The organism is Bradyrhizobium sp. WBOS07 (genome assembly GCF_024585165.1).
GTDB lineage: Bacteria > Pseudomonadota > Alphaproteobacteria > Rhizobiales > Xanthobacteraceae > Bradyrhizobium > Bradyrhizobium japonicum_B.
Genome location: NZ_CP029008.1, coordinates 1239116 through 1350475, shown reverse-complemented (window position 1 = coordinate 1350475; position 111360 = coordinate 1239116). Strand labels below are relative to the sequence as shown.

Genomic DNA, 111360 nt, shown 5'->3' with positions numbered 1-111360 from the left:
CTCCAAAAACGCGGTGGGCACGGCGCTTTGCGCCTTTGCCCACCCTACGAGAGCTTGCTAAGACGCATTTCCCATGCGTCTTTCCCTGACAACCTGGAACATCAATTCGGTGCGGCTGCGCATCGATCTGGTCGCGAAATTCCTCAAGAGCGCGCGGCCGGACGTGCTGTGCCTGCAGGAGACCAAGTGCATCGACGACGCCTTTCCGCTGAAGCGCTTCAAACGACTCGGCTACGAGCACGTCGCGCTGAACGGACAGAAGGGCTATCACGGCGTCGCCATCGTCTCGAAGGTCCCGTTCGACTCGAAGGACATCCGCACCTTCTGCGACAAGGTGGATTCGCGTCATATCTCGGTGTCGTTCGGCGAGAAGGCCAATATCGCAAAGCCGCTGGTGCTGCATAATTTCTACGTGCCCGCCGGCGGTGACATCCCCGATCCCGCGCTGAACGAGAAGTTCGACCACAAGCTCCGCTTCCTCGACGAGATGAAAGCGTGCGAGCCGCTGCATCCGCGCGGGGAGGATCGCCACATCCTGGTCGGCGATCTCAACGTCGCCCCGCACGAGAACGACGTGTGGTCGCACAAGCAGCTCTTGAAGGTGGTCTCGCATACGCCGGTGGAAACCGAGAAGCTCAAGGCCGCGCTCGAAGCCGGCGAATGGGTCGACGTCGCGCGCGACCGCATTCCGATGTCGGAGAAAGTCTATACCTGGTGGAGCTACCGCTCGCCCGACTGGACCGTCGGCGACCGCGGCCGCAGGCTCGACCACATCTGGGTCTCGCGCGCGTTGAAGGACGCGGTCAGCGATTTCAAGATCCTGCGCGATGCGCGGAGCTGGGAGCGGCCGTCGGACCACGTGCCCGTGACGGTGACGCTGGAGGTTTGAGGTCCGGTAGCCCGGATGGAGCGCAGCGCAATCCGGGGCAGTCTTTCCGCACGCGAGAATCCCGGATTACGCTGCGCTCCATCCGGGCTACGAAGCTACCGCGCTCAGCTGGTCAGCTTCGCGCCAGCCATCAAGATGTCGCTGGCGATCTGGCTGGAGCGTACCGCGAATTCGTCGCGCAGGCGCACGGCGGCGGCGGGGTCGCTTTCGAGCACGCGCTGGAACAGGCTGCGGGCGACGCGGATGACGGAGGAATGCTCCAGCGCGATCGCGCTCGACGGCCGCTTCATCGGCACCACCAGCGCGAGCTCGCCGATCAGCGCGCCGGGACCAGCGATCATCTCGGCGCCGGCGCCGTCCTCGACCCGGAAGGCGCCGCGCTGGACCACGAAGCCGGCATCGGCGTCATCGCCGAGATTGAACAGGGTGTCGCCGCGGACGAAGTCACGCTGCTCGGAGCCGATCGCCAGCATGCGCAACGAGGCGTCGCCCAACAGGCGCAGTGTCGGGACCCGCTCGAGAAGCGCTACGTCGTCGTCGATCGACATTCAGATCCGAGGCTCAAGGGCATGCGATCTCAAGCGATTCGCACGCCCTTCGAGCGTATCACGGCACCAGCTTGTAGCCACCGGCTTCCGTCACCAGGATTTCCGGGTTGGCGGCATCCTTCTCGATCTTCTGGCGCAGGCGGTAGATGTGGGTCTCCAGCGTGTGGGTGGTGACGCCGGAATTATAGCCCCAGACCTCCTGGAGCAGGGTCTCGCGCGAGACCGGCATCTGGCCGGCCCGGTAGAGGAAGCGGAGGATGGCGGTTTCCTTCTCCGTCAGCCGCACCTTGCGCGCATTGGCCGCGGTGAGCATTTTCGAGCCGGGACGGAAGGAATAGGGGCCGACCGAGAACACCGCGTCCTCGCTGGCCTCGTGCTGGCGGAGCTGGGCGCGGATGCGGGCCAGCAGGACAGCGAAGCGGAAGGGCTTGGCCACATAATCGTTGGCGCCGGATTCCAGCCCCAAAATCGTATCGGAATCGGTGTCGTGCCCGGTCAGCATGATGATCGGGGCCTTGAAGCCGCCCTTGCGCAAGGAGCGGACCACCTCACGGCCGTCGGTGTCGGGCAGCCCGACATCCATCAGAACGAGATCGGGCGCATTGGCCTTGGCGGCGCTCGCGCCTTTCGCGCCGGTATCGACGGCGGAGGCTTCGAATTCTTCGTGTAGCGATAATTGCTCCACCAACGTATCGCGCAGATCGGTATCGTCATCCACGATGAGGATCTTGCGGGCATTGGCCATAGGGGGTCATCCTTTTGGGGTCCAGCTCGGCGCGCATCCATGCCGCACCCAGCCGTGAGGGGAAGTTTAGGGGTCGCTGTTGTTATTGTTGTTCGTGTTGAAGTAGTGGGCTGTCACCGATTCACAAGCCAGAACCACTCTAACCCAGAATAGCAGGGCGATTTGATGAATGTCCTGTAATGAATTCGACATTGCACGTTCACATGAAAAATAGAGCTGCTTCAGTCGGTTACACCATGAATCGAAGCGCCGGACCGCTTCGAACGATCCGCGTTAAGCCTGCTGCCGGCAATCCCAGGCGAGGCTGGCTGACGGCGGGATCGCTGACCATCCCGGTTGCGCTGGGGCGGGGCGGCATCCTCGCCAACAAGCGCGAGGGCGACGGCGGCACCCCCAGAGGCAGCTTCCGCCCCCGGCGATTGTGGTGGCGGGGCGACCGCCACAGCCGCCCGCAGAGCTTCCTGCCGGCCCGGATCATCACCGGCGAGGACGCCTGGTGCGAGGATCCCCGAGACCGCCATTACAACCAGGGGATCCGGCTGAGCGAGGGGCAGGGCGGCGACCGGCTCAAGCGCGCCGACCATCTCTATGACTTCATCGTCGAAATCGACCACAACACGCGGCCACGGATCGCCGGCCGTGGCAGCGCGGTATTCCTGCACTTGGCCCGCGACAATTTCGGCCCGACCGCGGGCTGCGTCTCGATGACGAAATCGGCGATGCTGCAATTGCTGCGGCGCCTGGGCCCGCGAACGAGAATCATCATCGGGTGAGACAGATGCTCGACAAGGATCAGATCGCGACGGCTTCGCGCATGCTCGTTCAGCATTGGCGCGACGGCACCAAGCTTGACGCGCTGGAGGTGGATTTGCAGCCGCAGAGCCGCACTGAGGGCTACGCCATCCAGGCTGCGCTCGAGACCCTGTCGCCTGGACAGCTGTTCGGCTGGAAGATCGCCGCCACCAGCATATCAGGACAGAAGCACATCAATGTCACGGGACCGCTGGCCGGCCGCATCATGAGCGACACGGTCATCGCCGACGGCGGGACCGCGTCGATGACGGGCAACGAGATGCGCGTCGGCGAGCCTGAATTCGCTTTCCGGATGGGACGCGATCTGCCCCCGCGCGCAGCGTCCTATACGATCGACGAGGTGCTGGCCGCCGTCGACAGCTTCCATCCCGCGATCGAGATTCCGGACTCGCGCTTTGCCGATTTCGTCCGAGCCGGCGAGGCGCAGCTGATCGCCGACAATGCCTGCGCGCATTTGTTCGTGCTCGGCGCGGCGACCGCTGCGAATTGGCGTGCGATGGATCTCGTCGAGGAGCGGCCAACGATCACGCTGCGCGGCGAGCGCTATGTCGGCCACGGCAGGAACGTGCTCGGCGATCCCCGCGCTGCACTCGCCTGGCTTGCCAATGAGCTCTCCGGGCTCGGCATCACCTTGCGGGCAGGGCAGGTGGTGACCACCGGCACCTGCCATCCGCCGCTGCCGATCGCGGCCGGCGATCATCTTGCCGTGGACTTCGGGGTACTGGGCAAGGTGTCGGTGGGGTTCGTGTAGTCAGCTCTGCCGTCATTGCGAGGAGCCCTTGCGACGAAGCAATCCAGACTACCTCCGCGGAAAGATCCTGGATTGCTTCGCTACGCTCGCAATGACGAACTCAAGAACTCGGTTGGGGCACGGCTTTCGCCAACGACTCTCACCGATGCCCGAAGATCGCGCTCCCGATCCGCACATGGGTGGCACCGAGCATGATCGCGGTGGCGAAATCGGCGCTCATGCCCATCGAGAGATTCGTCAATCCGTTGCGCGCGGCGATCTTGGCGGTCAGCGCGAAATGCGCCGCCGGCGGTTCATCGACCGGCGGGATGCACATCAACCCGGAGATCGTCAGCCCATAGGTGTCGCGGCAGCTGGCGAGGAAGGCGTCGGCCTCGCCTGGCGCGACGCCGGCCTTCTGCGGCTCTTCGCCGGTGTTGATCTGGACGAAGAGCTGCGGGTGCTTGTTCTGGGATTCGATTTCCTTGGCTAACGCTTGGCAAATGCTCGGACGGTCCACCGAGTGGATGGCATCGAACAACGCGACCGCCTCTTTCGCCTTGTTGGATTGCAGCGGTCCGATCAGATGCAGCGCGATGCCGGGGTAAACAGATGTTAATGCGGGCCACTTGCCTTTGGCCTCCTGCACCCGATTCTCGCCGAATACGCGCTGTCCGGCCTCGATGACCGGGACAATGGCATCCGCGGCGAAAGTCTTGGACACGGCAATCAGCGTCACGGAGGCGCGATCACGCCGCGCATCCTTGCAGGCGCGGGCGATTTCCGCTTCGACCGCGGCGAGCGCGTTTGGTGAATGGCCGGTTACCGGCGCGGCGTTGGCTTCTGTCATGACGTCGATTGGCTATGGTTCTAACCGAGGTAAGTCCAATTTTACCGAGTTCAAGAAAGAGTTTTTGAACCCTTCGCTTTACCTTGCCCTGCGGGGTGGGTAACGAAGATGACAAGCATTAGTCTCAACCGCAAGCGAGCGAAACTCAAGCAGGTTCTCGGAATCCGGGCGCGGCTTGCGCTGCTCGCGGTGATCCTGGTGGCGCCCTTGATGTTCGAGCGGATCCGCTCGCTCGAAGACACCCGCGCGCGGCAGATCGCGCAGGCCACGGTTGAATTCACCACCATCGCAAGACACAGCGCCGACGCGCAACGCGAGGTGATCTCCTCGGTCGAGACCATCCTGAAAGCGGAAGCTTTCATCCGCGCCTCCGCCGGCGGCATCAGCAAGAGCTGCGACGTGCTGCGCGCAAGCCTGCCGTCGAATCTGCCGTGGATCCGCACGCTCATGATCGCGGGCCAGGACGGACGCATCCAATGCGCCACCAACAACACCTATGTCGGCCTCGACCTCAGCGACCGGCCCTATTTTCAGCAGGCCCAGGAGAGCGGCCGCTTCGTGCTGAGCGATTTCATCCTGTCGCGGCCGGTCCAGACGCCGACCGTCATGGCAGTCTACCCGGTGTCCGTGTTCAGCGGTGTCGCCGACGCCGTCGTGCTCGCCACGGTCAACCTCGACTGGATGTCGAAGGTGATGAACAACCTCGGCAGCCGCGCCGGCATCACCGCCGTGCTGGTCGACAGCGCAGGCACCGTGCTGGCCGCGCCGGCGGATCAGCACGGCGTGATCGGCCGTCCCCTCGACAGGATGCCGCTGATGGCGGCCATCGCCGACCGGGCGCTGCGGTCGGACCAGGACGAGGGCTCACTGTCCTTCCTCGCCGCCGACGGCTCGCGCCGCGCGGTCAGCTACATCCGAATCGCCGGCACCAACGCGCGCCTGATCGCCAGCATCGACGAAGACAAGGTCTCCGCGGCGGTCAGCCGCGACATCCGCACCGCCTATCTCCAGCTCGCTTTCGTCGTCGTGTTCGTCCTGCTCGGTGCGCTGATCGCTGCCGAAAAGCTCGTCATCAAGCCGATCGAGATGCTGGTCGACATGGCCAAGCGCCTCGGCGAGGGCGATCTATCGGCCCGCGCGGCGCGCAATCGCCTGCCGGCCGAGTTCGTGCCGCTGGCCCGCGCCTTCAACGCGATGGCCGCGCAACTGAGCCAGCGCGAACGCGAGCTGATCGCGAGCAACGACCGGCTGACGGTGATGGCCTCGATCGACATGCTGTCCGGCCTCGCCAACCGCCGCGGCTTCCAGAGCCGGCTCGACTTCGAATGGATGCGCGCGCAGCAATATGGCAGCGACCTCGCGCTGCTGATGATCGACGTCGATCATTTCAAGCTGTTCAACGACACCTATGGTCATCTCGAAGGCGATTCCTGCCTGACCAGGCTCGGCGAATCGCTGTCCGGCATCGCCGCCGACACGATGGGCTTCGCGGCACGCTATGGCGGCGAGGAATTCTGCCTGTTGCTGCCGAACACCGATGTGACTCGCGCCGTGGCGATCGGCGAACAGGTGCGCGCGACGGTGCTGAAGCTGTGCCTGCCGCACATCACCTCGGCCCATATGATCGTCACCGTCTCGATCGGCGTTGCCGCGACAAAGCCGAACGAAAGCCTGCGTCCCGGCGACCTGATCGAAGCCGCCGACGCCGCGCTCTATGCCGCCAAGCACCGCGGCCGCAACAATGTCGTCGAGCACGGCATCCAGGCGATCGAGAGCGGCACGCCTGACATGATGATGGCGGCCAGCGCCTAGCGGGCGGTTGCTACTGGCCAGCGCCCGTGCGATCGAGCTCGGCTTCCGTCACCACGCGGTTGCGACCGCTGCCCTTGGCGAGATAGAGTGCGCGGTCGCAGCGCTCGATGAGATCGGTGATCGCTTCGCCGGGCCGGTACTGCGCCACGCCGATCGACACGCTGATATTGGGCAGGGTCTCGCCGGTCGAGCGGCGCGTGATCGTGCATTCGGCGAGTGCGCGCCTGATGCGCTCGGCGATCTCGGCGCAATCGGCGAGATCGGCGGCCGGCAGCACCGCGATCAGCTCTTCGCCGCCGTAGCGGGCCGGCAGATCCTGCGGGCGAACCTTCTCGCGCAACACCTTCGCCATCAGGCGCAGCACCTGGTCGCCAACGCCGTGGCCGAAATTGTCGTTGAAAGACTTGAAGTGGTCGATGTCGAGCATCAGCACGCTGAGCGGCTCGCCCCAATCCGCAGTCGCCTGCGCCTTGCGCAGGAATTCGTCGAGCGCCCGCCGATTCGCGAGGCCCGTCAGCGTGTCGGTCCGCGCGCGCTGCTCGGACCTCGTGAGCGAATCCCTGATTTGGTCGAGCTCGCGGGTCTTCTCCGCAAAGCCGGCCTCGAGCTGGGTCGCCTTCGTGGCGGCCCGGGCCAGCTCATTCAAGAGCTGGGCGACCAGCGCCTTCGGATCGACGCCGGCCTTGCCCTGGTCCGCCACCTCGCTGATGACCCGCATCTGCGAGTGATTGTCGGCGATCGCGGTCGCCAGGAATTCCCTCGCCGTACCCATGAGCCCATGCAGCCGCTCGGAGGTGTCGACGGCGATGGCACTCACCTGGGGTGCGACATAGGTCTCGAACAGGTCCTGATTGGTTCGGGCATCGAACGGACGATTGTGGTCGATCAAAAGATCGATCGCGTTGCGCAGATCGTCGTGGCTGCCCGCGAAATATTGGTACCAGACCGCAAAATTAGCCGGCGTCGGCGCAATCCGCTGTTCAGCCATGCTGCGCATCGCCCGTCCGGCGATGGAGGCGGCATAATCGTAATCGGGATCGTCGAAGCTTGAATCCATCGCTCTCATGCGGTCCTGTCAGGCCGCAAATTGGCATCGAGCCCTTAATCGCGCCCCAACATCGGCCCTCGTAGTTATGCGGAGGAGCGGACAAAGTTCCAGATCGCGGCAACCCATTGACCCCCCGAGGTCTTCTATGGCCTAGTCCGCCGTCTTGAGACGGCCGGACCCACAAAAACCCCAACGATTCCATGACCTCCGAACGCTATAACGCCCGCGACGCCGAACCGCGCTGGCAACGCCTCTGGGACGAGCAGGCGATCTTCGTCTCCAAGAACGATGATTCGCGACCGAAATATTATGTGCTCGAGATGTTCCCCTACCCGTCCGGGCGCATCCATATCGGCCATGTCCGGAATTACACGCTCGGCGACGTGCTGGCCCGCTTCATGCGCGCCAAGGGGTTCAACGTGCTGCACCCGATGGGTTGGGACGCGTTCGGGCTGCCGGCCGAGAATGCCGCGATCGAACGCAAGGTCGCGCCCAAGGCCTGGACCTACGACAACATCGCCGCGATGAAGAAGCAGCTCCGCTCGATCGGGCTGTCGCTGGACTGGAGCCGCGAATTCGCGACCTGTGACCCCAGCTATTACAAGCACCAGCAGAAGATGTTTCTGGACATGCTCGCCGCCGGCCTCGCCGAGCGCGAGAAGCGCAAGCTGAACTGGGATCCGGTCGACATGACCGTGCTCGCCAACGAGCAGGTCATCGATGGCCGCGGCTGGCGCTCAGGTGCGATCGTCGAGCAGCGCGAGATGAGCCAGTGGGTCTTCAAGATCACGAAGTACTCGCAGGAATTGCTGTCGGCACTGGATGGTCTGGACCGCTGGCCCGACAAGGTGCGCCTGATGCAGCGCAACTGGATCGGTCGCTCCGAGGGCCTCTTGATCCGTTTCGCGCTGGACGCAGCGACGACGCCCGCCGGCGAAACCGAGCTGAAGATCTTCACCACGCGCCCCGACACGCTGTTCGGCGCAAAATTCATGGCGATCTCGGCGGATCATCCGCTGGCGCAGGCGGCGGCGGCGAAAAACCCTGAACTCGCCGAGTTCATCTCCGACATCAAGAAAATCGGCACTGCACAGTCGATCATCGACACCGCGGAGAAGCAGGGTTTCGACACCGGCATCCGCGCGGTGCATCCGTTCGATCCCTCCTGGAAGCTGCCGGTCTATGTCGCCAATTTCGTGCTGATGGAATACGGCACCGGCGCCATCTTCGGCTGCCCGGCGCACGACCAGCGCGACCTCGATTTCGTCAACAAGTACAGTCTCGGCAACACACCCGTGGTGTGTCCGGAGGGCCAGGACCCGAAATCGTTCGTCATCACCGACACCGCCTATGACGGCGACGGCCGCATGATCAATTCGCGCTTCCTCGACGGCATGACGATCGATGCAGCGAAGGAGGAGGTCGCAAAGCGGTTGGAGGGCGAGCTGCGCGGCAACGCGCCGGTCGGCGAGCGGCAGGTCAATTTCCGTCTGCGCGACTGGGGCATTTCGCGCCAGCGTTATTGGGGCTGCCCGATCCCCGTCATCCACTGCCCCAAGTGCGACGTGGTGCCTGTGCCGGATGCCGATCTGCCGGTGGTGCTGCCGGAGGATGTGAGCTTCGACAAGCCCGGCAACGCGCTCGATCACCACCCGTCCTGGAAGCACGTCACCTGCCCCAAATGCGGCGGCAAAGCCCAGCGCGAAACCGACACCATGGACACCTTCGTGGATTCGTCCTGGTATTTTGCGCGCTTCACCGATCCCTGGAACGAGAACGCGCCGACCACGCCCGCGGTCGCCAACCGGATGCTGCCGGTCGACCAGTATATCGGCGGCGTCGAGCACGCCATTCTGCATCTGCTCTACAGCCGCTTCTTCACCCGTGCCATGAAGGCGACCGGGCACATCGCGCTGGACGAGCCGTTCGCCGGCATGTTCACGCAAGGCATGGTGGTGCACGAGACCTACCAGAAGGCCGACGGTACCTATGTGCAGCCGGCCGACGTGAAGGTCGAGGTTGGCGGCAATGGGCGCCGCGCGACCCTGCTCAGCACGGGCGAGGACATCACGATCGGCCCGATCGAGAAGATGTCGAAGTCGAAGAAGAACACGGTCGACCCCGACGACATCATCGAGACCTACGGCGCCGACGTCGCCCGCTGGTTCATGTTGTCGGACTCCCCGCCCGACCGCGACGTGATCTGGAGCGACGAGCGCGTCCAGGGCGCCTCGCGCTTCGTGCAGCGGCTGTGGCGGCTGGTGAACGATTCCGTCGCGCCCGGCAAAGGCGCGCCGGCGGCCCGGCCGGCCAGCTTCGGCCCGGATGCCACCCTCTTGCGCAAGGCCGCCCATGGTGCGCTGGACAAGGTGACCACCGGGATCGAGCGGCTGCACTTCAACGTCTGCCTCGCCCATATCCGCGAATTCGCCAATACCTTCTCGGAGATCCTGCAGCGCCCCGGCCAGCCGTCCGCTGACCTCGCCTGGGCGATCCGGGAAGCCGGCCAGATCCTGGTCCAGCTGTTCTCCCCGATGATGCCGCACCTCGCCGAGGAGTGCTGGCAGGTTCTGGGCCAGAGCGGGCTGGTTTCCGAGGCCAATTGGCCCCAAATCGAACGCGATTTGCTGGTTGAGGACAGCGTGACCCTGGTGGTCCAGGTCAATGGCAAGAAGCGGGGTGAGGTCACAGTTGCAACAGCGGCCCAGAATCCGGAAATCGAGGCTGCCGTTTTGGCCCTCGATGCGGTAAAGCTGGCCCTGGACGGCAAGCCCGTCCGCAAGGTGATCATCGTCCCCAAGAGGATCGTAAATGTTGTCGGCTAGGATCCGCATCGCAGCCCGCTTGCTGGCGGTCGCCGCCCTGGCCGCGTTGACGGCCGGCTGCTTCCAGCCGATGTATGCCGAACGAAACGACGGCACCCCCGGCCTGCGCGAGAAGCTGATGGGCATCGAGCTGCCGCCGATCATCAAGCCCAATGCCTCCCGCGAGGCCCGCGTCGGCGTCGAGATCCGCAACGCGCTCGCCTTCAAGCTCTACGGCTCCGCGACGGGCATGCCGCCGACCCACCGGCTGGACATCCGCTTCACCACCAGCCGCTCCTCGCTGATCGTCAGCACCATGACGGGATTGCCGACCAGCGAAAATCTCGGCATCGACGCCCAGTACAATCTGGTCGACGTCGTAACCGGCAAGTCCGTCGTGTCCGGCTCGACCTTCTCGCGCGTGTCCTATGACATGCCGGGGTCCTATCAGCGCTTCTCCCGCACCCGCGCAGTGCGCGATGCGGAGGACCGGGCCGCCAACGAGATTGCCGAGAACATCACGACCCGGCTCGCCTCGTTCTTTACCGCGGGCACGTAATACCCTTGCGTCATTCCGGGGCACGCGCAGCGTGAACCCGGAATCTCGATCCCAAACCTCTGGATTCCGGGTTCGCGCTGTGCGCGCCCGGAATGACAATCTGGACCATGGTCGCGCTGCGCGGAAAAGAGATCGACAGCTTCCTGGCCCGCCCCGATGCGGGCCGTCCGATCATCCTGCTCTACGGTCCCGACGCCGGCCTGGTGCGCGAGCGCGCCGATGCGTTGATCGCATCGGCGGTCGATGATCCCAACGATCCGTTCTCGCTGGTCAGGCTCGATGGCGACGAGCTTTCCGCCGAACCCTCGCGCCTCGTCGACGAGGCGATGACGGTGCCGCTGTTCGGCGGCCGCCGCGCCATTCGCGTTCGCGCCGGCTCGCGCAGCTTTGCCGGCGGCATCGACACCCTGGCCGAGATGAACGTGAAGGATTGCCGCATCGTGATCGAGGCCGGCGAGCTCCGTCCGGAATCGCCGCTGCGCAAGGCCTGCGAGCGCGCCAAGACGGCTGTGGCGATCGGCTGCTATCCCGACACCGAGCGCGACCTCGCCAAGTTGATGGACGACGAGCTGCGCATCGCCAATCTGCGTATCGCGCAGGACGCCCGCGCGGCGCTGATGTCGTTCCTGGGCGGAGACCGCCAGGCCTCGCGCAACGAGCTGCGCAAACTCACCCTCTATGCCCACGGCAAGGGTGAGGTCACGCTGGACGACGTGATGGCCGTGGTCGCCGACGCCTCCGAGCTGAAGCTCGACCCGATCGTCGACGGCGCCTTTGCCGGGCGGCCCGACATCGTCGAGACCGAGTTCGCAAAAGCCATGATCGCGGGCACCTATCCCGGCGTGATCATCTCCGCCGCGCAGCGCCAGGCTGCGTGGTTGCACAAATCCGCGCTCGCCATCGCCGACGGCCAGCCTGCCTCCGCCGTGCTCGATGGCGGCTTTCCGCGCCTGCATTTCTCACGAAAGCCCGCGGTCGAAACGGCGCTGCGCAACTTCAGCGTGACGAAGCTCGCCGCCGTCATCGAGCAGCTCGCGACCGCGGCGCTCGACACCCGCAAGCAATCGACACTCGCCGCCGCCATCGCCCAGCGCACGCTGATGGCGATCGCCGCGAACGCGAAGCGGCGGGGCTGAGCCGAACTCTCTCCACGTCATTGCGAGCGCAGCGAAGCAAGTGGGCAATCCGTCATCCTTCGAGGGCCGCTGAAGAAGCGGCCACCTCAGGGTGACGCGAGAGAAATCAGTGCCCGCGCCACGACACAGCGGAGTTACAGCGCGCCCTTGGCCAGCCGCTTCATCACCTCGTCGAGCTGATCGAGGTTGCGATAGTTGATCTGGACCGAGCCGCCGGGGTCGCGGTGGTTGACGGTGACCTTGAGGCCGAGCGCATCGCTGACGCGCTTCTCCAGATCGATCGTGTCGGGGTCCTTTTCCTTCCCCCCGGTCGCGCGCGCCTTTTGCGGCTTGCGTTCCGGCACGCCCTCTTCATGTGCCAGCGCCTCGGCCTGGCGGACGTTGAGGCCCTCCTCGACGATGCGCTTGGCGGCGGCGAGCGGATCGGGAACGCCGATCAGCGCGCGGGCGTGGCCGGCGGTCAGCTCGCCGGTCGCGATGAAAGCCTGCACCTCGGCCGGCAGCTTGGTCAGCCGCATCATGTTGGCGACGTGGCTGCGGCTCTTGCCGACGACCTTCGCGATGTCTTCCTGGCTGCGTTTGAACTCGTTGGCGAGCGCGTGATAGCCCTGCGCCTCCTCCATCGGGTTGAGGTCCTCGCGCTGCACGTTCTCGACGATCGCGAACTCGAGCGCATCGCTGTCGCTGATGTCAACCGGGACGATCGGCACCTCATGCAGGCCGGCCATCTGCGAAGCGCGCCAGCGCCGTTCGCCAGCGATGATCTCGTAGCGGTCCTGCGCGCCCTTCACGGGACGCACCACGATCGGCTGGATCACGCCATGCTGCTTGATGGACTCGCTCAGCTCCTTCAGCTCGGCGTCCGAAAAGGTGCGGCGCGGATTGCGCGGATTGGCCTTGATGAACTCAATCGGCACCTTGCGCTGCGCGCGCGGACGGTCGACATGCTGAGCCTCGCCGCCAACGTCACCGATCAGACTTGCAAGTCCCCGGCCCAGTCGCGAACGCGCTTCATCGGCCATCGCCAGCTCCCTTGGATTCACGGTGCAGCACTCCAGAACTGAATTTCGAATCGTAGGTGGGTTAGCGAAGCGTAACCCACCTCTTCTGTTTCCGCGGAGATAGACAGTGGTGGGTTACGCCTTCGGCTAACCCACCCTACGGCAACGTCAATGCGTCGTGCGCAGTTCGCGCTCTCGCTGGATCACTTCGGTCGCGAGCCGCAAGTAGGCTTCGCTGCCGACGCATTTGAGATCGTAGACCAGCACCGGCTTGCCGTAGGACGGCGCTTCCGAGATGCGCACGTTGCGCGGGATCATCGTCTTGTAGACCTTCTCGCCCATGAACTGGCGGACGTCGGCGACGACCTGGTTGGAGAGGTTGTTGCGCGAGTCGAACATGGTCAGCACGATGCCGTGGATCGACAGGTTCGGATTGAGCGTCGAGCGCACCTGCTCGACGGTCTGCAGCAATTGCGACAGACCTTCGAGCGCGAAGAACTCGCACTGCAGCGGCACCAGGATCGCGTCGGACGCCGCCATCGCGTTCACCGTGAGCAGATTCAGCGAAGGCGGGCAGTCGATCAGCACATAGGTGTAGTCGGCGTCCGGCGAGACGTTGTTGTTGAGCGCGCCGATGGCGTCGCGCAGCTTGAAGGCACGGCCGGGCGTGGTGCCGAGCTCGAGCTCGAGACCGGAGAGATCCATGGTCGAGGGCGCGATGTGCAGCCGCGGCACCGCAGTCGAGACCACGGCTTCGCGCAGGGCAGCTTCGCCGACCAGCACGTCGTAGGTCGAGCAGGAGCGGTTGCGGCGGTCGATGCCGAGGCCGGTTGAGGCGTTGCCCTGGGGATCGAGATCGACGATCAGGACACGTTCGCCGATCGCTGCGAGCGCGGTGCCAAGATTGATCGCTGTGGTTGTCTTTCCCACGCCGCCCTTCTGATTCGCCAGCGCCAGGATGCGCGGATGGCCATGCGGCACCTCCGCGGTGGGCTCTTGCGTCTTGTCCTGCTGCGGCTCGTCAATCACGGTCATCGAAATTTCCCCACTCAACCCCTGAGCGCCTCAGCTGCGCCGTTCGGCGGCATTGAGCTCCACGATCCAGCCGTCGCCCGTGCGGCTCTGGTGCAGCTGAGGCTCAATATTCCAATATTTAGCGGCTTCGGTCAATTCAGCCTCTACATCTTGGCCCTTGAGAAACAGCGCCTTCGCGCCCTGGCGCATCAGCGGCTCCGCAAAGCCGATGAGTTGGTGTAGCGGAGCCAGCGCACGCGCGGTCACGCAATCGACCGGGCCGGTGATTCTATCCACATTATCCCCGATCTCAGCGAGATGTACGACTCCCGGCGATGTGGTGATGCGAACGGCTTCGCGCAGGAATGCCGCCTTCTTGGCGATCCGCTCGACGAGATGGACGCTGGCACCCGGGATCCCCGCCATGGCGCAGGCCAGGACGACACCGGGAAAGCCGCCGCCGCTGCCGAGGTCAGCCCAACGTCTTGCCGTGGGCGCGAGGTCGATGAGCTGGAGCGAGTCGGCGATGTGCCGGGTCCAAAGATGCGGCAGGGTCGAGGGCGCGACCAGATTGGTCTTGGCCTGCCACTCCCGCAGCAGCGCGATGTAGCGATCGAGCCGCGCTTCCGTTTCATGTGAAACAGGCGCGAGCTTCAGTGCTGCGCGCTTGTCAGCGGCGATGATGGAATCCAGCGTCTCATCGTTGGCGCTGGCCTTGTCGATTTTCGGTTTGGCCGGCGCGGGATCTGATCGGCGGCCCGCGCCCTGACCCGTAGCGGGTCGTCGTGATAGCGGTCTGTCGCCGCCCGGTCCGCGCTGTTTCACGTGAAACGCCTGCGATTGGCTTATGCGATGGCTCTGGAGCTCTTCCGTCCCTCACGGCGGAGATAGGCCGCGAGGATGCCGAGCGCCGCCGGTGTCATGCCGTCGATCCGGCCCGCCTGGCCGACGGTGAATGGCCGCGCCTTCTCCAGCTTGGCCCGCACCTCGTTGGAAAGACCTGGGACGAGACTGTAATCGACTTCTGACAGCACCATCCCCTCGTCGCGCCGGAAGGCCTCGACGTCGGCGCTCTGGCGCTCGAGATAGACGTCGTACTTGGCGTCGATCTCGAGATGGGTCGCGATAACAGGATCGATCCCCGCCAGCTCCGGCCAGATCGCCCGGACCTGGCTCCAGCCGATCTCCGGATAGGCCATCAGCTCGAAGGCCGACCGGCGCTGGCCGTCCCGGTTCAGGGACAATCCGTGCTTGATCGCCTCGTTTGGGGTGATCGTCAGCGACTTCGACAGCATCCGGGCCGCATTCAGGGCGTCCATCTTGGCGCGGTGGTGCAGGGTCCGGGCGTTTCCGACACATCCGAGCGCAATGCCCTTCTCGGTCAGACGCTGATCCGCATTGTCAGCCCGCAGCGTGAGCCGGTACTCGGCCCGCGAGGTGAACATCCGATACGGCTCGCTGATCCCGCGGGTGACGAGATCATCGATCATGACACCGAGATAGCCGTCGGCCCGGTCGAACACCGTCAGGGCCGCCCCGCTCGCAGCAAGCGCCGCGTTCAGGCCGGCAACGATGCCCTGCCCGGCGGCCTCTTCATATCCGGTGGTGCCGTTGATCTGCCCGGCCAGGAACAGACCGCGCAGGCGCTTGGTCTGCAGGGTCGGATCGAGCTCGCGGGGGTCGATGTGGTCGTACTCGATGGCATAGCCCGGACGCACCATCTTGACTCGCTCCAGGCCAGGGATGCTGGCGAGGATCGCGAGCTGGACCTCCTCGGGAAGCGAGGTCGAGATGCCGTTGGGATAGACCGTGCTGTCGTCGAGCCCTTCCGGCTCCAGGAAGATCTGGTGGCCGTCGCGGTCGCCGAAGCGGACGATCTTGTCCTCGATCGATGGGCAATAGCGCGGTCCGGAGCTCTTGATCTGGCCGGAGTACATCGGCGAGCGATGGACATTGGCCCGGATCACGTCATGCGTTGCCGCATTGGTCCGGGTGATCCCGCACTGGATCTGCGGGGTCGTGATCCGCTCGGTCATGACCGAGAATGGCTCCGGCGGCTCGTCTCCGGGCTGCATCTCGACTGCGGCCCAGTCGATCGTGCTGCCGTCCAGACGCGGCGGCGTGCCGGTCTTGAGCCGTCCCAAGGTGAAGCCGGCGCGCTCAAACGAGGCGGAAAGACCCATGGCGGGGGCCTCGCCGACACGGCCGGCAGGCCAATTCTTCTCGCCGAGGTGAATGAGACCGCGCAGGAACGTGCCGGTGGTGACCACCACGGCCCCTGCCCGAAGCTCGCGGCCATCGGCCAAACGCAGACCGGTGATCCGCCCCTCTGCCACGATCAGTTCATCCGCCTCGCCTTCGATGACGGACAGTCCCTCTGTCTCACGGATCGCGGCCTGCATCGCGGCCGCATAGAGCTTCCGGTCGGCCTGGGCCCGGGGACCACGGACAGCCGGACCTTTGCGACGATTGAGCACGCGAAACTGGATGCCGCCGGCGTCGCCGACGCGGCCCATCAGACCATCGAGCGCATCGATCTCGCGTACCAGATGGCCCTTGCCGAGACCGCCGATGGCGGGATTGCAGGACATGGCGCCGACGGTTGAGAAGCGGTGCGTGACCAGGGCGGTCGTCGCACCCATCCGGGCGGACGCGGCGGCGGCTTCACAGCCGGCATGGCCGCCGCCAATCACGATGACGTCGAAGCTCTCTCGCTCTGTTCGCATGGGCGGACTTTCTAGCTCAGAGGCGGGAAAGCCGAAAGCGGAAACTGAGAGGGAGGTGTTTCACGTGAAACGGCGGGAGCTGAAACCAATTTTGCGAAAACAACCCCATGCACAGTAGAATGGGCATTGTTGCGACTGTAGTTTTCAAGGCGCCGGAAAGCCGGCCGGTAACGTTTCACGTGAAACAAGCTCGGCCGCCGCGAGGCAGACGGGCCGCCGATGCCATCCGGCTTACCGACACCCAGCGAAACTCGTCACGCTTGGTCGAACGCAATGAGGCCACCACCTTTCTCACGCAGCGACGCACTCCACAACCTTCCGCGTGCCCAGACCAGCACAACGCGCGTTGCTGCGCAGAGCCGGGATCCAGAAGCTGTGAGCCAGTTTGCGACGTCGTGGTCCCGCTCAGCAGCGCACCGTCGAAGCGACTGCGATGCGTCCGGGACGCGTGGAGCGTCGGTGCCGCAGCCGCCTCCATTCGACCGCAACCGGCAGTGGACCACGTTTCACGTGAAACACGGTTTTTCCAGTGTTTCACGTGAAACACCAAGAAGTGGAACAAGCGCTAGTTCTACAATGAAGAACTAGACCTACTTTCCGATGCAAAACTTCTGGAATATCGCCCCGAGGACATCCTCGACGTCCACCCGGCCCAGCAGCCGGCCGAGGGCAAAAGCGGCGGCTCGCAATTCCTCGGCGGCCAGCTCCTCGCCCTCTTCTACAAGCTCAAGGCTCCGGCGCAAGCTGTCCGAGGCGCGGCACAACAGCTCGCGCTGGCGCGCCCGGGTCACAATGGCGCCCTCGCTGGCTCCGAAGAACTCGGCCGCGAATTTGACGAGGGCCTGAATTAGTTCCGGGGTGCCGACGCCATCACGCGCCGAGATCGCAAACTCGCCGGGTACCAAGGCGCTCCCAGCCCCACCCAGATCGATCTTGTTGCGGACGACCCAGACCGGGCCACCGGACCGATCGGCATCCTTCCCGGAATTCCGAAGCGCCCGCGTCATATCGGGATCGGCGGCTTGCCCGGACTCGACCAGCCACAACACCAGGTCGGCATCCTCGGCCCGCGCCCGCGCCCGGCGCACGCCCTCCTGCTCGACCGGATCGTCGGTTTCGCGGATGCCGGCGGTGTCGATGATCGTGACGGGATAGCCGTCGAGGTCGAGCTGGACCTCGATCACGTCGCGCGTGGTGCCGGCATGCGGCGAGACGATCGCGACCTCGCGCCGCGCCAGCTGGTTCATCAGCGTCGACTTGCCGACATTCGGCTCGCCCGCGATCGCCACCACCAGCCCGTCGCGCAGGCGTTCAGAATGTCCCTGTGCCGCAAGGACATTTGCAATTTCACCATGCAGCGCCTTGATCGCCGCGACGGCCGGCGCCGTCAATTCGGCGGGCACATCGCCTTCGTCGGAGAAATCGATGCCGGCTTCGACCAGCGCCGACGCCTCGATGATCCGCTCGCGCCAGTCGCGCGCGCGGTCGCCGAGCAGGCCCTGCAACTGCCGCAGCGCCTGGCGCCGCTGCCGGTCGGTGTCGGCGTGAATGAGATCGTCGAGACCCTCGGCTTCCGTGAGGTCGAGCTTGCCGTTCTCGAAGGCCCGCCGCGTGAACTCACCCGGCTCGGCTGCGCGCGTATCCTGAATAACCGAAATAGCGTCGAGCAGCGCCGCCAGCACCGCGCGGCCGCCATGGACGTGAAACTCGGCGACGTCCTCGCCGGTCGCGCTGGCCGGCCCTGGAAACCAGAGCACGACCGCATCGTCGATCGGCTGGCCCGCCCCGTCGCGGAGCAGCCGGCGGCTCGCCACGCGCGGAGCCGGCAATTGGCCGGCAAACGTGGTCAGAACCTGGCCAGCCTGAGATCCCGATACCCGCACCACAGCGATCGCGCTCGGTGCCCGTCCGGACGACAATGCAAAGATGGTCTGGTCCCGTGGATGCATGGCTTATTTGTCCGGCTGCCGATCAAAAGGCAAATGTCCGTTCCGGGGGGACGAGACAGCATAGTTTGCTGCGCCGCTTGCCGCAGCAACCTTGATATTGCGCTGCAGCATAACACGACACTTTTGCTGCAATTATTCGCGGCGCTGATCCAAAGGACAGCAGGACGTCAAAATATTCCGAATATAAATCAACGTATTACGTAAATCTGCGCTTCGGCATCACGTCGCCTCCATGCTGCGCCTCCGCTGCAACAAGTCTGCACAATAAAAAGGGCGCCCCGAGGCGCCCTTTGAGCTTAAGCAACTTATGTTGCACTGCACTCAGGTGTTCATGGAGTCGAAGAACTCCGAATTGCTCTTGGTCGAGCGCAGCTTGTCGAGCAGGAAGTCGATCGCGTCCATCGTGCCCATCGGATTGAGGATGCGGCGGAGCACGTACATCTTCTTGAGCACCTGCGGATCGGTGATGAGTTCCTCCTTGCGGGTTCCGGAGCGCGAGATGTCGATCGCCGGGAAGGTGCGCTTGTCCGAGACCTTGCGGTCCAGGATCAGTTCCGAGTTACCGGTGCCCTTGAACTCTTCGAAGATGACCTCGTCCATGCGGCTGCCGGTATCGACCAGCGCGGTCGCGATAATGGTCAGCGAGCCGCCCTCCTCGATGTTGCGGGCGGCGCCGAAGAACCGCTTCGGGCGCTGCAGCGCGTTGGCGTCGACACCGCCGGTCAGCACCTTGCCGGATGACGGCACCACGGTGTTGTAGGCGCGGCCGAGGCGCGTGATCGAATCGAGCAGGATCACGACGTCGCGGCCATGCTCGACCAGGCGCTTGGCTTTCTCGATCACCATCTCGGCGACCTGGACGTGGCGCACCGCCGGCTCGTCGAAGGTCGACGACACCACCTCGCCCTTCACCGAGCGCTGCATGTCCGTGACTTCTTCCGGACGTTCGTCGATCAACAGCACGATCAGGTAGCACTCGGGATGATTGTGCGTGATCGAGTGCGCGATGTTCTGCATCAGCACGGTCTTACCCGTGCGCGGCGGCGCCACGATCAGAGCGCGCTGGCCCTTGCCGATGGGAGCGACGATGTCGATCACCCGTGCAGACAAGTCTTTCCGCGTCGGATCGTCGATCTCCATGCGGAAGCGCTGATTCGGAAACAGCGGCGTGAGGTTGTCGAAATTGACCTTGTGCTTGGCCTTTTCCGGATCCTCGAAATTGAGCGTGTTGACCTTGAGCAGCGCGAAATAGCGCTCGCCCTCTTTCGGGCTGCGGATGTGGCCTTCGATAGTATCGCCGGTGCGCAGGCCGAAACGGCGGATCTGCGACGGCGAAACGTAGATGTCGTCGGGGCCCGGCAGATAATTCGCATCGGGTGAGCGCAGGAAACCGAAGCCGTCGGAGAGAACCTCGACGACGCCCTCGCCGACGATGTCGGTTTCGGCGAGCGCAAGCTGCTTGAGAATGGCGAACAGCAGCTCCTGCTTGCGCATCGTGCTGGCGTTCTCGACCCCATGCTCTTCCGCGAACGAGACGAGCTCGGCCGGCGTCTTCGACTTGAGGTCCTGAAGTTTAATTTCCCGCATTGGGGTGGTCCTGTGGGGTAACCTTGGAAGGGGGGTGCGAGGAGGCTCTGAAATGCGGACGTGACAAGGTAAGGTCCGCAGGTCTGGCAAGGTTAAGTGCCGGTGAGGCTTCAAACCTGATGCGGTGTCCGGCCTCTGGAAAGCTCAGACACAACCACATCCGCCTGCGTTGGGTGGGATGTCGCCAATATAGAAAATCGCTTCCTGCTCCGCAAGCCGAAGCGCTGGGCTTATCGTCACGGGCCTTGCCTAGAACGGCTTCACGATCACCATGATGACGATGAAAATCATCAGCACGGTCGGCACCTCATTGATAATGCGATAGAATTTCTGGGTGCGCGGGCGCCGGTCGGCGGCGAAATCCTTCAGCCAGCGAGAAAAATAGCCGTGGACCGCAGACATCGCCAGCACCAGTGCAAGTTTTACGTGCAGCCAGCCGAACGAGAACCAATGGCCGGACCAGGCGAGATAGAGCCCGGCGAGCCAGGTGACCATCATGGCAGGATTGATGATGGCCTTGAGCAGCCGGCGTTCCATGACCTTGAACGTTTCCGACTGCTTCGAGCCGACCTCGGCCTCGGAATGATAGACGAACAGCCGCGGCAGATAGAGCATGCCGGCCATCCAGGCGATGACGGCGATCACGTGCAGCGCCTTGATCCAGAGATAGATGTCTTCGAACATTTTCGCGGGTCCGGCTTTCTGCCCAGTGCAGGGAACTGGGGATAGTAAGAACTCGTTAAGGTCTCACCGTGCACACATATCCGTCCGTAGTGCCTTCCTCAAATCTAGAATCTTAGATTCTTAAGGTTTGAGTCTATGTGACCGTGGATTGGACTCATGCAATTCCATCCGCGAGTTTACGCGCGCTTGTTCACATCCATCCACATATCCCGGCGAGGTCTGCGGACTTCCGATAAGTCAGCCGGCTGCAAAGACTTGCGCGATTCTGTCGGCAGCTTATCAAGGCATTTGTCCGCGCAATCCCATTTCCGGCCCGATGGGGCGGCAGACTTGTTCTGAGGGGCAGCGGTGTGAACAAAATTGGCACTTGTCCCGCCCCCGGTGTCGCGCAACCCTTTCCAAGGGGTTAAGCTCCACAGAAATCCACAATTCGCCCCGCCCTCATACAAAGAGTTTTTGTGCCGACCTCGAACAATTATTTCCATCTTCACCTCGTGTCTGACTCCACCGGCGAGACGCTGATCACCGTGGCGCGCGCGGTCGCGGCCCAATACGCCAATGTCACGCCGGTCGAACATGTCTATCCGCTGGTACGCAGCCAGAAGCAGCTCGATCGCGTGCTCGACGAGATCGAGGAAGCCCCGGGAATCGTGCTGTTCACGCTGCTGGAGAAGGATCTGGTCTCCAGGCTCGAGGACAAGTGCAAGGAGATCAATGTTCCGAGCCTGTCGATCATCGGCCCGGTGATGCAGCTGTTCGAAGCCTATCTCGGGGCTGCGACCACGGGCCGCGTCGGCGCCCAGCACGTCCTCAACGCGGAATATTTCAAGCGCATCGATGCGCTGAACTACACCATGATCCACGACGACGGCCAGCATGTCGACGGTCTCAACGATGCCGACGTCGTCCTGGTCGGCGTCTCCCGCACCTCGAAGACGCCGACATCGATCTATCTCGCCAATCGCGGCATCCGCACCGCCAACGTGCCGCTGGTTCCGGGCATTCCGGTGCCCTCGCAATTGGAGACGCTGACGCGGCCGCTGGTCGTCAGCCTGCACGCGACGCCTGAACGCCTGATCCAGATCCGTCAGAATCGCCTGCTCTCGATGGGCGCGGAGTCCGGCAGCGACACCTACACCGACAAGCAATCGGTCACCGAGGAGGTCGCGTTTGCGCGCAAGCTCAGTGCCAAGCACGATTGGCCGCTGCTGGACGTCACCCGCCGCTCGATCGAGGAAACCGCGGCCGCGATCATGAAGCTCTACAGCGATCGCCAACGCAATCGGCCGTCCGAATAGTTGTCGCGATGGGTCTGTGGCGCGGCACATCTCCATTGATCCTGGCCTCGCAGAGCAGCGCGCGTAAAATGCTGCTGGCCAATGCCGGGCTGGAATTCATGGCTGTTACCGCCGATATCGACGAACGCGGCATTCAGGCCGCCTCGGCGCTGTCAAATCCGCGCGAGATCGCCCTGCTGCTTTCGCGTGAAAAGGCCAAGGCGGTCTCTGCCCGTCATCCCGGAAGCTACGTGATCGGCGCCGATCAGACCCTGGCGCTTGGCAACCGCCTCTTCAACAAGCCGGCCGGCCGCGACCAGGCCTTGGCGCAATTGCGGGATCTCACCGGCAACAGCCATGAGCTGAATTCAGCGGTGGCCGTGGCGCATGACGACAAGATTGTCTTCGAAGATGTCTCGATCGCCCGCATGACCATGCGTGGGATGACCGATGCGGAGCTGTCGGCCTATCTGGATGCGGCCGGCGACGCCGTCACGACCAGCGTCGGGGCCTATCAGCTCGAGCGGCTGGGCGTCCATTTGTTCGAGCGCATCGAGGGCGACCATTTCACCATTCTCGGCCTGCCGCTGCTGCCGCTGCTTGCGTTCCTGCGGCATGAGCGGCTAGTTGCGGTGTGACGACGGGAGATGGCTGCGCGCTGATGCGGATCCTGGGACTGACCGGTTCGATCGGGATGGGAAAATCAACCACCGCGAAACTGTTCGCGGAGGCCGGTGTGCCCGTCTACGACGCCGATGCCGCGGTGCATCAGCTCTATGAGGGCGAAGCAGCCCCGGCGATCGAGGCTGCCTTTCCCGGCACCACCGTGAACGGCAAGGTGGACCGGCCGAAGCTGTCGGCGCGCGTCGTGCATGATCCCGCCGCGATCAAGCAGCTCGAGCAGATCGTGCATCCGATGCTCGGCGCCTCCCGGCAAAAATTCTTCGCCGAGGCCGAGGCGGCCAAGGCGCCGGTCGTAGTGCTCGACATCCCGCTGCTGTTCGAGACCGGCGGCGAGAAGCGGGTTGATGCCGTGGTCGTGGTGTCGACCTCGCCGGAACTCCAGCGCGCGCGGGTGCTGGCGCGGGGCACGATGGACGAAGCCAAGCTCGATGCCATCATCGCCAAGCAGACGCCCGATGCCGAGAAGCGCAAGCGGGCGGATTTCGTGGTGGATACCTCGCACGGACTGGAGCCGGTGCGGGCGCAAATCGCGCACATCCTGGCCGAGGTCGTTAAGATGCCGCAGCGGCGAACCTGATTCGCCGCCTGACACGGCTCTCACGACCCTGATCTCAAGACGCTGATCTCAAGACATGCGCGAAATCGTCCTCGACACCGAAACCACCGGCCTCGATCCGCTTCGCGGCGATCGTCTGGTCGAAATCGGCTGCGTCGAGATCCTGAACCGCATGCCGACGGGCCAGACCTATCACGTCTATATCAATCCTGAGCGGGACATGCCGGCGGAAGCCTTCGCGGTGCACGGGCTATCGGCCGAATTCCTGTCGACCAAGCCGCTGTTCCACGAGGTCGTCGATGCGTTTCTTGAGTTCATCGGCGACGACCCGCTGGTGATCCACAACGCCTCGTTCGATATCAGCTTCATCAATGCCGAGCTCGACCGGATCAAGCGCGCAGCGATCCCGCGGGAGCGGCTGGTCGATACGCTGCTGCTGGCACGGCGCAAGCATCCGGGCGTGTCGAACCGGCTCGATGATCTCTGCTCGCGCTATGCGATCGACAATTCACACCGCACCAAGCACGGCGCGCTGCTGGACGCCGAGCTGCTGGCCGAGGTCTATGTCGACCTGGTCGGAGCCCGGCAGTCACAGCTGCTTCTGGCCTCGGAGAGGGAAGAGATTCGCATCAATGCCGCGGGCGATACGCCGCGGCGGCAGCGCCTGGTGCCGCTCGCGCCGCGGGTTTCGGATGCTGAAAGAGAGGCCCATCGGGCCTTCATCGCAACGATGGGCGAAAAGGCGATCTGGAACGAGTATCTCGCCGCTTCAGTCGCCCCGGCCGGTTAGGACTGCCAGTTAGGCTTGGCCGGTCTGGCCACCGCCCTGGGCGGCCATTTGCCGCTCCATGTTCTGGCGATAGAGACCGACGAAGTCGACCGGATCCAGCATCAGGGGCGGGAACCCGCCGTCGCGCACCGCGGTCGCGATGATCTCGCGCGCAAACGGGAACAGCAGGCGCGGGCACTCGATCATGACCAGCGGATGCAGATTCTCCTTCGGCACGTTAGCGATGCGGAACACGCCGGCATAGGCGAGCTCGAACGAGAACATGATCTTGCCCGCGGTGTCGGCCTTGCCCTCGACCGACAGCGTTACCTCGAACTCCTGCTCGCTGAGATTATTGGCGCTGACATTGATCTGGATGTTGATCTGGGGCGGCTGGCTCTGCTGCTGGAGCGAGCCCGGCGCGTTCGGATTTTCGAACGACAGGTCCTTGGTATATTGCGCCAGCACGTTGAGCTGGGGAGCCTGGGCCGCCTCGGGAGGGGTGCCGTTACCGTTGGTCATGAGAGTCTCTCCTTACCCGATTTGGGCTGAATTTCGCGGCGGTTGGCTAACATAGGGCCGCCTCGTTCCACAAGGACGAACGGTCCCGGGGGCGGGGATTCGGTCCGCGCCGCCAAGTGCGACGGTCACCCTGCCTTTTCGGTAAAATTGCGCCTTAAACGATTGAAGATACGCGATTTCCGGGCAGGATCGGGTTTCCCCTTAAGCATAAAACGCGCTACACTCGCTGCTGTGCCAAAAGGCGCCATTGGCCGGGCAAGATTTCGTGCCTACATCCCACTGACCTGATGTGGACCCAAATTGGCGACGTAGACTTGCCGTTTCCGTAGGGAACGGTTGACTGGCCGGATTGATTTTCCCGGCGACGACGCCAAAAGCGAAGACCCAGAGCAAAGACCAGAAAGCGAATCCGACGTGGACATCTACACCATCATCTTCCTGGCGCTGGCGGTCTTCATCTTTCTGCGGCTGCGCAGCGTGCTCGGACAGCGAACCGGTAACGAACGGCCGCCGTTCGACCGGACCGCCGCCCGCAATGCGCTGGGAGGCGCCCAGGACAACAATGTCGTGACCATGCCGGGCAAGGTGATCGACCAGGCCCCGTTGGCGCCGTCGGCCGACCCGACCCCGCCCGCCGACCGCTGGAAGGGCCTGGCCGAACCCGGCACCGCGCTGGCGCAGGGCCTGGACGCCATCGTCGAGAAGGATTCCACGTTCGACCCGCGTCATTTCATCTCGGGCGCCCGCGGCGCCTATGAGATGATCGTGCTGGCCTTTGCCAATGGCGACCGCCGCGCGCTGCGCGACCTGCTGTCGTCGGAGGTCTACGAAAGCTTCGACGCCGCGATCAAGGAGCGCGAGAAGAACGAGCAGAAGACCGAGACCCGCTTCGTCTCGATCGACAAGGCCGAGCTCGTCGGCGCCGAGCAGCGCGACCGGACCGCCCAGCTCACGATCCGTTTCGTCTCGCAGATGATCTCGGCCACCCGCGACAAGGCCGGCAACATCGTCGACGGCAGCGCGGACACGGTCGCCGACATCACCGACATCTGGACTTTCGCCCGCGACGTCACCTCTCGCGATCCGAACTGGAAGCTGGTTGGCACCGGAAGCGCGAATTAAGACCTTCTTGAAGACCAGCGCGACCGCGCTTTGCGCAGGCGCCGTCGCGCTGTCATCGTTTTCGCTCGGCGCCGAGGCGGCGCGACGCCATTATCGCAACCATCACCATCATCATCGTCACCATCCGCCGCAGTTGCCTGCTGTGCCATTGCGGGCTTTGCCCTACCCGCAGCTCCCCCTGCCGTTCGAAATTTCCGGCGCGCAATATCTGCCACTCGCCTGGGCGGACGTGAAGGGCTGGGACGACGACAATCACCTCGCCGCGTACAAGACATTCCGCGCCAGCTGCCGCTCGATCAACGCGCAGAACGGCGCAGCCGAGGTCAAGAACGGCGAGGCCAAGGCCTTGGCCGGGTCTCTGAACGAGCCGTGCCGGGCGGCCAAAACGCTCGACCTCACTGACGAGGCCAAAGCGAAATCCTTCTTCGAGGAGAATTTCACTCCGCTGCGCATCTCGCGCCTCGGCGAGCCCGCCGGGTTCGTCACCGGCTATTACGAGCCCGTGCTGGAGGGGTCGCGCACCCAGAGCGAAATCTACAACGTTCCGGTTTACCGTCGCCCGTCGAATCTGTTCGTGCGCGGCTACAAGCAGGATTCGCTCAGCCTGCCCAACAAGGGCCCGGTCTATCGCAAGATCGGCCGCCGCAAGCTGGTGCCCTATTACGACCGCGGCGAGATCGAGGACGGCAAGATCGCCGGCCGCGGGCTGGAGATCGCCTGGCTGAAGGACCCGACCGATCTGTTGTTCGCGCAGATCCAGGGCTCGGCGCGGATCAAGTTCGACGACGGCAGCTCGGTCCGGCTCAACTACGACGCCTATAACGGCTATCCCTACACCGCCGTCGGACGCATCCTGATCGAGCGCGGCATCATTCCGAAGGAAGAGATGTCGATGCAGAAGATCAGGGAATGGATGGCGCAGAATCCTGACGGCGCCAAGGAGCTGCGCCGCGCCAACCGCGCCTACATCTTCTTCCGCGAGGTCAACCTGTCCGACAAGGACGAGGCGGTGGGCGCGCAGGGCATTCCGTTGACGGCGGGACGCTCGATCGCGGTCGACAAGTCGCTCCACGTCTACGGCACCCCGTTCTTCATCGAGGGCGAGCTGCCGATCGACTCCGAACGGGCCAAGACGCCGTTCCGTCGGCTGATGATCGCGCAGGATACTGGCTCGGCCATCATCGGCCCCGCGCGCGCCGATCTGTTCTTCGGCGCGGGCCAGGAGGCCGGCCGGGTCTCCGGGCGGCTGCGCCATCCCATGCAATTCGTGATGCTGGTACCCAAGAGCCTCGATCCCGCCCCGCGCGCCGCGAAGCTGCCGGTGCCGGATCCGCGGCCCTCGGAGAAGATCGCAAAGCTGTTTCCGCAAACCGATCCGGCCAAGGCGACGGTCAAGCCGGCCGCTGTCGCCGGCGCAATGGACAGCAAGAACGAAACCGTTGCCATCGCAGGTCCGGTTCCGCTGCCGGTGCCGCGCCCCGCGATCGAGCCTGCCTCGGAGCCGCAGCGGCCGGTGAAGAAACGTCCCCCTCGGCAGCAATGAAGCGATCGTCCCGTCCGCCCGTGCTTGAGCCTCGGCCCTCGCCGCGCCGCCGCGCGCTGAGCGAGGAGGAGCGAGAGCTGTGGGATAATGTTGCCAAGCAGGTCAAGCCGCTGCGAAAGCAGCGCGCGGCAAAAGCGCATGCCGCGCCGCGCACCGAGCCGTTGGCCGCAGCATCCGTCTTGCGCACTGCATCATCGCCACGACCGATTGCCGCCGCGCCGGCGCCGCGTGCCGCAAAACCGGCCTTCCCGCCCCTGGCGCCGCTCGGCAAGCGCGAGCGCACAAAACTGTCGCGCGGCCGCAGCGAGATCGAGGCGCGGCTCGATCTGCACGGCATGACGCAGACGCGCGCCCATCGCGCACTGACCGGCTTTCTGCATCGCGCCCATCACGACGGCCTGACCTTCGTGCTCGTCATCACCGGCAAGGGCCGCAGCGGCGGCGAAAGCGGTGTGCTGCGCCGTCAGGTGCCGGAATGGCTGAGTCTGCCGGAATTCCGCGCCTTCGTCGTCGGCTTCGAGACCGCGCATATCGGCCACGGCGGCGAGGGCGCGCTGTATGTTCGGATCAGGCGGGCACGATCGTAGCGGCTCTACACCTCTCCCGCTTGCGGGAGAGGGGCGCACCGCCGCCGCAGCTGCAAGGGAAGCTTCAAAACGGCCGGATGATGCCGACGCGCGGGATCAGTGTGATGATCAGGCCGAAGATGTTGGTGTTGCGATCCTCCGCCGGGATCAGCGGAGTCTCCCGCGCCGCCGGCAGCGTCTTCACGGCATGCAGGATCAGGAACATGCAGACCGCCCAGTTCGAGATCCAGCGCGAATAGTCGAACACCATGGCGAACATCACGAGGTAGGCGAGGCTGATTCCGATCAGCGCCGCGATGATGAGGCGGCGGTGCAGCTCGCTTTCGAGTGCGCCGATCAGGTTTGCGAAGAAACGCCACAGCGGCGTGTGCAGCCAGATCAGCAGTGCGAACACGGGTATGCCGAGGATGTTGTGCGGCAGGCGGCCCCAGGTGTCCAAAACCTCCTTCGCCAGCGGCTGGTACCAGATATAGGCGAATTGCAGCAGGTCGGTCCGCGACGGATCGGCCATGCGCGTCTTCAAATAGGTGACGAAATCCGCTTCCGGGATCGGCATCGTTCCCCAGAATTGCGCGGCGAAGAACAGCGTGGAGACGATGAGCAAGGCGACGATGCCGAAGGCGACGTTGCCGCGATTGAGCCCGTAAGCGAGATAGTGCCTGACCACGACGATGGTGACGATCGTCGGCACGTACATCAGCAGGTGAATGTGGTGGATCAGCACCAGGACGACCGCGAACAGCGCGGCCGTGGCGACGAACAGCAGCGAGCGCGCCGGAATCAGCAGTAGGACGAGCGCGAGCGCACAGCCGTAGATGTCGAAATGTCCGAGCGTGTGCATGAAGTTCTTCAGGTAGAACGGCGAGCCCGCCATGAAGACGAACAGCGGCAACGTCTTCGCGGTGAAACCGAACGTTTTCTGAAAGAGCCTCGAGAACAGCCCGAGCGTCACCAGCCACGTCACGCCGCCGAGCGCGAACACCAGCCAGACCGGCACCTTGGTCGTGACCAGAGCAACGATCGCTCCGATCAGTGCGCGCTTGATGAAGCCGAAATGATAGTCGACCAGGAGGTGGATATAGGGGACGTAAGGCGGCAGCTGGATCTTGTGGATGAAGACGCCGACGATGACCGCCGCGTTGATCGCGAGCAGCAGCCGCCAGGGGTTTTGCCGGACGCTAGCGGGCATTCGATGCCCGCGCCCTGGCAGCAAACTCCGCTGTCGTCCCGGACAAGCGAGCAGAGCGAGCGCTGATCCGGGACCCATAACCACACGAGGCTATTTGAGGCTGGGCTGGAGCTATTGTCTGTTTCAACAAGGACCGCTGGTGGTTATGGGTCCCTGCTTTCGCAGGGACGACAGCGGTATCAATAGCGCGGGCCTGGCGATTTACAAAATGAACCGGCTCAGATCCGCGTTCTTGGCGAGGTCGCCGACGTGCTTCTGCACGAAATCGGCGTCGACCTTGACGGTCTCGCCGCTGCGGTCGGGGGCGGTGAAGGAGATCTCGTCCAGCACCCGCTCCATCACGGTCTGCAGCCGCCGCGCGCCGATGTTCTCGACGGTGGAATTGACGGCGACCGCGACATCGGCGAGCGCGTCGATCGCGTCGTCGGCGATGTCGAGCGTCACGCCCTCGGTCTGCATCAGGGCGACATATTGCTTGATCAGCGAGGCCTCGGGCTCGGTCAGGATGCGGCGCATGTCGTCGCGGGTCAGCGCCTGCAATTCGACCCGGATCGGCAGCCGGCCCTGCAATTCCGGCAGCAGGTCGGACGGCTTGGCGACATGGAAGGCGCCGGAGGCGATGAACAGGATGTGGTCGGTCTTGACCGCGCCGTGCTTGGTCGAGACCGTGGTGCCCTCGATCAGCGGCAGCAGATCGCGCTGCACGCCCTCGCGGGAGACGTCGCCACCGACGCGGCCGTCGCGGGCGCAGATCTTGTCGATCTCGTCCAGGAACACGATGCCGTTGTTCTCGACCGCGCTGATCGCCTCCAGCGTCAGCTGATCGGTGTCCAGCAGCTTGTCGGATTCCTCGTTGACCAGGATCTCGTGCGAGCCCTCGACCGTGAGCCGCCGTGTCTTGCTGCGGCCGCCTAACTTGCCGAAGATGTCGCCGATCGAGATCGCGCCCATCTGCGCGCCGGGCATGCCCGGGATCTCGAACATCGGCATGCCGCCGCCCGAGGACTGCGTCTCAATCTCGATCTCCTTGTCGTTGAGCTCGCCGGCGCGCAGCTTCTTGCGAAAGGATTCGCGCGTCGTGGACGAGGCATTGGCGCCGACCAGCGCGTCGAGCACGCGCTCCTCGGCGGCGAGCTGCGCCCGGGCATGCACGTCCTTGCGCTTCTTCTCGCGGACCTGGGCGATCGCGACCTCGACGAGGTCGCGCACGATCTGCTCGACGTCGCGGCCGACATAGCCGACCTCGGTGAACTTGGTCGCTTCCACCTTCAGGAACGGTGCATTCGCGAGCCTGGCGAGCCGCCGCGCGATCTCGGTCTTTCCGACGCCGGTCGGGCCGATCATCAGGATGTTCTTCGGCAGCACCTCTTCGCGCAACGAGCCGGATAGCTGTTGCCGCCGCCAGCGGTTGCGCAGCGCGATCGAGACGGCGCGCTTGGCATCGGCCTGGCCGACGATGAAACGGTCGAGTTCGGAAACGATTTCACGCGGAGAGAAGTCTGTCATGGGACCTTAGCTAGGGTCAGTTGCGAGAGAGGACAAGCCGCATTTTCGGCCGTCAGATGATCGGCGGGCCGGATTGCCAATGCTTCACGGCCTCGATCGGATGGATCAGCATCAGGATGTTCAGCGTCAGATTGTCGCGAATGTGAAGCGCCAGCATGATCTCGAAGCTGAGCCCGAGCAGGACGGTCGCACTCACGGGCAGCGCACGCGCGGCCAGGAACCCGAGCACCATGGCCAGATTGTCGGAGACCGAGTTGACGATGCTGTCGCCGAAATAATCCAGCGAGATGGTGCCGGCGCGGTAGCGCTCGATGATGAAGGGCGAGTTCTCGACGATCTCCCAGGCGCCTTCGATCAGCATGGCGACGATCAGGCGGGCCGGCCAAGATAAACTTGGAAGAGGGAGGGGCAGCAACGGCAGGCGGGCGAACAGCAGCCAGGTCAGGCCGTAGAACAGGAAGCCGTGCAGGACGTGCGAGAAGCTGTACCAGTCGGCGATCTGCTGGGAGTTCTCCGAGCTGTTGACCACGCCGTGCCACAGCTTGACAGTGCCGCAGGTGCAGATCGGCACCCGGCCCATACCGAGCAGGATCGCGGCCTGAAGAGCCAGCAGCAATAGCGCGATGCCGACCCAGCCGAGCGGCGGAAATGCGGGCTTGGCAGTGGGGGTCTTTGCGGCGGGGGTCGCGGTGAGCGTCATGAGTCTCGGATCATCAGGAGTGCAGGACCGTCGGGCGTGACGATAACATGCTGCGGCACAAATCCGGCTTTCTCATAGGCCCGAATGGCGCGGGCATTGGCGGGACCAGGATCGATCACGATGCGCGGCACGCCGCGCGCGAAGAGCTGGTCGATGAAGGCGCGGATGAAAGCGGAGCCGTGGCCGCATCCGAGCATATCGGCCTCGCCGATGAACTGATCGAGGCCGCGTGTGCCCACCGGCTGCGGGCCGAAGCTGACGTGCCAATCACCGATCTGGTAGCACTGCAGATAGGCGAACGACCGTCCGTCAAGGCTGACGATGAACTGCGCCAGATCCGGATGATCGAGATCGCCGCCGACGAATTCGAGCGTCTCCGGATCGTGCCACCATTCGGCGACATGGGGCGCATCGAGCCAGCGCCGGATCAGCGGCATGTCGCCCGGTGTCATCGGGCGGAAGGTGTAGGTGGGGGTCATCTAGCAGCCACGGCGGCGCTGCGCCCCCTCTCCCGCTTGCGGGAGAGGTTGCACCGAGCGTGCGGGTAGGTGTTCGGACAAATGATGCTCCGCCCTACCCCGTCGCCAGGCTCTCGATGGTCAGACTGCGGTTGGTGTAGACGCAGATGTCGGCGGCGATGTCCATGGCGCGGCGGACGATGGTCTCGGCGTCCTTGTCGGTGTCGAGCAGGGCCCGTGCCGCCGCCAGCGCGTAATTGCCGCCGGAGCCGATCGCCATCACGCCGGCCTCGGGCTCCAGCACGTCGCCGGTGCCGGTCAGGACCAGGGAGACGTCCTTGTCGGCCACGATCATCATGGCTTCCAGCCGCCGCAAATAGCGGTCGGTGCGCCAGTCCTTGGCCAGCTCCACCGCGGCCCGGGTCAGCTGCCCCGGATATTGCTCGAGCTTGGCCTCCAGCCGCTCGAACAGGGTGAAGGCGTCGGCGGTGGCGCCAGCAAAGCCGCCGATCACGTCGCCCTTGCCGAGCTTGCGGACCTTCTTGGCGTTGGACTTGATCACGGTCTGGCCGATCGAAACCTGGCCGTCGCCGCCAACCACCACCCTGCCGCCCTTGCGGACCGTCAAGATCGTGGTGCCGTGCCAGCCTGGCGAGCCGTTCTGGGAAGCCTGCATGAATGATCCTCGTTGTCCGGCCTGATTTAGGCGGTCGGGGGCAACGGGACAACCTGGGCACAACGGGCCGTTCCGGGCCGAATTTCGCTCACCATAGGCAGAAGTAGAGGCCCGACGGGCCGCTCCCGCAGTAGCGAAGGCGTCATTTGGCTGTTAAGAGACTGGCGTTTTCGGCCCCGAGCATGATCCCGGAAAAGCGGGTACCGGTTTTTCGGGAAGGATCAGGCTCAAAGAGAAGCGAAAGCCTTCAATGCGCACCGCGACGATCAAGCGCAAGACCAAGGAAACCGAGATCGAGGTCTCCGTGAACCTCGATGGCACCGGCGTGGCCAATATCGCGACCGGCATCGGCTTTTTCGACCATATGCTCGATCTCCTCGCCCGCCATTCCCGCATCGACCTCACAGTCAAGGCGGTGGGCGATCTGCACATTGATTATCACCATACCACCGAAGACACCGGCATCGCGCTCGGCCAGGCGGTCAAGCAGGCGCTCGGCAACATGGCGGGTATCACCCGCTATGCCGGCGTGCACATGCCCATGGACGAGACGCTGTCGCGCGTGGTCATCGACATCTCGGGCCGCCCGTTCCTGGTGTTTAAGGCCGACTTCCCCCGCGACAAGATCGGTGAGTTCGACACCGAGCTGGTGCGGGAATGGTTCCAGGCCTTTGCCATCAACGCCGGCGTGACTCTGCACGTCGAGACCCTATATGGCGATAACAGCCACCATATCGCCGAATCCTGCTTCAAGGGTCTGGCGCGGGCGCTGCGCACCGCGGTCGCGATCGATCCGAAGGCTGTGGGCGAAATCCCGTCCACCAAGGGCTCGCTCGGCGGCTGACGTCTCTCGCGGCGGCATGCGCCGCTTGCGGTATCTCTGACTTCCTAGGAACGAGGCATCACCATGCCTGTCTACACAGTTCATGCGCCCTCTCCCGCCGGAGCCGATCTGCGCGCGACCGACAAGTTCGTGTTCGTGCGCGACGGTTTCCATTTCTGGGCGATGATCTTCGGCCCGTTCTGGCTGCTGTGGAATCGGCTGTGGCTGGCGCTGATCGGCTATCTGATCTTCATCGCCGCGTTCAATGCGGGGCTGTCGAGCCTCGGTATCGGACGCTCGTCGATCTTCTTCGCCGATCTCGTCGTCGCGCTGCTGATGGGCCTGGAGGCTTCGAGCCTGCGGCGCTGGACGCTGTCGCGCGGCAAATGGCGCCAGCTCGACGTGGTGGTGGCCGACGACGAGGACACCGCCGAGCGCCGCTTTTTCGAGCGCTGGAGCCAGAAGCAGCACGGCATCGTCAATGATCAATGGGCCGTCGACCGCGGCGGCCCGCCGCCGACCCGCAGCGTGCCGAGCCAGCAATTCTCGAACCCGCCGCCGCTTCCGGCCGGCGGCATCATCGGGTTGTTTCCAGAACCGGGAGGGTCAAGATGAGCGTCGCCATCATCGATTACGGTTCCGGCAATCTGCATTCCGCCGCGAAAGCCTTCGAGCGCGCCGCGCGCAGCCTGGACAACCCGCAAAAGGTCTTTGTGACCAGCGATCCGGACCAGGCTTACGAGGCCGACCGCCTGGTGCTGCCGGGCGTCGGTGCCTTCGCCGATTGCCGGCGCGGGCTCGATGCCGTCAACGGCATGGTCGAGGCGATCACGGAAGCGGTGCGCGTCAAGGCGCGGCCGTTCTTCGGCATCTGCGTCGGCATGCAGCTGATGGCGAGCCGCGGCAAGGAGCATGTCATCACCGAGGGCCTGAACTGGATCGGCGGCGACGTCGAGAAGATCACGCCGCGCGACGAGAGCCTGAAGATCCCGCACATGGGCTGGAACACGCTCGACCTGCTGCAGGACCATCCGGTGCTGAACAAGCTGCCGCTCGGCCCCAAGGGCCAGCACGCTTATTTCGTGCACTCCTATCACCTCAACGCGGCCAGCGAGGCGGACGTGCTCGCGCGCGCCGATTATGGCGGGCCCGTCACGGCGATCGTGGGCAAGGACACCGCCATCGGCACGCAGTTTCACCCCGAGAAGAGCCAGCGCTTCGGCCTCGCCCTGATCTCGAACTTCTTGCGATGGAAACCGTGATTCTCTTTCCCGCGATCGACCTCAAGAACGGCCAGTGCGTGCGCCTCGAGCAAGGCGACATGGCGCGCGCCACCGTGTTCAACCTCAATCCGGCGGCGCAGGCGCAGAGCTTCGTCGAGCAGGGATTTGAGTATCTCCACGTCGTCGACCTCGACGGCGCCTTTGCCGGCAAGCCGGTGAATGCAGAAGCCGTCGAGGCGATGCTGAAGACGATCAAGATCCCGGTGCAGCTCGGCGGCGGCATTCGCGATCTCAAGACCGTCGAAGCCTGGCTCGACAAGGGCATCACCCGCGTCATCATCGGCACGGCGGCGGTGCGTGATCCCGAGCTGGTGAAATCGGCCGCGAAGAAATTCCCCGGTCGCGTCGCGGTCGGGCTAGATGCCCGCGACGGCAAGGTCGCGGTCGAAGGCTGGGCCGAGACCTCGCAGGTTACGGTGCTTGAGATCGCACAGCGGTTCGAGGACGCCGGCGTCGCCGCCATCATCTTCACCGACATCGCGCGCGACGGCCTGCTCAAGGGTCTGAACCTGGACGCGACCATTGCGCTCGCGGACGCCATCTCGATTCCCGTGATCGCCTCGGGCGGCCTCGCCTCGATCGAGGACGTCAGGGCGATGCTGACACCGCGCGCGAAAAAGCTCGCCGGGGCGATCGCCGGACGTGCGCTCTATGACGGCCGGCTCGATCCCTCCGCCGCCCTCACTTTGATCCGCGACGCGCGCAGGAGCTGACACATGTTCAAGGTGCGTGTGATCCCCTGCCTCGACGTCAAGGACGGCCGCGTCGTCAAGGGCGTCAACTTCGTCGATCTCAGGGATGCCGGCGACCCCGTCGAGGCCGCGATCGCCTATGACGCGGCCGGCGCCGACGAGCTCACCTTCCTCGACATCACCGCGACCCACGAGAACCGCGGCATCATGCTGGACGTGGTCCGGCGCACCGCGGAAGCCTGTTTCATGCCCGTCACCGTCGGCGGCGGGGTGCGCGAGGTCAACGACATCAAGACGCTGCTGCGCGCTGGCGCCGACAAGGTCTCGATCAACAGTGCCGCGGTCTCGCGGCGCGAGTTCGTCAAGGAAGCGGCCGAGAAATTCGGCGAACAATGCGTCGTGGTTGCGATCGACGCCAAGCGAGTGAAGCGTCCGGGCGGCGAGCGCTGGGAGATTTTTACCCATGGCGGCCGCAACTCGACCGGCATCGACGCGATCGAATATGCCCAGGAAGTCGTCGCGCTCGGCGCTGGTGAAATCCTGCTCACCTCGATGGACCGCGACGGCACCAGGCAGGGATTCGACATCCCCCTGACCCGGGCGATCGCCGACAGCGTGCCCGTTCCGGTGATCGCCTCGGGCGGCGTCGGCAATCTCGACCATCTCGTCGATGGTATCCGCGACGGACACGCCACGGCTGTGCTGGCGGCCTCGATCTTCCATTTCGGGGAATTCACCATCCGCGAAGCCAAGGAGCACATGGCCCGCCGCGGGCTGCCGATGCGCCTCGATGCCTGACGACTCCCGCCTGCAAAAATGCTACACAAGCCAGTGGGCGACGGGCCCCTTGGCCCCATGTGTTTCTGAGTAATCCGATGCCGCGTTTCACGATCCACGATCTGGCCGAGACCATCGACATCCGCGCGGCGAACGGCGGCGAGGCATCCTATACCCGCAAGCTGCTCGACAAGGGCGCCGAGCATTGCGCCAAGAAGTTCGGCGAAGAGGCAGTCGAAACCGTAATCGCAGCAGTCGAAAACGATCGCGCGCATCTGGTCGCTGAAAGTGCCGACCTGCTCTATCATTTCCTTGTGCTGCTGAAGGCACGCGGCATAAAGCTGGAAGAGGTCGAGGCGGTGCTGGCTAAGCGCACTTCGATGTCAGGGTTGGAAGAAAAGGCTTCGCGCAAGAGCGATTGATCGAAGCAACGGAAAGGCGGCGTCATGGATATCCGCGCACCCGAGCAGCAGTATAATCCCTACCGGGTCTATACGCGCGAAGAATGGGCACGCCTGCGCGACGACACGCCGATGACGCTGGAGCCGGGCGAGTTCGACCGGCTGCGCTCACTGCACGATCGCCTCGACTTGCAGGAGGTCGAGGACATTTACCTGCCGCTGTCGCGCCTGCTCTCGATCTATGTCGATGCGATGCAGCGCCTGTATTACGCCGAGCGCCAGTTCCTCAACATCCGCGACCGCAAGGTGCCCTACATCATCGGCGTCGCCGGATCGGTCGCCGTCGGGAAGTCCACCACGGCGCGCGTGCTCCAGGCCCTGCTGGCGCGCTGGTCGCCGCGCCCCAAGGTCGAGCTGATCACCACCGACGGGTTTCTCTATCCCAATGCCGTGCTCGATCGGCAGGGCATCATGCAGAAGAAGGGTTTTCCGGAAAGCTACGACCTGCCGCTGCTGCTCAGCTTCCTCTCCGATATCAAGTCCGGCCGCGGCCACGTGCGTGCGCCAGTCTATTCGCATCTGACCTACGACATCGTGCCGAACCAATGGGCAGAGGTCGATCAGCCCGACATCCTGATCGTCGAGGGCGTCAACGTGCTGCAGACCGGCAAGCTGCCGCGCGACGGCAAGGCGGTGCCTGTAGTCTCCGACTTCTTCGACTTCTCGGTCTATATCGACGCCGACGAGGCGGCGCTGCGGCAATGGTACATCAAGCGCTTCCTGGCGCTGCGCGACACCGCCTTCACCAACCCGAAATCCTACTTCAACCGCTACGCGCTGCTGTCGGACGAGGAAGCCACCGCCACCGCCATCGCGATCTGGGAGCGCACCAACCTCGCCAATCTCGAGGACAACATCCTGCCGACCCGCCCCCGCGCGACGCTGATCCTGAAGAAAGGCGCCGACCACACGGTGGAGAGCGTGGCGTTGCGGCGGCTGTAATCGCGCCGGTTGACGAGATTCTGGATCGTTCGGGCAGAGTGTCTTTTGTTGCAGACCGGCAAAAGGTATTCAACTATGAGCGTACCAAACGCGAGGGCGCCATGGTTGATCGTCTCAGAAGTGCTGCCGAGCTGCTCGAAGCGCCGAGCTGCCCGGACTGCCATATCGAGATGAAATGGTTCCGCTCAGAACTGCTCGCGGACGAGCCGGTTCCGATCATCGCGCATCTCTTCGTCTGCCCGCATTGCAAGCGCTCCGCCCAGGCGGATACGGTCTTCAAGACAAGCCCGGTGAAGCCGGACAAGCTCTCCGCGCCGCGGTTCGTTGCTTACGCCGCGTGACAGTTCATTCCTGGACCTTCAGGCGTTCTTTCGAGCCGACGTAGATGTTCCACGCCGTCAGGAACATGGCGGCGACGAGCGGGCCGATGACGAAACCGTTGGCTCCGAAGGTCGCAAGGCCGCCCAGCGTCGCCAGCAGCACGACATAGCTCGGCATCCGGATCGACTGGCCGACCAGAACCGGGCGCAGAAAATTATCGGCGAGGCCGATGACGAAGGTCCCGAAAGCGAGCAGGATGATTCCCTTGGTTACGGCGCCCGCCACCAGCAAATAGAGGGCAGCCGGAACCCAGACCAGGGCGGAGCCGAGCACGGGCAGAAGCGACAACAGCGCCATGATGGCGCCGGCCAGCAGCGGTGCAGTCAGGCCAAGCAGCCAGAAGATCAGCCCGCCAAGTGCGCCCTGGATCAGCGCAACCAATATGATCCCCTTGATGGTCCCGCGAACCGCCAGGATGAACGCGTCCAGGATCTCGGCGGTCTGGCCCGCGCGCAGCGGCAGCGCGCTGCGGATGCGCTGGCTCAGCTCGTCGCCGTCGCGCAGGAAGAAGAACAGCAGATACAGCATCACCAGCAGGCTCGCGACGAACTCCAGCGTCAGCTGGCCGATGTTGATCGCATGCCCGGCCAGCTGCTGGCCGGCCGGGACCACCAGGCCGGACAGGCGTTCTTTCAGCGCCGAGAGGTCAATGCCGGCCAGGCGATCCGAGATGGACGCGGCCCAGTCCGGCAGCGCGGCTTTCAGTTGCTGCAGGGGATGAGCCAGATTGATCTCGCCGGCCTGAATGCGCTGATATAGCTCGCCGCCCTGGTCGACGAGCGAAGCGATCACGATCCCGACCGGGATCAGGACCAGGACGACCACCACGATGACGGTGGAAAGCGCGGCAAGATTGCGCCATTCCGGAAGCCCTTCCAGGAAGCGGCGATAGACCGGCGCGAAGATGATCGCCAGCAGCGTGGCCCACAGCAAGGCGCCGGAGAACGGCCAAAGCAGCCATCCGAACGCGAGGGTGATGACGCCGAGCCAGACGAGGAATGAGCGGTCTTCCGATGTTCTCACGTGTCGCCGGCCTCCAGTCGCACCTTGCGGCACGTTGGTAGCACAGGATCGTGACGGAGCGGCAAGTCCCGCCCCGCCGCCGTCGCGCCGGCGGCGGATTGGGTACTGTCCGTCACTTACCGGGCTTCGCAGTCCAATCCGCGATCTTGATGCGTCCCGCGAACGCGGCGGGCCCGGAGCCGTTGGTCTTGTAGACGAAGGCCTCGCCTTCCTCGACGTTGCCGGCCTCCTTGCCAAAGGCATCGGCGATGTTGGTCTTGTGAGTGACCAGTAACGTGTTGGTGCCCGCCTTCGGCGGCGCATCGACCAGCTGACGCACGGCCTGGCCGGCCTTTGCATTGGCGCCGGTCGGGTTCGCCATTCCCGACGCGCTGGCATTGCTGCTGTCCGTCAACGCATCAACCGGCTTGACCTCGCGGCCGGAGATCAGCTTGCCGGCCTCGATCGCGCGGTTCAGCCGGCTGGTGTAGACATCGCCGACGGGGATCGCGAGTTCCTTGACCGCCGCCCCGATCTGGCGCGCCATGTCCCTGCCCTTGTCGCTGAGCTGACGCTGGGCGCTCATATCGTCGAACTTGAACGGGTAGATATCCTTTTGGCTGTCGTCGGTGGCGGTGTGTCGAAATATCAGGACGAAGCCGCCTTGCTTGAGCGAGGCGACGAGTTCCGGCGTATCGGCCGCGGCGTGTCGGGAGAAACCGGCGAGAACAACAATCAATGCGAGGCGGCAAAGCACGTTCATGCGCAAAATCCTCTATTGCAAAAATAGCCCCCGAGGATGGTGACGCGCAACGCGGTCGATTTCAATTGCCGATTGCCGGCTAGGCCCGGGTTCCCGCCAGGTTCCCGATCAGACCGAGCCGTTGTGATGCCGTGAGCCCTCTCAGCGCTTCGTCGAGCTTGTCGCGATCCAGCGGCTTGATCAGAAATCCGGTCATGCCTGCCTCGAAGCAGGCGTAGCGATCCTCCACCAGCGTATTGGCGGTGAGCGCGAGGATCGGTGTGTGATGGCTGCCGGCGGCGGCCTCATGCGCGCGGATACGCTTCGTCGCCTCGATGCCGTCGAGCTGCGGCATCTGGATATCCATCAGCACGAGATCATAGGGCGTGCCGGCCGACGAAGCGGCGAGCCACGATTCCAGCGCGGCCTCGCCGTGGACGGCGATGACGACGCGGTGGCCGAGTTTCGTCAGCAGCGAGCGCATCAGCAGCGCGTTGATCTCGTTATCCTCGGCGACGAGAATCGAGAGGCCCTTCGCTTGTGTGGCGCCGGCAGCTTCAGCTGCCGGTTCCGGCGCGAGTTCGGGCGATGCGATCTCCGGCGTCAGCGCGAGACGCGCGGCGAGCGAGGCCGCCCGCAGCGGCTTCACCAGGAACCCGGTGAAGGCCGGCGACAGTTCTTCGTGGCGCGAGCTCGACGTCAGCAGCACGAGACGCTGCAGCGCATGTGCGCGGGCCATTTCACCCAGATGGTCGGCCATCGCAGGACCGATTGCGCGATCGATCAGCACCGCGTGCCAAGAGCGTTCCGGCAGCAGCGCTTCGGCAACCGCCGCGTCCGCAACCAGACAGGTCTGGCCGCCCCAGCGCTCCAGGCGCCGCGCGATCAGCGCGGCTTCGATGCCGTCGGCGACGAGGAGGATCGATTTGCCGGCAAGGTCCGGGTTTGGAAAGGCCGTCTGTCCCGCGCTGCCTTGCGGGGCCGGAAGCGGCACGGCGATCTCGAAGGTCGAGCCTTTGCCCGGCGCGCTTTCGAGCGTGATGCGGCCGCCCATGCGCTTGACGATGCGCTCGCTGATGGCAAGGCCGAGCCCGGTGCCGCCATAGGTGCGGGCGACGCGCTCGTCGGCCTGCTCGAATTCGCGGAAGATCCGCTGCCGTGCCTCCGGCGCGATGCCGATGCCGGTGTCGCGGACCAGGAAGCTGATCTCGTTCGGCCAGATGCCGGGCTCGACGATCAGCGCGACGCCGCCTTGAGCGGTGAACTTGATGGCGTTGCCCGCGAGGTTGAGCAGCACCTGGCGCAGCCGTGCGGCGTCGCCGACCACCTCCAGCGGCAGGCGCTCGTCGACATAGGCGGCGATCTCGAGCGATTTCGCCTGCGCGCGCGGAGCAAGCAGCTCGGTGATCTCCTCGATCAGGACCGAGAGCGCGAAGGGACGCTGCTCGAGATCGAGCTTGCCGGCCTCGATCTTGGAATAGTCGAGCAATTCCTCGATCAGCGCCATCAAGGCTTCACCGGAGGTCTTGACCGCCTTGGCATAGGTCGCCTGCTCCGGCGTCAGATGGGTGTCGAGCAGGAGGCCGCCCATGCCGATGATGCCGTTGAGCGGCGTGCGGATCTCGTGCGAGGCCATCGCCAGGAAACGCGATTTGGCGCGGTTGGCGGCGTCGGCCTGGTCGCGCGCCTCGGACAAGGCGCGTTCGGTTTCGGTGCGATCGGTGACGTCGCGCCCCACGCTCTGCAATTCGGCGGGCTGGCCGGCATCGAGGCGGACATAGCCCTCGCGCCAGGCGATCCAGCGCGCGCCGAGCGGGGTTGCGATCTTCTGGTCGTGGATCCGGGTGCCGTTGCTCTCGCGCGCGCTGTCGCCCTGCTCCAGCACGTCGAAATCGAAACGCGTGCCGACCAGCGCGGCGCGCGTCTGTCCCGCGAGAGCGCAATAGGCCTCGTTGGCGAAGGTGATGCGGCCATCGGTGTCGCGCAGCACGATGAGGTCGCCCTGCTGCTCGAACAGGCTGCGGGCGCGTTCTTCCGCTTCCTTCAGCTCCCAATTGCGGTCGATCAGGGCTTCGTTGTGGGCGGCAAGCGTACGCAGCCGCTTGCCCACGAAGCGCAGGCGCATGCTCAGCGTCGCAAGCCCGAGGCAGGCGAGCGCGAACAGGAAGCTCGCGCCGATCGCAAAGGTGTGGGGATCGTAGCCGGAGGTGTCGGACCGGCTGCCGGACACGAAGCCATAGGCGCCGCCGAAGGTCGCCGAGAAGATCATGAAGGAGCGGATCGCGAAGGCAATGCGGGGGTGCTGCCGCCTGAAACGGCGCATGCGCACCTTGATCCGGAACGTCCGACCCATCGTCACCGACCCTTGTCTGAAACCCGCCGCCGCATGCGACGATGTCGCGTCCACCTTGCGAACAGTTTGAGGCTTCGGCTCCGCCTCCGAACAGGGTTGACGAAGTGTTAACGCGTCAGAGCGAGGCGGCCTGGAGCTGGCGATGGCTGCCGCGGGCGCCGACGATCAGCGCCGCCGCCTCGCGCAGCGAGACCGACTTCGAGCGCACGTAGATGCGGTAATCCGCCGGCCCTTCGCTGGAGAGATAGATCACCTCGCCGCCATCGACGGGCTGAGCGGCAATCGAGACGAGGCGCGTCGAGGGATTGGCCTGACAGGTCTCCGGCTCGGACCCGAGGCCGTCGTCGACCAATGCGAAGTCCGCGGCGTCGGAATCCTCGGTGACCTGAACCCGGACCGTGGCCCGCGCGGGATCTTCGGTGAAGGCGACATGCACGCCGGCGGTCCAGAACAGCGAGGTCAGCTCGACCGAGGTCTCGCCCACGGCGATGCAGGGATGCGAGACCGATCCGATCTCGGCCCGGGCAAACACCGCGGCCGCCAGCAAGGGAATAACGGAGGCCAGAATCTTGAAACGCAACATGACACTCTACTCGCCGGGCCCTCGGGGAATTCGCAGCCGAATGGGTGGGCCCTATGGTTTGCAGAGCGTAAAGGAAACTCGTTACCGCCGGGTTGACACGCGGTATCATCAAGCCATCTGCCGCACATCCTCCGCGAGTGCGCGATAGGACAATGCTTCGGCAAGATGCAGCCGGCCGATCTTGTCGGCATGGTCGAGGTCCGCGAGCGTGCGCGCCACCCGCAGCACGCGGTGATAGCCGCGCGCCGACAGCCGCATGGTCTCGGCGGCGTCGCGCAACAGTTTGGCGCCCTGCGCATCCGGCTTGGCGATCTCCTCCAGCACCGAGGCCGGCGCCTCGGCATTGGTGCGGACCTTGGGCAGGCCGGCATCCGCATAGCGCGCCAGCTGGATGTCGCGCGCTGCCGCCACGCGCGCGGCGACCTCGGCTGATCCTTCCGCCGGCGGCGGCAGGATCAGATCGGCCGCGGTCACCGCCGGCACCTCGATGCGCAGATCGATGCGGTCCATCAGCGGGCCGGAGATGCGTGCCTGGTAATCGCCGGTGCAGCGGTCGATGCGGCCGCGCTTGCAGGCATAGCCGGGCTCGAACGCATTGCCGCAGCGGCACGGATTCATCGCCGCGACCAGCATGAAGCGGGCAGGGTAGGTGACGCGATGATTGGCGCGCGACACCGCGACCTCGCCGTTCTCCAGCGGCTGACGCAGCGAATCCAGCACGCGCGGATCGAATTCGGGCAGCTCGTCGAGGAACAGCACGCCCTGATGCGCCAGCGAGATCTCGCCGGGCTTGGCGCGGATGCCGCCGCCGGTGAGCGCGGCCATGCTGGCGGAATGATGCGGTGAGCGGAACGGCCGCCGCGCCGTCAGCGCGCCGCCTTCGATCTCGCCGGCAACGGAGGCGATCATCGAGACCTCGAGCAGCTCGCCCGGGGACAGCGGCGGCAGGATCGAGGGCAGCCGTGCGGCCAGCATCGACTTGCCGGCGCCGGGCGCGCCGATCATGAGCAGATGATGCCCGCCGGCGGCCGCGATCTCCAGCGCCCGCTTGGCGCTCTCCTGGCCCTTGATGTCGCGCAGGTCCAGCGTGGACGCCGCGGCTTCGTGCACCTTCGGCGAGGGCCGCGACAGCACCTGCGTGCCCTTGAAGTGGTTGGCGATCTGGATCAGCGAGCTTGCTGCGATGATCTGGATGTCCGGGCTCGCCCAGGCCGCTTCGGAGCCGCAGGCCGCCGGGCAGATCAGCCCCTCCTCGCGTGCATTGGCGCCGATCGCGGCGGGAAGGACGCCGGCCACCGGCGCGATCGAGCCGTCGAGGCCGAGCTCGCCGAGAACGGTGAAGCCGGTCAGCGCGTCCGGCGGGATCGCCCCGATCGCCGCCATCAGGCCGAGCGCGATCGGCAGGTCGTAATGGCTGCCCTCCTTGGGCAGGTCAGCCGGCGCCAGATTGACGATGATTCGGCGCGCCGGCAGCGCCAGCCCCGAGGCGATCAGCGCCGAGCGCACCCGCTCGCGCGCCTCCGACACCGCCTTATCCGGCAGGCCGACGATGGCGAAGGCCGGCAGGCCAGGGGCGACCTGGACCTGCACGTCGACCGCGCGGGCCTCGATCCCCTCAAAAGCGACGGTGGAAACCCGCTGCACCATGCTCAAACCAGCCTGCCCCTCTCGCGCAATTAGGGGTAGCAGAGCGCGGCTCCTTTCGCAAGAACAATACAGGAACATCCCGCAGGGGCGGACAGGCCCTAACCCTTCGTAAACGCCGAGCCGACACTACGCTTCGAATGCGAGCTTCTGCCCTCAGCACATTCCAACGAATGTCCGCTACTCCTGGGGCTACGGGATGGGCCGTGGTCTAACGGGTGAACAATTCAAATGCTTGCAAATCGCCGCAGAAGCGAACGTCGGGTGTGCAGCCGCCTCGCCAAGATCCATTTTGGCGCGGGCTCGCTGCCGCGGGACTGCACGATCACCGATATTTCGGATGGTGGCGTGAAAGTGGTGGCGGAATTTCTGGAAGTGCCGCCGCAATTCACCATCATCTTCGCGCCGGACTATTCCCGGCAATGCCGCCTGCGCTGGCGCATCGGCTGCGAGTTCGGCGCTGAATTCGTCGACTGAGAGGCGGGGGCCCGCGTCCTTAACGGGACTTTAGCGTTAATCGGTAAGCATCTCTGATCAGTTGCCGAGTGATCAGAGTATGTCCAAGCGTTCGTCTCTCGCCTTTCCGCCGGCGAGATTGCTGTCTCCCGCACTGCTGGTGCTCGTCCTCGGCGGCTGCCAGACCGCCGGCGTCGAGGATGTCACCGGCGCGCTCGGCATCAGGTCGGAAACGACCGTCAAGACGGATCCCAAGCCGGACATGGACGCCTTGCGCGCGCGTTACCGCGCCAAGCCCGGCGATCCCGCAATGGCGATCGAATACGGCAAGGCACTGCGCGAGACCGGCCAGCGCGCCCAGGCGGTCGCGGTGCTGGAGCAGGCCGTGCTCGCCCATCCCAGCAACAAGGCGCTGCTCGCCGGCTATGGCCGCGCGCTCGCCGACAGCGGCAATTTCCAGCAGGCCTTCGACGTTCTCAGCCGCGCGCATTCGCCCGAGGATCCCGACTGGCGCATCCTGTCGGCGCAAGGCGCGGCGCTCGATCAGCTCGGCCGCCACGAGGAGGCGCAGCAATATTACGCGAGCGCCCTGAAGATCGTGCCCGACGAGCCGCAGGTGCTGTCCAATCTCGGCCTGTCCTACATGCTCCAGAACAATCTGCCGCGCGCCGAGCAGATCCTCGGCCGCGCCCATCAGCGCAATCAGAACGATTCGCGGATTCGTGCCAACCTCGCGCTCGTGCTGGGATTGCAGGGCCGCCAGGCCGAGGCTGAAATCCTGGTCAAGGCAGATCTGCCGCCGGACCAGGCGGCGGCCAAAGTCACGGCGCTGCGGCAAATGCTGGCGAAGAAGCAGCAGCAGGCCGAGAAGTAACCCGCCAGCCGACGGCATTCCTGCTCGTCGCGTTCTCGCGAGGCGAAAACGCTGTCGCGGCTACGACGCCTTGCGGTGCGGAGCCGATGGGCGGCCCGACCGGCCCTTCAGCTTCTTCAGCAGCGGCTCCAGCAGCGAGCGCTTCGGCTTCTTCACCTCGCCGCGGCCGGCGAGGCGGTTCGCCATGGTCTGAAACAGCGCGGTGGTGCGGTGGTTCTTGGCGACTTCCGCGATCATCTGGCCGTTATTGGCCGCGGTCGAGAACAGCTTCGAATCGAACGGGATCACCGCGATCGGCTGGCTCTCCATGGTCTTGGCGAAGGCCTTGACGTCGATCTCCGCGCGCTTGTGCATGCCGACCTGGTTGATGCAGTACAGCGGCGGCCGGTCGTTCGGTCGTGCCGCCTTCAGCACGGTCAGCATGTTCTTGGTGTTGCGCAGGTTGGCGAGATCGGGCTCGGCGACGATCACGATGTCGTCGGCGTTCACCAGCGCGCGACGCGTCCAGCCGGACCATTGGTGGGGAACGTCGAGCACGATGCAGGGCGTGGTCATGCGTAGCGTGTCGAACACGGCGTCGAACGCTTCGGCGCCGAAATCGTAGACGCGGTCGAGAGAGGCAGGCGCAGCGAGCAGGCTGAGGCGCTCGGTGCATTTGGCGAGCAGGCGCTCCATCAGCGCCGTGTCCGGCCGGTCCTGCGACAGCACCGCGTTGGCGATGCCTTGGACCGGATCCTGGTTGTAGTCGAGGCTCGCCGTGCCGAAGGCGAGGTCGAGGTCGATCACGACCGAATCGAGCGAAAGGTCGCGGGCGATGGTCCAGGCCACGTTGTGCGCGACGGTGGAGGCGCCGACGCCGCCCTTGGCGCCGACCACTGCGATGACGCGGCCGGTGATGATGGCCTCGGAGGCCGAGAACAGGCTGCAGATCGAGCGGACGACGTCGAGGGTCTCGACCGGTCCGATTACGTAATCGTTGACGCCGCGGCGCACCAGCTCGCGATAGGGCGCCGTGTCGTTGGGATTGCCGATCACGACCACGCGGGTGCCGGGGTCGCAGACGCCGGCGAGATCGTCCAATCCCTCGAGGATGTCGCGCGTGCCGTCGGATTCGATCACGATCACGTTCGGCGTCGGCATCGATTCATAGACTTCGATCGCCGCGGCAAGGCCGCCGTCCTTGGCGGTGAGGTGCGCCTTGGCGAGCCGGCGGTCCTGCCCCGCTGCGGTCACCGCTTGGAGCGTCTGCTCGGTCTCGCAAAAGGCCTGCACGGAGATGCGAGGAACCGGCGCAATGTGTTCCTCGGGGTGCCCTAGGTCGTCCGAATCTTCGTCGTGGAGCCGTGTCATTTGCCGGTATCGCTGAGCTTGGCCTTGTCGGCGTCGGGGTTGGGTGTCGCGACCGCGGTGCCCTTGCGATAGCGCTCGAAGGCGATGTCGCGCCGCGCGGTGTAGGCCGGCGTCTCGGATCGCGGCTGCTCGAGGTCGGCGGGGTTGTCGATCATTGCCGCGAGGTTGCGCTGGCTGGCGCAGCCCAGATTGAAATAGGGCCGGTTCTCGTTGTAGCCGGGATCGAGGATGGAGGGACCGATGTCTTCCGGCCACAGACCGCAGGGACCCGCGACCGCGGTGATCTTCGAGTAGCTGAGGCGGATGGTGGGCAGCAGCCCGGGGTCTTCAGGGCGATAGGGATGCTGCACGATGGCGCGCGCCGGCACGCCGCCGGATGTGAGCACCGAGCGGATTTCACGATAGGTCGCGGCCGCCGCGCGTGAATTTGCGCTGTCGACGGGGACGTCGACGACGACGGAGCCGGTGCCTTCGCGCATCCAGTCCCGCGCAATGCCGGCGACATCCGAATGCTGCGCGGCCGACAGGCCGCCGCGCGCCGTGCCGACGAAGATCACGATCGACTTCCGGCCCTCCTGCACCGCGATCGGGTGGCGCTGGCGGTAGTCGGTCGGTACTGTCTGAGTGATGTCGCCGGCGGTGTTGCAGGCGCCGAGCATCAAGGACAGCCCGGTCAATGCCAGCGCGATCCCAAAGCCGCGACGTCGATCGGCAGATGTTGTCGTCATCGCCCGGTCCCCTCTTGCACCGTTCCTTGCCCCATTGCTTGCCGCGGTCCCCAAACCGTTCGCCTCAGTCGATGATGAAGCCGAAATCGCCGGGCGCGCCGTTGATCGGATCGACGCGCCGCGTGGTGCCATAGAGCCGGTTCATGCGGCCGAGCAGCGCCGTCTGCGCATCGGAGGCCGGTGCGAAGCCGTCGTCGGGCCGCGACAATTCCTTCTGCGCGACCGCGCGCACCACATAGGGCGTCACGATCACCATCAGCTCGGTCTCGTTGTTGACGAAGTCCTGGCTGCGGAACAGCGCGCCGATGATCGGCACCTGGTCGACGCCGGGCAGGCCGTTGATTGCCTGCTTGGTCTGCTGCTGGATCAGGCCGGCCATCGCCATCGAGCCGCCCGAGGGAATCTCGAGCGTGGTCTCGGCGCGGCGGGTCTGGATCGAGGGAATGGTGATCGAGTTGCTCGAGGTCGAGGACACCGCCTGCGTCAACGTGATCGAGTTGGTGTTGGACAGCTCCGAGACCTCGGTCATCACGCGCAGGCTGATGCGGCCTTCGCTCAGCACGACCGGGGTGAAGTTCAGGGAGATGCCGAACTTCTTGTAGGTGACCTGGGTGGTACAGACGTGGGTGACCGGGTCGCAGGAATAGCCTGCGGGGATCGGGAATTCGCCGCCGGCGATGAAGGTGGCGGATTCGCCCGAGATCGCGGTCAGGCTGGGTTCGGCGAGCGTCCGCATCACACCGGCGCTTTCCATCGCGCGCATGGTGGCGCTGACGGTGGCAACGCCCTTGGCGAGGCCGGCGACGCCGAGCCCGTTGCTGCCGACGATCGGCCCGCCCGAGACCGAGAACGGGTTGGAATTGTTGAAATTCACCACGGCCGTGCCGGCATTCAGGCTGGCGCTGAGATCGACGCCGAGCTGCTTGACGATGTCGCGGCGCACTTCGCCGACGACGACCTTGAGCATCACCTGGTCGCGGCCGCGCACGACGATGTTGTTGACGACCTTGTCCGATCCGCCGACCAGCTTTGCGGCGACGTCGCCGGCCTGCTGCGCCTCGACCGGGCTCGACACCGATCCGGTCAGCATCACGCTGTCGCCGACGCCTTCGATCTGCACGCCCGGCAGCGACTGGCGCAGGGCCGTGCGCATGCCGTTGAGATCGCGCTTGACCGCGATGTCATAGGAGGCGACCTGCTGGCCGTCGGCGGCGAAGAAGACGACGTTGGTCTGGCCGACCTGACCACCGATGATGTAGGCGCGCTGGGCCGAGCGAATCACCGCATTGGCGATCTTGGGATCGGCCACCAGCACGTCCTTGACTTCGCGGGGCAGGTCGATGACGACGGATTTACCGATGCCGAGCGAGAGAAAGCGCGTCCGCGCCGGCGCGATCGTCGCGACCGGCGACACACCGAGATCCGGCGCCTGGATCGGCGCCTGGTCGCCGACCGGCGCGTCGGCGGCGTCGACGCAACCGGGCGCTGCGAGCAGCCCCAGCATCAGCATCGTCCCCGCAAAGAACGAGCGCGCGCGCTTCCCCCGAATGCGCAGGCCCGTCCGATCATCCCCGTAATTCATCATGTCCCCATCACTTCTGTGACGTCAGTTGCCGCGTCTGCACGCCGTAGCGGATGACGTCGATGCCTGCGGAGCGCTTTGCCCCCTGGTCCTCGACGGTGACTTCCGTCGCGTTGGCATCGACGATGCTTCGCAGCGCAAGCTGGAGCGTGCCGCCCTGGCGCGCGGCTGAAAGCGTGGCGACCTGGTCGGGCTTGAGTTCGAGCGTGACGGTCTTGCCGACCACGGCGGTCTGACCGTCCTTTTCCTTCGGCGCCTGGTCGATCGCGAGCACGCGGACGTTGGTCAGGATGACTTCGGACACGATGAGGTCGTTGCCGGCGGTCGGGCCGTTGGTATCGGGATTCTTCAGGCGACGTGTCAGCACGATGTCGACGCGGTCGTTCGGCAGGATGAAGCCGCCGGCGCCGGTCTCGGCGGAGATCTCGGTCGAAACGGCGCGCATGCCGGAAGGCAGGATCGCGGCCATGAAGCCGGAGCCTTCAGCCCTGACCAGCTTCTGCTCGCGGATCGGCTCGCCCTGCATCAGGGGGACGCGCGCGATCGAGCCGGCGATCTGGCTCTGCGCCTCGGGCCTGTTGTCACGGCGGATGAAGGCGCTGCTCGCGGTCGCCGCCGGCCAGGTCTGCCATTGCAGATCGTCAGGCTTGAGCGCCTGGCCGAGCTGGATGTCGTTCTTGGCGATGAGGACTTCGACCGTCGGCAGCTTCTCGACGACGGCCTCAACGGGCGCGGGGGCATTCTGATAGCCGCTCGCCAGATACGCAGCGACGCCGCCGGCGGCCAGCGCGATGACGAGAACGACAATGCGTGCGGTGTTCATACGCTTTACTCATACGCGGGGCACGCGAACCGCACCTGGCGGGTTCCCCCGTGTCGATGAGTAGGGAGTAAAAGTATAAGGGGTGTTGCGAGGCCGAGCGCGCCGACCGGCAGCGATGCGGGTTCTCGGCAGATGGTGAACGCGGCGTTATCCAGTCGGCCAGCGGCCCCGTAGTTTCACGCAGAGCGCGCTCGTGCGTTGGCCCGAGGCGGAGAGCGTCATGGTGAATGGGTGGTTAGTGAGCCGCGGGTTATGCCGCGCGCATCGTCCGTAGCCCGGATGGAGCGGAGCGCAATCCGGGGCCGCGGAGTCCGTAGTGAGGCCCCGGATTTCGCTCCGCTCCATCCGGGCTACGAGCAGGACCTATTTCTTCCGCTTTGCTTCGATCACGTCCCAGATCTTCGCGGCGACGTCAGGGCCACCGAGCCGCGCGATGGCGCGGATGCCGGTGGGGGAGGTCACGTTGATCTCGGTGAGGTTGCCGTTGATGACGTCGATCCCGACGAACAACAGGCCGCGCTCGCGCAAGGCCGGGCCGAGGGTGGCGCAGATCTCGCGCTCGCGCGGAGTGAGCTCGGTCTCCTGCGCCGCGCCGCCGCGCACCATGTTGGAGCGGAGGTCGTCGGCGGCCGGCACGCGGTTCACCGCGCCGGCGAATTCGCCGTTGACCAGGATGATGCGCTTGTCGCCGTGCCTCACCTCCGGGATGAATTGCTGGATCACCCACGGCTCCCTGAACGTCACGGAGAACATGTCGAACAGCGAGCCGAAATTCATGTCCTGCGGCATCACGCGGAACACCGCCGCGCCGCCATGGCCGTGCAGCGGCTTCATCACGACGGCGCCATGCTTGTCGCGAAACGCGTTGATCTCATCGACGTCGCGCGAGATCAGCGTCGGCGGCATCAGCTGCGGGAAGTTCATCACAAACAGCTTTTCCGGCGCGTTGCGGACCGAGGCGGGATCGTTGACCACCAGCGTCTTCGGATGGATGCGCTCCAGAAGATGCGTCGAGGTGATGTAGGCGAGGTCGAACGGCGGATCCTGCCGCAGCAGCACCACGTCGAAGCCGTTCAGCGCCTCGCGCCTGGGCTCCCCGAGCGTGAAGTGGTTGCCGGGCTCGTCGCGCACGGTCAGGAGGTGAACGGGGGCCACGATCTCCTCGCCGACCATCGAGAGCTTGTCGGGCGTGTAATAGGACAGGCCATGGCCGCGCTTCTGAGCCTCCAGCAGCAGCGCGAAGGTGGAATCGCCCTTGATGTTGATGCGGGCGATGGGGTCCATCTGGACGGCGACGTTCAGTTTCATGGTCTGCCTTTCAGGTCGAGGCGTCGAATGCTGCCAACACATGGCGCGGAAGTGAGCGCGGCGCAATCAGCATGGCGTCGAATCGCAATTCGAATTCGGCATGCTCGGGATGCGCGACGAGCCAGCCTTGCGCGGCATCGATGATGCGCTGCTGCTGGCGCGGCGTCACGGCAAAGGCGGCATCGTCCAGCGTCGCGCGCGCCTTGACCTCGACGAACGCGATCAGGTTGCGGCGGCGCGCCACGATGTCGATCTCGCCATGCGCCGTGCGGTAGCGCTTGGCCAGAATGCGATAGCCCTTGGCCATGAGATAGGCGGCGGCGCGGCTTTCCGCGGAGATGCCGGTGTGGAACGCGGCGACGCGTTCGGGCGAGGCGGCCTTTGGTTCCCTTGGAATCTCAGTCTTCGGGATCTCAGTCTTCGCCATCGCCGCCCCGCGAATGCTTGTGCAGAGTCTTGGCGAGCTCGAGCGCGCGGGCATAGACCTCGCGGCGCGGCCGGCCCGAGAGCGCGACGGCGTGCGCCACGGCATCCTTGACGCTGTGGGCGGCCAGCTGCTCGCGCAGGAGACCATCGAGCGCATCCATCGTCAGCACCTCGGCATCCGCGGGCGGCGGGCCGATCACCAGGACGAACTCGCCGCGCGTCTCCGGCGCGTCCGCCTGCCGCGCCAGCTCGGCGAGGGGAGCGCGCCTGACCTCCTCGTGCAGCTTGGTCAGTTCGCGGCAGATTGCGGCGTCCCGCTCACCCATGATCTCGGCGAGATCGGTCAAGGTGGCCTGCATCCGGTTTCCTGATTCGAACATCACCAGCGTCGCGTCGATGCGCGCGAGCTCGGCCAGGCGGGCGCGGCGCGCGGCGGATTTCGCCGGCAGGAAACCCTCGAAGAAGAAGCGGTCGGTCGGCAGCGCCGCCACCGACAGCGCGGCGAGGACGGAGGACGGGCCCGGCAGCGCGTGCACGGCGTGGCCGGCGGCGCAGACCTCGCGCACCAGCTTGAAGCCGGGATCGGAGATCAGCGGCGTGCCGGCATCCGAGACCAGCGCGACCGAGCCGCCGGCCGCGAGCGCCTCCAGGATTTTTGGACGGGCGGCTTCCGCATTGTGCTCGTGATATTGCTTGAGCTGCGCCGCGATGGCGTAGCGCTCGGTCAGGCGCCGGGTGATTCTTGTGTCCTCGCAGGCGATGACATCGACGCCGGCGAGGGTCTGGAGCGCCCGCAGCGTGATGTCGCCGAGATTGCCGATCGGGGTTGCGACCAGATGCAGGCCCGGTGCCGCCTTCGGCGCCGTGAGCCGATGGGCATCGATGGAGAAACCGCGCGAGGCGGCCTCTTGAGCTTCAGACGTATTTATCGGGGCCGGCTTTGCGCGCATAATGAAGTCAACTTAGGCACGATCGCTGAGGCTGGGAACCGGCTCGCCGAAAAAGATCGTGGCGAGATGAGGGGCTGGGAACGGACGGGAATGTGATCGGTCGGGATCACGTCGGGAGGGGGTGAGGGGCCTCGCGCCATATTCGCGACGGAAACTCCGCCTTGATGCTGGGTTAGCGACGGCGAACAGCTGCCGGGACAGGAAGGCGGCCGCGTTAAGCGGCTATTATCCTTTTGTTTTGGTTAACTATTTGCCGACAATATGCCTGAATCCGCGGCCTGCGCCGTGGAAGGAAGATCATGACCGGCCGGCGATGGCGGGTCAGAAGAGAAGCTGCCATGGTGGGCCCGCGTTTTCCTAAGTCTCCCATTCCGGGGTCCCTGATGTCGGGGGCGACCCGCCGGAGCGCGCTCGGCCTGTTGCTCGGCGCGCCCCTGCTGTCGGCCTGTGCCGGCGTGCAGCAGAGCCTCAGCCAGTTCTCCAACCCGTTCTCGAGCTCGGCACCGCCGGCCCAGCCGGCCGGCCCGCCGCAGCAGGCGACGACCGCTGGCACCGGCGGGGTCAAGGTCGCCGTGATCCTGCCGCTGTCCGCGGCCGGCAATGCCGGCCTTGCCGCGCAATCCATGCGCAATGCCGCCGAGATGGCGCTGGCCGAGTTCCAGAACCCGAACATCCAGCTCCTGATCAAGGACGACAACGGCAGCCCGCAAGGCGCCCAGGCCGGCGCGCAGCAGGCGGTCGACGAAGGCGCCGAGATCATCCTCGGGCCGCTGTTCGCGCAATCGGTGCCGGCGGTGGCGCAGGTCGCGCGCACGCGCGGCATTTCCGTCATCGCCTTCTCGACCGATTCCAGCATCGCCGGCCGCGGCGTCTATCTGCTCTCGTTCCTGCCGGAATCCGACGTCAATCGCATCGTCGAATATTCTGCCAGCATCGGAAAGCGCTCGCTCGCCGTGCTCGTGCCCGACAATGCCTATGGCAATGTCGTCGAGGCCGCGGTGAAGGCGGCGGCGCCGCGCCGTGGCGGACGCATCGTCGCTTTCGAGCGATACGGCGCCGACCGCGCCACGCCGGCGCGCACCGTGGCACAGCAGCTCGGCAGCGCGGACGCGCTGTTCATCGCCGATGACGGCGATGCCGTGGTGACGGTGGCCGACGCGATGACGGCCGCGGGCGCGAATCTGCGCAACATCCAGCTGCTCGGCACCGGCCTGTGGGACAATCCGCGCGTCTATGCCAGCGCCGCGCTCCAGGGTGGCCTTTACGCTGCGCCCGACCCGGCCGGCTTCCGCGCTTTCTCCGGCCGCTACCGCACCAAATACGGCGCCGAGCCGATCCGCACCGCGACGCTCGCCTACGACGCCGTCGCTCTCGTCGCCGCGCTCGCGCGCACGCAAGGCACCACGCGGTTCTCGCCCGACGTGCTCACCAATCCCTCAGGCTTCGCCGGCATTGACGGCCTGTTCCGCTTCCGCGCGGACGGCACCAACGAACGCGGTCTTGCGGTGATGAAGGTGACGCAAGGCGGCGGCGTCGCGGTTGCAGGCTCGCCGAAGAGCTTTGGAGCGTAGCTCCGGACGACGGTGCCGTAGGGTGGGCAAAGGCGCACTTGCGCCGTGCCCACCATCTCTCAGCTAATCGCGTGCAGTTGCGTGGGCACGCTTCGCTTTGCCCACCCTACAGCAGCGCGTTATGCTGCGAGATCCGCGACCACTGCATCCAGCACCGGAAATCCACTGCTGGTCACGCGCAGGCGGCCCGTCGCATCCACAATGATCGCGCCTTCTTCGCGCAAGAGCGCGATGCGCTTGGGATCGAGCGGACGGCCGGAGAGCGCCTTGTAACGCTCGGGGTCGATGCCTTCCGCGAGACGCAATCCCATCAGCAGGAATTCGTCGGCGCGTTCCTCGCTGTTGAGCAGCTCGTCGGTGACGATGCCATGGCCATTGGTCTCGACCCGCATCAGCCAGGCTTCGGGACGCTTCTCGGTGGCGGTCGCGTGTCTGACACCGTCGATGTCGAGGCGGCCATGCGCGCCGGGGCCGACGCCTGCATATTCCTCGCCGCGCCAATACACCAGATTGTGCCGGCACTCGGCGCCGCGCCGCGCGTGATTGGAGATCTCGTAGGCGGGCAGCCCGAGCTTGTCGCAGGTCTCCTGCGTGACGTCGTAAAGCGCGCGCGCGACCGCTTCATCCGGCGTCTTCAACTTGCCGGCCTGGTGCAGGCCGAAGAACGGCGTGCCTTCCTCGATCGTCAGTTGATAAAGCGACAGATGCTCGGCCGCTTCATCGATGGCGAGGCGCAGCTCATCGGCCCACATCGCCGGCGTCTGGTCGGGGCGGGCATAGATCAGGTCGAACGAATAGCGGTCGAACGAACGGCGCGCGATGGCGACGGCATCGAGCGCCTCGCGCGCGCTGTGCAGGCGTCCCAGCGCCTTCAGCGAGGCGTCATCGAGCGCCTGCACGCCGAGCGAGACGCGGTTGACGCCGGCGCTGCGATAGCCGGCAAAGCGCGTGGCCTCGACGCTGGTCGGGTTGGCTTCGAGCGTGACTTCGACGTCGCTCGCGACGGTCCAGTGCTTGCCGATCGCATCGAGCACCGCGCCGACCGTTGCGGGCTGCATCAGGGATGGCGTGCCGCCGCCAAGGAAGATCGAGGTGACTTCGCGGCCCGGCGCACGCGCCGCGGTCGTTTCGATCTCACGCGCGAACGCGGAGGCAAAGCGCGCTTCGTCGATCGCGGCGTGGCGGACATGGCTGTTGAAGTCGCAATAAGGACACTTCGACAGGCAGAACGGCCAGTGCACGTAGACGCCGAAGGCGGCTTCCTTAGCGCGGCTCAAGGCAGATCTCCGCCAGTTTCACGAAGGCGCGGGCGCGGTGCGACAGGCCGAGACCGAGCGGCGGCAGGCCGTGCTTCTCGATGCTCTCCATCTCGCCGAAGGTGCGGTCGTGGCCATCGGGCAGGAACATCGGATCGTAGCCGAAGCCGGCATTACCGCGCGGCGGCCAGACCAGGGTGCCGTCAACGCGCGCCTCGACCTGTTCGAGGTGATGGTCGGGCCAGGCCACGCAGAGCGCGGAGACGAAATGCGCTCTGCGGCGGTCCGCGGTGGTGGCGCCGCGCTCCTGCAACAGGCGCTCGATCTGCGCCATCGCCGCGTTGAAATCCTTGGAAGGGCCGGCCCAGCGCGCGCTGTAGATGCCGGGTGCGCCGTCGAGCGCGTCGACCACGATGCCGGAATCGTCGGCGAAGGCGGGAAGCTTGGTCGCCTGTGCCGCCGCGATCGCCTTGATCGCGGCGTTGCTGCGGAAATCGTTGCCGGTCTCCTCCGGCTCGGCGAGGCCGAGCTCGCCGGCCGACACCGCCTCGACGCCGTGGGGCGCGAGCAGCTCCCGCATCTCGGCCAGCTTGCCGGGATTGTGGGTGGCGATGACGAGCTTTCCGGTGATTCGGCGGTGCATGGGCCTATTGACTACGCGACAGCCAGTTTCTGCAAGTCCACGAGACGCGCGACGCCCTTGCGCGCCAATGCCATCAGCGCCAGGAACTCGGCTTCCGTGAACGGTTCGCGTTCCGCCGTGCCCTGCACCTCGATGATGCGGCCGTCGCCGGTCATGACGAAATTGGCGTCGGTCTCGGCTTCCGAATCCTCGGCATAATCGAGGTCGAGCACCGGCGTGCCGTTGTAGATGCCGCAGGAGATCGCGGCGACGTTGTCGCGCATGACGTTGGCCTTGATCATGTTGCGCGCCTTCATCCAGTTGATGCAGTCGGCCAGTGCGACCCAGGCGCCCGTGATCGAGGCCGTGCGCGTGCCGCCGTCGGCCTGCAGCACGTCGCAATCGACCGTGATCTGGCGCTCGCCGAGGGCCTCGAGGTCGACGATGGTGCGCAGCGAGCGGCCGATCAGGCGCTGGATCTCGACGGTGCGGCCGCTCTGCTTGCCGGCGGCGGCCTCGCGGCGAGTGCGTTCCGAGGTGGCGCGCGGCAACATGCCGTATTCGGCGGTGACCCAGCCGCGGCCCTGGCCCTTCAGCCACGGTGGCAAGCGGTCCTCCAGCGTGGCGGTGACCAGCACATGGGTGTCGCCGAACTTCACCAGGCAGGAGCCTTCCGCATATTTGACCACACCGCGCTCCAGCGTCACGGGGCGCAATTCGTCGGGCGCACGGCGGCTTGGCCGCATGGGAAATCCTCCAAAACTCACGGGAAAGGCTGTTGGCGGTGCTTGTAGGTGGGGCGAAGGTGGGCGGCAAGGGCTTATTCGGCCCCTGATTCCGGGCCGACAAACGCCACGCTTGTCAGAAGCGCCCGGGATGGACAAATTATGAGGATCTGAGAGGAGTTACCGCTGTGGCCCATCACGATCCGATCCATCTGATCGCGCCGCGCGCAGGCCTCGCCCAGCTCAACGAGCGTTCCCGCGATATCTTTCGTCAAATTGTCGAAAGTTACCTCGCGACCGGTGAGCCCGTGGGCTCGCGCAATATCTCGCGCCTGATCGCCATGCCGCTGTCGCCGGCCTCGGTCCGCAACGTCATGGCCGATCTGGAACAGCTCGGCCTGATCTATGCGCCGCACACTTCCGCCGGCCGGCTGCCGACGGAACTCGGCCTGCGCTTCTTCGTCGATGCCTTGATGCAGGTCGGCGACCTCAACGAGGCCGAACGGCAGTCGATCCAGAGCCAGCTCACGTCCGTAGGCCAGGCCCACTCGGTCGAGGCGGCGCTGGACCAGGCGCTGACGCGGCTGTCCGGGCTGACGCGGGCCGCGGCGGTGGTGCTGACGCCAAAGTCCAATGCACGGCTCAAGCACATCGAATTCGTCCGCCTGGAACCGGAGAAGGCCCTGGTCATCCTCGTCGGCGAGGACGGTCAGGTCGAGAACCGTGTGCTGACGCTGCCCCCTGGAGTTCCCTCCTCGGCGATCACCGAAGCCGGCAATTTCCTCAATGCGCGAATCCGCGGCCGCACCCTGGCCGAGGCGCGGCTCGAGCTCGAGACGGCGCTGGCCGAGGCCCGCGCCGAGCTCGACCAGCTCGCACAGAAGGTGATTTCCGCCGGAATCGCCAGCTGGTCCGGCGGCGAGAACGAGGACCGCCAGCTCATCGTGCGCGGCCATGCCAATCTGCTCGAAGATCTGCACGCGCTGGAGGATCTGGAGCGGGTGCGCCTGTTGTTCGACGATCTCGAGACCAAGCGCGGCGTGATCGATCTGCTCGGCCGGGCCGAAACGGCCGAGGGCGTGCGCATCTTCATCGGCAGCGAGAACAAGCTGTTCTCGCTCTCGGGGTCCTCCACCATCATTGCGCCCTATCGGGATGCCGCCGGTCACATCGTCGGCGTCCTCGGCGTGATCGGCCCGACGCGGCTGAATTATGCCCGCGTGATCCCGACGGTGGACTACGCCGCCCGCATCGTCAGCCGCCTTTTGGGGGGCTGACCGGCCTTTCCGCCGATCACGGGCGCTTGATTTTCGCGGCCCAAAGCACGATATGCGGGCCAACAATCCCAGACCACCTTGAGTCCAGACGAGTTCGAGAAGAGAGCCGATGACCGATCGAGACCGGCAACCCGAAGACGCGGCCGCGCCGACTGGCGAGCCCGTGGCGTCAAAGCCCTACATCATGCCCGACGATCCCGAGCCCGGCTCGGTCGAGACCCTGCAGAAGGAGGTCGCCGAGGCGCGCGATCGCATGCTGCGGACGCTGGCCGAGATGGAAAATCTGCGCAAGCGCACCACCAAGGAAGTCGCCGACGCCCGCCTCTACGGCATCACCGGCTTTGCCCGCGACGTGCTCGACATCGCCGACAATCTTCAGCGCGCGCTCGACGCCGTCCCGGCCGAGGCGCGTGCCACCGCCGATCCCGGCCTGACCTCGCTGATCGAGGGCGTCGAGCTCACCGAGCGCGCGCTGCATAGCGCGTTGGAAAAGCACGGCGTGAAGAAGCTCGATCCGCAGGGACAGAAGTTCGACCCGAACTTCCACCAGGCGATGTACGAAGTGCCCGATCCGTCGGTGCCGTCGGGCACCGTGGTGCAGATCATGCAGGCCGGCTACACCATCGGCGAGCGCGTGCTGCGCCCGGCGCTGGTCGGCGTCGCCAAGGGCGGCGCAAAGCCAGCGGCCGCGGCGAACAACAACGAATCGAGCAGCGCGCCGAACTGATTGTTGCTGTCATTCCGGGGCGCGACGAAGTCGCGAGCCCGGAATCCATCAAGCAGCAGAGACAACCGCGCAATGGATTCCGGGCTCGCGCTGACGCGCGCCCCGGAATGACGGAAGGATAGCGCGCTGCTTTACGCGCTCACCGCAATATCGCTCGACTGGATCCGCTTCACGCGGGCCTTGGCCATATCGGCCCAGGCCTTGGCGAGCGAGCCCTGGGTGTCGATGCCGCGGCAGGCGTCTTCCACCACATAGACCTCGAAGCCCGCCTTGCGCGCATCGAGCGCGGTCCAGGCGACGCAGAAATCCGTCGCTAGCCCTGCGACGAAGACGCGCTTGATCTTGCGTCCCTTCAGATATCCGGCAAGGCCTGTCGAGGTCTTGCCGTCGGCCTCGAGGAAGGCCGAATAGCTGTCGACGTTCTTGTGAAAACCCTTGCGGATGATGAGCTCGGCGTGCGGGATGGCGAGGTCCTTGGACAGCGCCGCGCCGTCGGTGCCCTGCACGCAATGGTCGGGCCACAGCACCTGCTTGCCGTAGGGAAGATCGACGGTCTCGAACGGCTTCTTGCCGGAGTGGACCGAGGCAAATGAAACGTGGCCCGGCGTGTGCCAGTCCTGCGTCATCACCACGTTTGCGAACGCCTTCGAGATCTTGTTGATGACGGGCACCACCTGCTCGCCGTCCTTCACGGCGAGGCTGCCGCCCGGCAGGAAGCAGTTCTGCACGTCGATCACGAGCAGCGCGGAGGTCTCGTCAGGTTTGATCGGTGCCGCTGCAAAGAGTGCACTCGGCGCCAGCGTCGCCAGCGCCGTCGTTCCAAGCATTGCCAAGACTTGTCGCCGATCCAGCATCGTTCGCCTCCCCTAAAGGTGATCCAACGGGAGCGAAGCCTAGTTCCGTTCGTATACGAACAGAAGCCCGAAAATGCGGCCGGGACTGGTGAGGGGTTGGGCTGGTGACCCGCAGCAGCGTCATCCCGGGGCGCGCATAGCGCGAGCCCGGGATCCATAACCCCAGGGAGAAGTTTGGCGAAGACTCTTCGCGGGACTGCGACCGACTGCAACCGCGAGATCACGCGGTATGGATCCCCGCCCCCGTGCGCAATTGCGCACTAGGCGGGGATGACGCCGAATGTGTTGCGCGGCCGCCGCGCTACCCCTTCGGCTGAATCCCGTCGCGCACGGCGCGGAAGCGGGTGAAGGCGGCCTGCCACTGGTCGCGTGGGGCGCTGGCGATGATGCGCAGCGAAGCGCCGCCGCTCGAGAAACGGATCCACTGCACCACGGTCACCGGCGTCTTGTCCTTGCCGATGACGCCGTCGATCCGGGTCTCGAAACCTTGCTGGCCGTTGATGCGGATCGGCTCCGACATGGTGACGCGGGATTCGCGCACGCCGGGGATCTGCAGCGCGGCCTCCTGGGCGAAACGGGCGCGGTCCTCGGCGGCTTGCGGAGTTGCGGCGATCAGGCCGAGGATCATGAACGGCTTCGATTCATAGCCCGCGCTCTCATTGCCGTCGGCGAGAATAATGCTGGCGCCCGGCGCCAGCGTGCGGATGTCCTTGAAGTCGGCGAGATCGGTGATCTTGAACGGCATCAGCGCGATCTGCTCCTCGGCCGAGACCTGCCTTCGGGTGGTGGCGGTCGCGAACATCTGCCGTACCGCCTCGTCGGTGTAGATCTTGGTCGCATTCTCCGGGACCTGGACCGCGACATAGCCCGAGAAGCCGGCGCCCGGCACGATCATCGAGTAGCGCTTCACCGGGGTGTCGCCGGCCTTGCCGGTCTCGGTGGTGAAATAGGCAAGGCCGGCGGGGGTCTCGACCTTGTCCTGCTTGACGCCGTTCGCTCCGGCCGGATTGGAATTGAAGGCGCTCACGACCTCGCCATAGGCGGCCGGCGGCAGCTCGGTGACCAGCACCTTGACGCTGCCGTCCTCGCTTTCGAAGCCCGGAAAGGTCTTGGCCGTGTTGAGGCCGACCAGAGGCACCATGCCAAGACGCAAGCCGGGCGGAAACACGGCGTCGGCGGCGAGGGCCGGAAGCGCGGAGGCGGCGAGAAGGGCGAGCGCGGCGAGGGGGCGGATCAGCTTCATGGGCACTCTGATTGGTTCACATTGAGGCCGTTCGATGGTCGGCCGCAGGGCCGCTTTGTCGCGCGGGGCGGCATTGGCGGCTGCCTGGCCGGTCCGCCTTTTAGCGGGTTTGGGCTTGCGGCGACAGGGCGGACGGGGCCGCGGTAGCGGGGGCTTGCCGAAGCCCGAACCTGTTAATAATTCCTCACCCGCAAGTGCGGTGAAGACCGGATATGATCTTCCAGAACCGGATGTTTTAGCCGCAGAAACGTAGCTTCGGTCCTTGCGGGCCCCTCCCCCCCTCCTATATGAGCCTCAATCATCGCAATATCGCGGATGTTTGATCTTAGGGGGTTTCGGTTTGGGTGCCTTCTGGGCCCAGCCAACCTGCCGCAAAAAGAAGGATATCAGGACCATGGGAAAGGTCATTGGGATCGACCTCGGCACCACGAATTCGTGCGTCGCCGTGATGGACGGCAAGAACGCCAAAGTCATCGAGAATTCCGAAGGCATGCGCACGACGCCCTCGATCGTCGCCGTCACGGACGACGGTGAGCGTCTCGTCGGCCAGCCGGCCAAGCGCCAGGCCGTCACCAATCCCGAGCGCACCTTCTTCGCAGTGAAGCGCCTCATCGGCCGCCGCTACGACGACCCGATGGTCGAGAAGGACAAGAAGCTCGTTCCCTACAAGATCGTGAAGGCTTCCAACGGCGACGCCTGGGTCGAGGCCGACGGCCAGACCTACTCGCCCTCGCAGGTCTCGGCGTTCATCCTGCAGAAGATGAAGGAGACCGCGGAAGCCCATCTCGGCCAGAAGGTCGATCAGGCCGTCATCACCGTTCCCGCCTACTTCAACGACGCCCAGCGCCAGGCGACCAAGGACGCTGGCAAGATCGCGGGCCTCGAAGTGCTGCGAATCATCAACGAGCCGACCGCGGCCGCGCTCGCCTACGGCCTCGACAAGACCAAGGCCGGCACGATCGCCGTCTATGACCTCGGCGGCGGCACGTTCGATATCTCCATCCTCGAAATCGGCGACGGCGTGTTCGAGGTGAAGTCGACCAACGGCGACACCTTCCTCGGCGGTGAAGACTTCGACATGCGCCTCGTGGGTTATCTCGCCGACGAATTCCAGAAGGAGCAGGGCATCAACCTGCGCAACGACAAGCTCGCGTTGCAGCGCCTGAAGGAAGCCGCCGAGAAGGCCAAGATCGAGCTGTCCTCGACGACGCAGACCGAGATCAACCTGCCGTTCATTACTGCGGACCAGACCGGTCCGAAGCATCTGACGATGAAGCTCACCCGCGCCAAGTTCGAGGCGCTGGTCGACGACCTCGTGCAGAAGACCGTCGAGCCCTGCCGCAAGGCGCTGAAGGATGCCGGCGTGACCGCCGGTGAGATCGGCGAAGTCGTGCTGGTCGGCGGCATGTCGCGCATGCCGAAGGTCCAGGAAGTCGTCAAGCAGCTGTTCGGCAAGGAGCCGCACAAGGGCGTCAACCCGGACGAAGTCGTGGCGATCGGCGCTGCGATCCAGGCCGGCGTGCTCCAGGGCGACGTCAAGGACGTGCTGCTGCTCGACGTGACCCCGCTGTCGCTGGGCATCGAGACGCTGGGCGGCGTGTTCACCCGTATCATCGACCGCAATACCACGATCCCGACCAAGAAGAGCCAGGTGTTCTCGACCGCCGAGGACAACCAGAACGCGGTCACCATCCGCGTCTTCCAGGGCGAGCGTGAAATGGCGGCCGACAATAAGATGCTCGGTCAGTTCGACCTGATGGGCATTCCGCCGGCTCCGCGCGGCATGCCGCAGATCGAGGTGACCTTCGACATCGACGCCAACGGCATCGTCAACGTCTCGGCCAAGGACAAGGCCACGGGCAAGGAGCAGCAGATTCGCATCCAGGCCTCCGGCGGCCTGTCGGAAGCCGACATCGAGAAGATGGTCAAGGACGCCGAGGCCAATGCCGAGGCGGACAAGAAGCGCCGCGAGGCCGTCACCGCCAAGAACGAGGCGGATGGTCTGGTGCATTCGACCGAGAAGGCCCTGGCCGAGCACGGCTCGAAGGTGGCCGAGAGCGAGCGCCGCGCCATCGAGGACGCCGTCAGCGACCTCAAGGAAGCGCTGAAGGGCGACGACGCCGAGGCGATCAAGGCCAAGACCAACACGCTGGCCCAGGCTTCGATGAAGCTCGGTGAGGCCATGTACAAGCAGCAGGCCGAGGCCGACGCCAAGAAGGACGCGGCCAAGGACGACGTCGTCGACGCGGAATTCACCGAGGTCGACGACGACAAGAACAGCAAGAAGTCCGCTTAAGCCCCGAGAGGGTGATGATGCGGGCGACTTGGACCCCACGCGCACCAACGGCCTCCTCCCTCGCGGGGGAGGCCACGGTGTCGGGCTCTGCGGGACCGAGACCCGCAACGATCGATCAATTCCCAGCCGTTATGCTGAACGCCGCCGTGCCGGCTTCCGCCGCGAGGCGGAAGGGCGCTTATGTCGTCGCGCAGCGGCATCGTTTCGCTCCGACTTGATTCGCGATTGGATAGACCGAGCTCATCATGTCCACGTCCACGAAGCGCTGCTATTACGAGACTCTCGAAGTCGAGCGTGACGCCGACGAATCCAAGCTGAAATCGTCGTTCCGCAAGCTGGCGATGAAGTTTCACCCCGACCGCAATCCCGGGGACGACACCAGCGAGATCAAGTTCAAGGAAATCAACGAGGCCTACGAGGTCCTGAAGGACAAGGACAAGCGCGCCGCCTATGACCGCTACGGCCATGCCGCTTTCGAGCAGGGCGGCGGCGGCGCCGGGTTCGGCGCGGGCTTCGCTTCCTCTTTCTCCGATATTTTCGAAGACCTGTTCGGCATGGCCGGGCAGCGCGGCCGCGGCGGCCGCGAGCGCGGCGCCGACCTGCGCTACAACATGGAAATCACGCTCGAGGAAGCCTTTGGCGGCAAGACCGCGCAGATCGAGATTCCGGTCTCGGTCACCTGCGAGGCCTGCTCCGGCATCGGCGCCAAGGCCGGCACCAAGCCGAAGACCTGCTCGACCTGTGGCGGCGCGGGCCGCGTGCGGCAGTCGCAGGGCTTCTTCACGCTGGAGCGGACCTGTCCGGGCTGCCAGGGCCGCGGCCAGATGATCGAGGATGCCTGTCCGTCCTGCTCGGGCCAGGGACGCGTCACCCGCGAACGCACCTTGTCGGTCAACATCCCCCAGGGCGTCGAGGATGGCACCAGGATCAGGCTTGCCGGCGAAGGCGAGGCCGGGGTCCGCGGCGGCCCGCCCGGCGACCTCTACATCTTCCTGTCGCTGGCCCAGCACCAGTTCTTCCAGCGCGACGGCGCCGATCTGCATTGCCGTGTGCCGATCTCGATGGTGACGGCCGCCCTCGGCGGCGAATTCGAGGTGCCGACCATCGACAAGGCCAAGGCCAAGGTGAAGGTGCCGGCGGGGACCCAGTCCAACCGCCGATTCCGCATTGCATCAAAAGGCATGCCGGTGCTGCGCTCGCGCCAGATGGGCGACATGTACGTTCAGGTCGTGGTCGAGACGCCGCAGAACCTCACCAAGAAGCAGCAGGAATTGCTGGCCGAGTTCGAAAAGCTGTCGTCCGGTAACACTCAGCCGGAATCCGAGGGCTTCTTCGCCAAGGTCAAGGATTTCTTCGGCAGTCGGGCGGGTTGACTTGGCTTGACCGTACCGCCTTCGGCCTATACGTCTTTATGACCATTTTCTGACACGCCGCGGTCCCGCGGTCCCGTCCGGTCCAGACATGCCATTGCCATCGTCCGCGCGTGCGTTGAAGAAGCCTCGTCTCGATGACGAGGTGCGCTTTCTCAGATCATGGATCGAAAAGCCGCTGCACATGGGCGCAGTCATGCCGTCGGGCAAGCTGCTGGCCCGGACCATGGCCCATTACGTCGATGTCGATTCGGATGCGCCCGTGGTCGAGCTCGGGCCCGGCACCGGCGCCATCACCTCCGCCCTGATCGAGCGCGGTATCGACCAGAAGCGGCTCGTTCTCGTCGAATATAATCCCGGCTTCTGCGCACTGCTGCGCGACCGCTATCCGCAGGCCAAGGTGGTGCAGGGCGATGCCTACCGCCTGCGTGACACGCTCTGGAACGTGCTGAGCGCCCCGGCCTCCGCTGTCGTCTCCGGCCTGCCGCTCGTGACAAAACCGATGCTGACGCGGCTGCGGCTGATCCGCGATGCCTTCACCGCGCTGGCGCCCGGCGCGCCGTTCATCCAGTTCACCTATGCGGTGGTCCCGCCGATCCCGAAATCGCTTCCCGGCGTGTCCACAGAGGCTTCGGAACGGATCTGGATGAACCTTCCGCCGGCCCGCGTCTGGGTGTATCGCAAGGACTAATTCCGCCGGCTTCCTTCTCTGCGCGGCGGGCTGGTTTCGCCGAACGTATGGAAGCGGATGTCCGCACCCAGGATCCTGATCATTCCCGGCTCGCTGCGCACCGGCTCGCACAATGCGAAGCTGGCGGCGGTCATCGCCTATGAATTCGCTCGGGCCGGCGTCGACGTCACCCGCATCTCGCTCGCCGATTTTCCGCTGCCGATCTACGACGGCGATCTCCAGGCCAAATCCGGCGTGCCCAAGCACGCGATCAACCTCAAGCGCATGATCGGCGCGCATCACGGCGTGCTGTTCGTCACGCCCGAATACAACGCCTCGGTGCCGCCCCTGCTCAAGAACGCGATCGACTGGGTCAGCCGCGTGCACGAGCTGCACGAGGCGCGGGGTGAGGTGTTCCGCAACCGCGCCTTCGCGCTCGCCGGCGCTTCGCAGAGCCGGCTCGGTGCGGCGCGCGCATTGCAGGCGCTCAGGCTGATTCTAACCTCCTGCCATGCCAATGTGATCGCCAGCCAGCTCACGCTCGCCTTTGCCGATCAGGCCTATGACGATATGGACAGGCTCAAGAACGAGGGCGATATCGCCGCGTTGAAGGAGCTGGTCGCGCAATTGATCGACATTTCCCAACGCATGATGTGAGGTGACATGACGCCAGCCGAGATCGCCCCGAAGGACCGCCTGATCGTCGCGCTCGATCTGCCCAGCGTCGATGCCGCGCAGGCCATCATCGACCGTCTCGGCGACAGCGTCACCTTCTACAAGATCGGCTATCGGCTCGCTTATGCCGGCGGATTGCCGCTGGTCGGCAAGCTTGCCGACAAAGGCAAGAAGGTCTTTCTCGATCTCAAGCTGCACGACATCGGCAACACTGTGAAACAGGGGGTCGAGAGCATCAGCAGGCTTGGCGCCACCTTCCTGACCGTGCACGCCTACCCGCAGACCATGAAGGGCGCGGTCGAAGGCCGCGGCAATTCGAGCCTGAAGATTCTCGCGGTCACGGTGCTGACCTCCTACAACGAGGACGACCTGCATGCGGCCGGTTATCGGCTCGGGGTCTCCGAGCTGGTCGAGGCCCGCGCGCAGCAGGCGCAAGTACTCGGCATCGACGGCCTGGTGTCCTCGCCGGAGGAGGCTGGTGCGTTGCGCAAGATCGTCGGCCACCAGATGCACCTCGTCACGCCGGGCATCCGGCCGGCAGGTTCGGCGAGCGGCGACCAGAAGCGCATCATGACGCCGGGCCGCGCGATCGCCGCCGGCGCCGATTACCTCGTCGTCGGTCGTCCGATCGTGGAAGCCGCTGATCCCAGGGCCGTCGCGGACGCCATCCAGGCCGAGATTGCGCAGGCGCTCGGCGCATGATCCGAACCCGAAGGGCCGCGTTAGCGCAAAGTGTGAAGCGGTTTTCCGATCAGATCATGCTCAAATAGAATGACCCCAACAACACAGGGAGAAGAACCAATGGCAAAGGGCTACTGGATCGGGCGCGTCGATGTGAGCAGCGATGAGGGCTACAAGCCCTACGCAGTCGCCAACGGTCCGATCTTCAAGAAATGGGGCGGCCGCTTCGTCGTCCGCGCCGGCAAGTTCATTACCGTCGAAGGCGCCAGCCGCACCCGCAATGTCGTGATCGAATTCCCGGACTACGAGACCGCGCTCGCCTGCTACAACTCGCCGGAATACCAGGCCAACATCAAGGTACGCCAGCCGCACTCGGTCGCCGATCTCATCATCATCGAAGGCTATGACGGCCCGCAGCCGCAGGACGGCTGAGGCGCCCTCGGGGCCTGCATGGTTCGAGACGCCCGCTTACGCGGGCTTCTCACCAGGAGGGTCTGATATCTCGCCGCGAAACGAGACCTCATCCTGAGGGCCCGCCAGAGGCGGGCGTCTCGAAGGATGGCCGCAGGCGACCTGCCTGACCCACTCGGTTGCCGGAACTGCCTCCCCCCGCTACAAGTGCGGCGAAGAGGATCACACCATGTCGGACATGCGCTTGATTGTTGCTGGGGCCGGCGGCCGGATGGGCCGCGCGCTGGTGCGGGCGATTTCCGAGAGCAAAGGCGCGGTGCTGGCCGGCGCGCTGGAGGCCCCCGGCTCGGAGCTGCTCGGCAAGGATTCCGGCGTGCTCGCCGGCCTGCCGGCCAACGACATCAAGCTCTCGGCCGATCTCTGGGCGATGTCGAAGGAGGCCGACGGGATCCTCGATTTTACCGTGCCGGCCGCGACCATCGCCAATGTCGCGATCGCCGCCGAGCGGGGAATCGTCCATGTCGTCGGCACCACCGGGCTGTCGATGTCCGACAACGCCGTGATCAAGAGCGTCACCAACCGCGCCGTGGTGGTGCAGTCGGGCAATATGAGCCTCGGCGTCAACCTGCTGGCCGCCGTGGTCAAGCGCGTCGCCAAGGCGCTCGACCAGAGTTTTGACATCGAGATCGTCGAAACCCATCACCGCATGAAGGTCGATGCCCCCTCTGGCACCGCGCTGATGTTGGGCCAGGCCGCAGCCAGCGGCCGCGGCGTCAGCCTCGACGACCATTCCGAGCGTGGCCGCGACGGCATCACCGGCGCGCGCAGGCCGGGCAATATCGGTTTCGCCTCCTTGCGCGGCGGCACCGTCGCCGGCGATCACAGCGTCACCTTCCTTGGGTCCTTCGAGCGCCTGACGCTGTCGCATCAGGCCGAGGACCGCATGCTGTTCGCCCACGGCGCGCTCAAGGCGGCGCTATGGGCGCATGGCAAGGCGCCGGGGCACTACTCCATGGCCGACGTGCTCGGCCTGTCCGACATCTGAACAACACGGAAAAAGCAGTCAATGAGCGAACGTCTTCTCGTGCTCGTGCGCCACGGCCAGAGCGAATGGAATCTGAAGAACCTGTTCACCGGCTGGAAGGATCCCGATCTCACCGAACTCGGCGTGAAGGAAGCCACGGAAGCCGGCCGCAAGCTGAAGGCACAGGGCCTCGTGTTCGACGTGGCCTTCACCTCGGTGCTCACGCGCGCGCAACACACGCTCGACATCATCCTTAGTGAGCTCGGCCAGACCGGTTTGCCGACCTCGAAGAACCTCGCGCTGAACGAGCGCGATTACGGCGATCTCTCCGGCCTCAACAAGGACGACGCCCGCAAGAAATGGGGCGAGGAGCAGGTGCTGATCTGGCGCCGCTCCTACGACGTGCCGCCGCCCGGCGGCGAAAGCCTGAAGGACACGCTGGCGCGCGCGCTGCCGTATTACGTGCAGGAGATCCTGCCCGGCGTCCTCAACGGCAAGCGCACGCTGGTCGCCGCCCATGGCAACTCGCTGCGCGCGCTGATCATGGTGCTGGAGAAGCTCTCGCCCGAAGGCATTTTAAAGCGCGAGCTCGCCACCGGCGTGCCGATCATCTACCGCCTCAACGCGGATTCGACCGTGGCCTCGAAGCTGGATCTGGCGGGTTAGCTTTCGTCGCGAGCACGCTGCCGTAGCGGGGGCAAAGCGCAGCGTGCCTACGCACTCTTCGACCGAGAGAGATGGTGGGCACGGCGCAAGAGCGCCTTTGCCCACCCTACAGGACCTTCGCCGGGGCGATGATCACTGCAGCCCCAGCTGCCCGGCTTCCCAGCCCAGCATCGCCTGCTTGCGGGTGATGCCCCAATGATAGCCGGTGAGGGTGCCGCTCTTGCCGAGCGCGCGGTGGCAGGGCACGACGAATGAGACCGGGTTCTTGCCGACCGCCGCACCGACGGCGCGCGAGGCCTTCGGGCTGTTGATGTTGCAGGCGATGTCGGAATAAGACACCGCCCGGCCCATCGGGATTTTCAGCAGCGTCTCCCACACCCGCACCTCGAAGTCGGTGCCGATCATCACCACGCGCAGCGGCTGGTCCGGCCGCCACAGCCTGGTGTCGAAGATGCGGGCGGCGAGCGGCGCCGTGCCCTCGTGGTCTTCGACATAGGTGGCGTTCGGCCAGCGCCGCGTCATGTCGGCGAGCGCGATCTTTTCCTCGCCGTGGTCGGCGAAGGCAAGCCCCGACAAGCCGCGATCGGTCGCAATCACGATCGCGGTGCCGAACGGGGAGGGATGAAAGCCGTAGCGCAAGGTGAGGCCGGCGCCGCCGTTCTTCCATTCGCCCGGCGACATCGCTTCGTGCGTGACGAAGAGATCGTGCAGCCGGCCCGGGCCCGACAGGCCGGAATCCAGCGCGGCGTCGAGAATGCTGGCGGAGTCGCGCAGCAGGCCCTTGGCGTGGTCGAGCGTCAGCGCCTGCATGAAGGCCTTTGGCGTGATCGAGGCCCAGCGGCGGAACAGATGGTGCAGCTCATCCGGTGTGACGCCGGCCGCATCGGCCATCGCCTCGATGGTCGGCTGGGCGCGCCAGTTTTCCGAGATGAAAGCGATCGCCCGGCGCACCGAATCGTAGTCGCGCAACGCGGCGTGCTGGGGGCCTGGCTTGGTCAGGCGCTGGTCATGTATGGCGAGTGTCATCATGGCCGGAAATGTAGGAGAGGGGCGGGTGGGAAACCACCCGATTTCCGATGCGACATCAGGTGATCGGATTGTAGGTCGGCCCGCGCTTGGCGGCATTGAGCGCTTCAATCAAGCCTTTGTAAAAACTTGCTCTTTCCTCTGGTCCCAGAAACCTCGCGATCTGGATCTGGCGGCCGCGCGAGATCAGATAGAGATGCTCGATGCCGAAGTCCTCGTCGACCTCCAGATCGATCCGGACCCAGAGCGGATTGAACGTCCATTCGGCGACCTGGCCGCGATGGCTGATGCGCTTCACGCGCAGTTCGGAGGTGGTGACCGTGATCTCCTCGCGGGCGCGCGCGGTGCGGAAATTGGCCTTGAAGGCCCACCACACCACGAGCACGTCGAGGCCGAAGAAGCCGAGCACCGGCCAGGCCCCCTTCATCAGGAAGGCAAGGCCGGTGGCGAAGCTGACCACGCTCAGGAACAGCATCACGGCGAGGAAGCCGGTGCGGTTCAGCGAGCGGTGCGGCGTCAGCAGCGCAGAGAAGATCTGCACCTCGCGCGGATCGGGATCGCTGTGCTCAATTTCGTTGCCTGCGCTCATGGTCCGTCAGTATATCCCGATCATGGCGAAAATCACCCGCAAGCCAGCGCCGCGCAAAGCGCCCGTGCCGAACAAGGCAAAGGCCGTCGTAGCGAAGCCCAAGCCCGTCAAGACCAAGCCCGTCAAGACATCGGCTCCGGCGAAAAAGCCGCTCAAGGCCGCCAAGCCCAATTCCTCAAGGCCCAATTCCTCAAGACCCTGGACGCCGGCCGAGGTCTACGACGCCTTCAGCCGCTTCCGCAACGCCAACCCGGAGCCGAAAGGGGAGCTCGAGCACGTCAATCCATTCACGCTGCTGGTCGCCGTGGTGCTGTCCGCGCAGGCGACCGATGCCGGCGTCAACAAGGCCACGCGCGCTCTGTTCGAGGTCGCCGACACCCCGCAGAAGATGCTCGACCTCGGCGAGGAGCGCTTGCGCGACTACATCAAGACCATTGGCCTCTACCGCACCAAGGCGAGGAACGTGATCGCGTTGTCGGCAAAGCTGCTCAGCGAGTTCGGCGGCGAGGTGCCGAGAACGCGCGCCGGGATCGAGTCGCTGCCCGGCGCCGGCCGCAAGACCGCCAACGTCGTGCTCAACATGGCCTTCGGCGAGCACACCATGGCGGTCGATACGCATGTCTTCCGCGTCGGCAACCGCACGGGGCTGGCGCCCGGCAAGACGCCGCTGGAGGTCGAGCTTGGTCTGGAAAAGGTGATCCCGGCCGCGTTCATGCTGCATGCCCATCATTGGCTGATTTTGCACGGCCGATATACCTGCCTCGCGCGCAAGCCGCGCTGCGAGGTCTGCCTGATCAACGATCTCTGTCGCTGGCCGGAGAAGACGGTCTGAGCGGCGGCGCCGTCACCGCATCTGCCGCGCCGGCGCGATCAGCTCCGGCCGCGGGCCCGACAGCCGCTTGTGCATGTGGACCATGAAGGCCATCGCGAAGATCGGCGTCGCCAGATTGACGATCGGGATCGAGACGAAGGCGGCGATGAACAGGCCGGCGGTGAAGATGGTCGCGGCATTGTCGCGCCGCATCGCCTTGGCTTCCTCCGGCGGGCGGAAGCGCATTGCCGCGAGCTCGAAATATTCGCGGCCCAGGAGCCAGGCCGTGGCGAGGAAGAAGATCAGAAAGCCGGCGCCGGCGAACAGCACCAGCGGCAGCGCGGCGAGGTAGATCAAAATCGTCAGTAGCGCGGTCTTGATGCCCTCGAGCATGGCCTGGCTGATGGGCAGCGCGACGCCCGGTTGCTCGGCGGGGTAATGCTCGCGCTCGACGATGTCGGCGACGTCGTCGACGAACAGGCTCGCCACCAGCGAGGTGATCGCGGGCATCAGGAAGATGCCGCCGAACACGACGCCGAGGCCCGCTGCGATCGAAACGATCCAGGAGAGGATTTCGATGGACGAATGCCAGCCGGGTCCGAGCAATTCCTCCAGCCAGACCGCCCCGGAGGTTGCGAACCAGCTGAGCAGCCGCTGCAGGCCAATCGCCAGCACGATGATCAGCACCAGCGCCAGCCCGATCGATCGCCACAGGATCGAGCGCATCGGCGGCGAGATCATTTGCGACAACGCCTTGATGGCGGCATCCAGCATGGGGGATCCTTTCACGAAACGACCTGCGAGAGGTAGACACCCAATGCGGCTTCGGCAAGGGAGGGGTGGTCGTCTTCCCTTCTCCCCTTGTGGGAGAAGGTGGCGCGAAGCGCCGGATGAGGGGTCTCTTTCCGCGCATTCAACTTCGATCGAGCGCGTGGAGAAATACCCCTCACCCGTCTCGCCGCTACGCGGCGAGCCACCCTCTCCCACAAGGGGAGAGGGGAAAGTGCAGCGCGGCTAGTCTAACCTAATCATGCCGATGACCGTGCTTGCGCGCTTTCGCCGGCTTCCCATCGCCGGTCGGGATCATCACCACGCGGCCGTAGCGGACGCCGCGTTCGGCGATGATGTGGTCGGCGAAATGCTTGACCTCATCCGCCGACCCCTTCAGGGCCGTCATCTCCATGCAATTGTTGTCGTCGAGATGGACGTGCAGGGTCGCCAGCGCGAGGTCGTGGTGGCCGTGGAATTCCTGCACCAGTCGTTTCGACAGGTCGCGGGCGGCGTGGTCGTAGACATAGACGAGACCGGCGACGCATTGACCGGTCTGCGCGGTGTCCTCGGTGCTCTGCTGCAGGCCGGCGCGCGCGAGGTCGCGGATGATCTCGGAGCGGTTCTGATAGCCGCGCGCTGCCGCCGCCGCGTCGATCTCCGCCAACAAATCGTCCTCGATCGTGATCGTTATCCGCTGCATCGGATCTTCTCCGCGCGTCCTGTCTGCCTCTTGTCAACCGTAGCCCGGATGGAGCGAAGCGCAATCCGGGACGGCGCGAATATGTGACCAGGCCCCCGGATTTCGCTTGTGCTCCATCCGGGCTGCGCAGGTAACCCTACAGCTGCGTTGCGCGCAAGCGCAGCGCATTGCCGACCACGCTGACCGAGGACAGCGCCATCGCCGCCGCGGCGATGATCGGCGAGAGCAGCAGGCCGAAGGTCGGGTAAAGGATACCGGCCGCGATCGGAATGCCGGCGGCATTGTAGATGAAGGCGAAGAACAGATTCTGGCGGATGTTGCTCATGGTCGCCTGCGACAGCTTTCGGGCGCGGACGATGCCGACGAGATCGCCCTTGAGCAGGGTCACGCCCGCGCTCTCCATCGCGACATCCGTGCCGGTGCCCATGGCGATGCCGACTTCGGCGGCGGCCAGCGCCGGCGCGTCGTTGACGCCGTCGCCGGCCATCGCGACGATGCGGCCGGCCTTTTGCAGCTTGCTCACCACCGCGCTCTTCTGATCCGGCAGCACCTCGGCCTCGACATCGGCGATGCCGAGCCGGCGTGCCACCGCCTCGGCCGTGGTGCGGTTGTCGCCGGTCAGCATGATCACCTTGATGCCTTCGGCAGCCAGCTCTTTCAATGCCTCCGGGGTCGAGGCCTTGACCGGATCGGCGATCGCGAACAGGCCGGCAAGCCGGCCGTCGACGGCCATGTTGATCACGGTGGCTCCGTCCTGGCGCAGCCGTTCGGCCTCGGCGTCGAGCGCATTGGTGTCGATTCCGATCGAGGCGAGATATCTGGCGTTGCCGAGCACGATGGCCTTGCCGTCGACCTTGCCGGTGGCGCCCTTGCCGGTCGGCGAGTCGAAGTGCTCGACCTGGCCGAGCGCAAGCTGCTTCTCCTTCGCTGCACGCATGATCGCGTCAGCCAAGGGATGCTCGCTGGCGCGCTCGACGCTGGCCGCAAGCCGCAGGATGTCGTTTTCCGCAAAGCCGGCTGCCGGCACGATCGCGACCACCTTGGGCTTGCCCTCGGTCAGCGTGCCGGTCTTGTCGACCACCAGCGTGTCGATCTTCTCCATCCGCTCCAGCGCCTCGGCGTTCTTGATCAGCACGCCGCCTTGTGCACCGCGGCCGACGCCGACCATGATCGACATCGGCGTCGCCAGGCCCAGCGCACAGGGGCAGGCGATGATCAGCACGCTGACGGCGGCGACGAGACCGAAGGCGAGCCGCGGCTCCGGCCCGAACCAGGCCCAGGCGGCGAAGGCCGCCAGCGCGACGACGATCACGGCTGGCACGAACCAGCCGGCGACCTGATCGGCCAGGCGCTGGATCGGCGCACGCGAGCGCTGTGCGTCCGCGACCATCTGCACGATTTGCGACAGCAGCGTCTCGCGGCCGACCTTGTCGGCGCGCATCACGAAGCTGCCCGACTGGTTCAGCGTGCCGGCAATGACCTTTGCACCGGCTTCCTTGGTGACGGGCATGGATTCGCCTGTCACCAGGGATTCGTCGAGCGAGGAGCGTCCCTCGAGGATGATGCCGTCGACCGGCACCTTCTCGCCGGGCCGAACGCGCAAGCGGTCGCCGGCATGAAGCGTATCGATCTCGACCTCGTGCTCGCTGCCATCGGCGTCGACGCGGCGCGCGGTCTTCGGCGCCAGCTGCAGCAGCGCCTTGATCGCGCCCGAGGTGGCGTCACGTGCACGCAGCTCCAGCACCTGGCCGAGCAGCACCAGCACGGTGATGACGGCGGCGGCTTCGAAATAGACTGCGACCGCACCTCCATGGGCGCGGAACGTGGCGGGAAAGATCTGCGGCGTGACGGTGCCGAGGACGCTGTAGACATAGGCAACGCCCGTGCCCATCGCGATCAGCGTGAACATGTTGAGGTTGCGCGTCAGCAGCGATTGCCAGCCGCGGACGAAGAACGGCCAACCGGCCCACAGCACCACCGGCGTGGCGAAGGCGAGCTGGATCCAGTTCGACAGCGTCGGGTCGATCCAATTGTGCGGACCGGCGAGATGGCCGCCCATCTCCAGCACCACCGCCGGCAGCGACAGCACGCCGCCGATCCAGAACCGCCGTGTCATGTCGGCGAGCTCGGGATTGGGCCCGGTCTCCAGGCTTGCGACCTCCGGCTCCAGCGCCATGCCGCAGATCGGGCAGCTGCCGGGACCGACCTGGCGGATCTCGGGGTGCATCGGGCAGGTGTAGATCGTGCCCGCGGGCATCTCGGGTTCGGGTGCCTTTTCCTTGGCGAGATATTTGGCGGGATCAGCCGCGAACTTGGTGCGGCAGCCGGCCGAGCAGAAATGGAAGGTCTCGCCGTGATGGGTGAGCTGGTGCTTCGAGGTCGCGGGGTCGACGCTCATGCCGCAGACGGGATCTTTGACCTTCGTGGCGCCCTCGCCAGCGTCGTGCGCGTGATGATGAGCGTGGCCGCTTTGCCCGCCGCAGCAGGAGGACGCCGCCGGCTTGGACGTTGCCACCCTGGCCGCTTCCGTCTTGGCGGAACACCCGCATCCGGAATGTCCGCCCGCGTCGTGATGATGCCCGTGTTCGTTCATAGCCCAGCTCCGGCGCCTGTATCCGAGTCTTGCAACCCATACCCGGTAGGGGTATATAGACCGCATGCGCAAGGACATCAAGGCATCTGTCGGAAAACGCCTCGGCCGGATCGAGGGCCAGGTTCGCGGCCTCTCGAAAATGGTAGAGGAGGACCGCTACTGCATCGACATCGTGACGCAGATCTCGGCGGTGCGGGCCGCGCTGCGCCGGGTCGAGGAGGAGATCCTGAAGGATCACGTCGCCCATTGCGTCGAGCACGCCATCGCGAGCGGCGACAAGGTTGATCAACGCGCGAAGATCGCGGAGCTGATGGCGGTGATCGGACGGGCGGAGCGGTAGCGCACGCTCGCTGCGTTCCGGGCGAAGCGGGCGAAAGAATCGCGGTCTCGTAGGGTGGGCAAAGCGGAGCGTGCGCACCATCCGTCAGTGATCGCGGAAGAACGTGGGCACGGCGCTTTGCGCCTTTGCCCACCCTACGAGATCGGGCGAGATTTCTCTACCTCGTCATGCCCTTCGCCGGACGGCAGCAGATCTATGCGGCCATCGCCCGCGCCCGCTCGCGATACGTTGCGAGGTCGCTCAGTTGCACGAAATGCTCTGAGAAATTGGAGCCCATCTCCGCAAGGCGCGTGCTCACTTCTTCAGCGGGAATTTCAGCCGACGCCTCTTCGTCAATCGCTTCAGGAACGAGCGGCGGCGCCAAGAGCGTTTCTGGAAACACACTGAATGAGCCCGCTACCTCCTCGAGCGGCTTCTGCTTGTCGGCCCAGTGCAGCGCTGTGTAGTCGAAGCCGTGCACGATGGTGGGTTTGACGACTTCGAAATAGGGCGAGATGTCGAAGTCGCGGGGCATGTAGAGCGATGAATCGCGGATGTGCAGGATCTCGCGGCGCGCGGCGCGGCTGCCGGCCTTGGTGATCTTCGGCAGGATCGGGTAACGCACGGCATCGAACGCCTGCGCGATCAGCGCCGAGCAGATGATCTTGGTCGGATCGCCTGAGCCGATCGCGATCATGCGACGCCGCCAGCGCTGCGGTATCGGCATCGGAAACAGATAACGCATCAAGTCGACGATGTTCTTGGTGTCGTAGCCGAAGCCGATACGGTTGATTGCATAGCGGCAGACCGTGGTGCGATCCTCATAGGACAGCCCGACCGGGCGGCAGAGGCGGGTGTGATACGGGAAATATTTCGACAGCGGCGCAGAAGTGACGCCTTCGCCGATATTGGCCTCGATCAGCACATGCGGCTCGCCGTCGGGCTCCGCGGCGCCTTCGACCGGGCCGACATAGAGCGCGGCATGCGACCAGGTCGACTGGGTCAGATACTTGATGATGCCGGAGATGCGGTTGTTGCCCTCGACCAGCAGCACGTCGCCGGGCGCGATGACGCCGCGCAGGTGCTCCGGGTCGCTCGGCGTGAACGGCTCGTAGCCCGGCACCTCCTTGGAGAGGTACGCGGCAATCAGCTTGCCGACTGAATCCAGGACCGTCCCCATGTCGAACTCCCCCCACGGCCTTTTCCGGCCGTCTTTTTCCCTTCTCTATCATGGTCCAAACGTCTTGCAATTCGGTTCATCACTCCGTGAGGTCAAGCACGATTGATTCACCATGGTGGTTGCCGTGCAACATCAGATGCGGCAAGGTTCGCTGACTGTTCCCGTCCGCCGCAAGTCCTCGGAAACCATGACATGACAATCACGCGCCGCGGTTTCCTTGTCGCGTCGGCGGCTCTTGCCACGGTGCCGGCCCTGCGCGCCAACGCGGCCAGCCTCCCGCGCGAGGCCGACATCGTCGTGGTCGGGGCCGGGGCTGCGGGAATCGCTGCGGCGCGGCGCATCATGGCGACGGGCCGCAAGGTGATCGTGGTCGAAGCGGCGTCCCGGATTGGAGGCCGCTGTCTCACCGATACCACCACTTTCGACACGCCGTTCGACCGCGGTGCACGCTGGATGTACAATCCAGATACCAATCCGATGATCCGGCTGGCGCGCAACGCCGGGCTCGATGTGCTGCCGGCGCCGTCCGGCCAGAAGATGCGCATCGGCCGCCGCAACGCGCGAGCGGGCGAGACCGAGCAATTCCTGGCGGCGCTGGTGCGCGCCAACCGTGCCATCGACGAGGCGGCGCGCGGCAAGCTGGATACGTCCTGCGCGTCGGTGCTGCCGAAGGATCTCGGCGATTGGGCGGGCGCGGCCGAGTTCTTGCTGGGCGCGGGCTTCGCCGGCAAAGACCTCAAGGAGCTGTCGGCGATCGACAAGGGGCGCGCGCAGGACCGCAACGCGGCGATCGCCTGCCGTCAGGGCCTCGGCACGCTGATCGCCAAGCTCGGCGAGCAGGCGCCGGTGGCGCTGTCGACGCCGGCGAGCCGAATCGCCTGGGGCAATCGTGACGTCAGCGTGGAGACGCAAGCCGGCAAGATCGCCGCGCGCGCCGTCATCGTCACGGTCTCGACCAACGTGCTGACATCGGGCGCGATCAAGTTCGCGCCCGACATTCCCAAGCGCACGCTGGACGCGGCGTCAAAGCTCGGCCTCGGCAGCTACGATCGCATCATGCTGCAATTGCCGGGCAACCCGCTCGGCTTGTTGCGCGACGATATCCTGATCGAGCAGAGCAGCTCGACGCGGACGGGGCTGATGTTCGCCAATATCGGCGGCTCCTCGCTCTGCTCTATCGATGTCGGCGGCGCGTTCGGCCGCGAGCTTTCCGAGCAGGGCGAGAAGGCGATGGAGGCCTTTGCCAGGGAATGGATCACAAAACTGTTCGGCAGCGAAGCTGCTTCTGCGGTGCAGAAGACCAGCGCCACGCGCTGGAACGCATCGCCTTACGTGATGGGCGCGATGTCGGCGGCCTCCCCCGGCGGTCAGCTCTCGCGAAAGGTTTTGGCGGAGCCGATCGGCAACGTGTTCCTTGCCGGCGAAGCCACCCATGACACGCTGTGGGGCACTGTCGACGGCGCCTGGGACAGCGGCGAGCGCGCCGCAGACGCCGCCTTGCGCAAGATCGGCGCGCTCAAGGACGACCCTGCCGACGTGCCGACGCAGTCGACGAAGAAGCGGCGCGTGCCGAGGCAGTAGGGCACTCAGCCCGCCACAAATTCCGCCGTCGTCCCCGCGTTCGCACCAGATATGTGCATGCCCTCGTGCGTCTTCAGGGACGACAGCCGGTCTTATCGCAGCACCCCGTCCAGCACCGGCAGCCCCGCGATCACCGCCATCGCGATCAGCGCGTAGCAGATGCCGCGAAACACTCTCTCGCTGGCGCGTCCGAACAACGAGGCGCCGAACGCGACGCCGGCCGCATAGACCGGGCCGACGATTAGCGCCAGCGCAAGCGATTCGCGGCTGATCAGGCCGGTGGCCGCGTAACTGATCATCGAGAACAAATCGGAGGCGCCGAAGAACAGCACGATGTTGGCGCGCGCGACCATCGGCGCGATCGGACGACCGAGCCAGTAGCCGACGATCGGCGGGCCGCCGGTCTGGGCCAGGCCGCTACAGAAGCCGGAGAGCCCGCCGATGCCGACCGAGAGCCAGGCGTGGTCCTTGCCGCGATAGCGCCATCCCGACAGCAGCAGAAGCAGCAGCGCAGCGACGAAGCAGGAGATGATCCAGCGCGTGGTGACGGGCTCGAGCACGCTGAGGAAATAGGTGCCGGCGGGTACGCCGACCAGCGCGCCCAGCACGATCACCGCGGTGGCCTTGCGGTCGGCCCTGCGCCATGCGTCGGGCAGGAGCGGCGCGGCCGAGACGAAATCGATGACGAGCAGGAGTGCCGCGACCAGCCGCGGCGCGGCAATGCTGCTCGCCAGCGGCATGAAGATCAGCGCCGCGCCGAAGCCGGAGAAGCCGCGCGCGGTGCCCGAAACGAAAGCGACGGCGCAAAGCGCCATCGCGATGCTGAGGCTGACGTCCTTCGGGAGAAAGTCAGCAACGGTCATGTTTTCCATTCTGGAGCATGATGTCGTCCGAAAACCGCTTCACGCCTTTCGGCATCATGCTCGCAGAGTGCCGCCCGTCTTCTTCGTCACCTCGGCCACGATCTTGGCGGCGACGGCGTCGATCTCCTGATCGGTCAGCGTCTTCTCGCGCGGTTGGAGCGTGACCGCGATCGCGATCGACTTCTTGCCGTCATCGATGCCCTTGCCCTCATAGACGTCGAAGACGTTGACGCCGGTGATCAGCTTCTTGTCGACGCCTTGCGCGGCGCGCACGATGTCGCCCGTCTTCACGGTGCGATCGACGATGAAGGCGAAATCGCGCGACACCGGCTGGAACGCCGACAGCTCGATCACGGGCTTGGCGCGGGTCGGCTTCTTCTTTGCCTCGGGGATGCGGTCGAGGATCACCTCGAACACGACAAGCGGGCCGTCGGCGCCGAGCGCCTCCAGCGCGCGGGGATGCACCTCGCCGAAATATCCAAGCACGTTCTGCGGCCCGATCTGGATCGTGCCGGAGCGGCCCGGATGCAACCACGACGGTCCACCCGCGACGATCTGCAGCGCCTGCATCGGCGCACCGGCCGCGGCCAGAACGGCCAGCGCGTCGGCCTTCGCGTCAAACACGTCGGCCTGCGCCGAGCCCGACCAGTGCCGCCCCAGACCTTCGGACGAGGCAAAGCCGCGGCGAACGCCGCTTGCGGCCATGAACTGGTCCTGCGGGCGATCGCCCCTGAAGATCTGACCGACCTCGAACAGCGCGACATCGCTCATGCCGCGATTGGCGTTCGCCTGTGCCGCCGCGATCAGGCCCGCGAGCAGCGTCGGGCGCATGTCGGAGAGGTCCGACGCGATCGGGTTGGCGACTTCGAGCTCGCGCTGGCCGCCGCCGAACAATTCTGCCGCGGCCTTCGTGATGAACGACCAGGTCACGGCTTCGATGATACCGCGGCTTGCCAGCGCCCGCCTGGCGCGACGGGTGCGCAGCTGAAGCGGCGTCAGCACCGGCTTGCGGGCGTCCTCGCCGCGCTCGAACGGCGTCATCGGCACCTTGTCGACGCCGAAGATGCGGACGATCTCCTCGACGATGTCGGCCTTGCCGTGGACATCCGAGCGCCACGAGGGCACCGCGACCTTCACCACCGGGCCCGGGCCCGCCATCATGAAGCCGAGATGGGTCAGAATGCGCTTCATCTCGGCTTGGGGCACTTCAATGCCCGACAGGCGCTTGACCTCGGTGATCGGGAACTCGATCAGGCGATCGTCGCCAAAGGCCTTGCCGACCACGACATTCTCGGACGGCGTGCCGCCGCACATTTCCATCACCAGCTTGGTCGCGAGCTCCAGCCCGGGCACCATGAAGGCCGGATCGACGCCGCGCTCAAAGCGGTAGCGCGCGTCGGAATTGATGCCGAGCTTGCGGCCGGTCTGGGCGATGTTGATCTCGTTCCACAACGCCGATTCGATCAGCACGTCGGTGGTGGTCTCGTCGCAGCCCGAGGCTTCGCCACCCATGATGCCGGCCAGCGATTCGACGCCGTGCTCGTCCGCGATCACGCAGATCGCGGGATCGAGATTGTAGGTGCGGCCGTCGAGCGCGAGCAGGCTCTCGCCGTCGCGGGCGCGGCGCACGACGAGATTGCCCTTCACCTTCTTGGCGTCGAACACGTGCAGCGGCCGCGCGCGGTCGTAGGTCATGAAGTTGGTGATGTCGACCAGCGCGTTGATCGGACGCAGGCCGATCGCGGTCAGCCGCTTCTGCAGCCATTCCGGCGACGGCCCGTTCTTGACGCCGCGCACGAGACGAAGCGCGAAGCCCGGGCACAGCGCGGCGTCCTCCACCGTGACCTTTACCGGGCACGGGAATTCGCCCTTGATCGGCTTGATGGTGTGATCGACGAACTTGCCCATGTCGGCGGCGGCGAGATCGCGCGCGATGCCGTGCACGCCGGTGCAATCCTGCCGGTTCGGCGTCAGATTGATCTCGATCACGGGATCGCCGAGCGCGGCCCATTCGGCGTATCCGGCACCGATCGGTGCATCCGCCGGCAATTCCATGATGCCGTCATGGTCGTTGGAGATCTGCAGCTCGGCCGCCGAGCACAACATGCCGCGGCTCTCGACGCCGCGGATGGTGCCGATGCCGAGCGTGATGTCCTTGCCGGGAATGTAGGTGCCGGGCGGCGAGAACACACTGACGAGGCCCGCACGCGCATTCGGCGCGCCGCACACCACCTGCACCGGCGCGCGACCGTCACCGGTGTCGACCATGCAGACGCGCAGGCGGTCGGCATTCGGATGCTGTTCGGCCGAGATCACCTTCGCGATGGTGAAAGGCTTGAGCGCCTTCGCCTTGTCTTCGATGTTCTCGACCTCGAGCCCGATCATGGTGAGCTTGTCGGCGAGCTTTTCGAGCGGCTCGTCGGTGTCGAGATGATCCTTCAGCCAGGAGAGGGTGAATTTCATGGCTGCTTCTTCTCCACGGAGACGGTCTGCTCCCTCTCCCGCTTGCGGGGGAGGGTTGGGGTGGGGGCTCTCTCCGCGACGGTGGTCGCGATTGTTTCGAGAACGCCGCTACGATTTGTCATGACATCGAGATTGCTGAAGCGGAGCACCTTGAAGCCCTTTGCCTCGATCATGGCAGAGCGACGCGCATCGGCGCGTTCCCGCATCCGAGAAATGTTGGCCGCCATCGAGTTCGATGACGAGCTTGGCGGCATGGCAGATGAAATCGGCGACGTAGTGATCGATCGGCACCTGGCGGCGAAAGCTGGCGCCGTCCAGGCGGCCGGCGCGCAGTGCTGACCAGAGGATCCGCTCCGCGTCGGTCGAATTGCGCCTGAGCGCGCGCGCATTGGCGCGCAGCTTGGGCGATACTTTCCAATCCGGATGCTCGGGATCGACCATTGGCAGCCCCATCGCGGAGAAACCCTCTCCCCAACCCTCCCCCGCAGGCGGGGGAGGGAGTCCGGCCTGTCGAGCGGACGGAGAATACGTACCCACGAGACAAACGTCACCACGAGCACGCTCCATCCATTCCCTCCCCGGCTTGCGGGGGAGGGTCAGGGAGAGGGTTGTCTCCGCGGAGGGAAAGAAGAGAGCCGTCGCAGACTCACGCTGGAGACCGGGCATCACGAACTCAATCCCCCCGCCAGCGTCGGCACTTCCAGCGGCTTGAAGCCATAGTGGCTCAGCCAGCGCACGTCGCTGTCGAACAGCTGGCGCAGATCGGCGATGCCGTATTTCAGCATGGCGATGCGGTCGATGCCCATGCCCCAGGCGAAGCCCTGGTACTCGTCGGGATCGATGCCGCAGGCGCGCAGCACGTTCGGATGCACCATGCCGCAGCCGAGAATCTCGAGCCAGTCCTCGCCTTCGCCGAAGCGGATCTCGCCCTTGTCGCGGCGGCACTGGATATCGACTTCCAGCGACGGCTCGGTGAACGGGAAGAACGACGGGCGGAAGCGCATGTTGATGTGGTCGACCTCGAAGAACGCCTTGCAGAACTCGTGCAGGATCCATTTGAGGTGGCCGAGATGCGAGGTCTTGTCGATGACGAGGCCTTCGACCTGGTGGAATTGCGGCGTGTGGGTCGCGTCCGAATCGATGCGGTAGGTACGGCCCGGGCAGATCACGCGGATCGGCGGCTTCTGGCTCAGCATGGTGCGCACCTGCACCGGCGAGGTGTGGGTTCGCAGCAGCATGCGCGAGCCGTCCTCCTTCGGGTTGAAGAAGAACGTGTCGTGCATCTCGCGCGCGGGATGGCCTTCCGGGAAGTTCAGCTTGGTGAAATTGTAGTCGTCGGTCTCGATGTCGGGGCCTTCGGCGACCGAGAAGCCCATGTCGGCGAAGATCGTGGTCAGCTCGTCCCAGACCTGGCTCAGCGGATGGATGCGGCCGGCCTCGGCCTGAGCCTCGCGCAGCGGCAGCGTGACGTCGACGGTCTCGGACGCCAGTCGCGCATCGAGTGCCGCGGACTTCAGTACATCGCGTCGTGCGGCGAGCGCCTCGCCGACCTTGTCCTTGGCCTGGTTGATCGCCGCGCCTTGCGTCTTGCGCTCGTCGGGCGACATCTTGCCGAGCGTGGCGAGCAGCGCCGAGATCGAGCCCTTCTTGCCGAGGGCTGCGACGCGCACCGCTTCGAGCGCGGCTTCATCGCCGGCGGCGGCGATCTGGTCGAGGATGGATGTTTCGAGCGTTGCGAGGTCGGACACAGTCAAATCCTTGGCTCCAAATTCGGCTGGGTTGTCGCCGCCGGGAGGGCGTAACGTCAAGCGAAAAGCCGGCGTTTTCGGGCTCCCGCCCGGCTGGGTTGAACCTCGTGCGGGGGCGGGCCACCAAGGGAGGATACGAGGAGACCTTCGCGATGCCTTCGAAATGCTGTTGGGCCGTTCTGGCCGCTGTTCTGTCCATCGCCGGTACCCCGGCGCGCGCCATGGTCTGCATGGACCAATCCATGACGCTGGACGAGGTCGCGGCCGCCATCAGCAGCCAGAAGAGCTGCGCAAGCGCGATGAAGGTCTTCAGGGATTGCCAGCTGACCGCGAGCGGCGATGTCGAGCTCGGCGCCGCCGTCGAGCAGAAGTGCGAGGCGGACTTCAAGCCCGGCCTCAGTGCCGCGCAGGCGCAGGCCTACAAGCGCGAGATGCACGCATGCGACGTCAAGTACCGGAACAAGTCCGGCACCATGTATCAGTCGTTTACGGCATTCTGCCGGGCGGAGGTCGCCCAGCGTTACTCGCAACGCGCGCTGCAGGCTGCGGGCCGGAAGGCCCGCTAGCGCAAGCCTTACGCTGCCAGCGCAGCCTTGGCCTTCTCGGCGATGGCCTGGAACGCGGCGGGCTCGTTGATCGCGAGATCCGACAGCACCTTGCGGTCCACGGTGATCCCGGACTTGGCCATGCCGTCGATAAATCGGCTGTAGGTCAGGCCGAACGGACGGACGGCAGCGTTGATGCGCTGGATCCAGAGCGCGCGGAACGTCCGCTTCTTACGCTTGCGGTCCCGGAAGGCGTATTGCATCGCCTTCTCGACCGCCGGCTTGGCGGCGCGGATGGTGTTCTTGCGGCGACCGTAGAAGCCCTTGGCGGCCTTGTAGACTTTCTTGTGCTTGGCGTGGGCGGTCACACCGCGTTTGACGCGAGACATGACGAAATCCTTCAGAGATGACTTTGGTTATCGGATTGCCGCGCAACGGCGCGGCACGTTCGGCAGTGATCGTGGACGCGATCAGGCGTTCGGCAAGAAGTACTTCTTGACGTTGTCGCCGTCGGTCTTGAACAGCACGCGGGTGCCGCGGAGCTGACGGATCTGCTTCTTTGTCCGCTTGATCATGCCGTGACGCTTGCCGCGCTGGGCGTGCATCACTTTGCCGGTGGCAGTCACCTTGAAGCGCTTTTTAGCGCCCGATTTGGTCTTCAGCTTGGGCATTTGGCTCTCCTAATGGCCACAGAGATCCGCCCGCGAAGGCGGCTGGCCGTCAAAAATGCTCGTTAGAGCGTTGATTGTGCTCAGGTTTTACGAACTAGCGCGAAACCCGCACGGACACCGCCACGGCAGCCCTTAATCAGCCGGGCGATGAAGGCTGGGCTTATGGCAGAGGACAAGCCAATTGGCAACGATGAACCGACGGAACTTGGTCGGCGACTATCCGATGTTGCCACCCCCATGTCCCAGCCGTGTCGCCCGGAGCAGGACCAAAATGGCTCGTCATTCCCGATCGCTTTCGCTTTTGACCGGTTTCGCCCGCCCGCGCCGTCTGGCGCTGTTCGCCGTGCTCGCCACGGCCGCGCTGCCCTCGACTGCCGACGCCCGCGTCGGCAGCTATGACGGCATCTGGAATGTCACCTTCGCCACCACCCGGGGCAATTGCAGCTCGGGCTACAGCGTGCCCTTCACCGTCATCGGCCGCCGGGTCTCGTCCGCCGGCGGGGGCCGGGTCTCCGGCACGGTCATGCGCGGCGGCGCCGTCGCGGTCCAGGTCTCGGTCGGCGCGTCCCACGCCAGCGGCGGCGGCCGGCTCGCCGGCGTGAACGGCACCGGCTCGTGGAAGGGCGTCATTTCCGGCGACCCCTGCAGCGGCACCTGGCAGGCGACAAGGACCTGAATAGGCGCAAACCATCGCCACGACGGCGGTGCGCTCCCTCCCCCGCTTGCGGAGGAGGGTCGGGGAGAGGGTGCCTCCGCAAGCGAGAATCCCCAAGAGGCGAAAGCCCTCACCCGCCGCGCTGCGCGCGTCACCCTCTCCCGCAAGCGGGCGAGGGTGCAGCGGAGTTCGCCGCTCGCATCCTTCAAAACAAACGGCCCGCCGGAGATCCGGACGGGCCGTCAAACTTGCTATGGTCCCAACCAGTCGCGATCAGCGCGGCGCCAGCACCATGACGACCTGGCGGCCTTCGAAGCGCGCGTCCTGCTCGACCTTGGCGAGCTCGGCCACGTCGGTCTTGATCTTGTCCAGAAGCTTGGTGCCGATCTCCTGGTGCGCCATTTCGCGGCCGCGATAGCGCAGCGTAATCTTGACCTTGTCGCCTTCTTCGAAGAACCGCTGCATCGCGCGCATCTTCACGTCGTAATCGTGATCGTCGATCATCGGGCGGAGCTTGATCTCCTTGATTTCGACGGTCTTCTGCCGCTTGCGGGCTTCGGCGGCTTTCTTCTGTGCCGAATACTTGTACTTCCCGTAGTCCATAATTTTGCAGACGGGAGGGCTGACATTCGGCGAGATCTCGACCAGATCCATGCCGGCTTCCTGAGCCATGCGGATTGCCATAACTGTCTCGACGGTGCCTTTGTTGTCACCGGCCGCGTCGATCAGCTGGATCTGCGCATTGCGGATATCATCATTGATGCGCGGCCCGTCTTTGCTGGCAGCGGGCGGAGCTTTATTAGGACGGCGAATGGGTGGTTCTCCAAAGTTGTGAAAGAAGCGGCTATCTTGAAGGAAGATGCGGTTGCCGGCAAGCAAGTCGCTCGTGCAGGAAGCGAAAAACCCTCAAATGCGAGGCATTTTGGTCACGCCCGGGCACGCTGATCGACATAGACACCTTGCTTCTGTTCCGCAAGCGTCCCAAAGGGCCAATGCCGCATCCGATTGCGCCGCAGAAGGCGCCCCCAACAGCTCAAACCGCACAGTCAGAGTAAACGTTCCATGACCGATCCAAATCCCGATGCCGTGCTCGACTTCATCGATGTGGGCGAGGGGCCGTCCGCACGGAGGATCGCGGTCCGCCACCGTGCAGGCAGCGGCCCTGGCCTGGTCTGGCTGGGCGGATTCAAGTCGGACATGCAGGGCGGCAAGGCCGTCGCGCTGGACGGCTGGGCCCGGGATCATGGCCGCGCCATGGTCCGGTTCGACTATTCCGGTCACGGCGAATCCGGCGGCGATTTCGCCGATGGAACCATCGGCCGCTGGCTCGAGGACAGCGTTGCGGTATTCGAACGCTTCTGCGAGGGCCCGCAGGTTCTGATCGGCTCGTCCATGGGCGGCTGGATGGCACTGCTGCTCGCGCGCGAGATCAAGAAGCGGCAACAGCAACAGGAGAAGAAGCAACAAGCCAAGGCCTCGCTCGCCGGGCTCGTGCTGATCGCGCCGGCGCCCGATTTCACCGAAGAGCTGATGTGGAAGAATTTTTCGCCGGCGGTGAAGCAGGAGATCGAGACCAAGGGCGTCTGGATGAGGCCGTCGGACTATGGCGACGGCTCGCCCTATCCGATCACGCGGAACCTGATCGTGGAGGGCCGCAACCATCTCGTGCTCGGCAGCGCCATCGATCTCGGCTGCCCGGTCCGCATCCTGCAGGGTGCGAAAGATCCCGACGTGCCCTGGCAGCACGCCTTCGCGCTGACGCACCGTCTGCCGGCCGACGACGTCGTGTTGACCATGATCCAGGACGGCGACCACCGCCTCTCCCGCCCGCAGGACATCGCCCGCATTCTTGCAGCGGTCGCCGAGATCGGGTGAAGTGTAACTCGCTGTCATTGCCCGCGAAGGCGGGCAATCCAGTACTCCAGAGACGGCAGCGATAGAACCGAAAGGCCGTGGCGTACTGGATGCCCCGCCTGCGCGGGGCATGACGGAGAACGAGAGAGGGAGAAGCGCCAATGACAGACACCACCGCCATGCTGCGGGCGTTCTGCGCCGCCGTCGAGCAGCGCAACGGCCGCGCCTTCGCCGAATTGTTCACTGAGGACGGCGTCTATCACGACGTCTTCTACGGCGCGTTCACAGGCCGCGCGAAAATCGCCGCGATGATCGACGATTGGTTCTATCGCACCGCGACCGATTTCCGCTGGGACATGCATGACCCCGTTTCGGACGGCACCACGCTCTATGCGCGCTACACCTTCAGCTATCGCTCGACCCTGCCGGAAGCGAACGGCGCGCGGGCGATGTTCGAGGGCGTCGCGATCATGACGCTGAAGGGCGGAAAGATCGCGAGCTATCACGAGGTCGCCAACACCGCGCCGGCGTTCGTCGATCTGAACTTCGCGCCGGAACGCATCGCCAAGATCGTCGCCAAGCAGGGCGCCGAGCTCAAGGCGCGACCGGAGATGCAGCGACATTTGGGATAGGCGCGTCTCCCTCCACATCGTCATTCCGGGGCGCGCCACTTGGCGCGAGCTATGGTGCGCAATTGCGCACCTGAGAATCCATCGGGCCGCAGGAATGGAGGAGGAATGGATTCCGGGCTCGTGCTTCGCACGCCCCGGAATGACGGACAGAGGGTGGCGCGCGCTCCTACCGCTTCGACGGATTCGCCATCGGCTTGCGCTGCGCCAGCGCGGCGACCGTCGCGGTGCCGATCGGGCCCTGCTCGTCATAGAGCCAGCATTCGCCGATCGCGACGCCATCGGTGGCGTGGTGGTTCACCACCTCGAAGCCGATCCACTTCGTCACCGGCAGTCGGTGCAGATAGATCGTGACGTCGCTGTTGATGTAGCCGAGGCCGTTGTCGCCGGCATTGGCGAACGGGCTGGCGAAATCGGCGCCAACGGCGACATGGACGAACGGCGTCATCGGCACGCCGGCAACGAGCTCGCGCACCTCGCTCATCCAGAGCCGGCGCGGCCCGAGCGAGCCCATGTGCCCGACGATCGGGCGCGTCGTCCATTTGCCGTTCATGCCGAGCCTCGGATCGGTCGGCTTCGGAATCTCGTCCGGCTTCGGCACCTCCCAGTTCGGCGGCGACCAGACGTTGCCTTCGGGATTTTGCGTCCTGCGCAGCAGCTGGCAGGAGGCGCGCGCCATGCTGACGCCGCCGGAGACGAATTCCGCTTCGACCACGCGGATGCGCAGACCGTCGCGCACGAGGCGCGTCGTCACCTCGATCGGCTTGTCGATGGTCGGCAGGCGAAACATGTCGACGGTGAGCCGCGCCGGCACGAAGTCGGGACCGGAATGGCGCTCCTCGATGGCAAAGCCGAGCAGGCCGACGATGACGCGACCGTGCAGCGATTTCGGATCCCAGGGACCATTGGCCACTTCCGTCGGATGGAATGTATCGCCGTCGCGGGTGAAGAAAGGCATGTTTGTCATGCGCGCGAGATTGCGGGATTGGGTGGGGAAATCAAGGTCTCAGCCACGACGACAGCTGTCATCGCCCGCGCAGGCGGGCGATCCAGTACTCCGTGACAGCAGTGATTGAATCGATGGGCCGCGGCGTACTGGATTCCCCGCCTACGCGGGGAATGACAGTGGTGGGCTAGGAGGCAGCCTTCCACTCCTCACGCACGCTCTCGTCGTGCTCGCTGCTCGCGGCAGCAGACTTCATCGCCTCAAACTCTTCCCGAACGACCAACTGCCCCAGCGCCCACACCGCCGCCCCACGCACCAGCGGACTCTCATCGTCCAGCAGCCGCCGTGCCTCGTTTGCCAGCGTTGCCTCACCGGAGTTGCCGATCGCGATCAGCACGTTGCGCAAGAAGCGGTCGCGGCCGATGCGCTTCACCGGCGACTTCGTGAACAGCGCACGAAAGGTGGAATCGTCGAGCCGTGCCAGTTCGGCAAGCGACGGCGCGCGCAATTCGTCGCGCGCGGCGAGCTTGGTCTCGCGTCCCTCCTGCGCGAACTTGTTCCACGGACATGCCGCAAGACAATCATCGCAGCCGTAGATGCGATTGCCGATGGCTTTGCGGAATTCGCGCGGGATCGGTCCCTTGTTCTCGATCGTGAGATAGGAGATGCAGCGCCGTGCATCCAGCTTGTACGGCGCTGGGAAGGCCGACGTCGGACAGATGTCGAGGCAGGCCCGGCACGAGCCGCAATGATCGATCTCGGCGGCGTCGCGCGGCAGCTCCAGCGTGGTGTAGATCGCGCCGAGGAACAACCATGAGCCGAACTCGCGCGAGACGAGGTTGGTGTGCTTGCCTTGCCAACCGAGACCCGCAGTCTGCGCCAAGGGCTTCTCCATCACCGCCGCGGTGTCGACGAACACCTTCACGTCCGACGGCGCGGTCGCGACCAGCCAGCGCGCCAGCGCCTTCAGCCTCTTCTTGATGAGGTCGTGATAATCGTCGCCCTGCGCATAGACCGAGATCGCCGCGCGCGTGCGCTGCTTCAAGATTGCGAGCGGATCGGAGTCGGGACCGTAATTGACGCCGAGCATGATCACGCTGCGCACGTCGCTCCACAGTCCGCGCGGATCGACGCGGCGCTCCGGCTGCGCCGCGAGCCAGTCCATATCGCCATGGCCGCCGGAGGCGATGAATTGGAGAAAGTATTTTCCGGCCGCTTCGATCGTGCCCGGTGCGGTGATGCCGATGCAGTCGAAGCCGAGCGCGAGGGCTTCGCGCTCGAGCGCCGTCTTCAGTTCAGTCGGATCGGAGTTCAGAAATCTAGGTCCACGTAGGTCCGCGATGCCGGCACGCCGGCCAGCCATTCGCTCAGCAGCGGACGGAACGACGGGCGGGATTTCACCCGCGCGTACCACGCCTTTGCTGCGTCGTCCTCGCTCCATGGCACATCGCCCAGATAGTCGATCGCCGAGAGATGCGCCGCGGCGGCGAGATCCGCGTAGGTGATCCGGTCGCCGGCGAGGAAATTGCGGGTCTGCGCCAGCCAGCCGATATAGGCCAGATGATAGCGCACATTGGCCTTGGCGGCGCGCATCACGTCGGCCGACGGCGGCCCGCCACCGTTCTCCTCGCTCATGAAGCGCTTGTAAATGCGCTCGGTGACGAGGGGATGCGAGACCTCCTCGAAGAATTTTTCGTTGAACCAGGCCATCAACCGGCGCACCTCGACGCGCTCGGCAAGCGTCTCCGGCATCAGGCGCTTCACGCCCATCTCGGCGCCATAGGCCTCGTCGACATATTCGGCGATGATCGCCGCGCCCGGCACGGGCGCCTGCTCGTCGTCCACCAAGACGGGCGTCGTGCCGGCGGCGTTGAGCAACAGAAATGCCTCGCGCCGTTCCCAGCTGCGTTCTTCGACCAGCTTGAGGTCGAGCCCGTATTCACCCGCGATCAGGCGGATGAAGCGCGAATGCGGACAGAACGGATGATGAAACAGCGTAAACATGAAGCCTTTGACTATTTGATGGTGCTTAAGAATCCATCAATGTTTGTGCGGCGCCACACTAGTCCTTCATAACCGCGAGGCAAGGGCGTGATTTCGCATTTTGCGATTGCGGCATGGGGGCGAATAGGCGAGAAGAGCCCCGCTTTTCAAGCCGAAATGGACCGTAAATATGTCAGACGCAATACGGGCAGTGATCCTCGGCATCATCGAGGGTGTGACCGAGTTCCTTCCCGTATCCTCGACCGGCCATTTGCTGCTCGCTGAGCGCTTCTTCCATCTCGGCGAAGGCGCGTTCTGGGATTCGTTCACGGTTTTGATCCAGCTCGGCGCGATCCTCGCCATCGTCGGGCTCTACTTCAGGAAGCTCTGGGACGTCGTGATCGGCATGTTCACGGGCGATGCCGATGCGCGCCGCTTCGTGATCGGCGTGCTGGTGGCGTTCCTGCCGGCTGTGATCGTCGGCCTCGTCGCCGGCAAGTACATCAAGGCCTTGCTGTTCAATCCCTGGGTCATCTGCTTCACGCTGATCGTCGGCGGCGCCATCCTGCTCTGGATCGACAAGCTCGAGCTGAAGCCGCGCGAGCACGACGCCACCAGGTTTCCGCTTCTGATGTATCTCTATATCGGCATCGCGCAGTGCGTGGCGATGATCCCGGGCGTATCGCGCTCCGGCGCCAGCATCGTCGCTGCGATGCTGCTCGGGGCCGATAAGCGCGCGGCGGCGGAGTTCTCGTTCTTCCTCGCCATCCCCACCATGATCGGCGCGTTCGCCTACGACTTCTACAAGAGCCGCGCCGAGATGACGACGGACCATATGGGCATCGTCGCGATCGGCTTCGTGGTGTCCTTCATCACCGCCATCATCGTGGTGAAGACGTTCTTGACCTACGTCACCCGCCACGGCTTCGTGGTGTTCGCCTGGTGGCGTGTCATCGTCGGCACGCTCGGCCTGATCGCGCTGGCGCTCGGGCAGTAGCCTCGAAGTTCAGGTTACAGCAGTCTCAACGCTGAAACTCGTCAGGCCCGGCCACGACGACGGAGAGACGACCCCTCACGCGCTCTTGCGCTGGAACTGGCCGGCCGCGCGGAAGCGCCAGAGGTATTGCGGGGCGATCGCTTCCAGCGAATCGGCGGCGATGCCGAGCCCTTCCAGCGTCAGGCCGGCGGCCTTTGCCGCCTCCGACACGACGTTGTCGCGCTCGAGCAGCGTGACCTGGTCCGGCGTCAGCTTGAACGCGCCCGGCGCGAATTGCAGGAAGGCGGCCTTGAAGCGGGCGAGGCCGAACGGCAGCGGCACCAGCATCCGCTCGCGGTCGGTGATCTCGAGGATGATTTCGATGATCTCGCGCATGGTCAGCACCTCGGGCCCGCCGAGCTCGTACGTCGCGCCCGCCTTGGCCTTGCCATCGACGGCGTCCGCGATCGCCGTGGCGACGTCGCCGACATAGACCGGCTGCATCCTGGTCTCGCCGCCGATCAGCGGCAGCACCGGCGACATCCGGGCCAGCGCGGCGAAGCGGTTGGTGAACTGGTCCTCGGGGCCGAACATCACGGAAGGGCGGAAGATCGTCGCCGAGGGCACCGCGGCCAAGACCGCCGCCTCGCCGGCCGCCTTGGCCTTGGCATAGTGCGAGGGCGATTCGGCATCGGCCCCGATCGCGGAGACATGCACCAGGCCGGCGCCGGCCGCGGCCGCCGCCTTGGCGACCGTTTCGGCGCCCCTGGCCTGGACCGCCTCGAAGGTCTGCTCGCCGCCCTCGGCGAGGATGCCGACCAGATTGATCACGACGTGCGAATCGCGCAGCGCCGCCTCGACCGAGGCCGGATAGCGCAGATTCGCCTGCACGGTATGGACCTGCCCGACCCGGCCGGAGGGCTGGAGGTATCCGGCCAGTTCCGGCCGCCGCACCGCGACCCGAACCCGGTAATCGCGCTTGCACAGGGCACGGACGACATTCCGGCCCAAAAATCCCGAACCGCCGAAAACCGTGACCAGCGTGTCCAGATTCGATGCCATGGGAGCCATTCCTGCGGAAAAGAGTGCGTCTTGTCAGGCTTGTATCGGGCCGGTTTGCGATGCGCAATCGGCATCCCGAACCGCCCTTCAAGCATGAATTGACAACGGCGTCACCGAACCGTAGTAACCGCCTCCGTGCCCCAAACGGCATGCCCAGGTGGTGGAATTGGTAGACGCGCTGGCTTCAGGTGCCAGTGGCTTAACGGCCGTGAAGGTTCGAGTCCTTTCCTGGGCACCATATCCTGTTCAAGCGCTTGAAATCGCTCATTTGCATGGGATTTGAGCCGCTGATCGTCCCAAGACCGGGACACAGCGCTCATAGGTACCGAATGGCCTCCATCGCTCGTCGGCCCGACTCAGATCGCAGGCGAGCTGGGGGCGGCTGGCTTGGTCGATCGCTCGGCAAGCGCTACGCGCCCACAGCCGTCGCCCGGATGCCAGGTGATCCATGAACGACGTCCACCGCGCTCGCGGCCGAAGCCCTCGTTGCGATGGAGCAAAAGGCCGGCAAAGCTGATGACGACCAGCGGCTCTCAGTGCTCGTTCACCGCAGCGCCGAGCTTGATCAGGCTCAGCGCGTGGTTCGCGGTCTCGCGCAGGCGGCAGTAGCTCGCGCCGCCCTTGTACATGCCGGGATCGACTTTATCGAAGGCCGCGCAGAAGCGATCACGCGAGGCGGCGAAAGTTTTCTGAGATTCCTCGGCGGCCTTGATCACATCGGTGAACCCGCCGGCCTTGACCTTCTTCAGCGCCTCGCTGGTTTTCTGCGTCCAAACCGCGAGTTCGCGCGCCGCACAGGCTTTCCATTTGGCGACGTCGTCATTCGCGCCGTCTGCCGCCTTGATGCAGGGGTCGGCGACGAGCCCGACGCACGCGCCGCCAAAACCGCCGGTTTTCTCCGCGGTCTTCAGGCAGGCATCGATCACTGCAAGGTCGGCCGGCGCGGTGCCTTGGGCGGTGCCTTGGGCGAAAGCCATCGATGCGAGCGGGAGGCTTGCGGCGAGCATCGCGGCGGCAAGTTTGAGCTTCATTGGAGATCTCCGTTCGGCGCATCGAAGCTTTGGTCATCGAAGGCCGAGCATTGGTTCACCTGGGTATGGCATAGGATTCGATCTGCCTTGGATCGACAGAGGTGGCGCTCAGGCCTGCGCTCGGGGCAGGTATCAGTGGACCGTCCCCTCACACCACCGTCTTCCCCACCCTTTCCGCCACCGCCTTCTGCACGAAATACATCGCCACCAGCGCGATGAGCGTCGTGGCGACGACGACGTAGCCGATCCGGTCGAAATGGAGCAGCGCGCCGTCGGGCGCCTGCGCGATGATCGCGCCGGCGAGCACCGAGCCGAGGCCGCCGGAGAGCTGCTGCAGCGAGGCGCTGATGGCGCTGAACGAGCCGCGTTGGTCGGGATCGGGGATCGCCGACATCAGTGCCTGCGACGGGATCATGCGCGAGAAGATGCCGACGAACATCAGCACGTTGACGAGGATCGCGGTCGCGAGCGTGACGTGGCCGAGATGGGTGTAGATCAGCACCATGATCACCGACACCACGCTGCCGAACACGAAGGTCGGGTACTTGCCGAACGCGTCGCTGGCGCGGCCGACCAGCGGCCCCGTGACGATGCTGAACAGGCCGGAGACGAGATAGATCGTGGGCAGATGCGTGATGTCGATGCCGAGATTGTTCACGGTGAAGGCGCTGGAGAACGGCATCAGCATGTATCCGCCGGTCGCCAGCAGCGTCGTGACCGCGAACGCCAGCGTATAGCGCGGCTGCGCGAGCGTCGCGACCAGATGGTGGAACGGGTTTCTGTCCTGCTTCAGCTTCAGATGCGCATCGACCGGCTTCATGGCGAAGGCGATGACGGCGATGGCCGCAATCGACACCACGACGATCGCGATGAAGCAGACATGCCAGCTCCAGCGATTGGCGAGAAACAGCCCGGCGGGAATGCCGAGCACCTGGCTCGCCGCAAACGCGGTCTGGATAATCCCCATCGCGCGGCCGCGGATATGCAGCGGGAACAGATCGGTGATGATGGCGAGCACGACCGCGCCGATCACGCCGCCGAACAATCCGGTCACGATCCGGCCGAGCAGCAGCACATGGAAGTTCGGCGCAGCCGCGCAGAGCGCGGTGCCGAGCGTGAAGCCGACATAGAAGAACAACAGCAGGCGCTTGCGATCGAAGCGATCGGCAAAGCCGGCGGCAGCACGCCGGAGATACCGGCGCTGAACGCGTAGGCCGACACCGCGACGCCGAACTGGGTGGCCGTGATGTCGAGCGCGGGCATCAGGATGGCGCCGAGCGGCGACATGATGATGAAGTCGAGGATGATAGTGAACTGCGTGAACGCGAGCAGCGCGATGAGGAGCGCCTGATAGCGCGAAAATCCGCGCGGGGGTTCCGATGGGGCGTCGATCGGCGCGGCGAGCCTCTGTTCGGTCATGGATCTCGATTTCGTCGGGGGCGGGGAGAGAAAGCGGAAGATGGGGTGCGCCTATGTGATTTTCACGGGGCGCACGGCCCTCATTCCTGCTGGAATCTGAAGCTCGCGCCGGGTTGTGGGATCCGTGCAACAGCCCGCGATCCGATCAGCCGTCCGGCTTCTTCGCCAAAGGCGTGCGCGGGACGAAAAGCCGGGGCGCTGGCCCGCACCCCATGAATATGGGGGGACGGAATGTCGCGCGGTCCCCCGCGCCTCCGGCGTCTTCCAAAGCCATGACCTGCGTGCTTTGAGTGGCGTGCCAACGTCAATCGCGTTGACGTGGTGGCGGCCTGGGGGTTGGACGTAACGGCGGTCTTCGTTCGTCGTGCGCCACTTGCCGGTCGCAAGGTTGGAGGACGGGGTGGGGACCGACATGATGATTTCATCGCGCGCGCGAATCACTGCTTGTCTCGCGACGGCGCTGCTTGCCGTGATCGCGGCCTGCGCCGGAGCGCCGCAAGCCCGGGCCCAGTTCATCTGCGTGGATGGTGCCTTATCCGATCAAGGCGCCAGTGCGGCCGGCTCTGGAGGCAATTTTGCCTGCGGGCCCTCCGCCTCCGCTCCGGGTGCGGGCAGCAACAACTCCGCGATCGGGAGCGGCGCTTACGCTGACGGAAATGCCAGCAGCAATATTGCCGTCGGTTCCGCCAATGCCAGCGGCCACAGCAGCTCCAATACCGCGACGGGAAACAATGCCAACGCCAGCGGCAACAACAGCTTCAACAGCGCGACCGGAGCGGGAGCCATCGCCAGCGGTGAAGGCAGCAAAAACATGGCGTCCGGAAACAACGCGCAAGCCAGCGGCGACAACAGCAACAATATCGCGACCGGCGCCGGAGCCAATGCCAGCGGCAACAGCAGCGGCAATCTCGCGTCCGGGCTCACCGCCCTGGCCAACGGAGACAACAGCAGGAACGTTGCGACAGGGCGCAGTTCCAATGCCTCCGGCAACAACAGCAGAAATGTTGCGACCGGGTTTGTCGCCAGGGCTTACGGCGACGCCAGCTTCAACACCGCGACGGGGACCAACGCCAACGCCTACGGCAACGGTAGCGGCAACATCGCGACAGGCCCCAACTCCAACGCGACCGGCGACAACAGCTTCAATATCGCGACCGGCGTGAATACCAACGCGAGCGGGTCCGGAAGCAATAACGTTGCCACCGGCAACGCCGCCACCGCATCTGGCGCCAACAGCTCCAACGCGGCGGCCGGCTATCTGGCGAATGCCAACGGCGCCAATTCGGCGAATATCGCGAACGGCACGCAATCCAATGCTAGCGGGACCGGCAGCTTCAACATCGCCGTCGGAAACGGCGCCAATGCGAGTGGTAACGGTGTGGCAAACACCGCAATGGGCAACGGCGCCAACGCCACCGGCGCGAATTCGTCGGCCTTCGGCAATGGTGCATCGGCAACTTTCGGGAATTCCACCGCGATCGGCAATGGCGCCTCCGCGACGCGCGCGAACCAGCAGGTTTACGGGACGGCGAGCAATACCTACACGATGTCGGGCGTCACCTCGGCCGCGAGCACGGCCGCGCAGTCCGGGCCCGTGCAGCTCGTCACCACGGACGCTGCCGGCAATCTCGCATCCACCTCGCTCAGCGCGCTCGGGTTTGCGAGCCCCGCAGATATCGCTGGCATCAACAGCCAGCTCGCAGGCATCAACGCCCGCCTCAACGACCTCGACGGCAGGACCGGCAAGGCGGTCAACGGTGTCGCGATGGCCTTTGCGATGTCCGGCTCGCCCTGGCTGATGCCGTCCGAGAAGATCGCGATGAGCATGAACTGGGGGACGTTTCAGAATACCAATGCGCTCTCCATGAGTGCGGCGCTGCGCGTCAGCGAGCACGTGCAGGCCAGCGGCGGGCTGACCTATGGCACGAATGGCGGCGGATTGGGCGGCCGCGTCGGCATGCGCGTCGGCTGGTGAATGCAGCAGAGCCGTTGCATGCACAGGGCCGTTCCATGCGATTGATTACGCGAGCCGCGATTGCCCTGGCGCTGCTGTCCTGCGGCAGCGACAGGGCGATGGCGCAGCAGAAGACGCCTGAGCCGGCTCCGGCGCAGTCCTCGCTGCCTGTCACGCTGGAGAAGGCACTCTATCTGATCCGCTCGACGCTGCTCACGCTCAACGATGCCAACCGCACGGGCAATTACACGGTGCTGCGCGATCTCGCTGCGCCCGACTTCCAGGCGCGCAACACCGCCGCAGATCTCGCATTGAATTTTCTCGACCTGCGGCGCCGCAATTTCGATCTCTATGCGGCGGCATTGCTGGCGCCTCAGTTCAGCGATGCGCCCGCGCTCGATCAGCGCGGAATGCTGCGCCTCGCAGGTTACATTCCGACCCGCCGCAGCAGATCCAGTTCGATCTGACGTTTCAGGTCGTGGCCGGGCAGTGGCGCCTGTTCGCGATCGCGATCGCGACGCCGGAAGCTGCATCGGCACAGCCGCAAGCCCGGGCGACGCCCGGCAGGCCGGCCGTACCTGCGCAGAAGAAGGCGCCCTGAAGGGTTGCGCGGGCGTCGATCTGCATCATGTCGGCAACGACCTGACCGAACCGCGTGCTTGCGCGGCCCGCCGGCAATGGCTACACCGCCGGCAATCCGAATTAGCTATTGTGCCGACGCAACCGATTCGACCCGAGGTTTTGAAACGCCATGACCGTACGCCTGCACCGCGGCGACCTGCCCGACCTCACGCGCTACACCAATGCGGTGGCGATCGACACCGAGACCATGGGGCTGAATCCGCACCGTGACCGGCTCTGCGTGGTGCAGCTCTCGCCCGGCGACGGCAGCGCCGACGTGGTGCAGATCCCCAAGGGCCATACCGACGCGCCGAACCTGAAGGCCCTTCTGGCCAATCCCGCCATCACAAAAATCTTCCACTTCGCGCGGTTCGACGTCGCGGTGCTGTACCAGACCTTCGGCGTCATGACCGGGCCGATTTATTGCACCAAGATTGCCTCGCGCCTGACCCGGACCTACACCGACCGCCACGGCCTGAAGGACCTCGTCCGCGAGGTGCTCAATGTCGACCTCTCCAAGCAGCAGCAATCCAGCGACTGGGGTTCCGACAGCCTGACCGAGCCGCAGCTCGCCTACGCCGCCTCCGACGTGCTGCACCTGCACGCTTTGCGCGAGCGGCTGGATGCCATGCTGGTCCGGGAGGGCCGCGCGCAGCTCGCCAGGTCCTGTTTCGACTTCCTGCCGACCCGGGCCCTGCTCGACCTCCAGGGCTGGGCGGAAGAGGACATTTTCGCGCATTCCTGAGCCCTCGAACGCCGGGTAGACTCCGGTCTGCGCCCCGTTTCGGACACTTTCCTGCGGCCTGTCCAAGCCTGATACGTCAAGGCTTATGTGCCAAGGCTTACGTCCAAGGTTTACGTCCGCGGCTGCATCTTGCGGCGGCGACGGGTACAATGGGGGCGCCCTCGACCCGGCTTGGCGAGCGACACCTCAGGAGTTCAGGTGAATTCGGCCCACAATCCCACCTACGACGCCGCGCTCGCGGCGAAGTTTGCCAGCGCGGCGCGCCACAGCCGTCTGGTGCGGATTCTGCGGGTTGGGGTCCCCGCGACCGTGGTCGTGGCCATGGCCGTGATCATCTACATCGCGTTCTTCAACAAGTTCAGGATTCCGGAACTGCCGCTCACGGTCGAGAACATGGTGGTGTCGGGCACCAAGATCACGATGGAATCGCCGCATCTGTCCGGCTTCACGCCGGATCGGCGGCCCTACGAGCTCTGGGCCAAGACCGCGACGCAGGACATCACCGATCCCGACCATGTCGATCTCAACGACCTGCGCGCGAAAGTGCTGATGGAAGATCAATCCACCCTGTTGCTCGACGCCCGCACCGGGCGCTTCGACAACAAGCAGCAGCAGCTCGACCTGCACAAGGACATCTTCCTGCGCACCTCCACCGGCTATGAAGCGCGGCTGAACTCGGCCTTCGTGGACATGAACAAGGGCACGGTCTCCTCGGACGAGCGTGTCGACGTCAAGCTGACCAACGGCACGCTGAGCGCCGATCGCTTGCGAATTACAGAAGGCGGCGATGTCATCCGTTTCGAAGGCAATGTGGTGATGCATCTGGACAAGCTGGACGAGCCTGCCGCCGCACAGCCTGCGCCGGTCGAGCCTGCGCCGTCTGCAAAGACACGTACGCCTCAGAACAAGTCTGCCAACTCAAGATGATTTTCATGACCAGGATCTTCTCGCGCAGCGACCACAAGCGGTGCGCCATCATCGGCGCGGCTGCACTTGCAGCCGGCATCGCGCTGGTCGCGGGCAGCGCCGCCATCGCGCAGAGCACGATGCAGGGCGTGCCCAACGCGATGCAGGGCTTTTCGCAGAACCGCGACCAGCCGATCCAGATCGAGGCCGCCTCGCTCGAGATGCGCGACAAGAAGAAGGAGGCAACCTTCGCCGGCAACGTCAAGGTCGTCCAGGGCGACACCACCATGACCTCGAAGACGCTGGTGGTGTTCTACGAATCCGGCGGCGACAAGCCCGCCACGCCGCAGCCCGCACCCGCAAAAGGCGCCAAGTCCGCGCCGATGCAGTCGGCGCAGCCGGGTCCGGGCGGCAGCTCCTCGATCAAGCGGCTGGAGGCGCGCGGCAATGTCGTGGTCACCCAGAAGGACCAGGTGGTGACAGGCGATACCGCCGTGTTCGACACCAGGACCAATCTCATCACCATGCTCGGCGGCTCCGGTCAGGTGGTCCTGACGCAGTGCAAGAACGTGCTACGCGGCGACCGCTTGATGGTCGACATGACGACAGGCGTGTCGCGGGTGGAATCCGACAATGGCCGGGTTCAGGCCCTGCTGCCGCAGGGCGGCGGCAGCGATTGCGGCCAGGGGAGCAAGCCCGGCGGGGCGCCGCCTCTGCAATTGCCCGGTGCAAGTAAACCGAAATAATTCAACGGCTTGGTTCGGGGACGGCCGAACCGAGGTTGAAGCTTGGCCGGCGAGACTGTATCTAGCGCACAAGGCTTCGAGGCGGGGTCCACCGCTTTTCGGGCGTGTTTCACTGGGCATGAGACATCCCTTCACTCATGCTGCATCGGCGAATCGAAGGCCGTTGCGGCAGATCGCGCGAGTTCCGCGCAGGATCGTCGCGAAAGGCTGGAAGGCGGGGATGGTCGATCTCTTCAGCATGTTCCGTCGGCGCCCCGCCAAGCGCGGCCGGCCAGGATTTGCGCGGCAGGACATCACCGCGCTCGGTGACAGCGTCGGCGGGCTCGTGACCAGCCCGATCCGCGACGCGCCGCCGATCGCCCGTGACCAGGCGCGTGCGCCCGATCAGTTCCAGGCTGACTATCAGGGCGGCTACGAAGCCGACTATCAACCCGAGCCGCGTCCGCAGGCGGTTCACCCCGTCAGGGCTGCCGGCAGGTCCAATGGCGCCGGCGCGCCGCAGCTGCTGAAGCGGCCGGGTTTCCTGGCGGTGCATAGCGTGGAAAAGGCCTTCGGCAGCCGCCAGGTGGTGCGCGGCGTCAGCATCTATGTGCGCCGCGGCGAAGCGGTCGGCCTGCTCGGCCCGAACGGCGCCGGCAAGACCACCGTGTTCTACATGATCACCGGCCTGATCAAGGCCGATCGCGGCGCGATCGAGCTCGACGGTCACGACGTCACGAAACTGCCGATGTATCAGCGCGCGCGGCTCGGCATCGGCTATCTGCCGCAGGAAGCCTCGATCTTCCGCGGCCTCACCGTCGAGCAGAACATCCGCGCGGTGCTCGAAGTGGTCGAGCCCTCGCGCAAGAAGCGCGAGCAGCAGCTCGATTCCCTGCTCGACGAATTCAACATCACGCGGCTGCGCAAATCGCCGTCGATTGCGCTGTCGGGCGGCGAGCGCCGCCGCGTCGAGATCGCGCGGGCGCTGGCGACGCGGCCGAACTACATGCTGCTCGACGAGCCCTTCGCCGGCATCGACCCGATCGCCGTCGGCGACATCCAGGACCTCGTCCGCCATCTCACCAATCGCGGCATCGGCGTGCTCATCACCGACCACAATGTGCGCGAGACGCTCGGCCTCACCGATCGCGCCTATATCGTCTATGCCGGGGAAATCCTGACGGAGGGGAGCCCGGATGAGATCGTCGCCGATCCGGACGTGCGCCGCCTTTACCTTGGCGAGGAATTCCGCCTCTAGCCCGTTTTTGCATTTCGTCAAGTCATGTACATCGGGCCTGGACTAAGATAAGCAAAAATCGGACCAATTTTTGGGAACGGTTCTTGCTTCATGGCCCTCACGCAGAGATTAGAGTTCCGGCAATCGCAGTCGCTGGTGATGACGCCGCAGCTGATGCAGGCGATCAAGCTGCTGCAATTGTCCAATCTCGATCTCACGACCTTCGTGGAAGAGGAGCTGGAGCGGAACCCGCTGCTGGAACGGGCCAATGACGAGGCCCCCGCGGGCGAGACCCCCGGCGAGGCCAGCCAGTACGGCGGGGGCGAGGAGGCCGGCGGCCAGGGAGAAGGCCACGGCGAAGGTCTTGGTGACGACGGCTTTGGCGGCAGCGCGGACGGTTTCGAGCCGGGCCAGGACGAATGGATGAGCAAGGATCTCGGCACCCGCGCCGAGATCGAGCAGACCCTGGACACGGGCCTGGACAACGTCTTTTCCGAGGAGCCGGCCGAGGCGGCCGCCCGCAACGCCCAGGACGCCGCGCCGACCACCTACACCGAATGGGGCGGCGGCGCCTCCGGCGACGAGGATTACAATCTCGAAGCCTTCGTGGCCGCGGAGATGACGCTCTCGGACCATCTCGCCGAGCAGCTCTCGGTGGCCTTCACCGCGCCGGCGCAGCGCATGATCGGCCAGTACCTGATCGACCTCGTCGACGAGGCCGGCTATCTGCCGCCCGATCTCGGCCAGGCCGCCGAGCGCCTCGGCGCATCGCAAGCCGACGTCGAGGCCGTCCTCGCCGTGCTGCAGAAATTCGATCCGCCCGGCATCTGCGCGCGGAGCTTAAGCGAATGCCTCGCGATCCAGCTCCGCGAGCTCGACCGCTACGACCCCGCGATGCAGGCTCTCGTCGAGCATCTCGATCTGCTCGCCAAGCGCGACATCGTGGCCTTGCGCAAGATCTGCGGCGTCGACGACGAGGACATCGCCGACATGATCGGCGAGATCCGCCGCCTCAATCCCAAGCCCGGCATGAAGTTCGGCTCGGCGCGCATGCAGACCATGGTGCCCGACGTCTATGTCCGCCCGGGTCCCGACGGCGGCTGGCATGTCGAGCTCAACAGCGACACCTTGCCGCGCGTGCTGGTCAACCAGACCTATTATTCCGAGCTGTCGAAGAAGATCGGCAAGGACGGCGACAAGTCCTATTTCACCGACGCACTGCAGAACGCGACCTGGCTGGTGCGCGCGCTCGACCAGCGCGCCCGCACCATCCTGAAAGTTGCAACCGAGATCGTGCGCCAGCAGGACGGCTTCTTCACCCATGGTGTAGCGCATCTGCGGCCACTCAATCTGAAGGCCGTCGCCGACGCCATCCAGATGCATGAATCCACGGTGTCGCGCGTCACCGCCAACAAGTACATGGCGACCAATCGCGGCACGTTCGAGCTGAAATATTTCTTCACGGCCTCGATCGCCTCGGCCGACGGCGGCGAGGCGCATTCCGCCGAAGCGGTGCGCCATCACATCAAGCAGCTGATCGATTCGGAAGAGCCCAGCGCGATCCTGTCGGACGACACCATCGTGGAACGCTTGCGCGCCTCGGGCATTGATATTGCCCGCCGCACGGTCGCGAAGTACCGCGAAGCCATGCGCATTCCTTCCTCGGTGCAACGCCGCCGCGACAAGCAGAGCGCCCTTGGTAACGTCCTCTCCACCGCCTTGTCCGATCGCTCGCGCAACCCCGAACCGGCCTGATTGCGCTGGCGCGAAATCGCGCTACTCTCGGCTTCCCTTTGCAACCGATCCAGGCACGCGCATGATCCGGAAAAGTGCACGGCGGCTTCCTCTCCCGACCAACGCGGAAAGTGTTCGTGGGGAGATCATGCGCAGGGAACGACTTCGGCTGCGATGACGTCGTCGCAGCCGAGGAGCAAACCAAGCGAGGCATCCATGACCCTTCGGATTTCGGGCAAGAGCATCAGCGTCGGGGAGGCCCTGCGCGGCCGCGTTGCCGATCGCACCGACGAGGTGCTGCGCAAATATTTCGACGGTAATTATTCCGGCCACATCACGCTCAGCAAGGACGGCTTCGGCTTCCGCACCGATTGCGCCCTGCATCTCGATTCCGGCATCACGCTGGAGGCCGATTCGAACGCGCCGGATGCCTATGCCAGCGCCGACCAGGCGCTGCTGATGATCGAGAAGCGGCTGCGCCGCTACAAGAACCGGCTCAAGGACCGCTCCGCCCGCAAGGCCCATGTCGCCTCCGAAGCCATGGCTGCGCTCGACGCGACGGCTTACGTGCTCGAGGCGCCCGGAGAGGACGAAGAGGAAGTCACCGGCTACAGCCCCGTGATCATTGCGGAGCAAACCACGTCGTTGAAACAGCTCTCGGTCAGCGAGGCGGTCATGGAACTCGACCTCAGCGGCGCACCTTGCCTGGTATTCCAGCATGGCTCCTCGGGCCGGGTGAACATCATTTACCGCCGGGCGGACGGCAATGTCGGCTGGATTGATCCACCGGGGGCCAAGGTGGACGGCAAGGTCGACGGCAAGCCGGGGGGTTAGGCCAGGGCGGACGTCCGTACGATTCCGGACCTTAATAATGACCGCGGCAAAGCCGCACGCGGGAGTTGGCACCGGGATTGCGTTGGAGTAGAAGCCCCCCACATCTGGATCGGGCTAAGTCCGCCTCCTGCTTCATGTTATTGACGCCGGCCCGGCTTGGTCTATCAAGCGGGGCCAAATCGGAACCTGACGGTTTAATTCACCTCGGAAAGCCTCCATGCCGATTACCGATCTGGTCGCACCCGAGGCGATTCTCCCGGTATTGAAGGTCAACAGCAAGAAGCAGGCCTTGCAGGAGCTCGCGGCCAAGGCCGCCGAGCTGACCGGGCAGAACGAGCGCTCGGTGTTCGAGGTGCTGCTGCAGCGTGAGAAGCTCGGCACCACCGCGGTCGGCTATGGCGTCGCCATCCCCCACGGCAAGCTGCCCAAGCTCGAAAAGATCTTTGGCCTGTTCGCGCGGCTCGACCGCCCGATCGATTTCGAGGCCATGGACGGCCAGCCGGTCGATCTGGTCTTCCTGCTGCTCGCGCCCGAAGGCGCCGGCGCCGATCACCTCAAGGCGCTCGCGCGCATCGCCCGCCTGCTCCGCGACCAGGACATCGCCAAGAAGCTCCGCGCCTCGCGCGATGCCCAGGCGATCTATTCGGTGCTGGCCCTGCCGCCGGCGACCGCGGCGTAGAGTCGACTCCACCGCCTCACACCGTGACGATCGAGACTCTCTGTTGAGGCGTTGAACTCTCAGCGTCGTCATGCACGGGCAAGCCCGGGCATGACGACGAACTTTTCGAAGCCGCTCACAACGAAAACGGGCACGCCTTCCTGCGAAGTCATGCCCGATCGAATTGCTTCCTGCGAAGCGCGTGCTCAGCGCACGCTTATCGCTCATTGCTACAGGCCTTGGCTGCCGCGGCTTCGCGGCGTGCGCGACCGGCTAATCCGAAAGCCGCTCCAGCACGTCGCGCACCAGCCCTTGCAGAAGATCGAGCTTGTAGGCCGTCATCGGCAGTGGCTTGGCACCCGAGCTCGCCGCTTTCGCCGCTTCTGCGATCGATGCCGCATCGACTATCCTGCCGCTGAGCTGGGCTTCCACCGCGGTGAGGCGAAGCGGCACGGGTGCGACGCCGCCAGCAGCGAGACGCACGAGCTGGAACTTGCCGCCTGCGATCACGACGCGGGCGCAGAGCTCCACCAGCGGCCATTCCGCATGGGTCCGGCTGATCGCCCGCCTGTAGGACGCGCGCTCGCCCCCGAGCGGGGCAGGAAGCGCAATGCTCTCGATCATCTCGCCGGCCGCGAGTGTATGATCGGCGTGCGAGACCGAGCCGTCGCCGAGCAGGCCGGCAATCGTCAATCCGCTGCGCCGGTCCGTGGTGGTGATGGTCGCATCATAGGCGAGCAGAGCCGCCGCCATGGTCGAGGGATGCGGCGCGACGCAGTCGCCGAGATCGAAGGCAACACCATAGAGATGATTGCCGGACCGGGCAGGGCAGGTGCTGCCGCCCTTCTTCAGGCAATCGATGTCGGCCCGGCGGAAATACCAGCAGCGTGAACGCTGCGCGAGATTGCCGCCGAGCGTCGCAACGTGGCGCACCTGTGGCGTTGCAAGGCCTTGCGCGCTCGCCGCAACACCGGGATAGGCAGCGGCGATGCGCGCATCCGTCGCGATCATGGCGATGGTGGTCAGCGCGCCGATCCGGGCAGCTCCGTCGGCGTCCCAGGTGATGGTCTTGTCGCCGGTGGCCGTGATATCGATCGGCATTCCCTGCGACACCCCGCTGCGGCGACGTTCGCTGAAGTCGGTACCTCCGGCGCGGAATTCAGGCGCGGGCTTTCCAGTAGGGTTGGCGGTCATGACGGCGACACTCATGCTGCATCCCTCCCTTTTCAGCGCGGCCACCAGACGATCGGGCCGGAACGGAATTTCGGTCAGTCTGACGCCGATCGCGTCGCGGATGGCGTTGGCGATCGCGGGCGAGGTCGGAACGGTGGCGACTTCGCCGATGCCGACGCTGCCGCCCGGCACGTGCTCGAAACCGGCCTCGTCGAAATGCACCTCCAGTTTCGGCATGTCGCCAATCCCCGGAATGCGGTAGTCCTCCATGCTGCCGCTCAGGATGTGGCCGCTCGAGGGATCGGTCTCCCGCGTCTCATAGAGCGCGTAGCCGATGCCCTGGATCACCGCGCCCGCGGCCTGGCTTCGCGCCAGCATCGGCGCGGCGAGCTTGCCGATCGCGAGGCCCGTATAGGCGTTGAGCACGCGCACATGGCCGAGCCAGGTGTCGACCTCGACTTCCATCACCTGCACCGAGCTCGGCACGCCGGCGCCGACCACCATGTGGTTCATCAGACGCAGCACCCAACCGAACACCCGGCCCATGATGCCCGCCTCGTGCAGCGCGGGCCTGACGCCGGGCCGCGGTTTGCCGTCCTCCTGGCGTCTCGCCGACACGGTGATATCGGGGGAAGCCGCGATCATCTCGCGCCACGGCGCGTTCGAGCCGGGAGCAGGTGTGCGAGACGCGGTGCGCGTGATTTCCGCTTTCAGCTTGTCGATGGCGAGCAAGGTTGGCGGCACCACCGAGGCGGTGACGCGGCTGCCGCCGGAGCCCGGCCCGGGTGGCAGGTTGGAGCGGCCGATGCGAACGTCCACATCCTGCGGCTCGAGATCGAACGCCTTCGCGACGGTGTTGGCGATCACGCTGCGGGTGCCCGTGCCGATATCCTGCACCGCGCAGCTTGCGACGATGCGGCCGCCCTTGATCGCGAGTTCGACCGAGGAGCCGGTCTGCCAGAGATAGAGCCAGTAGCCGGTGGCGACGCCGACGCCGCGCCGGTAGCGGCCGGTCTGCGCGGCGGCCGGCTTGCGGTTCTTCCAGACCTCGAGGCCCGCAGCCCAGTCGTACAATCGCTGACGGTTGGGATCGGGGTCCCAGAGCTTGCGCAGGGCAATCGGATCGATCTTCATGCGCAGCGCCGCTTCGTCGACCGCCTGCTCCAGCGCAAACGACATCGGCGGACCGCCGGGGCCGCGGAATGGCGCGCCGGGCGGCAAATTGCTGAGCACGTCGAAGTCGACGAGCTCCTTTGCTTCGGCTGGATAGATCAGCCGCGCGAGGCCGGCGATCAGCGAGTTCACGGCCGCGCCAGTGTCGGCATGGGCGGTGAGCGACAGCGCCTTGAGACGGCCTTCCGCCGAAGGCAGCAAGGACAGCTTCAGCTCGGCGGCCGGACGATAGCCTGTGACGGAAAGCTCCTCTTCGCGGTCGAAGGCGACACGCACCGGCGCCTTCGCGGCGCGCGCAAGCTCGATCGCGGCGATGGTCTCCAGGCCAACGCTGCCCTTGGAGCCGAACCCGCCGCCGACATGATCGGCGATCACACGTACCTTGTCGTGCGAAAGGCCGTATCGCTTGGCGATCTTCTCCATGCTCTCGTGAATGGCCTGGGTCGAGATGTGCATAATGAGCTGATCGCCATCGAACCTGGCCACGGCGGCATGTGGTTCGAGGCTGGCGTGCTGTTGCGTCGAGACGCGGAAGGTCTCCTCGACCAGCAGCGGATTGCGTTGCTGGCGCGCCTCATCAAGCCAGCTCTTGGCCTGCTTGGCCTTTTGCGAGAACGGCGCCGAAGGCCCGCGCACATTGCCCTTCCACGACACCGGAGCGCCGCCGGCGCCCTCGGACACGTTGCCGGCACGCTTGCGGTCCTTCTTTTCGAACACGACCGGCGCATCGTCGCGCCGCGCTGCATCGAGCCCGATCACCGCGGGCAAGGGCTCGGCCTTGAAGCTGATCGCGGCGATGGCCTTCAGTGCGATGCGGCGATCCCTGGCCGCGACGGCTGCGATCGGCGCGCCGACGAAGCGGACCATGTTGTCGTCGTCGAGCAGCGGAACGACCGCGGCGACACCGGCAATGGCGCGCGCCGGTGCCAGGTCGAGCCCGGTGATCCTCGCATGCGCGACGTGCGTGCGAAGGATCACGCCTTCGAGCTGGCCGTCATGGTGGATGTCCACCGTGTAGCGGGCGAGGCCCGTCACCTTGTCGCGGGCTTCCAGCCGCGGCGCGATGGGCTCGCTGCCGTCGAAGCGGCCCGCGCATGCTTCGGCGACGGCGCGAAAGATGCCTTCATAGGCGCCGCAGCGGCAGAGATGTCCCGATAGCGCGGCGGCGATCTCCTCGCGCGAGGGGGTCGCCGCGCCCTTGGTCGCGCGCCAGTCGTCATGGAAGGCGGTGGCTTCGACGACAAAGCCGGGCGTGCAGAAGCCGCATTGCAGGGCGTCGTGCGCCATGAACGCCTTCTGCACTGGATGCAATCCGGCTGCTCCGATGCCCTCGATGGTCGTCAGCGATTTACCGGCGGCCGCCTGCGCCGGCAACAGGCAGCTCACGACGGGCGTGCCGTCGAGCAGCACGGTGCAGGCGCCGCAGACGCCGGAGCCGCAGACGAGTTTGGTGCCGGTGAGGCCGCGGTCGCGGATCACGTCGATCAAGAGCGCATCCGGATCGTCGGGCAGCGCCAGAGGCCGTCCATTGATGGTCGTGGTGGTCATGTTCGAACTCCCGTTTTGCGGTGGGACTTCTTTGCGGACGGCGCCATCGCGCCGGCGATCAGCATGCGCAGCATGGTCTCGAGCTGTTTCAGGAACGCGTCGACCGGCTGCATGGAAGGGAAAGCGGATTTGGTGCCGTGGATCGCCATCTCGACGCAGCGCGCGAGCTCGCGCACGCTGACGCCGCTTTCGAGCTTGAGCTTTCGCTTGCGGCACACCCGCGCGATCGTGGTCGCGATCTCCTCGGTGAAACGGCTGGAATAGCTCTGGTAGAGGTCGCGCGCCTGCGCGAGGTGCTCGGAAAACAGCTCCTCGGTGTGGGGCGAGTCCTTGAGCGAAGCGAGCAGCGACTGCATTCGCGCGCCGATCTCGGCGACCAGGATGTCGGCAAGATCGAGGCCCGCGTCTTCCGCCGCCTTCGCCGCCGCGATTTCGGCGGCGAGCCCCTGCGCGTAGATCCGCTCGAGCACGGCGCGAAACAGCGCCTCCTTGGAGGCGAAATGATGATAGAGCGCCTGCCGCGTCAGTCCGGCTTCCTCCGCCGCCTGCTCGATCGAGGAGCGGCGGAAGCCGTGGCGCCGGAACACGCGCAAGGCGGCGTCGAGAATCCGGTCCTGGGGAGGGGCCTTGGCCTGCATTTTGTCAGATTTGACAAGTTCGAATGAACTGTCAAATCACGGATTGATGAGGGTCTCGTGCGCGCATGAGCCAAGAGCCGCCCGACGCGCAGAGGAATCGCACGAGAGGTTTTCGCGCGGCCATCCTTCGAGACGCCCGCTTGAGGCGGGCTCCTCAGGATGAGGTCGGAGTGTGCGGCAGCAGTCTCGACGGGCACTGATGCTGATTAGCCTCATCGCCGTCTCGAAGGACGAGGCGTGCGCGCAGACCGCCGTCACAAGTCATATGCGATAGCCCCGCACGCGGGCGGGACATCGCCGAATTCCCGTTGGCTGGCGGTGGCGACGGGAAAACATCACCTCTGAAACGAAAACGGGCACGCCTTCCTGCGAAGGCATGCCCGCTTGAAACCCTAATCGTGCGACGTGCGCGCGCTTTAGTGCACGCTCACCGCTTGCAGCTCGTTGCTCCAGGCGTTGGCGACCGCGGCTTCGCGGCTGTCGGTCAGCATGATCGGCGTGCCGTCGGCGGCGTGGAGCGCGAAGAGCTTGAGGCCCGGCGCGATTTTCGGCGCTTCGGGAAACAGGCCCGGCACGTCTTCCGAGCGGATCTGCTTCACATAGGCGATATGGCCTTCGCCGAGGGTTGCCAGCGTCTCCGGCGAGACGTTCTTGGCTTCGTATTCGAACGCAACGTGACCTTCACTCATGGTCTCGACTCCTCTGGAACACTAAGCGGTCGAGTCCGCTACTCGTTCCATTATTCGTGCTCATTGATAGCGATTGTCTTAACGATCCTCTCCGGTTCAGGCCGGGCCAGATCGATCGACAACAGCCCGTTCTTCAGATCCGCACCCAGCACCAGCATCCCCTCCGCCAGCACGAAGGTGCGCTGGAAGTGGCGCGCGGCGATGCCGCGATGGATGTATTGCCGGGACTTGTCGTCCTGCTGACGCCCGCGGATCACGAGCTGGTTTTCCTCAATGGTTACATCGAGTTGGTCGCGCGTAAATCCGGCGACCGCCAGCGTGATGCGCAAACGCTCGGGCTGGCCATCCGCGCCGCCGCACCTCTCGATATTGTAGGGAGGGTAGCCGTCGGCGCCTTTGACGACGCGGTCGAGCACGCGCTCGATCTCGTCGAAGCCCAGAAGGAACGGACTGGATAACGTGGGAACACGAGACATAGTTTACAAAGTCCTCGCAGAAGCGACTTTGGTGTGTCGGGGCCCGTACTGGCACCCCTTGATCAGCAATATGGGCATGTTCCCGTGTGGGTTCAAGCAGGTAGCCGGAACGCTGTGGATGAGCGATTCAGCCCGTGGCTCCGGCCGATATCGAATGAGATGCTTCCGGATCATCATGGCCGGGCTTGTCCCGGCCATCCACGACCTTGCTCGTTGCGCCAATAACCTGGACGCCCGGGCCTTCGCCGCGCCGAAGCGGCTTCGGCCGCGCAGGCGGGACAAGCCCGGGCATGGCGAACTTGCGAATGAATTTCTCGAACGAAAACAAAGCCCCTTCTACTGTGCATGGGGTTGTTTTCGCACTTTTTGGTACCGGCCCTTCGGAACCGGTTCAGGCTTCGAACCGCTTGCGCCCGTCGCCGCTGAACAAATGCAGCTTGTTGCGCACCGCCGCGACCCGGATTTTCGCGCCGATGGCGGGAGCCTCAGTTCCGGGGATGCGGACGATGATCTCGCCGGGCGGCAGCTCGCCGGGGGTGGCGGCGACGTGCTGCTCTTCCTGCTCGCGGCGGCCATAGACGAAGGTTTCGGCGCCGACATGCTCGATCGCTTCCACGGTCAGCGGCAAGGCGACGCCGCCGGCCGGGGTCTGGTCGGTGATGACGAAATCTTCCGGGCGGATGCCGAGAATGCCGGCGTCGGCCGCCGCGCTGCCGGCGAGCTGCGAGCGGATCTCCTCGGGCCGCGTCGACATCAGGTTCATCGGCGGTGCGCCGATGAAGGAGGCGACGAAGGTGGTCGCCGGCTTCTCGTAGATATCAAGGGGATTGCCGACCTGCTCGACCTGGCCGCCGTTCATCACGACGAGAATGTCGGCGAGCGTCATCGCCTCGAGCTGGTCGTGGGTGACGTAGATCGAAGTGGTGTTGAGCCGGCGCTGCAATTTGCGGATCTCGACGCGCATGGCGATGCGCAGCTTGGCGTCGAGGTTGGAGAGCGGCTCGTCGAACAGGAACACCTTCGGCTGGCGCACGATGGCGCGGCCCATGGCGACGCGCTGGCGCTGGCCGCCGGAGAGTTGGCGCGGCTTGCGCTCCAGCAT

At 65.4% G+C, this 111360-nt stretch carries 112 protein-coding genes, 1 tRNA gene and 1 pseudogene (1 of these 114 running past the window's edge); 53 read left to right on the top strand and 61 right to left on the bottom strand.

Going from position 1 to position 111360, the window contains the following annotated elements:
* Positions 1 to 73: 73 nt before the first annotated feature.
* Positions 74 to 889: an exodeoxyribonuclease III gene (gene xth, locus DCM79_RS06350; protein WP_257179129.1), complete on the top strand. Its 816-nt coding sequence runs from the start codon at positions 74 to 76 to the stop codon at positions 887 to 889.
* Positions 890 to 993: 104 nt separating this feature from the next.
* Here xth and DCM79_RS06345 read toward each other — a convergent pair whose 3' ends face one another.
* Positions 994 to 1437 carry a cyclic nucleotide-binding domain-containing protein gene (locus tag DCM79_RS06345; protein WP_028133428.1) on the bottom strand — a complete coding sequence of 148 codons (444 nt, stop codon included), beginning with the start codon at positions 1435 to 1437 and terminating at the stop codon, positions 994 to 996.
* Positions 1438 to 1495: 58 nt separating this feature from the next.
* Positions 1496 to 2182 carry a response regulator transcription factor gene (locus tag DCM79_RS06340; protein WP_007598630.1) on the bottom strand — a complete coding sequence of 229 codons (687 nt, stop codon included), beginning with the start codon at positions 2180 to 2182 and terminating at the stop codon, positions 1496 to 1498.
* A gap of 203 nt (positions 2183 to 2385) precedes the next feature.
* On the opposite strand from DCM79_RS06340, the gene DCM79_RS06335 reads away from it, so the two are divergent.
* Positions 2386 to 2955, top strand: a complete 570-nt coding sequence (locus DCM79_RS06335) for a L,D-transpeptidase family protein (RefSeq protein WP_028133429.1) — start codon at positions 2386 to 2388, stop codon at positions 2953 to 2955.
* 5 nt (positions 2956 to 2960) lie between these two features.
* Positions 2961 to 3746, top strand: coding sequence for a 2-keto-4-pentenoate hydratase (locus DCM79_RS06330; RefSeq protein WP_257179128.1), 786 nt, complete (start codon positions 2961 to 2963; stop codon positions 3744 to 3746).
* Positions 3747 to 3885: 139 nt separating this feature from the next.
* On the opposite strand, the gene DCM79_RS06325 is transcribed toward DCM79_RS06330, so the two are convergent.
* The gene (locus DCM79_RS06325) at positions 3886 to 4575 is read right to left on the bottom strand and encodes a YggS family pyridoxal phosphate-dependent enzyme (RefSeq protein ID WP_257179127.1); all 690 of its coding nucleotides are present in this window, start codon (positions 4573 to 4575) and stop codon (positions 3886 to 3888) included.
* Positions 4576 to 4683: 108 nt separating this feature from the next.
* Here DCM79_RS06325 and DCM79_RS06320 point away from each other — a divergent pair, with 108 nt between their 5' ends.
* Entirely contained in the window at positions 4684 to 6387 is a 1704-nt protein-coding gene (locus DCM79_RS06320) for a diguanylate cyclase domain-containing protein (protein WP_257179126.1), read from the top strand.
* Between the two features lie 10 nt (positions 6388 to 6397).
* On the opposite strand, the gene DCM79_RS06315 is transcribed toward DCM79_RS06320, so the two are convergent.
* Positions 6398 to 7444 carry a GGDEF domain-containing protein gene (locus tag DCM79_RS06315; protein ID WP_257179125.1) on the bottom strand — a complete coding sequence of 349 codons (1047 nt, stop codon included), beginning with the start codon at positions 7442 to 7444 and terminating at the stop codon, positions 6398 to 6400.
* A gap of 191 nt (positions 7445 to 7635) precedes the next feature.
* Here DCM79_RS06315 and leuS point away from each other — a divergent pair, with 191 nt between their 5' ends.
* The 3 genes from leuS (at position 7636) to holA (ending at position 11934) form a co-directional block, all read left to right on the top strand.
* A complete protein-coding gene (gene leuS / locus DCM79_RS06310; RefSeq protein ID WP_257179124.1) occupies positions 7636 to 10260 on the top strand; it encodes a leucine--tRNA ligase in 2625 nt (874 codons plus the stop codon).
* The gene (lptE, locus tag DCM79_RS06305; RefSeq protein WP_028133435.1) at positions 10247 to 10798 is read left to right on the top strand and encodes an LPS assembly lipoprotein LptE; all 552 of its coding nucleotides are present in this window, start codon (positions 10247 to 10249) and stop codon (positions 10796 to 10798) included. Before leuS ends, lptE begins: the two co-directional genes overlap by 14 nt.
* Before the next feature lie 107 nt (positions 10799 to 10905).
* The gene (holA, locus tag DCM79_RS06300) at positions 10906 to 11934 is read left to right on the top strand and encodes a DNA polymerase III subunit delta (protein WP_257180708.1); all 1029 of its coding nucleotides are present in this window, start codon (positions 10906 to 10908) and stop codon (positions 11932 to 11934) included.
* Between the two features lie 134 nt (positions 11935 to 12068).
* Here the strand turns inward: holA and DCM79_RS06295 are convergent, their stop codons facing one another.
* The 7 genes from DCM79_RS06295 to hemJ all read right to left on the bottom strand — a co-directional run bounded on the left by DCM79_RS06295 (position 12069) and on the right by hemJ (position 20895).
* Positions 12069 to 12956: a ParB/RepB/Spo0J family partition protein gene (locus DCM79_RS06295; RefSeq protein WP_257179123.1), complete on the bottom strand. Its 888-nt coding sequence runs from the start codon at positions 12954 to 12956 to the stop codon at positions 12069 to 12071.
* Positions 12957 to 13103: 147 nt separating this feature from the next.
* Entirely contained in the window at positions 13104 to 13970 is an 867-nt protein-coding gene (locus DCM79_RS06290) for a ParA family protein (protein ID WP_028133438.1), read from the bottom strand.
* A 30-nt stretch (positions 13971 to 14000) separates the two neighbouring features.
* Complete coding sequence (rsmG, locus tag DCM79_RS06285; RefSeq protein WP_373568109.1) at positions 14001 to 14774, bottom strand: 16S rRNA (guanine(527)-N(7))-methyltransferase RsmG; 774 nt, start codon at positions 14772 to 14774, stop codon at positions 14001 to 14003.
* 20 nt (positions 14775 to 14794) lie between these two features.
* Positions 14795 to 16675 (bottom strand): tRNA uridine-5-carboxymethylaminomethyl(34) synthesis enzyme MnmG, encoded by a 1881-nt coding sequence (gene mnmG / locus DCM79_RS06280; RefSeq protein ID WP_257179122.1) that lies wholly within the window; start codon positions 16673 to 16675, stop codon positions 14795 to 14797.
* Between the two features lie 590 nt (positions 16676 to 17265).
* Positions 17266 to 18624, bottom strand: coding sequence for a tRNA uridine-5-carboxymethylaminomethyl(34) synthesis GTPase MnmE (gene mnmE, locus DCM79_RS06275; protein WP_257179121.1), 1359 nt, complete (start codon positions 18622 to 18624; stop codon positions 17266 to 17268).
* A gap of 321 nt (positions 18625 to 18945) precedes the next feature.
* Positions 18946 to 20211 carry a transcription termination factor Rho gene (gene rho / locus DCM79_RS06270; protein WP_028133442.1) on the bottom strand — a complete coding sequence of 422 codons (1266 nt, stop codon included), beginning with the start codon at positions 20209 to 20211 and terminating at the stop codon, positions 18946 to 18948.
* A 249-nt stretch (positions 20212 to 20460) separates the two neighbouring features.
* Positions 20461 to 20895, bottom strand: coding sequence for a protoporphyrinogen oxidase HemJ (gene hemJ / locus DCM79_RS06265; RefSeq protein WP_257179119.1), 435 nt, complete (start codon positions 20893 to 20895; stop codon positions 20461 to 20463).
* A 458-nt stretch (positions 20896 to 21353) separates the two neighbouring features.
* On the opposite strand from hemJ, the gene DCM79_RS06260 reads away from it, so the two are divergent.
* Genes DCM79_RS06260 through dnaQ form a run of 4 tightly spaced genes read left to right on the top strand, consistent with a single transcriptional unit; the run spans position 21354 to position 24202 of the window.
* Positions 21354 to 22193 (top strand): pyruvate, water dikinase regulatory protein, encoded by an 840-nt coding sequence (locus DCM79_RS06260; RefSeq protein ID WP_128921096.1) that lies wholly within the window; start codon positions 21354 to 21356, stop codon positions 22191 to 22193.
* 8 nt (positions 22194 to 22201) lie between these two features.
* The gene (locus tag DCM79_RS06255; RefSeq protein WP_257179118.1) at positions 22202 to 22810 is read left to right on the top strand and encodes a Maf family nucleotide pyrophosphatase; all 609 of its coding nucleotides are present in this window, start codon (positions 22202 to 22204) and stop codon (positions 22808 to 22810) included.
* Between the two features lie 23 nt (positions 22811 to 22833).
* Positions 22834 to 23433, top strand: coding sequence for a dephospho-CoA kinase (gene coaE, locus DCM79_RS06250; RefSeq protein WP_257179117.1), 600 nt, complete (start codon positions 22834 to 22836; stop codon positions 23431 to 23433).
* Positions 23434 to 23488: 55 nt separating this feature from the next.
* Positions 23489 to 24202, top strand: coding sequence for a DNA polymerase III subunit epsilon (gene dnaQ / locus DCM79_RS06245; protein ID WP_257179116.1), 714 nt, complete (start codon positions 23489 to 23491; stop codon positions 24200 to 24202).
* Positions 24203 to 24211: 9 nt separating this feature from the next.
* Here dnaQ and secB read toward each other — a convergent pair whose 3' ends face one another.
* Complete coding sequence (gene secB / locus DCM79_RS06240) at positions 24212 to 24703, bottom strand: protein-export chaperone SecB (RefSeq protein ID WP_028133448.1); 492 nt, start codon at positions 24701 to 24703, stop codon at positions 24212 to 24214.
* Between the two features lie 414 nt (positions 24704 to 25117).
* Here secB and DCM79_RS06235 point away from each other — a divergent pair, with 414 nt between their 5' ends.
* The 3 genes from DCM79_RS06235 to DCM79_RS06225 are packed head-to-tail and all read left to right on the top strand — an operon-like array spanning position 25118 to position 27955.
* The gene (locus DCM79_RS06235) at positions 25118 to 25825 is read left to right on the top strand and encodes a Tim44/TimA family putative adaptor protein (protein ID WP_257179115.1); all 708 of its coding nucleotides are present in this window, start codon (positions 25118 to 25120) and stop codon (positions 25823 to 25825) included.
* Positions 25803 to 27368: a murein transglycosylase A gene (locus DCM79_RS06230; protein WP_257179114.1), complete on the top strand. Its 1566-nt coding sequence runs from the start codon at positions 25803 to 25805 to the stop codon at positions 27366 to 27368. Before DCM79_RS06235 ends, DCM79_RS06230 begins: the two co-directional genes overlap by 23 nt.
* Complete coding sequence (locus tag DCM79_RS06225) at positions 27365 to 27955, top strand: Smr/MutS family protein (protein ID WP_257179113.1); 591 nt, start codon at positions 27365 to 27367, stop codon at positions 27953 to 27955. Before DCM79_RS06230 ends, DCM79_RS06225 begins: the two co-directional genes overlap by 4 nt.
* A 64-nt stretch (positions 27956 to 28019) precedes the next feature.
* Here the strand turns inward: DCM79_RS06225 and DCM79_RS06220 are convergent, their stop codons facing one another.
* From DCM79_RS06220 to hslV, 5 genes are all read right to left on the bottom strand, one after another.
* Positions 28020 to 29144 carry a hypothetical protein gene (locus DCM79_RS06220; protein WP_257179112.1) on the bottom strand — a complete coding sequence of 375 codons (1125 nt, stop codon included), beginning with the start codon at positions 29142 to 29144 and terminating at the stop codon, positions 28020 to 28022.
* A gap of 201 nt (positions 29145 to 29345) precedes the next feature.
* Complete coding sequence (hslU, locus tag DCM79_RS06215; RefSeq protein ID WP_257179111.1) at positions 29346 to 30650, bottom strand: ATP-dependent protease ATPase subunit HslU; 1305 nt, start codon at positions 30648 to 30650, stop codon at positions 29346 to 29348.
* Between the two features lie 52 nt (positions 30651 to 30702).
* On the bottom strand, positions 30703 to 31350 hold the full coding sequence (locus DCM79_RS06210) for a DUF2585 domain-containing protein (protein WP_257179110.1): 648 nt from the start codon (positions 31348 to 31350) through the stop codon (positions 30703 to 30705).
* A complete protein-coding gene (locus DCM79_RS06205; RefSeq protein ID WP_257179109.1) occupies positions 31347 to 31829 on the bottom strand; it encodes a GNAT family N-acetyltransferase in 483 nt (160 codons plus the stop codon). Before DCM79_RS06205 ends, DCM79_RS06210 begins: the two co-directional genes overlap by 4 nt.
* A gap of 94 nt (positions 31830 to 31923) precedes the next feature.
* Positions 31924 to 32484: an ATP-dependent protease subunit HslV gene (gene hslV, locus DCM79_RS06200; RefSeq protein ID WP_257179108.1), complete on the bottom strand. Its 561-nt coding sequence runs from the start codon at positions 32482 to 32484 to the stop codon at positions 31924 to 31926.
* A gap of 250 nt (positions 32485 to 32734) precedes the next feature.
* Between hslV and hisB the strand changes: the two genes are divergently transcribed.
* From hisB to DCM79_RS06160, 8 genes are all read left to right on the top strand, one after another.
* Positions 32735 to 33328, top strand: a complete 594-nt coding sequence (gene hisB, locus DCM79_RS06195) for an imidazoleglycerol-phosphate dehydratase HisB (protein ID WP_257179107.1) — start codon at positions 32735 to 32737, stop codon at positions 33326 to 33328.
* 63 nt (positions 33329 to 33391) lie between these two features.
* On the top strand, positions 33392 to 33922 hold the full coding sequence (locus tag DCM79_RS06190; protein WP_257179106.1) for a DUF2628 domain-containing protein: 531 nt from the start codon (positions 33392 to 33394) through the stop codon (positions 33920 to 33922).
* On the top strand, positions 33919 to 34569 hold the full coding sequence (gene hisH / locus DCM79_RS06185; RefSeq protein ID WP_257179105.1) for an imidazole glycerol phosphate synthase subunit HisH: 651 nt from the start codon (positions 33919 to 33921) through the stop codon (positions 34567 to 34569). The genes DCM79_RS06190 and hisH overlap by 4 nt, the downstream gene beginning before the upstream one ends.
* Complete coding sequence (gene hisA, locus DCM79_RS06180) at positions 34566 to 35303, top strand: 1-(5-phosphoribosyl)-5-[(5-phosphoribosylamino)methylideneamino]imidazole-4-carboxamide isomerase (protein WP_257179104.1); 738 nt, start codon at positions 34566 to 34568, stop codon at positions 35301 to 35303. Before hisH ends, hisA begins: the two co-directional genes overlap by 4 nt.
* 3 nt (positions 35304 to 35306) lie before the next feature.
* On the top strand, positions 35307 to 36080 hold the full coding sequence (hisF, locus tag DCM79_RS06175; RefSeq protein ID WP_257179103.1) for an imidazole glycerol phosphate synthase subunit HisF: 774 nt from the start codon (positions 35307 to 35309) through the stop codon (positions 36078 to 36080).
* A gap of 77 nt (positions 36081 to 36157) precedes the next feature.
* On the top strand, positions 36158 to 36481 hold the full coding sequence (locus DCM79_RS06170) for a phosphoribosyl-ATP diphosphatase (RefSeq protein ID WP_028133462.1): 324 nt from the start codon (positions 36158 to 36160) through the stop codon (positions 36479 to 36481).
* Between the two features lie 24 nt (positions 36482 to 36505).
* On the top strand, positions 36506 to 37462 hold the full coding sequence (gene coaA / locus DCM79_RS06165) for a type I pantothenate kinase (protein ID WP_126256889.1): 957 nt from the start codon (positions 36506 to 36508) through the stop codon (positions 37460 to 37462).
* A 101-nt stretch (positions 37463 to 37563) separates the two neighbouring features.
* The gene (locus DCM79_RS06160) at positions 37564 to 37803 is read left to right on the top strand and encodes a hypothetical protein (protein ID WP_257179102.1); all 240 of its coding nucleotides are present in this window, start codon (positions 37564 to 37566) and stop codon (positions 37801 to 37803) included.
* Between the two features lie 4 nt (positions 37804 to 37807).
* On the opposite strand, the gene DCM79_RS06155 is transcribed toward DCM79_RS06160, so the two are convergent.
* The 5 genes from DCM79_RS06155 to DCM79_RS06135 form a co-directional block, all read right to left on the bottom strand.
* Positions 37808 to 38866: an AI-2E family transporter gene (locus tag DCM79_RS06155; RefSeq protein ID WP_257179101.1), complete on the bottom strand. Its 1059-nt coding sequence runs from the start codon at positions 38864 to 38866 to the stop codon at positions 37808 to 37810.
* Positions 38867 to 38978: 112 nt separating this feature from the next.
* Positions 38979 to 39608: a histidine phosphatase family protein gene (locus DCM79_RS06150; RefSeq protein WP_257179100.1), complete on the bottom strand. Its 630-nt coding sequence runs from the start codon at positions 39606 to 39608 to the stop codon at positions 38979 to 38981.
* 79 nt (positions 39609 to 39687) lie between these two features.
* Complete coding sequence (locus DCM79_RS06145) at positions 39688 to 41940, bottom strand: ATP-binding protein (RefSeq protein WP_257179099.1); 2253 nt, start codon at positions 41938 to 41940, stop codon at positions 39688 to 39690.
* A gap of 115 nt (positions 41941 to 42055) precedes the next feature.
* Positions 42056 to 42523 (bottom strand): hypothetical protein, encoded by a 468-nt coding sequence (locus tag DCM79_RS06140; RefSeq protein ID WP_257179098.1) that lies wholly within the window; start codon positions 42521 to 42523, stop codon positions 42056 to 42058.
* A gap of 108 nt (positions 42524 to 42631) precedes the next feature.
* Positions 42632 to 44170 carry a YifB family Mg chelatase-like AAA ATPase gene (locus tag DCM79_RS06135; RefSeq protein ID WP_257179097.1) on the bottom strand — a complete coding sequence of 513 codons (1539 nt, stop codon included), beginning with the start codon at positions 44168 to 44170 and terminating at the stop codon, positions 42632 to 42634.
* Between the two features lie 228 nt (positions 44171 to 44398).
* Here DCM79_RS06135 and DCM79_RS06130 point away from each other — a divergent pair, with 228 nt between their 5' ends.
* Together DCM79_RS06130 and DCM79_RS06125 are read left to right on the top strand one after the other, a co-directional pair.
* Positions 44399 to 44644, top strand: a complete 246-nt coding sequence (locus DCM79_RS06130; protein WP_018644993.1) for a PilZ domain-containing protein — start codon at positions 44399 to 44401, stop codon at positions 44642 to 44644.
* A 79-nt stretch (positions 44645 to 44723) separates the two neighbouring features.
* Positions 44724 to 45497 (top strand): tetratricopeptide repeat protein, encoded by a 774-nt coding sequence (locus DCM79_RS06125; RefSeq protein ID WP_257179095.1) that lies wholly within the window; start codon positions 44724 to 44726, stop codon positions 45495 to 45497.
* 60 nt (positions 45498 to 45557) lie between these two features.
* Here DCM79_RS06125 and DCM79_RS06120 read toward each other — a convergent pair whose 3' ends face one another.
* The 7 genes from DCM79_RS06120 to rsmI form a co-directional block, all read right to left on the bottom strand.
* On the bottom strand, positions 45558 to 46847 hold the full coding sequence (locus DCM79_RS06120) for an AAA family ATPase (RefSeq protein ID WP_028133531.1): 1290 nt from the start codon (positions 46845 to 46847) through the stop codon (positions 45558 to 45560).
* A complete protein-coding gene (locus DCM79_RS06115) occupies positions 46844 to 47575 on the bottom strand; it encodes a CpaD family pilus assembly protein (protein WP_257179094.1) in 732 nt (243 codons plus the stop codon). Before DCM79_RS06115 ends, DCM79_RS06120 begins: the two co-directional genes overlap by 4 nt.
* A 64-nt stretch (positions 47576 to 47639) precedes the next feature.
* Complete coding sequence (locus tag DCM79_RS06110; RefSeq protein ID WP_257180706.1) at positions 47640 to 49157, bottom strand: type II and III secretion system protein family protein; 1518 nt, start codon at positions 49155 to 49157, stop codon at positions 47640 to 47642.
* Positions 49158 to 49167: 10 nt separating this feature from the next.
* Positions 49168 to 49980 carry a Flp pilus assembly protein CpaB gene (gene cpaB, locus DCM79_RS06105; protein ID WP_257179093.1) on the bottom strand — a complete coding sequence of 271 codons (813 nt, stop codon included), beginning with the start codon at positions 49978 to 49980 and terminating at the stop codon, positions 49168 to 49170.
* A 363-nt stretch (positions 49981 to 50343) separates the two neighbouring features.
* On the bottom strand, positions 50344 to 51288 hold the full coding sequence (gshB, locus tag DCM79_RS06100) for a glutathione synthase (RefSeq protein WP_257179092.1): 945 nt from the start codon (positions 51286 to 51288) through the stop codon (positions 50344 to 50346).
* A 10-nt stretch (positions 51289 to 51298) separates the two neighbouring features.
* Positions 51299 to 51715, bottom strand: coding sequence for a YraN family protein (locus DCM79_RS06095; protein WP_257179091.1), 417 nt, complete (start codon positions 51713 to 51715; stop codon positions 51299 to 51301).
* Positions 51702 to 52664 carry a 16S rRNA (cytidine(1402)-2'-O)-methyltransferase gene (gene rsmI / locus DCM79_RS06090; RefSeq protein WP_257179090.1) on the bottom strand — a complete coding sequence of 321 codons (963 nt, stop codon included), beginning with the start codon at positions 52662 to 52664 and terminating at the stop codon, positions 51702 to 51704. The genes DCM79_RS06095 and rsmI overlap by 14 nt, the downstream gene beginning before the upstream one ends.
* A 338-nt stretch (positions 52665 to 53002) precedes the next feature.
* On the opposite strand from rsmI, the gene DCM79_RS06085 reads away from it, so the two are divergent.
* Entirely contained in the window at positions 53003 to 54235 is a 1233-nt protein-coding gene (locus tag DCM79_RS06085) for a penicillin-binding protein activator (RefSeq protein WP_257179089.1), read from the top strand.
* A 119-nt stretch (positions 54236 to 54354) separates the two neighbouring features.
* Here DCM79_RS06085 and hemW read toward each other — a convergent pair whose 3' ends face one another.
* From hemW to rph, 3 genes are read right to left on the bottom strand one after another with little or no spacing between them, the layout of a single operon-like run.
* Positions 54355 to 55512: a radical SAM family heme chaperone HemW gene (gene hemW / locus DCM79_RS06080; RefSeq protein WP_257179088.1), complete on the bottom strand. Its 1158-nt coding sequence runs from the start codon at positions 55510 to 55512 to the stop codon at positions 54355 to 54357.
* Positions 55499 to 56134 (bottom strand): RdgB/HAM1 family non-canonical purine NTP pyrophosphatase, encoded by a 636-nt coding sequence (rdgB, locus tag DCM79_RS06075; RefSeq protein WP_257179087.1) that lies wholly within the window; start codon positions 56132 to 56134, stop codon positions 55499 to 55501. The genes hemW and rdgB overlap by 14 nt, the downstream gene beginning before the upstream one ends.
* Before the next feature lie 11 nt (positions 56135 to 56145).
* Complete coding sequence (gene rph / locus DCM79_RS06070; RefSeq protein ID WP_257179086.1) at positions 56146 to 56859, bottom strand: ribonuclease PH; 714 nt, start codon at positions 56857 to 56859, stop codon at positions 56146 to 56148.
* A gap of 167 nt (positions 56860 to 57026) precedes the next feature.
* Between rph and hrcA the strand changes: the two genes are divergently transcribed.
* Together hrcA and grpE are read left to right on the top strand one after the other, a co-directional pair.
* A complete protein-coding gene (gene hrcA, locus DCM79_RS06065; protein ID WP_028133542.1) occupies positions 57027 to 58115 on the top strand; it encodes a heat-inducible transcriptional repressor HrcA in 1089 nt (362 codons plus the stop codon).
* Positions 58116 to 58224: 109 nt separating this feature from the next.
* Positions 58225 to 58842, top strand: a complete 618-nt coding sequence (grpE, locus tag DCM79_RS06060; RefSeq protein ID WP_257179085.1) for a nucleotide exchange factor GrpE — start codon at positions 58225 to 58227, stop codon at positions 58840 to 58842.
* A gap of 131 nt (positions 58843 to 58973) precedes the next feature.
* Here grpE and pncA read toward each other — a convergent pair whose 3' ends face one another.
* Both pncA and DCM79_RS06050 read right to left on the bottom strand, forming a co-directional pair.
* Positions 58974 to 59696: a bifunctional nicotinamidase/pyrazinamidase gene (gene pncA / locus DCM79_RS06055; RefSeq protein ID WP_257179084.1), complete on the bottom strand. Its 723-nt coding sequence runs from the start codon at positions 59694 to 59696 to the stop codon at positions 58974 to 58976.
* A 301-nt stretch (positions 59697 to 59997) separates the two neighbouring features.
* Positions 59998 to 60939 carry a hypothetical protein gene (locus DCM79_RS06050; protein ID WP_257179083.1) on the bottom strand — a complete coding sequence of 314 codons (942 nt, stop codon included), beginning with the start codon at positions 60937 to 60939 and terminating at the stop codon, positions 59998 to 60000.
* 394 nt (positions 60940 to 61333) lie between these two features.
* Here DCM79_RS06050 and dnaK point away from each other — a divergent pair, with 394 nt between their 5' ends.
* From dnaK to DCM79_RS06010, 8 genes are all read left to right on the top strand, one after another.
* Complete coding sequence (gene dnaK, locus DCM79_RS06045; RefSeq protein WP_257179082.1) at positions 61334 to 63235, top strand: molecular chaperone DnaK; 1902 nt, start codon at positions 61334 to 61336, stop codon at positions 63233 to 63235.
* Positions 63236 to 63480: 245 nt separating this feature from the next.
* On the top strand, positions 63481 to 64608 hold the full coding sequence (gene dnaJ, locus DCM79_RS06040) for a molecular chaperone DnaJ (protein ID WP_028133547.1): 1128 nt from the start codon (positions 63481 to 63483) through the stop codon (positions 64606 to 64608).
* Between the two features lie 88 nt (positions 64609 to 64696).
* The gene (locus tag DCM79_RS06035) at positions 64697 to 65296 is read left to right on the top strand and encodes a class I SAM-dependent methyltransferase (protein ID WP_035712128.1); all 600 of its coding nucleotides are present in this window, start codon (positions 64697 to 64699) and stop codon (positions 65294 to 65296) included.
* A gap of 57 nt (positions 65297 to 65353) precedes the next feature.
* Positions 65354 to 65932, top strand: a complete 579-nt coding sequence (locus DCM79_RS06030; RefSeq protein ID WP_257179081.1) for an NADPH-dependent FMN reductase — start codon at positions 65354 to 65356, stop codon at positions 65930 to 65932.
* A 6-nt stretch (positions 65933 to 65938) separates the two neighbouring features.
* Positions 65939 to 66652 carry an orotidine-5'-phosphate decarboxylase gene (gene pyrF / locus DCM79_RS06025; RefSeq protein WP_257179080.1) on the top strand — a complete coding sequence of 238 codons (714 nt, stop codon included), beginning with the start codon at positions 65939 to 65941 and terminating at the stop codon, positions 66650 to 66652.
* Between the two features lie 99 nt (positions 66653 to 66751).
* Complete coding sequence (locus tag DCM79_RS06020; protein ID WP_257179079.1) at positions 66752 to 67063, top strand: DUF1330 domain-containing protein; 312 nt, start codon at positions 66752 to 66754, stop codon at positions 67061 to 67063.
* Positions 67064 to 67271: 208 nt separating this feature from the next.
* Positions 67272 to 68087 (top strand): 4-hydroxy-tetrahydrodipicolinate reductase, encoded by an 816-nt coding sequence (dapB, locus tag DCM79_RS06015; protein ID WP_257179078.1) that lies wholly within the window; start codon positions 67272 to 67274, stop codon positions 68085 to 68087.
* A gap of 21 nt (positions 68088 to 68108) precedes the next feature.
* Positions 68109 to 68732: a 2,3-bisphosphoglycerate-dependent phosphoglycerate mutase gene (locus DCM79_RS06010; RefSeq protein ID WP_257179077.1), complete on the top strand. Its 624-nt coding sequence runs from the start codon at positions 68109 to 68111 to the stop codon at positions 68730 to 68732.
* Between the two features lie 132 nt (positions 68733 to 68864).
* Here DCM79_RS06010 and DCM79_RS06005 read toward each other — a convergent pair whose 3' ends face one another.
* A complete protein-coding gene (locus tag DCM79_RS06005) occupies positions 68865 to 69761 on the bottom strand; it encodes a bifunctional helix-turn-helix domain-containing protein/methylated-DNA--[protein]-cysteine S-methyltransferase (protein WP_257179076.1) in 897 nt (298 codons plus the stop codon).
* A gap of 55 nt (positions 69762 to 69816) precedes the next feature.
* Positions 69817 to 70347, bottom strand: coding sequence for a DUF2244 domain-containing protein (locus DCM79_RS06000; protein ID WP_257179075.1), 531 nt, complete (start codon positions 70345 to 70347; stop codon positions 69817 to 69819).
* A 22-nt stretch (positions 70348 to 70369) separates the two neighbouring features.
* On the opposite strand from DCM79_RS06000, the gene nth reads away from it, so the two are divergent.
* Entirely contained in the window at positions 70370 to 71179 is an 810-nt protein-coding gene (nth, locus tag DCM79_RS05995) for an endonuclease III (RefSeq protein WP_257179074.1), read from the top strand.
* Between the two features lie 12 nt (positions 71180 to 71191).
* Here nth and DCM79_RS05990 read toward each other — a convergent pair whose 3' ends face one another.
* From DCM79_RS05990 to DCM79_RS05980, 3 genes are all read right to left on the bottom strand, one after another.
* Positions 71192 to 71932 (bottom strand): sulfate transporter family protein, encoded by a 741-nt coding sequence (locus tag DCM79_RS05990; RefSeq protein WP_028133557.1) that lies wholly within the window; start codon positions 71930 to 71932, stop codon positions 71192 to 71194.
* Between the two features lie 250 nt (positions 71933 to 72182).
* Positions 72183 to 72629 carry a nickel-responsive transcriptional regulator NikR gene (nikR, locus tag DCM79_RS05985; RefSeq protein ID WP_257179073.1) on the bottom strand — a complete coding sequence of 149 codons (447 nt, stop codon included), beginning with the start codon at positions 72627 to 72629 and terminating at the stop codon, positions 72183 to 72185.
* A 136-nt stretch (positions 72630 to 72765) separates the two neighbouring features.
* Entirely contained in the window at positions 72766 to 75222 is a 2457-nt protein-coding gene (locus DCM79_RS05980) for a heavy metal translocating P-type ATPase (protein ID WP_257179072.1), read from the bottom strand.
* A gap of 64 nt (positions 75223 to 75286) precedes the next feature.
* Between DCM79_RS05980 and DCM79_RS05975 the strand changes: the two genes are divergently transcribed.
* Complete coding sequence (locus DCM79_RS05975) at positions 75287 to 75562, top strand: metal-sensitive transcriptional regulator (RefSeq protein WP_126256923.1); 276 nt, start codon at positions 75287 to 75289, stop codon at positions 75560 to 75562.
* 193 nt (positions 75563 to 75755) lie between these two features.
* Here DCM79_RS05975 and DCM79_RS05970 read toward each other — a convergent pair whose 3' ends face one another.
* Positions 75756 to 76721, bottom strand: a complete 966-nt coding sequence (locus tag DCM79_RS05970) for a YiiX/YebB-like N1pC/P60 family cysteine hydrolase (RefSeq protein WP_257179071.1) — start codon at positions 76719 to 76721, stop codon at positions 75756 to 75758.
* Positions 76722 to 76913: 192 nt separating this feature from the next.
* Here DCM79_RS05970 and DCM79_RS05965 point away from each other — a divergent pair, with 192 nt between their 5' ends.
* A complete protein-coding gene (locus tag DCM79_RS05965; RefSeq protein ID WP_257179070.1) occupies positions 76914 to 78302 on the top strand; it encodes an NAD(P)/FAD-dependent oxidoreductase in 1389 nt (462 codons plus the stop codon).
* A 92-nt stretch (positions 78303 to 78394) separates the two neighbouring features.
* Here DCM79_RS05965 and DCM79_RS05960 read toward each other — a convergent pair whose 3' ends face one another.
* The 5 genes from DCM79_RS05960 to pheS all read right to left on the bottom strand — a co-directional run bounded on the left by DCM79_RS05960 (position 78395) and on the right by pheS (position 83376).
* Entirely contained in the window at positions 78395 to 79165 is a 771-nt protein-coding gene (locus DCM79_RS05960) for a sulfite exporter TauE/SafE family protein (RefSeq protein WP_257179069.1), read from the bottom strand.
* Positions 79166 to 79219: 54 nt separating this feature from the next.
* The gene (gene pheT / locus DCM79_RS05955; protein ID WP_257179067.1) at positions 79220 to 81628 is read right to left on the bottom strand and encodes a phenylalanine--tRNA ligase subunit beta; all 2409 of its coding nucleotides are present in this window, start codon (positions 81626 to 81628) and stop codon (positions 79220 to 79222) included.
* The gene (locus DCM79_RS05950; protein WP_257179066.1) at positions 81625 to 81801 is read right to left on the bottom strand and encodes an endonuclease domain-containing protein; all 177 of its coding nucleotides are present in this window, start codon (positions 81799 to 81801) and stop codon (positions 81625 to 81627) included. Before DCM79_RS05950 ends, pheT begins: the two co-directional genes overlap by 4 nt.
* The gene (locus DCM79_RS05945) at positions 81737 to 82069 is read right to left on the bottom strand and encodes an endonuclease domain-containing protein (protein ID WP_257179065.1); all 333 of its coding nucleotides are present in this window, start codon (positions 82067 to 82069) and stop codon (positions 81737 to 81739) included. The genes DCM79_RS05950 and DCM79_RS05945 overlap by 65 nt, the downstream gene beginning before the upstream one ends.
* Before the next feature lie 224 nt (positions 82070 to 82293).
* The gene (gene pheS, locus DCM79_RS05940; protein ID WP_257179064.1) at positions 82294 to 83376 is read right to left on the bottom strand and encodes a phenylalanine--tRNA ligase subunit alpha; all 1083 of its coding nucleotides are present in this window, start codon (positions 83374 to 83376) and stop codon (positions 82294 to 82296) included.
* 152 nt (positions 83377 to 83528) lie between these two features.
* Between pheS and DCM79_RS05935 the strand changes: the two genes are divergently transcribed.
* Positions 83529 to 83942: a hypothetical protein gene (locus DCM79_RS05935; RefSeq protein ID WP_257179063.1), complete on the top strand. Its 414-nt coding sequence runs from the start codon at positions 83529 to 83531 to the stop codon at positions 83940 to 83942.
* Between the two features lie 8 nt (positions 83943 to 83950).
* Here the strand turns inward: DCM79_RS05935 and rplT are convergent, their stop codons facing one another.
* Both rplT and rpmI read right to left on the bottom strand, forming a co-directional pair.
* Entirely contained in the window at positions 83951 to 84310 is a 360-nt protein-coding gene (gene rplT / locus DCM79_RS05930) for a 50S ribosomal protein L20 (protein ID WP_028133567.1), read from the bottom strand.
* Between the two features lie 81 nt (positions 84311 to 84391).
* Positions 84392 to 84592 carry a 50S ribosomal protein L35 gene (rpmI, locus tag DCM79_RS05925; protein WP_008539890.1) on the bottom strand — a complete coding sequence of 67 codons (201 nt, stop codon included), beginning with the start codon at positions 84590 to 84592 and terminating at the stop codon, positions 84392 to 84394.
* Positions 84593 to 84863: 271 nt separating this feature from the next.
* Here rpmI and DCM79_RS05920 point away from each other — a divergent pair, with 271 nt between their 5' ends.
* Positions 84864 to 85268, top strand: coding sequence for a hypothetical protein (locus DCM79_RS05920; RefSeq protein WP_257179062.1), 405 nt, complete (start codon positions 84864 to 84866; stop codon positions 85266 to 85268).
* A gap of 252 nt (positions 85269 to 85520) precedes the next feature.
* Here the strand turns inward: DCM79_RS05920 and infC are convergent, their stop codons facing one another.
* Positions 85521 to 86060 (bottom strand): translation initiation factor IF-3, encoded by a 540-nt coding sequence (gene infC / locus DCM79_RS05915; protein ID WP_080672213.1) that lies wholly within the window; start codon positions 86058 to 86060, stop codon positions 85521 to 85523.
* A gap of 249 nt (positions 86061 to 86309) precedes the next feature.
* Between infC and DCM79_RS05910 the strand changes: the two genes are divergently transcribed.
* Both DCM79_RS05910 and DCM79_RS05905 read left to right on the top strand, forming a co-directional pair.
* Complete coding sequence (locus tag DCM79_RS05910; protein ID WP_257179061.1) at positions 86310 to 87122, top strand: carboxylesterase; 813 nt, start codon at positions 86310 to 86312, stop codon at positions 87120 to 87122.
* A gap of 140 nt (positions 87123 to 87262) precedes the next feature.
* Complete coding sequence (locus DCM79_RS05905; RefSeq protein ID WP_257179060.1) at positions 87263 to 87733, top strand: nuclear transport factor 2 family protein; 471 nt, start codon at positions 87263 to 87265, stop codon at positions 87731 to 87733.
* 166 nt (positions 87734 to 87899) lie between these two features.
* On the opposite strand, the gene DCM79_RS05900 is transcribed toward DCM79_RS05905, so the two are convergent.
* From DCM79_RS05900 to DCM79_RS05890, 3 genes are all read right to left on the bottom strand, one after another.
* Positions 87900 to 88697 (bottom strand): thioesterase family protein, encoded by a 798-nt coding sequence (locus tag DCM79_RS05900; RefSeq protein WP_257179059.1) that lies wholly within the window; start codon positions 88695 to 88697, stop codon positions 87900 to 87902.
* A gap of 166 nt (positions 88698 to 88863) precedes the next feature.
* Complete coding sequence (gene queG / locus DCM79_RS05895; protein WP_257179058.1) at positions 88864 to 90039, bottom strand: tRNA epoxyqueuosine(34) reductase QueG; 1176 nt, start codon at positions 90037 to 90039, stop codon at positions 88864 to 88866.
* Entirely contained in the window at positions 89988 to 90680 is a 693-nt protein-coding gene (locus tag DCM79_RS05890) for a glutathione S-transferase family protein (RefSeq protein WP_257179057.1), read from the bottom strand. Before DCM79_RS05890 ends, queG begins: the two co-directional genes overlap by 52 nt.
* A 169-nt stretch (positions 90681 to 90849) precedes the next feature.
* Between DCM79_RS05890 and DCM79_RS05885 the strand changes: the two genes are divergently transcribed.
* Positions 90850 to 91656 carry an undecaprenyl-diphosphate phosphatase gene (locus DCM79_RS05885; RefSeq protein WP_028133574.1) on the top strand — a complete coding sequence of 269 codons (807 nt, stop codon included), beginning with the start codon at positions 90850 to 90852 and terminating at the stop codon, positions 91654 to 91656.
* A 75-nt stretch (positions 91657 to 91731) separates the two neighbouring features.
* Here DCM79_RS05885 and DCM79_RS05880 read toward each other — a convergent pair whose 3' ends face one another.
* Positions 91732 to 92697, bottom strand: coding sequence for a complex I NDUFA9 subunit family protein (locus DCM79_RS05880; RefSeq protein WP_257179056.1), 966 nt, complete (start codon positions 92695 to 92697; stop codon positions 91732 to 91734).
* A gap of 151 nt (positions 92698 to 92848) precedes the next feature.
* Between DCM79_RS05880 and DCM79_RS05875 the strand changes: the two genes are divergently transcribed.
* Positions 92849 to 92935 (top strand) — tRNA-Leu (locus DCM79_RS05875).
* A gap of 295 nt (positions 92936 to 93230) precedes the next feature.
* Here DCM79_RS05875 and DCM79_RS05870 read toward each other — a convergent pair.
* The 3 genes and pseudogenes from DCM79_RS05870 to DCM79_RS05855 all read right to left on the bottom strand — a co-directional run bounded on the left by DCM79_RS05870 (position 93231) and on the right by DCM79_RS05855 (position 95960).
* Complete coding sequence (locus DCM79_RS05870) at positions 93231 to 93704, bottom strand: lysozyme inhibitor LprI family protein (RefSeq protein ID WP_257179055.1); 474 nt, start codon at positions 93702 to 93704, stop codon at positions 93231 to 93233.
* 172 nt (positions 93705 to 93876) lie between these two features.
* Positions 93877 to 95147 (bottom strand): annotated as a pseudogene (locus DCM79_RS05865) (MFS transporter).
* 642 nt (positions 95148 to 95789) lie between these two features.
* Complete coding sequence (locus DCM79_RS05855; RefSeq protein WP_257179052.1) at positions 95790 to 95960, bottom strand: hypothetical protein; 171 nt, start codon at positions 95958 to 95960, stop codon at positions 95790 to 95792.
* Here DCM79_RS05855 and DCM79_RS05850 point away from each other — a divergent pair.
* Entirely contained in the window at positions 95959 to 97122 is a 1164-nt protein-coding gene (locus tag DCM79_RS05850) for a hypothetical protein (RefSeq protein WP_257179051.1), read from the top strand. The two genes, DCM79_RS05855 and DCM79_RS05850, sit on opposite strands and share 2 nt — an antisense overlap.
* 35 nt (positions 97123 to 97157) lie before the next feature.
* On the top strand, positions 97158 to 97568 hold the full coding sequence (locus DCM79_RS05845; protein ID WP_257179050.1) for a hypothetical protein: 411 nt from the start codon (positions 97158 to 97160) through the stop codon (positions 97566 to 97568).
* A 4-nt stretch (positions 97569 to 97572) separates the two neighbouring features.
* On the opposite strand, the gene DCM79_RS05840 is transcribed toward DCM79_RS05845, so the two are convergent.
* Positions 97573 to 97731 carry a hypothetical protein gene (locus tag DCM79_RS05840; RefSeq protein WP_257179049.1) on the bottom strand — a complete coding sequence of 53 codons (159 nt, stop codon included), beginning with the start codon at positions 97729 to 97731 and terminating at the stop codon, positions 97573 to 97575.
* Between the two features lie 121 nt (positions 97732 to 97852).
* Between DCM79_RS05840 and DCM79_RS05835 the strand changes: the two genes are divergently transcribed.
* From DCM79_RS05835 to ptsN, 7 genes are all read left to right on the top strand, one after another.
* Positions 97853 to 98467 carry a ribonuclease D gene (locus tag DCM79_RS05835; protein ID WP_257179048.1) on the top strand — a complete coding sequence of 205 codons (615 nt, stop codon included), beginning with the start codon at positions 97853 to 97855 and terminating at the stop codon, positions 98465 to 98467.
* A 198-nt stretch (positions 98468 to 98665) separates the two neighbouring features.
* Complete coding sequence (gene lptC / locus DCM79_RS05830) at positions 98666 to 99394, top strand: LPS export ABC transporter periplasmic protein LptC (protein ID WP_257179047.1); 729 nt, start codon at positions 98666 to 98668, stop codon at positions 99392 to 99394.
* Entirely contained in the window at positions 99391 to 100119 is a 729-nt protein-coding gene (locus tag DCM79_RS05825) for an LptA/OstA family protein (RefSeq protein WP_373568108.1), read from the top strand. Before lptC ends, DCM79_RS05825 begins: the two co-directional genes overlap by 4 nt.
* 220 nt (positions 100120 to 100339) lie before the next feature.
* Positions 100340 to 101356 (top strand): LPS export ABC transporter ATP-binding protein, encoded by a 1017-nt coding sequence (gene lptB / locus DCM79_RS05820; RefSeq protein ID WP_257179045.1) that lies wholly within the window; start codon positions 100340 to 100342, stop codon positions 101354 to 101356.
* Between the two features lie 90 nt (positions 101357 to 101446).
* Positions 101447 to 103090, top strand: a complete 1644-nt coding sequence (gene rpoN, locus DCM79_RS05815; protein ID WP_257179044.1) for an RNA polymerase factor sigma-54 — start codon at positions 101447 to 101449, stop codon at positions 103088 to 103090.
* A 195-nt stretch (positions 103091 to 103285) separates the two neighbouring features.
* Positions 103286 to 103903: a ribosome hibernation-promoting factor, HPF/YfiA family gene (gene hpf, locus DCM79_RS05810; protein WP_257179043.1), complete on the top strand. Its 618-nt coding sequence runs from the start codon at positions 103286 to 103288 to the stop codon at positions 103901 to 103903.
* A gap of 217 nt (positions 103904 to 104120) precedes the next feature.
* Positions 104121 to 104582: a PTS IIA-like nitrogen regulatory protein PtsN gene (gene ptsN / locus DCM79_RS05805; RefSeq protein ID WP_257179042.1), complete on the top strand. Its 462-nt coding sequence runs from the start codon at positions 104121 to 104123 to the stop codon at positions 104580 to 104582.
* A gap of 252 nt (positions 104583 to 104834) precedes the next feature.
* Here ptsN and DCM79_RS05800 read toward each other — a convergent pair whose 3' ends face one another.
* The 5 genes from DCM79_RS05800 to DCM79_RS05780 form a co-directional block, all read right to left on the bottom strand.
* Positions 104835 to 108455 carry a molybdopterin cofactor-binding domain-containing protein gene (locus DCM79_RS05800; RefSeq protein ID WP_257179041.1) on the bottom strand — a complete coding sequence of 1207 codons (3621 nt, stop codon included), beginning with the start codon at positions 108453 to 108455 and terminating at the stop codon, positions 104835 to 104837.
* Positions 108452 to 109093, bottom strand: coding sequence for a TetR/AcrR family transcriptional regulator (locus tag DCM79_RS05795; protein ID WP_257179040.1), 642 nt, complete (start codon positions 109091 to 109093; stop codon positions 108452 to 108454). The genes DCM79_RS05800 and DCM79_RS05795 overlap by 4 nt, the downstream gene beginning before the upstream one ends.
* Positions 109094 to 109509: 416 nt before the next feature.
* On the bottom strand, positions 109510 to 109782 hold the full coding sequence (locus DCM79_RS05790) for a DUF1150 domain-containing protein (protein ID WP_011083553.1): 273 nt from the start codon (positions 109780 to 109782) through the stop codon (positions 109510 to 109512).
* Between the two features lie 50 nt (positions 109783 to 109832).
* Positions 109833 to 110258, bottom strand: a complete 426-nt coding sequence (locus tag DCM79_RS05785; protein ID WP_018323442.1) for an Hsp20 family protein — start codon at positions 110256 to 110258, stop codon at positions 109833 to 109835.
* A 391-nt stretch (positions 110259 to 110649) separates the two neighbouring features.
* On the bottom strand, positions 110650 to 111360 hold the 3' portion of the coding sequence (locus DCM79_RS05780) for a sn-glycerol-3-phosphate import ATP-binding protein UgpC (protein ID WP_257179039.1). The gene runs 378 nt beyond the window's last position; 711 of the gene's 1089 nt are visible here — the last part of the coding sequence; the start codon falls outside the window, past its right edge; it ends in the stop codon at positions 110650 to 110652.

Bases quoted from the DNA above. Each gene is read 5' to 3' on its own strand.
- DCM79_RS05850 (WP_257179051.1), top strand. From the start codon at position 95,959: ATGGCGTCCGGAAACAACGCGCAAGCCAGCGGCGACAACAGCAACAAT.
- DCM79_RS06095 (WP_257179091.1), bottom strand. From the start codon at position 51,715: ATGGCGAAGACTGAGATCCCGAAGACTGAGATTCCAAGGGAACCAAAG.
- pncA (WP_257179084.1), bottom strand. From the start codon at position 59,696: ATGCTGGATCGGCGACAAGTCTTGGCAATGCTTGGAACGACGGCGCTG.
- cpaB (WP_257179093.1), bottom strand. From the start codon at position 49,980: ATGAACACCGCACGCATTGTCGTTCTCGTCATCGCGCTGGCCGCCGGC.
- leuS (WP_257179124.1), top strand. From the start codon at position 7,636: ATGACCTCCGAACGCTATAACGCCCGCGACGCCGAACCGCGCTGGCAA.
- DCM79_RS06190 (WP_257179106.1), top strand. From the start codon at position 33,392: ATGCCTGTCTACACAGTTCATGCGCCCTCTCCCGCCGGAGCCGATCTG.
- DCM79_RS05785 (WP_018323442.1), bottom strand. From the start codon at position 110,258: ATGTCTCGTGTTCCCACGTTATCCAGTCCGTTCCTTCTGGGCTTCGAC.
- holA (WP_257180708.1), top strand. From the start codon at position 10,906: ATGGTCGCGCTGCGCGGAAAAGAGATCGACAGCTTCCTGGCCCGCCCC.
- DCM79_RS06335 (WP_028133429.1), top strand. From the start codon at position 2,386: ATGAAAAATAGAGCTGCTTCAGTCGGTTACACCATGAATCGAAGCGCC.
- DCM79_RS06225 (WP_257179113.1), top strand. From the start codon at position 27,365: ATGAAGCGATCGTCCCGTCCGCCCGTGCTTGAGCCTCGGCCCTCGCCG.
- hisH (WP_257179105.1), top strand. From the start codon at position 33,919: ATGAGCGTCGCCATCATCGATTACGGTTCCGGCAATCTGCATTCCGCC.
- dnaJ (WP_028133547.1), top strand. From the start codon at position 63,481: ATGTCCACGTCCACGAAGCGCTGCTATTACGAGACTCTCGAAGTCGAG.
- DCM79_RS06210 (WP_257179110.1), bottom strand. From the start codon at position 31,350: ATGACGCTCACCGCGACCCCCGCCGCAAAGACCCCCACTGCCAAGCCC.
- DCM79_RS05960 (WP_257179069.1), bottom strand. From the start codon at position 79,165: ATGACCGTTGCTGACTTTCTCCCGAAGGACGTCAGCCTCAGCATCGCG.
- DCM79_RS06325 (WP_257179127.1), bottom strand. From the start codon at position 4,575: ATGACAGAAGCCAACGCCGCGCCGGTAACCGGCCATTCACCAAACGCG.
- DCM79_RS06255 (WP_257179118.1), top strand. From the start codon at position 22,202: ATGGGTCTGTGGCGCGGCACATCTCCATTGATCCTGGCCTCGCAGAGC.
- rho (WP_028133442.1), bottom strand. From the start codon at position 20,211: ATGCGGGAAATTAAACTTCAGGACCTCAAGTCGAAGACGCCGGCCGAG.
- rdgB (WP_257179087.1), bottom strand. From the start codon at position 56,134: ATGCACCGCCGAATCACCGGAAAGCTCGTCATCGCCACCCACAATCCC.
- xth (WP_257179129.1), top strand. From the start codon at position 74: ATGCGTCTTTCCCTGACAACCTGGAACATCAATTCGGTGCGGCTGCGC.
- rplT (WP_028133567.1), bottom strand. From the start codon at position 84,310: ATGTCTCGCGTCAAACGCGGTGTGACCGCCCACGCCAAGCACAAGAAA.
- DCM79_RS05965 (WP_257179070.1), top strand. From the start codon at position 76,914: ATGACAATCACGCGCCGCGGTTTCCTTGTCGCGTCGGCGGCTCTTGCC.
- coaA (WP_126256889.1), top strand. From the start codon at position 36,506: ATGGATATCCGCGCACCCGAGCAGCAGTATAATCCCTACCGGGTCTAT.
- DCM79_RS06160 (WP_257179102.1), top strand. From the start codon at position 37,564: ATGGTTGATCGTCTCAGAAGTGCTGCCGAGCTGCTCGAAGCGCCGAGC.
- DCM79_RS05890 (WP_257179057.1), bottom strand. From the start codon at position 90,680: ATGTTTACGCTGTTTCATCATCCGTTCTGTCCGCATTCGCGCTTCATC.
- DCM79_RS06135 (WP_257179097.1), bottom strand. From the start codon at position 44,170: ATGGTGCAGCGGGTTTCCACCGTCGCTTTTGAGGGGATCGAGGCCCGC.
- DCM79_RS06020 (WP_257179079.1), top strand. From the start codon at position 66,752: ATGGCAAAGGGCTACTGGATCGGGCGCGTCGATGTGAGCAGCGATGAG.
- DCM79_RS06005 (WP_257179076.1), bottom strand. From the start codon at position 69,761: ATGATGACACTCGCCATACATGACCAGCGCCTGACCAAGCCAGGCCCC.
- DCM79_RS06085 (WP_257179089.1), top strand. From the start codon at position 53,003: ATGGTGGGCCCGCGTTTTCCTAAGTCTCCCATTCCGGGGTCCCTGATG.
- dapB (WP_257179078.1), top strand. From the start codon at position 67,272: ATGTCGGACATGCGCTTGATTGTTGCTGGGGCCGGCGGCCGGATGGGC.
- DCM79_RS05845 (WP_257179050.1), top strand. From the start codon at position 97,158: ATGCGATTGATTACGCGAGCCGCGATTGCCCTGGCGCTGCTGTCCTGC.
- DCM79_RS05970 (WP_257179071.1), bottom strand. From the start codon at position 76,721: ATGGGGACGGTCCTGGATTCAGTCGGCAAGCTGATTGCCGCGTACCTC.
- DCM79_RS05935 (WP_257179063.1), top strand. From the start codon at position 83,529: ATGCCTTCGAAATGCTGTTGGGCCGTTCTGGCCGCTGTTCTGTCCATC.
- DCM79_RS05920 (WP_257179062.1), top strand. From the start codon at position 84,864: ATGGCTCGTCATTCCCGATCGCTTTCGCTTTTGACCGGTTTCGCCCGC.
- DCM79_RS05885 (WP_028133574.1), top strand. From the start codon at position 90,850: ATGTCAGACGCAATACGGGCAGTGATCCTCGGCATCATCGAGGGTGTG.
- DCM79_RS05870 (WP_257179055.1), bottom strand. From the start codon at position 93,704: ATGCTCGCCGCAAGCCTCCCGCTCGCATCGATGGCTTTCGCCCAAGGC.
- DCM79_RS06340 (WP_007598630.1), bottom strand. From the start codon at position 2,182: ATGGCCAATGCCCGCAAGATCCTCATCGTGGATGACGATACCGATCTG.
- DCM79_RS05950 (WP_257179066.1), bottom strand. From the start codon at position 81,801: ATGATCGAGGCAAAGGGCTTCAAGGTGCTCCGCTTCAGCAATCTCGAT.
- mnmG (WP_257179122.1), bottom strand. From the start codon at position 16,675: ATGCGAACAGAGCGAGAGAGCTTCGACGTCATCGTGATTGGCGGCGGC.
- DCM79_RS06295 (WP_257179123.1), bottom strand. From the start codon at position 12,956: ATGGCCGATGAAGCGCGTTCGCGACTGGGCCGGGGACTTGCAAGTCTG.
- rpoN (WP_257179044.1), top strand. From the start codon at position 101,447: ATGGCCCTCACGCAGAGATTAGAGTTCCGGCAATCGCAGTCGCTGGTG.
- hslU (WP_257179111.1), bottom strand. From the start codon at position 30,650: ATGACAGACTTCTCTCCGCGTGAAATCGTTTCCGAACTCGACCGTTTC.
- DCM79_RS06125 (WP_257179095.1), top strand. From the start codon at position 44,724: ATGTCCAAGCGTTCGTCTCTCGCCTTTCCGCCGGCGAGATTGCTGTCT.
- hisF (WP_257179103.1), top strand. From the start codon at position 35,307: ATGTTCAAGGTGCGTGTGATCCCCTGCCTCGACGTCAAGGACGGCCGC.
- pyrF (WP_257179080.1), top strand. From the start codon at position 65,939: ATGACGCCAGCCGAGATCGCCCCGAAGGACCGCCTGATCGTCGCGCTC.
- DCM79_RS06130 (WP_018644993.1), top strand. From the start codon at position 44,399: ATGCTTGCAAATCGCCGCAGAAGCGAACGTCGGGTGTGCAGCCGCCTC.
- coaE (WP_257179117.1), top strand. From the start codon at position 22,834: ATGCGGATCCTGGGACTGACCGGTTCGATCGGGATGGGAAAATCAACC.
- pheT (WP_257179067.1), bottom strand. From the start codon at position 81,628: ATGAAATTCACCCTCTCCTGGCTGAAGGATCATCTCGACACCGACGAG.
- dnaK (WP_257179082.1), top strand. From the start codon at position 61,334: ATGGGAAAGGTCATTGGGATCGACCTCGGCACCACGAATTCGTGCGTC.
- rph (WP_257179086.1), bottom strand. From the start codon at position 56,859: ATGCGGCCAAGCCGCCGTGCGCCCGACGAATTGCGCCCCGTGACGCTG.
- DCM79_RS05840 (WP_257179049.1), bottom strand. From the start codon at position 97,731: ATGATGCAGATCGACGCCCGCGCAACCCTTCAGGGCGCCTTCTTCTGC.
- DCM79_RS06150 (WP_257179100.1), bottom strand. From the start codon at position 39,608: ATGAACGTGCTTTGCCGCCTCGCATTGATTGTTGTTCTCGCCGGTTTC.
- DCM79_RS06145 (WP_257179099.1), bottom strand. From the start codon at position 41,940: ATGGGTCGGACGTTCCGGATCAAGGTGCGCATGCGCCGTTTCAGGCGG.
- mnmE (WP_257179121.1), bottom strand. From the start codon at position 18,624: ATGCATCCACGGGACCAGACCATCTTTGCATTGTCGTCCGGACGGGCA.
- DCM79_RS05800 (WP_257179041.1), bottom strand. From the start codon at position 108,455: ATGACCACCACGACCATCAATGGACGGCCTCTGGCGCTGCCCGACGAT.
- DCM79_RS05790 (WP_011083553.1), bottom strand. From the start codon at position 109,782: ATGAGTGAAGGTCACGTTGCGTTCGAATACGAAGCCAAGAACGTCTCG.
- DCM79_RS06010 (WP_257179077.1), top strand. From the start codon at position 68,109: ATGAGCGAACGTCTTCTCGTGCTCGTGCGCCACGGCCAGAGCGAATGG.
- secB (WP_028133448.1), bottom strand. From the start codon at position 24,703: ATGACCAACGGTAACGGCACCCCTCCCGAGGCGGCCCAGGCTCCCCAG.
- lptB (WP_257179045.1), top strand. From the start codon at position 100,340: ATGGTCGATCTCTTCAGCATGTTCCGTCGGCGCCCCGCCAAGCGCGGC.
- DCM79_RS06345 (WP_028133428.1), bottom strand. From the start codon at position 1,437: ATGTCGATCGACGACGACGTAGCGCTTCTCGAGCGGGTCCCGACACTG.
- DCM79_RS06330 (WP_257179128.1), top strand. From the start codon at position 2,961: ATGCTCGACAAGGATCAGATCGCGACGGCTTCGCGCATGCTCGTTCAG.
- DCM79_RS06140 (WP_257179098.1), bottom strand. From the start codon at position 42,523: ATGTTGCGTTTCAAGATTCTGGCCTCCGTTATTCCCTTGCTGGCGGCC.
- hslV (WP_257179108.1), bottom strand. From the start codon at position 32,484: ATGCAGGCTTCCCAGAACGGCTCGCCAGGCTGGCACGGCACCACGATC.
- DCM79_RS05975 (WP_126256923.1), top strand. From the start codon at position 75,287: ATGCGCAAGGACATCAAGGCATCTGTCGGAAAACGCCTCGGCCGGATC.
- DCM79_RS06315 (WP_257179125.1), bottom strand. From the start codon at position 7,444: ATGGATTCAAGCTTCGACGATCCCGATTACGATTATGCCGCCTCCATC.
- DCM79_RS05990 (WP_028133557.1), bottom strand. From the start codon at position 71,932: ATGCTGGATGCCGCCATCAAGGCGTTGTCGCAAATGATCTCGCCGCCG.
- hpf (WP_257179043.1), top strand. From the start codon at position 103,286: ATGACCCTTCGGATTTCGGGCAAGAGCATCAGCGTCGGGGAGGCCCTG.
- DCM79_RS05980 (WP_257179072.1), bottom strand. From the start codon at position 75,222: ATGAACGAACACGGGCATCATCACGACGCGGGCGGACATTCCGGATGC.
- gshB (WP_257179092.1), bottom strand. From the start codon at position 51,288: ATGAAACTGAACGTCGCCGTCCAGATGGACCCCATCGCCCGCATCAAC.
- DCM79_RS05945 (WP_257179065.1), bottom strand. From the start codon at position 82,069: ATGGTCGATCCCGAGCATCCGGATTGGAAAGTATCGCCCAAGCTGCGC.
- DCM79_RS06120 (WP_028133531.1), bottom strand. From the start codon at position 46,847: ATGACACGGCTCCACGACGAAGATTCGGACGACCTAGGGCACCCCGAG.
- queG (WP_257179058.1), bottom strand. From the start codon at position 90,039: ATGGCTGGCCGGCGTGCCGGCATCGCGGACCTACGTGGACCTAGATTT.
- DCM79_RS05835 (WP_257179048.1), top strand. From the start codon at position 97,853: ATGACCGTACGCCTGCACCGCGGCGACCTGCCCGACCTCACGCGCTAC.
- DCM79_RS05795 (WP_257179040.1), bottom strand. From the start codon at position 109,093: ATGCAGGCCAAGGCCCCTCCCCAGGACCGGATTCTCGACGCCGCCTTG.
- grpE (WP_257179085.1), top strand. From the start codon at position 58,225: ATGACCGATCGAGACCGGCAACCCGAAGACGCGGCCGCGCCGACTGGC.
- DCM79_RS06000 (WP_257179075.1), bottom strand. From the start codon at position 70,347: ATGAGCGCAGGCAACGAAATTGAGCACAGCGATCCCGATCCGCGCGAG.
- DCM79_RS05905 (WP_257179060.1), top strand. From the start codon at position 87,263: ATGACAGACACCACCGCCATGCTGCGGGCGTTCTGCGCCGCCGTCGAG.
- hisB (WP_257179107.1), top strand. From the start codon at position 32,735: ATGCGCACCGCGACGATCAAGCGCAAGACCAAGGAAACCGAGATCGAG.
- DCM79_RS06030 (WP_257179081.1), top strand. From the start codon at position 65,354: ATGTCCGCACCCAGGATCCTGATCATTCCCGGCTCGCTGCGCACCGGC.
- DCM79_RS06110 (WP_257180706.1), bottom strand. From the start codon at position 49,157: ATGAATTACGGGGATGATCGGACGGGCCTGCGCATTCGGGGGAAGCGC.
- DCM79_RS05880 (WP_257179056.1), bottom strand. From the start codon at position 92,697: ATGGCATCGAATCTGGACACGCTGGTCACGGTTTTCGGCGGTTCGGGA.
- rsmI (WP_257179090.1), bottom strand. From the start codon at position 52,664: ATGCGCGCAAAGCCGGCCCCGATAAATACGTCTGAAGCTCAAGAGGCC.
- nth (WP_257179074.1), top strand. From the start codon at position 70,370: ATGGCGAAAATCACCCGCAAGCCAGCGCCGCGCAAAGCGCCCGTGCCG.
- DCM79_RS06205 (WP_257179109.1), bottom strand. From the start codon at position 31,829: ATGACCCCCACCTACACCTTCCGCCCGATGACACCGGGCGACATGCCG.
- DCM79_RS06220 (WP_257179112.1), bottom strand. From the start codon at position 29,144: ATGCCCGCTAGCGTCCGGCAAAACCCCTGGCGGCTGCTGCTCGCGATC.
- hemJ (WP_257179119.1), bottom strand. From the start codon at position 20,895: ATGTTCGAAGACATCTATCTCTGGATCAAGGCGCTGCACGTGATCGCC.
- DCM79_RS05825 (WP_373568108.1), top strand. From the start codon at position 99,391: ATGATTTTCATGACCAGGATCTTCTCGCGCAGCGACCACAAGCGGTGC.
- DCM79_RS06290 (WP_028133438.1), bottom strand. From the start codon at position 13,970: ATGACCGTGATTGACGAGCCGCAGCAGGACAAGACGCAAGAGCCCACC.
- lptE (WP_028133435.1), top strand. From the start codon at position 10,247: ATGTTGTCGGCTAGGATCCGCATCGCAGCCCGCTTGCTGGCGGTCGCC.
- rpmI (WP_008539890.1), bottom strand. From the start codon at position 84,592: ATGCCCAAGCTGAAGACCAAATCGGGCGCTAAAAAGCGCTTCAAGGTG.
- ptsN (WP_257179042.1), top strand. From the start codon at position 104,121: ATGCCGATTACCGATCTGGTCGCACCCGAGGCGATTCTCCCGGTATTG.
- DCM79_RS06050 (WP_257179083.1), bottom strand. From the start codon at position 60,939: ATGAAGCTGATCCGCCCCCTCGCCGCGCTCGCCCTTCTCGCCGCCTCC.
- DCM79_RS06115 (WP_257179094.1), bottom strand. From the start codon at position 47,575: ATGACGACAACATCTGCCGATCGACGTCGCGGCTTTGGGATCGCGCTG.
- DCM79_RS05910 (WP_257179061.1), top strand. From the start codon at position 86,310: ATGACCGATCCAAATCCCGATGCCGTGCTCGACTTCATCGATGTGGGC.
- nikR (WP_257179073.1), bottom strand. From the start codon at position 72,629: ATGCAGCGGATAACGATCACGATCGAGGACGATTTGTTGGCGGAGATC.
- DCM79_RS06320 (WP_257179126.1), top strand. From the start codon at position 4,684: ATGACAAGCATTAGTCTCAACCGCAAGCGAGCGAAACTCAAGCAGGTT.
- DCM79_RS05900 (WP_257179059.1), bottom strand. From the start codon at position 88,697: ATGACAAACATGCCTTTCTTCACCCGCGACGGCGATACATTCCATCCG.
- DCM79_RS05855 (WP_257179052.1), bottom strand. From the start codon at position 95,960: ATGTTTTTGCTGCCTTCACCGCTGGCGATGGCTCCCGCTCCGGTCGCG.
- DCM79_RS06035 (WP_035712128.1), top strand. From the start codon at position 64,697: ATGCCATTGCCATCGTCCGCGCGTGCGTTGAAGAAGCCTCGTCTCGAT.
- dnaQ (WP_257179116.1), top strand. From the start codon at position 23,489: ATGCGCGAAATCGTCCTCGACACCGAAACCACCGGCCTCGATCCGCTT.
- DCM79_RS06170 (WP_028133462.1), top strand. From the start codon at position 36,158: ATGCCGCGTTTCACGATCCACGATCTGGCCGAGACCATCGACATCCGC.